Below are 91,192 nucleotides of genomic sequence, written 5' to 3'. Positions count from 1 at the left end.
CGGTCGTCTTGCTCGATTTATGTCCCAGAAGTTGCTGTATATACCGCAGATTCGTGCCGCCTTCCAGCAGGTGCGTGGCAAAGCTGTGTCTTAGCATATGGGGGTGCAGACGCTTGTTGATGCTGGCTATAGCCGCGTATTTTCGGGTAAACTGTTGAATACTGCTGCTGCTGTATTTTCCGCCAAACTGTCCCTCAAATACAAATTCCTTTGCCGTTGTAGCGCTAAGGTATTGCCGCAATCGATCCAGTATGGCCGTAGGTAATAGGGTGTATCGGTCTTTTTTGCCTTTTCCCTGCCGCATTCCCTGCTTCCATTCTTCTGGTTGCCTCCTGTCATACGAGCATCATAGAGCTCCCCTGACAGCGGGTCAGATCAGCGGGGGCGACCCGCTGAGGACACCTTTGGAGTGCATGCCGGCCTCTTGGTGCGGATTTTTTAGGATAATAGCCCGCAGTGGGTATCACTCATCCTTCACCACCTCCACCAATTCCACCCAGTGCCCTGCTTTTTTGCCCGTGAAGTGGTCGATCTGATGGCGGCAGCTAAAGCTGCAGGCAGCAAGGGAATCTCCGGCTTCCAGCTTGCGTACGGCCGGAAACAGGATCTCTTCCCCGATTTTCCGTAACAGCTCCAGATGCTCCTTTTCGTAGCCAAAGGATCCTGCCATGCCGCAGCAGCCCGAGGGGATCTCCATCACCTGGTTAGCATTGCCCATTAGCTTTTTCATACTTTGGGTACCGTAGAGGGCCTTTTGGTGGCAGTGGTCGTGGATGACCATCCGCTTATCCTTGGGCTGTAGGTGGTGTTCCAGTCGGCCTGCATCCTTTTCCCGGGCCAAAAACACGTCGACCAGCACTTGGTTTTTCAGTTTTTGATTTTCTGCATCATGGCACAGAAGTACCAATCTCGATTACGGGGCCGCTATTTCCCTTCTGGGCATTTTACCAGTTTCAGGTTTCGACGTATCAGAAGGCTGTCGATACCCTTGCAGACCTAAAACGTCGTCTTGAAAATTGCGGTTTAAAAGCCCATCCTGAAAAGACAAAAATGGTGTATTGCAAGAAAGATGGTAGAAATCTCGAAGGCTATCCTGTTCAGTTTGATTTTCTGGGCTTCAGTTTTCAGCCCATGCGAAACAAATTAAGAAACGAGGAAAGTTATCTGCAGTTTGATTGTAGGATGAGCCGAAAGTCTAAGGTGCGCATCAACGGCGAATTTCGAAAACTCAACTTCCATAACAAAACCCAAAGAGGTATTCAGGATCTGGCCATATTGCTCAATCTAAAGATATGGGGTTGGATTCAATACTATGGGAAAATAAGCCGTAGAAGTTTAAAACCTGTGTTTTATTTCCTACACCATCGATTGATCAGGTGGATTTTGAACAAGTATAAGCGTTTCAAAGGAAGCAAAGTCAAGGCAGTTAAATGGCTTAGACAAGTTACCGTTTCTTATCCAAACCTGTTCTACCATTGGGAACTGGGCTACAAATTGGTCTAGCATAATTGACCATAACCGACTGCATAATAAGAGCCGTATGAAATGCCCAAGCATTCGTGAATACAACTAAAAACAAATCCATCATGAACAATCGAGAGGCTAACTGCCTGTCTGTGAGAGGTTTAGTGGTGAGATTCCCCTTTACCTACTCGACTGTGCCTCGTTTTTTATTATAAATTATCAATTCCCAGTACACTAAAAAATACTTCATGTCTTTTCTCGGCAAAATCAACTAAGTCATTGTAATCGATTACTTCATAATATAGATTTAAATCAGAATTAACTTTATACAAAGTATTATATGGTGTCTTTTTAAAGCCATTCCAATCAGTATTGTAGTCAATTAATTCTTGATGTAAATCACAAACTATATAACCAAATTTTGGGGTCTCCCTTTGAATATTTATATAGCGACCTTTTGAGTTTTTTGCTTTAGCTTTTAATAAATTTAAAAAATAACCTTCTAATTGTTTATCAAGCTTTCTATCTTCAGAGTTATCCATGTCTCTTCCTGGACGCTTAAACTCAAAAAGCACTAGAGAATTTACTTTGTCAGGATTATCAGAATAAGCACAAGGGATGTCATATACAAATAAATCAGGCTCCTTTCCGCTATCTGATTCAAGCTTATCATTTGATTTTAATTTTTTATCTGATGCAGTAAATGAATGAAAAGCTAGCCGTTCATCTAGTAACCATAAATTATGATATTCATAAGGTTGGTTGTCTGAATCAGAACCCATAGTAAAAATTATATTATGTAAATCCTCTTCCAACATATAATTTCCATCGTCTCTCCATTCCAAATATTTCTTAAACAGCTTTATGATAGATTTTCTTTGAATCATTAAATCTGCAAGTTTATCTTTAGAGAAAGACGCTTCTTCTCTTAATACTTCATTCACAATTTTACCAAACTCTTCCTTGTCGTATTTCTTTTTCTTAAAAATCTTTTCAAATGCTTTTTCTCTTTTTTGCTCTAACTTGAAAGAAATTTCATGCAGTTTTGCTTCTAAGGTTTCATCGGTAGCACTAATAGGGATTTCATCAAAAGCATTTTCAATTTTAAGCAAATGATTATATCGTAATCTTGGTTTTTCATCATTACGAATATAATTTCTTATCCTTTCATTTTTCTCTTTTTCTGCTTCAAGTATGTAATTGAAATAAGTAGACCTAACCTCTTCAGATAATCCCTTAAATAATCCTTCAAGAGAAATAATATCAAACTCCGTTAGCTTTTCATCCTTATCAGGTATTGAAAATCTATTTCTTTGGGGATGGGCTCTTTCATCTAGAAAATCACTCGTTACATATAATGATAAATGATATTTTTTATTTCCATCATCATATAATTCTTTAAAAGAAGGTATATATCTTGTCAAAGTTTGCTTACTACCCACTTGCCTATTGTTAGCACATAAATGGATAGAGTGAGATTGAACTCCATTATAGTTTTTAATATAGTTAAGATTGAATTTTGATTCAACATTCGGAATTACTACATCGGTAACTATATTTTCAATTTTAATAATAGTTCTATAAATATCATTTAATATGACACCATCTTTTAAATCCTCTTTTTCCTCTTTAATAATTATTGTCGGGGCTTTTTTATTAATGAAATAAAGCATGCAATGTTGAATTAATCCCTCAGCAATAAAATCTCTCTCAATTCGATTCTTCTCAATAAACTTCAGATATGGTGACTTGTAGGAATTTAGTTTTATATAAGTATAATTCTCTTTAGGAAACGTAATAGATTCATCATTAATTTTTTGAAGGCCCTTACCATTATCGAATCTAAGTAATCTACAGTGTTCTTTGTCCTCTTCGGTATAGAAGCTAATAATATCCATACTGCCAAAACAAGCAAGCACAGTATATCTTCCAATACCTTTACATCCATGTTTCTTGGCGCCAAAATCAGTAAAAGGAGTTTTGAAAGCATCAAACCTGCTGCTTGTAAATCCTATCCCATTATCTTTAACAGTAAAACCAATTATAGGATTGTAATCTTTTTGCGTTTCGTCCTTGAAATCTAAAGTTGTTTCATTTTTTCGGATGAGTTCAATAATGATTCTCCCTGTTTCAACATTACCCTTGTCCTCTATACTTTGTATAGAATTAACCACTACTTCTTGTAATGGAAGCAAAAATTCTTCGGGATTAATATCTATACTATTAATCAATCCTTTGAAAAAAACTTTTTGTTCTATTATTTCAGTAGCTGGCATTTTAGAAAAAGTTAATTTTTATTTATCAGATTGTATGGTACTCTTCATTAAATGAGGCACAACGGTCCGCGACTAAGAAACGTGGGGCATTTCGGAGCAATCACCTGTCCACTGTAACTAAAAGTAGTTCGGAGAACAAAACTTTCGGATACCACCGACCACCCCATGTTTTCTTAGCCGCTGTGTGTGCCCGGCATGGGCATCTGGTATCGAAGATACCATAATATTCCAGAGGATGCAATGCCAGTGCCGATTTCCCGGTATCCCTTATCCCGAAGATCGGGAAAGTCTGTGCGGGGGTAACGCCCAGAAGCGTTAGCAAGTAGCATAGCCTGCCCTGTTTTTCACAGGGATGGTTTGCCGTCTGGCATGCACTGAATGCAGCGAGACTGCAAACCCCGGTTCCAACGAATAGGCCCGAGCCCGGGAGTGCGAAGGGGGCGCACGCAGTGCTGGATACTGAGGCCTGGCAGGTAGGATGAGAGGCCTGAGGGTGAAGAAAATGTCCCTTCGGACATTTTTAGCGAGGGGCCGCGCTGCGGGGAGGACGAGACCCGTATCAGAAGGCTGCCGATACCCTTGCAGACCTAAAACGTCGTCTTGAAAATTGTGGTTTAAAAGCCCATCCTGAAAAGCCCAAAATGGTGTATTGCAAGAAAGATGGCGGAAATCTGGAAGTGTACCCTGTTCAGTTTGATTTTCTGGGCTTCAGTTTTCGACCCATGCGAAACAAATTAGGAAACGGGGGAAGTTATCTGCAGTTTGATTGTAGGATGAGCCGAAAGTCTAAGGTGCGCATCAACGGCGAACTTCGAAAACTCAATTTCCATAACAAAACCCAAAGAGGTATTCAGGATCTGGCCATATTGCTCAATCCAAAGATACGGGGTTGGATTCAATACTATGGGAAAATAAGCCGTAGAAGTTTAAAACCTGTGTTTTATTTCCTACACCATCGATTGATCAGGTGGATTTTGAACAAGTAAAAGCGTTTCAAAGGAAGCAAAGTTAAGGCAGTTAAATGGCTTAGGCAAGTTACAGTCTCTTATCCAAACCTGTTCTACCATTGGGAACTGGGGTACAAATTGGTCTAGCATAACTGACTATAACCGACTGCATAATAAGAGCCGTATGAAATGCCCAAGCATTCGTGAATACAACTAAAAGCAAATCCATCATGAACAATCGAGAGATTCACTGCCTGTCTGTGAGAGGTTTAGGGGTGGGATTCCCCTTTACCTACTCGACTAGCGGCTGCCGTGATTTTGCCGAGATGATTTTTTTATTGCAACTTCACATTCTTCTAGAACACTTTCTTTTATACCACTAATTAAAGATAAATGCTTCAATTTTTCATCTTCACTTGTAATACTATCCTCAATGTTTTCAAGATATTGAATGAAAGTTTCAATTCTTTCTTTACGTAATATTAATCTATCAGTAATATTATATTCTTGTTCTATTGCAATTGTTTGGTTTGATAAGGTTCTAAAATAATCACTATCAAGTATATTCGTGTCATACATTACTGATTCGATGTAAACCATTTTTTTACAAAGGATATTTACATAATATCCACCTGTTAATGTTAGACAATATAATGGACAATCAACCTTTTCATTGTTAGAAAAAATTAGATTATTTTTACATAAATCAAATAATAAATCTTTTATTTTATCCTCAGAAATACCAAATCTACTTATAGTTTTAATTATAATTTTACTGTCGACTTCCGCCGAATTTTCTGTTCTAGAATGCTGATACAACAAGTTTAAAAGATGCAACCTTATTAACTGAAGGGTTTTTGAAGGAATTCCCGAATCATAAACATTAATAGCATCTGAATGATTTTCTTTATAATATTTCCACTGAGAAAGCATACTTCCTTTAAACACTTCATGGTAAGGAAAAATGAAAGTAGCTTCTCCTTGAACATAGTTTTGTATAGCTTTATTGGCTTGAATATGTGCGGATGATAAGAAATTTTGGATGTAGGAAATCCCTTTTCTAGGATTTCTATCACTTAAATATTCTAAAAACTGTCCATTCTCTTCATTCAACAGGCTTTTTTGAACAATGCTAAAGAATATACTTAAGTCATTTACCTTTAGATATGATCCATTAAGAAGTTCAATTTCTGCTGGAACATCCTCTAATACCTTTTTAGCATAATTTAATCTTTTTGATAAAATTTCTTTAAAAGAAGGAGCTTCAATCCAAAAACGCTTAAGTTGATAAGCATTAAATATGGAATCATTCCTATGCTTAATATATGTGGTATCCCTTATTGAAACTAATATATTACAATGATTCTTTTTTGAAATGGAAATAGCTTCAGAAAAAACTGTAGTTTCAAGTTTGTCATCTTCATATAAATCAACATTGTCAATTACAATAACACAAAGGTGTTCTTTTACCAAATACCTTAATATCTTGTCTACATATGGCTCTACAGCTTTATAATCCCTATCAATTAGCTCATCTACTTTTTCGTAAAAAGCATCTTTATCACGAACATACAATCGACCATATGGCCCTCTTGCTAATGCTTTAATTTCCTCATCATATGCAGGTTCTACTGCATTTTTATAGTCAGTGGGGTTTTCTGGATGCTCTTCTAGCAAGTAGTCTAGAATTGCTTGATAAATAAACTTTCTCGGATTGCCTGTTTTTCCTAATTTTTCTAAATCAATATATATCCAATGCGCTTTTCTGCTTTTTAGTACCTCTTTACCTTTAATAAGTTCAAAATGTTTTAAATATGTTGATTTTCCAGAACCAACAGAGCCGATTATTAAAGTTACTGGTGGGGTTAGGCCACTTTGAGAAATTTGAACGTGGTTAGTAAATTCATCATTAACTTTCCCTTTTTTAATTCTCTTAGCCGGTAGGATTAATTCTGGTTTATAACCAGTAAAGTGCATATTTAAGGTATTATCATACTTAATACGATTATCTGTTGTAACATAACATTTCTCTAGCACATCTTCATTTTCAAGAAGTGCCTCAGATAAAATTGCCGAATCTACTGCTGGCATAATATGATCAGCTATTGTATTTCTACCAATTTTAGCGTCAGAATCTCTTACAACATGAGAGAGTTTATTGACAAGTTCAATAGGAGGAGAAACATTAATTTCGCTTAAACTATTGTTTTCTACATTTTCACATCCAAACAGATTAAATAAGTATTCCGCATCCTCTATTCTTTCAAACGGAAATAATAGAGTTGCATATACTGAATCCCTAGAAGTATCTTTAAGAAGAGGATAAAAACACCAGCAGCTCCCGTTGGTCGCAACAACAACATTTGCGTTTAAATTTTTTGCATAATCTTCTGCTTGCAAAAGTGCATCATTAATAGCGCCATGTCCAAGAATTGTCCCTGTAAGTTTTAATTTTCTTTTTCGTGTAGGAGAAGGAAAACCAGAACCAATTTTTTTAGCTTCAACAATAATCTTTTTATCTCCAGCAGCTAACACATAATCAATGTATCCATCACGAACACCGGATGTATGGGGCTCCACACTTATTTGTCCATGTTGCCATTGTAATACTTCTCGTATTAACCTATCGATTACATCAAATCGGGTTTGAGCTTCAGATTCATTTTCTAATACCTTATTAAAGGCTTCTTTATTTATTTGTTCGTATTTTTCTGAGATTTCTCCCCAGTCCTTCATAAACTTTTATTTTGGTACGAATTACTTATTCTGGTTGCCGCTAACTACCGGCTAACTGCAACCCCTTGGCCTATGTGCCCAGTGGGTAGCGTTTCTAAATTTAGTAAAAATCCGCTTATATACAACTAGCTTTTTCATTTTGATACCTGTTAGCTATCCAGCAAGTCACCCGGTGAAGTGATCTGACCTAGGTGGCGGCGACTGACGTGGGTGTAGATTTCGGTCGTCTTGGTCGATTTATGCCCCAACAATTGCTTTATAAGCCGCAGATCCGTGCCGCCTTCCAATAGATGCGTGGCAAAGCTGTGCCTTAGCATGTGGGGGTGCAGCCGTTTTTTGATGCCGGCTATAGCGGCGTACTTTCGGGTAAACTGTTGAATGCTGCTGCTACTGTATTTTCCGCCAAACTGCCCCTCAAATACAAATTCCTTAGCAGGTGTAGTTTTTAGGTATCGCCGCAGCCGGTCCAGTATGGCGATGGTTAATAGGGTGTATCGGTCTTTTTTGCCTTTTCCCTGCCGCATTCCCTTCATCCAGTCTTCTGGTTGCTTCCTGTCATACGAGCATCATAGAGCCCCCCTGACAGCGGGTCAGATCAGCGGGGGCGACCCGCTGAGGACATCTTTGGAGTGCATGTAGGTCTCTTGGTGCGGATTTTTTAGGATAATAGCCTGCAGTGGGTATCACTCTCCCTTCACCACCTCCACCAGTTCCACCCAGTGCCGGGCTTTTTTGCCGGTGAAGTGGTCGATCTGATGGCGGCAGCTGAAGCCGCAGGCAGCCAGGGAATCTCCGACTTCCAGCTTGCGCACGGCCGGAAAGAGGATCTCTTCCCCGATTTTTCGGGACAGCTCCAGATGCTCCTTTTCGTAGCCAAAGGATCCCGCCATGCCACAGCAGCCCGAGGGGATCTCCATCACCTGATGGGCATTCCCCATTAGTTTTTTCATGCTTTGGGTACCGTAGAGGGCTTTTTGGTGGCAGTGGCCGTGGATGACCAGCCGCATATCCTTGGGTTGTAGGCGGTGTTCCAGTCGGCCTGCATCCTTTTCCCGGGCCAAAAACACGTCGATCATCAGTACCTGGTTTTTTAGCTTTTGGGCAATCTCCGGGGAATCCACCAAGTCCGGGAAGTCGTCGTTAAAGGCCGAAGCACAACTGGGTTCGCAGACCACCACGGTAAGGCCTCGGTCCAGGTAGGGCATCAGTTGGCGGATGGTCTCGTTGCCCTGGGCCTTGGCCTCCCGGAGGAAGCCGTGCGAGATCTTGGGCCGCTGGCAGCAGCCTACGTTGGCCAAGTGTACGCGATAGCCGCAGTCGTTGAGGAGCTTCAGGGCCGATTTTCCGATCTCAGGTTCGTGGTAGTTCAGGTAGGTGTCTGCAAAGAGTACCACTTCTTTTTGTAGGTGATCTGGTTGCTTTCCCTGTTTTTCAAACCAGCGGTAAAAGGGTTCCGAGGCATAGGCCGGCAGTGTGCGTTCGCTAGAAAAGCCGGCCACCCGTTCCAGGGATTTGCGGAAGGGCTTGGAGGCCTGCAGGGCGTTGACGGTTCTGGCAAAAGGGCCTGAAAATAACCGGGCGGCCTTGGCGGAATCGCGTATCATGCGGTCCCGGCGGCTGGCACCGTTCTTATCGTAATATAGCTGCATGACATCGCTTTTCAGCTTTGCCATGTCCACGTTGCTGGGGCACTCGGATTTGCAGGCCTTACAGGAAAGACAGAGGGAGAGGGTTTCCTGAAGGCGTTTGCTCGCAAGGCCATCCTTGTCGAGCTGACCGGACATGGCCAGACGGAGGGCATTGGCCCGGCCCCGAGTGGAGTGCTCCTCGTCGCGGGTGGCCTTGAAACTCGGACACATAGTGCCGCCCAGCAATTTGCGGCATTCCCCCACGCCGGTACACATGTGCACGGCTTCTTCAAAGCTTTGTTCGCTGCGGTACTGGTAGCTGGCTGTTGGTACCTGGTCTCGGTATTGGGTTCCGTATCGCAGGTTGTGCTCGATGCTCTGGGCTTCCACGATCTTGCCGGGATTCATGCGGTTTTCAGGGTCAAAGAGCCGCTTTACTTGGATAAATGCCTGGTAGAGCTGCTTGCCGAAGAAACGTTCGTTAAAGGCACTTCGAACCAAGCCATCGCCGTGCTCCCCGCTCCAGGATCCACCGTATTCCAACACCAGGTTGAAGGTGTCTTCGGCAATGTTTTTCAGCCGTTCGATATCGTCTGCTTCCCGCAGATCCAAAATGGGCCGTACGTGGATCACGCCCACGCTCACGTGGGCATACATGGATACGGCTGCCCCGTGTTTTTCGCAGATCTGGAGCGTGCGGTCTATGTATTCCTTCAGCTTGTCCGTGGGGATGGCCGCGTCTTCGATAAAGGGCAGGGGTTTCTTTTTGCCCTTTATGCCTAGCATCAGGCCCAGGCCCTTTTTGCGCACGAGCCACACATCTTCGTAAGCCTCGCCCTGCGGAAACAAGGGATAGGCATAGCCCAGGCCTTTTTCCTGCAAGTCTTGGATCATCGCCATGGGACGCTGCATCACGTCTTCCATCGTGATGCCGTAAAACTCCACAATGAGGATCGCCGCCGGATTGCCGCTGATAAAGTGGCAGTGCCGTTTGGTGGTCAGGTTTTCCCGGCTCAGGTCTACCACGATCTTGTCCAAGATCTCCACCGCAGAGGGGTTGTAGCCAAGAATGGAGGTGACCGATCCGATGGCTTCCAGCAGATCCGAAAAGTGGATCACGCAGACGGACTTGTACTGGGGCAGAGGTTCCAGGTTTAGCTTGAGTTCCAGCGTGGTGGCCAGGGTGCCCTCGCTGCCGGTTACCAGCTTTGCCAGGTTCCATTGGTCGGTGTAGACAAATTCATCGAGGTTATAGCCACCCACCCGGCGCATGACCTTGGGGAAGCGGGCCTTGATTTCTTCTTGATGTGTTTCAATCAGTTGCCCAAACTCCCGGTAGATCTGTCCCTCCCGGTCGTCCTTTGCGGCGATCTCGCGGTATTCCTCTGGGCTCTTCTTTGTGAGGTACATTTCCGTGCCGTCTGCCAGTACTACCCTTGCTTCGAGTACATGGTCCACGGTCTTGCCATACAGGATGCTCTTGGTGCCGGAGGAGTTGTTGCCGGTCATACCCCCCACGTTGGCGCGGCTGGAGGTGGCCGGATCCACGGCAAAATGAAGGCCTAGGGGCGCAAGTTCGTCGTTGAGCACGTCGCGTACCTTTCCCGGTTGCACCCGTACCCAGCGCTCTTCCTGGTTGATTTCCAGGGTGGCATGCATGTATTTGGAAAAATCCAGCACCATGGATTTGCCCACGGTCTGCCCGGCCAAGCTGGTGCCGCCTCCCCGGGGAAGGATGCATACACCGTGATCCGCGGCCAGCTTGAGGGCCGTTTTTACGTCCTCCTCGTGCCGGGGTAATACCACGGCCAGTGGCCGTATCTGGTAGATGCTGGCATCGGTACTGTATATGCCCAGCGAATAATCGTCGACGAGCACGTCGCCGGCAATACGTTCGGAAAGTGACTGGATAAAGGTGCTTTGTTCGGTAGCGGTATGGGACATGGCAATGGTTTTTGGGGTTATCGCATAGATGCCAAATATATTGTTTTTTGCCTGCGCTTTGCAAGGCTGATTGGTACAAAGGGTAGCAAATTCGGCAATTGGTGTAAAAAATGTTTGAAATGGCTGACACAAATTGTAATTTTCCCCATGCTAACTCGTAGGGTTCGCAGCAAATAGACGTTTCATAAACCCAATGCACACGATGTTTGAAAAAGCTGATAAGAATGAACGGAGAACCTTCCTGAAAACCACCGGTGCCGCTTTGGTCGGCAGTACAGTTCTCCCCATGCCATTTGCCATTGCCAGCGGTATGGCTTCCCGCCGGGAGCCCTTGAAAGTGGGGCTGATTGGCTGCGGGGGCAGGGGGACCGGCGCGGCAGCTCAAGCCCTCAAGGCAGACAAAGATGCCGTGCTCACCTGTATGGCGGATGTTTTTGAAGATTACCTGGAGGAATCCTATCAGTCGCTGATGAAGGTCAACCCCACGCAGGTGAAGGTGGATCAGACCCATAAATTCGTGGGATTTGACGCCTACCGCAAGGTGTTGGATTCTGGGGTGGATGTGGTGATTTTGACCACGCCGCCGGCCTTTCGGCCCAGCCATTTCAAGGAAGCGGTAGACGCGGGGAAACATGTCTTCTGTGAAAAACCAGTGGCCGTGGATGCCCCGGGCGTTCGGTTGGTTCTGGAGACGGCCAAAAAGGCCAAGGAAAAAAACTTATCGGTGGTGTCGGGCTTTACCTTCCGGTACGATTTTGCCAAGCGAGAGCTGTTTGAGCGGATTCAGTCCGGTGCGATTGGAGAGGTGACCAATGTGTTTACCGCGCGCAATGGAGGCGGACTGTGGTACAAACCCCGGCAGGCCAACTGGACGGAGATGGAATACCAAATGCGCAATTGGTACTACTACGACTGGCTGTCCGGTGATTACATCGTGGAGATGATGGTCCACAGCCTGGACATGATGTCCTGGGCCTTTGGCGACAAGCTGCCGCTAAGTGCTACGGGCACCGGCGGCAGGCAGTCCCGCACCGAAGAAAACTTTGGCAATATTTACGACCATTTCGCCATCGAATACGATTACGGCAACCACCTGAAAGGCGTACACTTCAGCAGGCAACAGAAAGGTTGCTCCAATACCAACAAGGTAGACATTTCGGGCACGGACGGATTTGCCGCCGTGGATATCGGAAAGCGGATCCATGCCACCTATGGACGCAATAAATGGGATTACCAGGGAGAATACAACAACCCCTACGAAACCCAGCACGAGGACCTTTTTGCGGCGATTCGTTCCGGTAAGCCGCTGAATGAAGGTGAACTCATGGCAAACAGCACGATGTTGGCCGTTCTGGGCCGCATGGTAGGCTACAGTGGGCAAACCATCACCTGGGAGGAAGCCATGAATTCCAACCAAGTACTTGGCCCCGACATGCAGGCCTATGCCTGGGATCTAAAGTGGCCGGTACCCCCCGTGGCGATTCCCGGAGTCACCAAAGTGGTTTAACTTTTCTTCACCCTAATACCTAAGATAATCCAAATGCACCTTTTGCAAAAAATTGCCCTAGGCACAGCATTTCTCCTGATGCCCATTGGCCTTATGGCCCAAGAATACCTGTTTGAATTTGGCAAAGAACAAGGCCTAGAAGCGGTGATCAGTGGAAAGACTCCCACCGAGCAACCGATCAAATGGTTTAATGTGAATACCGAAAAGGAAACCTGGCGTTTCGAAGAAGATAAGCTGGTCTGTGAAGGGTTGCCTATAGGCGTGATCCGCTCGGAAAAGCAATACGAAAACTTTATCATGTACGTGGAGTGGAGCCATCAGGAACTGGGAGGAAACTCCGGTACCTTTGTGTGGAGCAGTGCCGTCCCCGGCAGTAACCGACTGCCCGATGGGGTGGAGGTGCAGATGCTCGAGCTGGATTGGGTAAACCAAAACAAGAACGATAAGGGGGAACTGCCCCCCATCGCGTATGTCCATGGAGAGCTCTTCGGTGTGGGTGGCGTGGAAACCGTTCCCGATAACCCGAGGGGAACCCGAAGCAAGTCCATCGAAAACCGCTGTCTGCCCCGAGGGGAATGGAATACCTACGTGGTCGTCTGCGTGGACGGTGTGATAAAGCTGTCCGTCAACGGCAAGTTTGTGAACGGCATTTCCCAGTCCTCCCAGAAAAAGGGATATATCTGTCTGGAGTCCGAGGGTGCGCCCATCCATTTCCGCAACCTTACGGTTACGGAGCTCCCGCCCGGAGTCACCAGCATGAACCAAATAGCCCCCCTGTTGCCCAACCATTAATCCGTGACCGCATTGATTTAATCCAATCTGACATGAGTAGAGATCTTTCAAAAATACACGAGCTGATAGGCGATTTGTTTACCTGGCCTGAGCGGGAGAGCGACTGGGATGCTTTTCGCCTTTCGGAGGAGCAGGTAGCGTTCTTTAAGGAAAACGGCTACCTCCACAACGTCAAGCTGTTGGAGCAGTGGCAGGTTGACCGGTTGAACGAGGAGCTGGCGGAGTTTTTGGACAAGGATTATGCGGGTTCTGACCTGTTTTACGAGTTTAAATCCAACGAGTCCAGCGATCCCCATACGGTACTTTTCCACTCCCTAGGTCATTGGCGCATCAAGGAGGGGTTTCACGATATCCTCTGGAACCCCGCGTTTGTAATGGCCGCCAGTCAGCTGCTGGAGGATAAATCCGTTCGCTTTTGGCACGACCAGTTGTTTTGTAAGCCCGCCAAGCATGGGGGTGTGGTAGCGTGGCACCAGGATTATTCCTACTGGACCCGTAGCGTACCCATGCAGCACCTGACCTGTTGGGTAGGCCTGGACGATGCCACGGTAGAAAATGGCTGTGTGCATTATATTCCAAAATCCCACACCTGGGGTCTACTGGACAAGCCCGAGCTTGCCGGTGAGATGGACGGCCTCATGGAGATGCTCACGCCGGAGCAGAAATCGTTGTTTCATCCCGTTCCGGTGGAAATGAAAGCAGGTTATGCCACTTTTCACCATCCATTGGCTATACACGGATCTTATGCCAATTATTCCGACCGCCCCAGAAGGGCCTTCGTGATCAACGTGTTTGCGGATGGTACCCGATCCAATACCGACGGCGGGCTGCTGGACGGGGTACCGGTAATACCTACCGGTGGAAAGTTGGAGGGGCAGTTCTTTCCGCTTCTCTTTGAACCATGAACTTTAGGGGATATGGCAATCGATTGATTGCGGGAGGGGTCCTGGGCATATTGCTACTGGCCGTTTATTTATTTTTGACGGTTGTTTCGGATGACTCCGCGCCGGATGGAGAAGAGGCCTATACGCTCACTGAGGGGTTCGAAGTGACAGAGGCGGTCTTGCCCGGACTGCTGAGCTACCCGATGTTTGCCAGTTTCGACGACAGCGGCAACTTGTTTGTTTTTGAATCCAGCGGGCATACAGATGGTACCCAGGAAATTTTGGACCGCCCGGATTTCCGCATCTTGTTGCTTCGTGACCTGGACGGGGATGGCGTCTTTGACCACCGCACGGTCTATGCCGATAGCCTGCCCTTTCCCATGGGAGGTACCTTTTTTCAGGGCAGCCTGTATGTCACTGCAGTTCCGGACCTGCTGAAGTTTACGGATACAGATGGGGACGGAGTAGCGGAGGAAAAGGAAGTGCTGCTTTCCGGTTGGAAATTAAACCACAACGCGGCCATCCTTAGCGGCCCATTTATGGGGCCGGACGGATGGCTGTATATGGCCGATGCCCGGAGGGGCTTTGAAATCACCACCGACGAGGGTAAGCAGCTTTCGGGTAAGGGTGCGCGTATCTGGCGCTGTTTGCCGGATGGATCCCGGCTGGAATCCTTTTCAGGTGGCGGGTTTGACAATGCCGTTGAGCTGGCTTTTACCCCTTCCGGAGAGGTGTTTGGCACCATGACCTATTTTGTAGATCCGCAAGGCGGTTACCGCGATGCACTGATGCACTGGGTGGAAGGTGGGGTTTTTCCCAAGCCAAACCCGGTGATCGAGGAGGACGGGTTGGTCCTGACGGGAGATCTTATGCCCGTTATGTCCAAGATGGCGAGGGTTTCCCCCTCCGGACTGATGCGCTATGAGGGGGACTTCTGGGGGGAAGGCTTCGAGGGCAACCTGTTTCATGCACAGTTTAATACGGGCAGAATTGTACGCAGTGTGGTAGCAGAGACCGGAGCCAGCTTTGCAAGCAATGATACCTATTTTTTGGAATCCAAGGCAGCGGATTTTCATCCCACCGATGTATTGCAGGATGCAGATGGCAGCCTCCTGGTAGTGAATACCGGCGGTTGGTTTATTGCAGGCTGTCCACTGTCCCGCACGGCAAAACCGGATATACACGGGGGTATTTTTCGCATACGTAAGAAGGGAACCCAGCCGGTTTCCGATCCCTATGGCAACGAGCAGGCTTGGGATCAATTGGCTACTCCATCGCTGGTGGAGGCACTTTCGGTTCCCGGTCCGTTTGTTCGAAAACGGGCCCAAGAGGCCATCCTGCAACAGGGTATAGCGGCTGCTCCCCATTTGCTGGCCCAACTTACCACCCATTCTGATGCCGAGGTTCGGACGCAGTTGGTATTCCTGTTATACCGTTTGGGTGTGCTGGAGGGCTTGGAAGTAGCGGCAAAAGATCCCTCAGCTTCGGTTCGCTCAGCATATGCGAGGGTGGCCGGACTTGCTCCTTGGACTCCTGCACAGGCAACTCTGGTGGGCCTTTTGGAGGATGCTTCCCTTTCCGTTGTAAGGCAGGCCGCCACGGCCTTGGGCCGGCTAGGCAGGGAGGGGGTATCCGCTGCGCTTCTTTCGGTACTCGAACGGAGTGAGGACCGCTACGTTCGGCATGCGGTCATCTTTTCCCTGTGGCAACTTGGGAAAGTGCCGGTTTTGCGCGAAGCGCTGCGCCATGCCCAAGCCGGTGTCCGCACGGGTGCACTGATTGCCCTGGAACAGGTACCCCAAGCTGCACTTACCCAACCCGAGCTGCTGGCGTTTTTGGAAAGCGAAGCGGAGGAGGACAGAAAGGCTGGACGTTGGGTATTGGGCAGGCATGCGGATTGGTCGGCGCTTGCCCTGCCTCTGTTTCGGCAGGCAACTTCGGATGGATTGGCGGAGTTGCAGGTGCTTTTTCGGATATTCAGTGGTCAGGAGGTTTTTCAACGGGGTTTTGAACAGGTGCTGACAGGCAGTAAGGAGGATGAGATGCGGCAACGGTATTTGGAGCTTTTGCAGGGAGCATCGGTAAGGCCCTTTCCCGAGCGCTGGAAGCCCATCCTCGGACAGTGGATGCAAACGGGTTCGCCGGCCCTTCGCTCGCGGACACTTGATTTCGTACTTATAGGTTCCCTAACCGGTATGGAAGGCTACCTACTGGATATGGCAGACCCCAAATCCCCCCTGTCGCTTCGGGTAAGGGCACTTCAAGCCTTGGCGCGGGAGGGCTACCGGCCGCCGGCAGAGGAGCTGCGGGACTTGATGGACGGTCTCTTGCAGGAAGCAGAGGGAAAAGAAATGACCCAGGCAATCCAACTTTTGGGCAGTCTGGAGCTCGATGAAGCGTCCCTGCTATACCTTTCAGATGCCATCTTGCCCCGACTGGAGGACCGCTATGTGCCGTATATGCTTCCAATGTTCGAAGGGCAGGTTTCGAAGCAGCTTGGCGGCAGCCTACTTGCCTTTTTGGTTTCCAAACCCACCTTAATGGACAAGCTGTCCGAGGATCAGGTGGCGCAGTTGTTTTCGGGTGATTTGCCGGGTCTTGGGGATCAGGTGGCTGGGTTGCTTTCCCAAATCCGCAGGCAACGGGAGGAACGACTGGCCCGCCTTCATGATTTGGAGGAGCGATTGATCCCGGGAGATGTGTTGGCTGGTAGGAACGTCTTTTACGGAGAGGCGGGCTGCGGGGATTGCCACGCCGTATCGGGGGAGGGGGCGGTTTTCGGGCCGGACCTGAGCAATATAGGAGAGATCCGTTCTAGGCACGACCTACTGGAAGCCGTGGTATATCCCAGCGCGAGCTTTGCGAGGGAGTATGAGTCGGTGGAGGTGAGGACTGCTTCGGGTGCCTGGCTGGGCATCATCAAAGGAAGGGATGCCGGCGAACTGGTGCTGGAGATTGGCCCGGGGGTTTTTCGCCGTATCTCGGAGGAGTCCATTCTGGAGATCCGGGAGTCGGAGCAATCCCTGATGCCGGCCGGATGGGAGGAACTCCTAACCGTCGGTCAGATCAGCGACCTGATGGCGTTTTTGGAGTCCCTGCCCGATGGGATCGGTGCTGTTCGGTAGAAAAGCAGGAAGCTTCATACCGACCAAGCGTGAAGGTACGAATTCCTTTTCGATGTATCCGTGGGTATTACTTTTCCAAGGCAGCTAAAGATATCACATTTATTCGATCAGGTCTTCTATAACTCATACCTGTGCCTGTTATGATGTTAAATGATTTAAAATTTCTGTTGTGCGCATTTAAGGATTTTTGTTGTGCAAAAATCAGGATCAGCGAATAACTATCGGATATGTTTAATCCTCTAAATCTAAGACTATCTTAATATTCTCTTTTACTCGTTCAGAGATTTCCTTTGGGAGTTTTCCAATTTTTTTTATTAATCGTTTGTTGTCAATAGCTCTCAATTGATCAATCATCACATCGCAGTCTTCTTTGACTTTTGCGGTGCCTCGCTTTAAATGAACTCTTAGTATTTGGCTTTCAAGTTTGACGTTTAATGTAATGGGACATATTAAAGTAGAGGGATGAATGGTATTCAAAAAGTCTGTCTGAACTATTAATACAGGTCTCGTTTTGCCGGTTTCTGTACCAAACCTAGGATCGAGGTTTGCAAGCCAAATTTCATATTTCTTTGCTGCCATGTTCGTCTAGATTTTCGAATTCATGGAGAACCTTCATAGATTCTTCGCTCACTAGCTTTGACTCTGATGCCAGCAAGTTGGAAATGATCTTTCTTTTTTGAATCCGATTATAGTAGTGTAGTGCCTCGTTGATATATCGATTTCTTGGCATTTTTATCTTTTCTAGTAATTGCTCGGTTTCTTCGTAAACGATATCGTCAAGCTTGAGTGAAAGTGTTTTCATCTGTCTGTTATAGTATACCATAAAAGTATATACTAAACAAGAAAATTCAAACTGTTTTTCTTGGAATCTGTACGCTGGCATGACCGCTTTTTGTCATGACCGCTTCTGATTTGTTCCTGTGCTGTCCGGCTTAGCTTTTTTAGTTGTTTATTCTACCAAGCGAGTTTGTTGAACTCCGTCGCTTCGTATTATTAGGCGTTGTTTTTTTGCTACCATAAATCCTTGGTTTAAAATCGAATAATTTGGTAATTGGTGTGTTTTCTGTTCGCTAAAGCAGTTGAAGCCGGAGAATAAAATGGTAAGAAAAATGACATCTAAAGGAGTTTTTATGGGTATGTACAAGGATATCGATCTTGAATCAAGAAGTAGGAGAGAATTCCTCCGTGCAGGAGCAGTGTTTTTGGGAGGGATGTGGCTTTTTCCCACCCTGCCAGCCTTGGGGAGTGCTAAGGATATTTCCTTTAGAACGGAGGTGCCCTGGTTCAAGCAGCCCCTGCGCATAATGCACACGGTATTAAGGGAGACAGACGTACAAGACTATGACGTAGATATCGTAACCAATTATGTGTTGAAGTCGGGGGCAAATGTCTTATGCGTGAATGCGGGTGGGATTACTGATTTTTGGCAAAATCCCTTGCCTGCGGCCAACCTAAATCCTTTTCTAAAAGGTAGGGATATCCTCAAGGATATCAGCGAAGCCTGTAAAGCTAAAGGCATCCGGGTAATTGGCCGGGTGGATTTTAGAGGTGTAGTGCCGGAGGTCTACGAGAAGTTTCCCGATTGGTTTGCCAAAAACAGGGATCAGCGTCCCATGATGATGACCTATACCAAACCTCATTTACACATAGCATGCTACAATACACCCTACCGAAACGACTATGCCAACGAATACATAGGCAGGGTGTTGCAGGCATATGATTTGGATGGTATTTGGCACAACAGCCCCGGGTATGACGGCATCTGCTACTGTTCCTATTGTCAGGAAGTATACAAAGCCTATAATGGCAGGAAAGTCCCCGTAATGGGAGAATCTTCGATGGAAGAATTGGATGCATATATGGGCTGGAAGCGCCATGCGGCGGACACCTATATGGACAAAATAAAGAAAACCATCAAATCCTACGGGGAGGATAAGGTGTACACCGCTGAGGTGTTCAGCATGTATGAGGTGGGGAGAAGGGTGAACAACGGCATCGACCTGAAAAATGCTTTTGACCATTTTGACATTCTGGTAAGCGTAGCCTTTCTCACCGAAAATGCAGAAAATATTCATTATGAAGATTACAACTACGCACAGTCTATCATCAAGTTCCTCAAATCAGTAGCTCCGGAACGGGAAGCGGTGGTCATGTATGGCGGCAATGGCACCTCTCACAGGTTGGTTATAGAGCCTTCTTTGGATGTCAAAATTTGGCTTTGGGAAATCCTATCGGTAGGGGGCAGGTTCTGGAACTGTTACTTCACCAATGTACCCACCATTGCTTACGACACGAGAAATGCCTTTGTGGAGGAAGATGCCAATCATTTTGTGAAGGAACATGCGGAGTTGCTGGCAGGGCATGTGCCCGTTTCGCGGATTGGGATCTATTATTCCAGACCCACCCGCCTGCATTATAGAAATGAGCTACTGGAGGAAGAACAATTCGGCGAAGCAATTAAGGGCATGGAAGCGGTACTGATCGAGAACCACATTCCCCATGATTTTATACTTTCTGAACAGGTTAGTGCGGATAAGTTGAACGCCTATCACTTGGTCATTCTACCCAATGTGCAGTGCATGGCCGAAGCAGAGGTGAAGCTGCTAACGGATTATGTGAATGTGGGAGGAAGCCTGCTGGCAACCTATGCTACCAGCCTCCTGGACCAAGAAGGAAATCCTAGGAAGAATTTTGCATTGTCACAGCTATTTGGGGTGAATTATGGTGGGGAAAGATGGAACACCCGAAAGGACAATTACCAATTTATTTCTGCACCCGAGCATCCCTTGGTCGCGGAGGATGCTGAGAAGACCCAACTGCTTCATCAATATGCCTATACCTTAAAAACCAAGCCCCTATCGTCTGCCAAGGTTATCTGTCATGTAGTGCCCACGGTACATAACCAACCCCCAGACAAAGCTTGGGTGGAGCAGCTTGCCAGTGAGTATCCCACCATCGTGGAGCATGCGTTTGGAAAAGGAAAGGTAATTTATTTTGCCAATCAGCCGGATGTCACTACCCATCAAATGGGACACGGTGATGCCAGGAATGTGTTGGCCAGAGCGGTAAATTATTTAATAGGGGAAGAAAATCTTCCTAAGAGCAATGCCCCGTCCACCGTACATATGGGGTGGACAAGGTCGATCGAGACCCCCGGAGGGTATGTTTTTTCGTTGGTAAATACCAGTTCTGGACCAAAAAGACCCACTAGGGAGTTGATTTCTGTACATCAACTAAGCTTCAGATTGCCCATTCCCGGCCAACAACTTATTTCACATAAGATACTAAAGAATCAGGGTACCATACACGTAGTTGGAGAGCCCGGCTTTGTTACGATTGAAATAGAAAAGTTGGAAGATTTCGTGGCAGTTTATCTTGAATCCGAATACGTATAACTACCTACTTTGTACGCTATCTTTTGTTGCCAATAGCACTAGTTCATGTTTCTTTGCTGCCATGTTCGTCTAGATTTTCGAATTTATGGAGAACGTTCATAGGTTCTGATATATCGATTTCTTGGCGTTTTTATCTTTTCTAGTAATTGCTCGCTTCGTTGCTTCGGTTGTTTACTCTTCCAACCGCTTATTATCGATGATCGTAAGTACACAGGAAAAGGCCAAATGGGGGTCTCCCTTTGCCGATAGTGTTTGATGAATTACAGGAAGGGATCGGTGCAATTTCTTTTTGGCGATGGTAGCGCCTTGGTACTTGATGGTAACGGGTGCGTCCAAGTCCAGCATTTGATCGTTGAGGTAGATGTGAAGTCGATTGCTGTAGTTGGACAGGATATTTACCTCGTTGCGGACGGGATCGTATTCGGCAATGACCTCACCGCCGGTTTCAATTTGCTCTTCCGGAACCCCCAACCAATAAAAAACGGTGTGGTGCCTGTCATCCTGTTTCCAAACCACCTTTTTCGGTACCGGGTTTCGGGTAAAGTTGGACATCCATGCCAGTGCGGAAGCATCCTGCAATTGCATCCAATGGCCCTTTCCTTCGTGAAGTACCACTTGGTGGATGTAGGTACCGGGTGCATTGCGTTCCAGGCTGTCCAACAGCTGCTTCCATTCCTCCGCCTTTTTGTTTCGGTCATAGGCAGCATCCAATGCCCCCATATGTAGTGCAAAGGGCGTGTTTTTTAGCCCTAGCGGTGAGGTTTCGTTGGGGTGACCGGCCATCATGGAAGCTGCCGCCCATCGGTCCGCCATGCGGGGGGCCAGTTGAAAGACACCGTCACCTCCCGCAGAATACCCCAACAGGTATACTTTGTTCGGATTTACATTTTCCTTGACCACGGCAAGCTGGATTAGCTTCGTAAAAAAATCATCGATGTGTGCTTCATGCCATAAATTCCACGTATTGGTAGGAGCCCGAGGTGCCAAATAGATGCCTTCTAAATCACTCATGGCCTCATCGTACAAATGCTTTTGATTTTCGTACTGCCGGTCGTTGGTTTCCGGGCGGGTATTGCCGCCTCCGTGCATGGAAATAAACAGACTTCGGCCTTCTGTGGGTTCTTCCCCGAATGTTTGGTAAAAGAAGGGCATTTTCAGCTCATTTAGGCTGAGTTGGCGGGAGTCCCACTCCCTCTCATGGGCATCAAGCAATTGGCGCTGTTTATCCTGAAATAGAAGGTTGGTAAAATATTCGGCCTCAGCTTTTTTGAGTCGCTTTTTCGAAAAATCCATATTTTCGAGCGGTTCCCTATCCGAAGCAGGAGTCTCCAACCACGCTTCCATGCGCTGCCTTATCTGCTGTGCAGTAGCTTCCAGCTGAATGCAATGCCAAAAAACCAATACGAAAAAAAGTGAACGCATTAAGATTCGATTCATTTTGTAGAAGTTATACCTGTTGAATTTTGTTATATGCCAGCCTTATTTCAACGCATCCCACTCCTCTTTGCTCGCCCGGCTTTTTTGGTATTCCAACATCATTTTCCAGGTACCGTCTTTGATCAACAGCCCATCGAAATGGATGTAGTAGCCATTTTTTTCGCCGTTCTGTTCAAAGGAATAGAAGAAGATACCGCTTTCGTAGGCAGTGGTTGGGTCGCCCAATCGCCGGTTGAAGCGGAACGCTACCGATGATTTCCGAAGGCCCGCCTTGGTATCGTCAAATTCTTTCTTCCACCCCGACAGTGCGGTAGCGATCGGGTAGGCTTTGTCGCCGATACCTGAAACCAAGGTGGCTTTTTCATGAAACGTAGCCGCATAGGCCTCAAAGTCTCCTTCTGCGATGGTTCGTGAAACTTCGTTCCAAAACTGGTCCAGTTCAGCTGTTCGGGCCTGATCTTGACTATTGTTGCCTTGCGGAAAGGCGCTGAACGCATAGAGTAATAAGGGTAGTAGGAAGTAAATTTTTAGATGGATCATGGATTTTTAGTTTGTTGATTTCATTTCAGGAATTCAAAGATCCGTTATTTGAAGATAGGGGAATCCAATCGAATATTCCCTATTATCACTAATAGTTTTTTCGAATCGGGGTGCCGGAGGCGACGGGTACCGGTAAATTGATCTGGTTTTTTGAATTGGGAAATGTGCCAACCATTGCCTATAACTTAAAAGCCAAATCACTGGGACATGGTGATGCCAGAAATGTGTTGGTTAGAGCCGTCCATTATTTATTCTGGGAGGAAAATCTTCCAAAAAGCAATGCCTCGTCTTTAAAACCTAATCAAAAAGATAAACAAGCCTATTCCTGTGGATAAAGCGTTCATTAAACTTCGGCCATGGATTGGATGGTCTTTTCCCCGGTTATAAAAGAAGACAAGAACATGAAAACTACTCCCGACCAGGATACCGTACCTAGCTCTTCCTGATAGCTAAGGTCATAATGGGTTACCGTCGAATACGTGAAAAAGGCATTGATACCCATACCCTGGGCGACAGCGATGGGGTTTTTGGTATAGAATTCCATCATTAGACTGCCAAAGAAGGCAACCACTAAAGTGGTTATCACGACTGCCCCAAAGGGCATCACCGAATCTGAGAGGATGGCGGCATGGACTATGATTATGTAAAATTCCGCCAAAAAGGAACTTACACCAGCTAGTATCTCAGTGATTGTTGGGCCCTAATATATCAATTCGGTTAGATTTTTGTATGATACTATATGAATTCACATGTACATTTGAGGATCTGTACCAGTAAATCACATTGTTTTTAGCTGCCGATTGCAAGTATGGGGTTGCGAAATGAACCCGGAGCCCGGCCATAGTCCTGTCTAAACATCCGTGAAAAATAATTTGGATCGCTAAAACCAACCTGATACGCGATTTCCTGAATTTGTAGATTGGTGTTTTGTAACAGATGTATAGCTGTCTCGAAACGTACCGCCCGGATGTAATTCGAAGGAGTTTTCCCAGTGATTGCCTTAACTTTACGATACATTTGCGTATGACTCATGCACATTAATTTGCTCAAATTGGAGACAGAAAAAGCCTCATCATCCAAATGCTGCCTGATAATGCCATTGAATTTTGCTAAAAACTGGTCTTCCAAGTTTTCGATTACTACCTCAGGATGAAGGGTTACGCTAGTGTTCCCATATTTTTCTTGTAGAGCGGCACGTAATTCCAGCAGTTTTTTCATACGTACCAATAGCTCGTCTTTCTCAAATGGCTTGGAAAGATAAGCATCCGCACCGTGTTTCAATCCTTCTACTCTAGAGGAAATATCTGCTTTGGCAGTCAGTAGAATAATGGGAATATGGCTGGTGCGCTCATCTGATTTGAGTGTATTACACAGGGTGAAACCACTGGTTTCGGGCATCATTACATCACTCAAAATCATATCGGGTATATGTTGAAGCGCAAGTTTAATACCTTCCCGACCATTCATGGCCACTAGCAGATTGTAGGTTGCTCCGAGTATCGATTGCATATAGTGTATTACTCCTTCATTGTCTTCTACAATAAGTACTATTGGCTTGTCTCCCTGCATTTGATCAGGCGATACCGGAAGCCATTCCTCGCAGGGCTCTGCAGCAAGGCAGTGCTGATGTTCAATTTGGCAGCCGGGGGTAGTGCATAGCTGGGTTATGGGTAACCGAGTAATGAATTCAGTGCCCCAGTTTGGCTCGCTTTGCACCCTTATTTCACCTTTCATCAGTTCTACAAGTTCCCTAGTCAAGGCCAAACCGATACCTGTGCCACCCATGCCTGCCTGTAATTCAGACTGAAAGTACCGGTCAAAAATAAACGGTAGGTCTTCTTTGACTACACCAACACCAGTATCCTTGATATGGATCTCCAAAAAGTCGCAATCATCGACGGTAACCTGGTTTACAAATAGGCCAACCTTACCTCCCGATTTCGTGAATTTGATTGCGTTAGATAGTTGATTGTTGATGATCTGTTGTATTTTATCTTCGTCGTAATCCATTTCCAGACTGGTAAATGGGGAATCAAAATTCAGCGTAATCTTTTTGGAAGATGCCATAGAGTAAAATGATTCCGTGAGGTAGTGTAGGTAGGAAATAATGTTACCCCGGATTGGATTCAAAGTGATGGTGCCCGAATCTATTTTTGAAAGGTCTTGGGAAAATTTTGCCTCGGCGGATATCTTACAGCCCGTAAACGGTAAACCGAATGGTACGGTGGAAATGCCCTACCAAAACTACGATGATTGGACCTTATTGGTTGGAAATGTCAACATCTCCCATATTTTCAATGACCGGCGTCGTTTGTCCATGGACTTAGATCGTATTCGCTTCACCCAATATCAACCTGCCGATTACAACCAGCGATTTTTTGAGCCAGGCTATGTTTTTGTTAATGAAATTGACCTAATAAGCCGTAAAAACACCCCCATCGATACTTGGGTCGGCAAATTGGACTATGTGTTGACACGAGAAAAATTTTCTTTGGAGGCAGGGGCCAAAGCTTCTGTCTCGGAATTGAGAAATGATATTTTAGTAGAAAGTGTGGAAGATGGAATAATAACTGTGGATTCTGAGTTCAGCAGTCACGCGGAAATGACTGAACGTATCGGTGCGGTATACACATCGGTCAACATCAACGCATCACAAAAAATAGCTCTAAAAATGGGGTTACGGTATGAACATACCCTCACGGATATAAATACATTGGAAGAGGGAAATGTCATTGACCGAAATTTTGGAAATTTTTTCCCCAGTATATTCTTTCAAAATACAATCAACCCAAGCAACAGCTATGTTTTTTCCTACAGCCGAAGGATCACCCGACCTTCTTTTTTCCAAATAGCTCCTTTTGTCCTCTTCGTTGATCCCAATAGTTTCACGAGCGGAAATGTAAACTTACTACCGTCCATGACAGACGCGCTTAAGGCCGAGTACCGGTACAGGTCTGTTTTATTTTCACTGCAGTACAGCCACGATAAAAATTCTATTTCAATCTTTCAACCGAAGGTTTCGGATGGCGGAAAAGTAATAAATACCGCGGAAAACATGGATTTCAGAAAAAATTACAGTGCGAACATCTCAGTTCCGTTCAATATTACCGATTGGTGGTCTTGGCAGGTAAATATATCCGCAAACAGGATACGGGTCAAAGCCGATTTCCTATCGGAGCCTGTGGATATAACCATTAGCAATTTCTCGTTAAACGGATCTCAGAAGTTTACACTACCCCATCAATTTACCGCAGAAATTTCAGGAATATACCAATCGAAACAATTATTCGGTATCATGGAGATGAGGGCCTTTGGAGGCCTTGACTTTGGCTTGGAGAAAAAAATTCAAGACAGTCGGCTTAGGCTTTCCTTTACCGATATGTTCGATAGTAATAAAATATATATCTCGGCTTCCATCCCGGAAGAAAACCTTAATACGCGCGGTGTTTTAGATTTTGAAACACGGATTGTAAGGATAACCTATTCAAGTAGTTTTGGTAATCGAAAAATGAAACTCAACCGGAGAAATACCACAGGTTCTGAAGAAGAACAAAGGCGCTTTCAATAGGTTTCTTACAACATACTTAAGTTACAACTAGTTGGTATGTTGATATTTAGGAAGGGTGCAGGGCAAGATGGAACGTAGCCGACCACCTTAAAGAGAAGAGATGTTTTACAGCTATTTGTCGATTGTGTACTCCTGCTGAAAAATCCCCAAGTCACTTACTTAGTAGGTCCACTTTAAGTATATATCAGGCAATTCTACGCCTTACCTCCGCCTTAAAGGTAGTAGATGGGGAAATTAATATACCTACCGGTCCGGGACTAGGCATTGGGATAGATCTGGGTTTTATTGACAATCACCAACCGGTAAAAATTTAGAAAAAAGGGATATGAAATAAAAAGGTGACGTAGCGTCCGTCAATAATGACTTCGGATTAGCATACCGAGATAATTTGGTTAATTGAAAGATCCAAATGTGGTGTCGGGTTCGTACATAGAAAGGAATCCAACTCCTACCACATGATACCCTTTTCGAAAGATCTCAAAAGAGGCCTTTTGGCTTCCTCGATAATTCTATCCGTACACGGTGCCCTAGCCCAAGAAGTTCGGGACAATGCTTTTTCCGTTGGACCGCTCGTTACTGCAGGGCTAAAGATAGCGCAAGATGAGCGCAGTGAATACCTGACATCCTTTTCGCAGGTTGGGGCTTTTGTGGGCTATTCCCACGTTTTGAGCACATTTTTTGACGTAAAGGTCACAGGCAGCTTGCTTTCAGGTAGGTTTCACGAGCCGTTTGTTCTTGTGAATTCAGAAGGTCGGCAGATCGGCGAGGTCAACCGACAGCGAGCGCTGCACCTAGAGGTGCTTCCTGTTTGGTATTCAAACCCCAATCGGGTTGGCTACTTGCCGTGCCGCTACCTTTTTTACCTAGGGGCAGGCTCCGGGTTTGCTCTTGGGCGTTTGTCAGTTGCCAACTCGCCGGAACTCACGCCAAATGAGCAGGCGTTGCTTGCTTATGGCTTTTTGGATCGAGGAAACACGGCTCATATGCCGTCGAACAGGGTGTTTGTTCCTGTTTTGATCGGGGTTAGGCAAAACCGAAATGGAAAGGGCGCCCTAGGTATGGAGATCAAACTCAACTATTTTATTCAAGACAAGTTGCCGGCTGGGTCGCAAAATCTTCGGATACCTGCCTGGCTAGAGAGCAAAATATACGTGGCTTTTTGACCTGTTTTGTCCTTAATTTAGTGTACGGTTTATCAAATGAATAACGCCCTTGTTAGTTTCTATATTTCCTCTAATAACTTCGGCCCATTTTTCCTTTCCAACCTTTACCACTCCGACTGACCTTGCGTTTAAGTCCACACGGATTGTCTCCCCGGCACTGGTTTTTACCGGATCCAAGCTGAGTTCAGGTAAAAATCTACCTTCCCCCTGTATGAGGTGGTGATGTAAGAACGCCCGTTTCTGGTCGTTTGGCATTCGTACCAATTCATCGAAACTTGGCTCGGTCATAGTCCGCATTGCGGAATCGGTCGGAAGAAATAGTGTACAGGTCTGATCTCCAATTAAATCTTCCAATCCTTCGGTTTTGATGAATTCGAGAATTAGTTCGATTGCTGCGTCTTGGCCACCGGGGGCCTGCTGCAAAGCTGTCAGGGCAGCCAAATTGTCCGTGTCTATAAATACAATTACCTGATCTAGACCATGAAGTAGCCCATTTTGTGCGTACACATCGGTGAATAGGACGCGCGCACCGTTCAGGTAAGTGGCTCCTTCGGTATTTGTTACTCGGATGTCCGGGCCAAATGCCGATGGAAGGCTTCTTGTCTTTCGTAGGGTGTCTCCAGGCCATGAACCGGGAATGCTGTGGTGCAGGATCAGTTTTTTCAGTATATCGGCTTCAAATTCTTCCAAATCTTTGTTTTCTAGCTTTTCAAACCTTTCAAAGGCTGCATCTTCTGGTGCCAGCATGGTGTGGATTTCCTGAGAGTCATTGAATTGCAGTAGAAGCCCTGATTTTATCAAAGCATTTTCCATTTTTGTGAAAAAGGGGTTTTTGACAATTAGCCCACTCAATGTAGTGGATGTAAGGGTGGGGATGTCTTCACAGCTACCCAGCAGACAGACTAGGATAAAAAGGAATGGGTGTATGGTACGTTTGCTCATGGCTAATAGGTGTTAAATGGCTGATTGGCTCCAAAGGCGAAGGTAATCCCAAGGGTAAAGGAGGCGCTTTTTGGCGTATTTCTACCGGCGATTACCGTCTCTGCGTTTAGCAAAAGGCCCCATCCGCTGCCTACCGGTTTTACGATGTGCAGACCAAGCAAGGAATGGTCAATCCTTGAAAGCAGAAAGTTGCCGTCAAAACCATCGGTGAAGGCGTCCACTCCGCTCAAGCTGCAACGGTGGATTAGAAATAAGTAGGCTACTATATCTGGGTGAACATACCCACTGCGGATGCCTTGGGTTGTTTTGTTGGGTATTTGGCGGGACCAGTATTCCATATTGGCTGAGAGCGCTCCAAAGAGCCCCTCTTCGGATTGCAGGAGAATATCAACTCCAGTGGATATTCCGGTGGCACCATAGCCGATTGCCAAAAGGGATTGCAGGTCAGTCCCGTGCGTGTAGTCGGTCAATGGCAGTGTGATGGAATGGGTGGAGGATACGGAAAGGCTGCCACGAGGGGTAGTGTGCTGAAACAACCTTAGCCAAACCCCCAGATCTATATCCTGAAGACCCGTTGACCGGTTTTTATAGGGCGTGCCGTAAATAAGCCTTTGGTCTGCCTTTCCCCTGTTTTGGATATATCGTGTCTGTGCCTGTATATTGACTCGATCGGAAAGTCCGTATTGCACCATCAGGGATGTGGTAGATGTATTGATTTCATGAAATAGGGGAATGCCGGGCAATAGATCGCTACCCAAGTAATAGCGGGAGGCCATGCCTTTCGTCTCATTTAGACTGAGGATGCCATTGCCCGCACCTAGTAGGGAGGGAAAGAGCAGACCCTGACTAAACCCGTATTCGACCTGTAGTAAGAAGAAAAAAGCCTGTAAATAGGTACGCATGGTTAAGAGATTGGATTCCGTGTGATCGTTGCTAAATACGAGGCGGGGCGACGGGTCGGATTTTGGAGCGTGAAAATAATTTGTCAAATGTTGGTCCCTTGCATTTTATCTGTTTAATTTGATAGTATGTTTTATTTGAGCACCCCTAGAAATGGACATTTTTGAATTCAGAAAATCACTTAAAGATGACTGTTTGCCCCTTGGGTTGTCTGTGCACTTACAGGCGCTTTGGCTGGATGCCAGAGGCGATTGGCAGGGTGCCCATGCCCTAATCGATCAGCTTCCGGACCAATCTTCTGCGTCCCTTCATGCCTATTTGCACCGAAAGGAGGGGGATCAATGGAATGCGGATTACTGGTATTTTAGGGCAGGCGAGAAGCGATTCCAGGGTTCTTTAGAGGAAGAATGGGAGAAACTTGCTAAATATTTTTTGAGCAAGTAGGCTAAACGGCTGATTTAATAGGGTTTTCGTTGATAGAAGGAAATGGCCCTGTGTGGGCCAAAGCTTCTTTGGTCGTTTTTTTATAACTTTACCACCCAAACGTTGCAGAGATTATGAAGATAGCATTGATAGCCCATGATGGGAAAAAGGCGGATATGGTTCATTTCTTAAGTGGCTTTAAAAATGAGCTCGAAGGCATAGAACTGGTGGCTACCGGTACAACGGGTTTGCATATCGAAAAGGCCGGGTTTAAAGTACTTCGCCTGCTTTCGGGTCCGTTGGGAGGGGATGCACAGATTGGAGCGATGGTGGCAGAGAAGCAGTTGGACATGGTCATATTTTTTCGCGATCCGTTGGGTAAGCACCCCCATGAACCGGATGTTCAGATGCTGATGCGCATTTGTGATGTGCACAATGTACCGCTGGCAACGAATCTGGCAGCAGCCGAAATGATGTTTAAGAATCTTATCTAATTGGATATAATGGAACAAAAGACGATAAAGAAGATTGGTGTACTTACTTCTGGAGGAGATGCTCCGGGTATGAATGCCGCCATCCGGGCGGTGATTCGGGCCGGTTTCTACTACAACTTGGAAGTATACGGAATATACCGTGGTTACGAAGGAATGATCAATGACGACATACGGAAAATGGATAGCCGTTCCATCGCCCACGTGCTGGAGCGTGGCGGTACGTTTTTGAAATCTGCACGTAGTCAGGAGTTCCGTACTCCAGAGGGACGAAAGCGTGCATATGACAATCTCCGGAAACACGGTATTGATGCGTTGGTAGTCATTGGAGGGGACGGTTCCCTCACCGGGGCGCATTTGTTCTACAAGGAATTTGGCATTCCTGCAGTGGGGCTGCCGGGCACTATTGATAATGACCTTTTTGGAACAGATTTAACGATTGGATTTGACACAGCCTGCAATACAGCCATTGAAGCGATTGACAAAATACGGGACACAGCTACCTCGCACGATCGACTGTTTTTTATAGAGGTAATGGGAAGAGATGCAGGATTTATCGCGATCAATGCCGGAATAGGCAGTGCGGCGGCGGCTATCTTAATTCCAGAAAAGAAAATGCCTGTAGAAACGCTGATAGAGCGGCTGAAGAGCAGGGAAAAGGCCAAAAAGGAAAGTAACATTGTTATTGTGGCAGAAGGCGGAAAAAGTGGTGGAGCTGCTGAAATAGCCGAGAAGGTGAAAAAGATTTTGCCCACCTACGATATCAAAGTGACTATTCTGGGGCACCTTCAGCGTGGCGGGGCACCCTCGGCATTTGACCGTACCCTTGCTAGTAAACTGGGGGTTTCCGCAGTGGAAGGGTTGCTTCAGGGCAAATACGACGTGATGGTAGGGGTGATCAACAACAAGGTGGTGTTTACCCCGATCAAACGGGCCATCGTAGATGATAAAAAGGTGGATGAAGAAGAATTGCGTATAGCAGGGATCTTATCTACCTAATGCAAAAAAGGAGGCCATTATCGGCCTCCTTTTTTATTTTTTAGTTTCTGTTGATAGCATTTAGCATATCGAACGCCAACTCCAGGCGCTTGGAGAAATTTTCCTCGCCTTTTCGTAACCAAACCCGTGGATCGTAATATTTTTTATTTGGATTGTCTGATCCTTCTGGATTGCCTAGCTGGGATTGAAGGTACCCTTCTTTTCCTTTGTAGTATAAAAGAATACCTTCCCAGAATGCCCATTGCAAATCGGTGTCAATGTTCATTTTGATGGAACCGTAGCTGTTTGCCTCGCGGATCTCTTCCACCGACGAACCGGAACCTCCGTGAAACACGAAATTAACCGGCTTACCACTGGTTCCGAATTTTTGATTGATATAATCCTGTGAGTTTTTCAGAATGATCGGTTTGAGCGATACATTTCCGGGCTTGTATACGCCGTGCACGTTGCCAAAGGCTGCCGCTACGGTAAAGAGGTCACTGACTTTTTTAAGTTCTTCGTAGGCATAGGCCACTTCTTCGGGCTGGGTGTATAGTTTGGAGCTGTCCACGTCGGTGTTGTCCACTCCATCTTCTTCTCCACCTGTAACGCCCAACTCAATTTCAATCGCCATTTGAAGTTTGGCAAATTCCTTGAAGTAATTAACAGAGATCTCGATGTTTTCTTCAATGGGCTCCTCAGAGAGGTCCAACATGTGCGAGCTAAACAACGGCTTTTTGAAGGCTTCATAGAACGCCTTGCCTTCTGCAAGCATGCCGTCTATCCAGGGTAGTAGTTTCTTGGCAGCATGGTCGGTATGCAATACGACAGGTACACCGTAGGCTTCGGCCATCTTATGCACGTGCATGGCACCGGAAACGGCACCTGCTATGGAACCCTGTTGTTTGTCATTCGGAAGACCCTTTCCAGCAAAAAACTGAGCCCCGCCGTTGGAAAATTGCACCATTACCGGAGAGTTTACTCTCTTGGCACTTTCCAATACCGCGTTTACAGTGTTGGTGCTGATACAGTTTACCGCGGGCATGGCAAATTCACTTTCCTTGGCATACGCCAACAGGTCTTTTAATTCCTCACCAAACTTTACTCCAGGTTTGAATTTCATAGTCGATTAATTAAGGTATTTGATATAATGAGACCGATTTTAAAAATAAAAATCGGCAAATATGCCTCAAAGATACTAAATACGGCGTTCAATCGCTGGGCTAGGAGGGATTTATTGTTGATTTTTTCAGGGGATTTCTTTTTATATTTGACTTATGGAAAGAATCACTATAACGGGCGTTCCCGAGCACTTTAATTTGCCTTGGAGAAGATTGGTAGAGTCACAACCGTTTAAGGATCAGGAGCTACTCGTTGAGTGGGTGGATGAACCCCGTGGGTCAGGTGCGATGAACCAAGCGATACGGGATGGGTCTACGGATATTGCCCTAGTCCTTACGGAGAGTTTTGTAAAGGATAGCATAGGGGGCAATCCCGGAAAGATAGTAGGGTACCACGTGGTTTCTCCTTTGGTTTGGGGCGTTCATATTTCTGCCAAGGCAACCCAACGCCCGCTGTCTGAGGTTAGAAATGTCCCCTTTTTGGTTAGTCGGATGGGTTCGGGGTCTCATTTGATGGCCCACCTGTTGGCAAAACGGGAGGGATGGACCATGGAAGACCTAGAGTTTCAGGTAGTCGGAAACTTGGATGGCGCGAGACGTGAGTTTAGGTCCTCGCTTTCAAAGCTATTTCTATGGGAAAAGTACACCACCCAACCGCTTGTTTCTAAAGGAGAATGCAGAAGGATTGGTGAAATCCCGACCCCTTGGCCTTGTTTTGCGATTGTAGCCTCTGGGCAGGCGTTGCAGCAGCATCCTGACAAGCTCCGCCTGATATGTGATCGCCTGTATGTGGAAAACCGTCGGATCATGGAGGAAGGGGATACCTCAGTTTTGGAAATACACCAACGATATGCCATTAGCCTTGAGGATGTGAGGGAATGGTTTGCACAAACGAAATGGGCTGTGGGCCCACAGGTAGACGCATCATCGTTGGTGCAGACCATGCGTACACTCTTGGAATTGGGCCTTGTCGATCAAACGGTTCCCGTAGAGACTTTAGTTGATACGCGGTTTGTGACGCTTACCTAGCCAAGTTAAATAGGACCTAGGGGTTTGGGAATCCATGCAAAATTTGCGTGCTGTCCGCAAGCGGAGTAACTCCATGTGAGGGGCTGGAGAGTTTTTTTACTTGTTCCACCTTCTGGTTTTCTGTCTTTTTTGTGCAGTTTTGTAGCATTTTGGAAGATTCATCCGTCCTGGAAATACGTACAGCACTTACCCTATCTACCTATGAATCTACGGAACTTTATTTTGCCGTCACTTTTTGTTTTATGTTTGTATGGATGCAAAGTCATTGACGATCCCATTCCAGCGGGATCATCGTTGGAGGTTCCTCGATTGAGATCCGAAGTGGTGGATGCTCGCTCTGTGAAGCTAAGCTGGCATGCCATCCTACTCTGTCCTGGATTCAACTGTCCTGCGTGGGTGGATGCAACGTTTTACGATGTTTTTTTTCGACAGCAAGGTGAGGAGGCCTACGAGCTTGCAGCTACCCTTGCGTCTGAGGTGAAAAGTTTTGTAGTGTCCGAGTTGGAAGAAGGGAGGGTGTATGAGTTTTTGGTTCGCGCACGAAGGGCCGGTCGGGAAACATTTACAAACTCCGTGGTATCCTCACCGTTTTCCATAGGTCAGTCTAATACTGTATTCATGTTGCCGGATGCCACCCGCATTTTTATGCCGGTGGCTTCACCGTCGGGTGATGTGCTGGCCTATGTCGCGGATTATCCGGTAAATCCGGGTGCCAATCGGCCGGGGCAAAGCATCTATTTGTACGATTTCCAATCAGGAAGCCACGAGTTGATTGCTGCCAGTAGCTTTGAACCTTCGTGGTCTGCTACTGGAGATAAACTGATATATTCTACCTCTCGGAATCTTTCAGCGGTAGGATCTCCTCATTATCTACCCAAACATATCGAGGTATATGACAGAGTTTCGGGGGAGAGGCACAAGGTTTTGGAGGGCAACTATCGAAGTTCTTATCCGGTTTTTGGCGATTCTGAGTATACGGTTTACTTCTTTTCCGATTCCCTGGAGCAGTGGGAAAATGGGATTTGGAAATTGGATGTAGTTCGGGGAGAAAAGCAACTAATACTTCCCCGGATCGAAGGAGATTACGTTGGACATGTGTCGTATAGTGCATTGACCTTTTGCCCATTCAGAGGAAGGCTAGCTTATAATCGACCGGTTATCAATGAGCGATCCTGGCGACTGGTGTACGATGTGGCTGGTTTTGAGACCAGGGATGGGTACCGGAAAGCTACTTGGGTGGCATCTGATGGACAGGACCTACTCCCTGCATTTAACCCGTTTAAGGAGGGGTGGGTGGCGTTTATTTCTGACCGATCCGGCAGCAATGAAGTTTGGGTAAAGCAGATCGATACTGGCCTCAAAGCTCAGTTAACAAGTTTCGGTCAGGATTTTTATATAGGATTTGCTGGAGGCAGTGTAAGCTGGGGCGATGGTGGGGAGGCCATTTATGTGGTAGGTGTCAATCGAGATGGAGACTATGAGGTGAAGCGGGTAGAGGTAGGCAATTTATACTGATTATCCAGATTTTGGACACATGCCACTGAACTGCTTTGGCCGACCCATTTGGAGATGCATTCGTTTTTTCAGGGCCGCGCTGACGGATAGGTTGTTTTCAGCAAACCACCGCCAAAGCAATTAATTTGGAGTTATAGCGATGTCGATCCAAGAAATGATTGCTGAAATAGGCATTTAAAGTGTGGGAAGTTTGTAGAAGTGGTCACCATTTCGTTGATTTAGGTACAATCTTTCCTTTGTCAACATGAATTACAAATCCTACACGCTCCTATCCATTTGCCTCGCGCTGTTTCAATGTCAAGTTAAGGACTCCGTACAAGTCCAAGAATACCCATCATTTAGTGGAGTCTATCCACATTTGGCGTACTACAACGAAGAAGGAGAATGTGGAACCGGTGCGGTAGTGCCCTGGGCTGACCGTCTTTGGGTGATCACCTATGGTCCTCACCTCCCCTTTGGTTCGTCTGATAAACTCTATGAAATCACCCCAGAGCTGGAACAAATCGTACGGCCCGAGAGCATCGGAGGAACGCCGGCTAACCGGAAGATTCACCGAGAAAGCCAGCAGCTGTTTATAGGGCCTTACGCCATCGATAAGCAGGCCATTGTTCGAACAATCTCTTACGAAACTATGCCTGGTAGGCATACGGGTATCGCCAGGCACCTGACCGATCCGGAGAATAAAATCTATTATGCTACCATGGAGGAGGGTTTTTACGAGGTAGACGTCCATTCATTGGAGGTCAGGGAGTTGTATGAAGACGCCAATGTGGGGAATAAAAAGGCAAGAGATACGGACAGCAATCCTCCTGGAAGTTTGTTGTTAGGTGCCCATGGAAAAGGGGTGTATTCCGGCCAAGGGGTGATGGTCTATTCCAATAACGGTGAGTCGGGACAAAAGGCCCTGGAGCAGTTTGATATCGAAGCCGGTTCGCTCTCGGAATGGGACGGAGAATCTTGGACACTTGTGAGGAGAAACCAATTTGTGGAGGTCAGCGGGCCAGGAGGAATCTATGGCAATGCCGACCCGGCCAACGATCCCATTTGGGCTACTGGCTGGGACCACAAGTCGGTGCTTTTGGGGGTTAGGAATCCCGCAACTGGCTGGGATTTTTACCGTTTGCCAAAGGCCAGCCACAGCTACGACGGTGCGCACGGATGGAATACCGAGTGGCCTAGAATCCGGGATATAGGCACCGCGGAGAACCCGGATTATTTGATGACCATGCATGGGATGTTTTGGAAATTTCCCCAGAATTTTAACGCAAAGCACGCGGCCGGAATCCGTCCACGTTCAGCCTATTTGAAGGTAATTGGCGATTTTGCAAGGTGGAACAACCGACTGGTTTTTGGCTGCGATGACTCTGCGCAAAAGGAGTTTTTGAACAAACGCAGTGCAAAAGGAAATATTGAAGGTCCTGGCCAATCCAATTCAAATCTCTGGTTTACCGACTTCGACTTACCGGACAACTTAGGCCCTGCAATAGCGAATGGTTCCATATGGCTTTCGGAAGAAGTGAATGCTAACACACCTTCTGAACCCATGCTTTTTGCCGGGTGGGACCAAACTACCATGTGGCTGAAAAACGAAGGGAAGAAAGCTGTCAACTTCCAATTGGAGGTAGATAGATCGGGAACTGGCGATTGGGAGTCATTTACATCCGTTTCGGTAACCGGAGGAGGAGCTACGGTGCTTACCTGGGGTCAGGAGAAAAAAGGAGAGTGGGTGAGAGTCAAAGTGGACAAACCGACCAAAGCCACGGTACACCTTTCCTTCGCAGATCAGGATCAACGGGGAAAATACCTGAAGGGTATTTTTGACGGAGTTCAAACTAATTTCAATGAGCCGCTTCAAGCGGGTTTGCTATATGGTTTGGGAGACAATCGACGAAGCCTGGGCATTGCGGCCGATGATACGTATTACGAGCTGGACGGTGCCATGCAGTTGGTACAAAAGCAGGATCCTGAGACTTTCAATTTTATCCGGGAAAGCTTCGCCATTCCCAAGAATGTGTTTGAGGTAGATAAGGCATCAGTTTTGGTGACCGACGACAAGGGAAGAAGGTGGCGGTTGCCTTTAGGCGACGAAAAGTTTACGACGCCCTCACTATCCGGTCAACTGAGAATATGCCGTGAAGTTGCTACCGAGCGGGATTTATTCAATTGCCACGGTACCTTCTACGAGTTGCCGGCCGAGAATGCCGATGGATACGCCAAAATCCGTCCCATATCGTCTCACAGCCTACTGATCAATGACTATGTCTCTTATCGGGGATTATTATTGCTTTCCGGAGTTGACCCAAATGCAGCATCCAAAAATCCACATATCGTGGTGTCTGATGACAAGAAATTGGCCTTGTGGGCGGGGGTGATTGATGATCTCTGGAAGCTGGGCAAACCCGTTGGCAAAGGAGGTCCCTGGAAGGATTCCGCTGTCAGGGCCAATGAGCCTTCCGATCCCTATTTATTTGGCTATTACGATAACAAGAAGCTGGAATTATCCCACCAAAGTGCCGTACCGGTAACCTTTGAGATCCAATTTGAACCGATAGGGCACGGTCCTTGGATGACTTGGCAGGAAGTAACTGTAGAACCCGGTAAAGCCTTTGTCCATGAGTTTCCCAAAGGATTTGAAGCCCGATGGATCCGATTTGTAAGCAAAAGTGACTGTATTGCGACGGCTTGGTTGACTTATTATTGATGCGTACCTTCGGTATGATGGGAGAGGCAGTAGGTTATGCGGCCTATGTGGCCAAGGCATTCGGTACAAGTCCCCGTGGTGTTTATGCAAATCATTTGGATACCTTTATGGGCATCATCGAATCGCCGCTTAACATACTCCCGGTAGTTTCCTTGCCCAAAAACTAGTAAATCGGCCCAACATTGTCACACTAGATCACTGCTTCTTCGATGCAATCCCTGGATTATATATCTATCTTGGTTTTTACGTTTATTATTCTTACCGCTGGGCTTTCGTTTGGCGCGAGGGGTAGTGACATGAAATCTTTTTTTGCAGCGGGAGGTGCAGTACCATGGTCCATCAGCGGCCTGTCCCTGTTTATGAGCTTTTTTTCTGCAGGGACATTCGTGGTTTGGGGATCTATTGCCTATCAGTGGGGTTTTGTGGCCATCACCATACAGATGACCATGTGCCTAAGCGGGTTCCTGATCGGAAGGTGGCTGGCACCCAAGTGGAAACAGGCCGGGGTATTGACAGTAGCGGAGTATCTGACACGTCGTTTTGGAAAATCCACCCAGCAGTATTACACCTACCTGTTCCTATTGCTGTCCCTTGGCTACACAGGTGCCTTCCTCTACCCCGTGGCCAAAGTCCTGAATGTGGTGACCGGAATGGATATCTACTGGTCGATTTGGATGCTGGGAGGTATGATCATGGTGTACACAGCCGTCGGCGGTCTTTGGGCCGTGGTGGTGACGGACGTGCTACAGTTTGTCATCCTGACTGCCGCCGTGCTGATCGTTTTGCCCTTGGCCTTCACAAAGGTGGGAGGCGTCGAACGCTTTATTGCCGATGCGCCGGATACCTTTTTTCAGGTATTTAACGGGGAGTACACCCCGGTATTTATCGTGGCCTTTATCTTGTACAATACGATTTTTATCGGGGGTAATTGGGCCTATGTACAGCGGTATACGTCGGTGGCGACGGTCCAATCTGCCCGGAAGGTCGGCTACCTGTTTGGAGCTTTATATCTGGTTAGCCCCTTTATTTGGATGGTTCCGCCCATGGTCTATCGCTTGATAGATGATAGTTTGCTCGGATTGGATGCCGAGGGTGCCTATCTTCGTATGTGCATGGAAGTGCTGCCGGTTGGCATGCTGGGGCTGATGCTGGGAGGTATGGTCTTTGCCACCGCCAGTTCTGTGAATACGTCGCTGAACCTGGCCGCCGCCGTGTTGACCAACGATGTGTACAAGCCGCTTTTTCCCCGAATATCGGAAAGGAAGCAGATGAAGTTTGCGCGTGTGGCGACGCTGGCTTTTGGGTTGGGAACAATAGGTGTGGCCTGTTTGGTGCCCTTGGCCGGGGGAATTGTGGAAGTGGTGTTGAGCATCGGTGCCGTCACGGGAGGTGCACTTTATGGCCCGGCAATTTGGGGTCTTTTTTCTCCCTATCACACCGGAAAGTCCATTCTCCGTATCACCTTGATTAGTTTAATCGTCAACGTAGGCTTTAAGTTTGGCCTTTTTGGGGTACTGCTGGACAGAAGCAGTGAGATGTTGTTGGGCGTGCTGTTGCCGATTGTTTTGCTGGCTGTTTTTGATATTTACATGCGGTTTCAGGGAAAACGCCCCACCCTACAAAACGTGGAGGTTCTTGCTGATACGAAGGAAGATATCCAATCGGGGTTGGAGCAAAATGCGTATGGTGTAAGGGTTATTGCCTATGCGCTGATGGCTACCTCGGTCATGTTTATTGTGCTGGGTTTTCTCACCGATGAGTTGGCTGCTTGGATGATATGGTTTTTTGGCGGAGCCATACTGGTATTGGGAGTAAGGCTATTAAAGTCAAGTGGCATGGAAAAAGGAGCATTAATTAAGAAATAACAATATCAGTATGATAAGAGAGGAGTCTAGTTCCGGAGTAAGAAAATTGAAGACCGATGAGATCTTTTCCGACTTGGTAGTAGTGGGTGGTGGTATGGCCGGAGTGTGCTGTGCGATTACAGCCGCCCGTCAGGGTGTCAAAGTAACTTTGGTGCAGGACAGGCCCGTTTTGGGAGGGAATGCCTCCTCCGAAATCCGACTGTGGATCCTTGGTGCCACCTCGCACATGGGAAACAACAACCGATGGGCCAGGGAAGGGGGCGTAATCGATGAGATCTTGGTGGAGAATATGTACCGCAATCCCGAGGGCAACCCATTGATCTTGGATACGGTGCTGATCGAGAAAGTGACGGATGAACCCAATATCCGATTGCTTTTGAATACGGCGGTTTATGAGGCCGAAAAATCGGACGATGGCACGATCCGTGCCGCAGAAGCCTTTTGCAGTCAGAATAGTACGCGCTATCGGCTGCTTGCTCCTTTGTTTGTCGATGCATCTGGGGATGGGATTCTGGGTTTTCTATCCGGTGCCGCCTTCCGCATAGGAGCAGAAGGAAAGGAAGAGTTTGACGAGCAATTTGCGCCAGATACACAGTACGGCGAGCTGCTCGGTCATTCACTTTATTTCTACAGCAAGGATACCGGCAAACCCGTTCGGTTTGTTGCTCCTTCCTACACCCTGAAGACGTTGGATCAGCTTCCCCGTTTCAAATCCTTCAACCTGAAGCAGCACGGCTGTTGGCTTTGGTGGGTGGAGTATGGTGGGCGCCTGGACACCATCCACGAGAGCGAACGGATCAAATGGGAGCTTTGGAAAGTTATCTACGGTATTTGGCACCACATCAAAAATTCCGGTGAATACCCCGAAAAGGAAAACCATACTCTGGAGTGGGTGGGTACCATCCCCGGAAAGCGGGAGAGCAGGCGGTTTGAAGGGGACTTTATGTTGACCCAAAAGGACGTGGTCGAGCAACGGCATCACTACGATGCGGTCTCTTTTGGTGGGTGGGCGCTGGATTTACATCCCGCAGATGGCGTTTATGGGGAAAAGCCGGGCTGTACCCAGTGGCATAGCAAGGGAGTGTACCAGATTCCCTACCGGACCATGTATAGCCGAAATATCCAAAACCTGTTTCTTTCCGGACGGATTATCAGCGCAAGCCACGTGGCCTTTGGTTCTTCCCGCGTCATGGCCACCTGTGCTCATAATGGGCAGGCAGTCGGTATGGCGGCTGCTATTTGCAAAGAACACGGGTTGTTACCGAAAGACCTTGCTTCGCCCGAACTGATCCGGGAACTCCAGCGAAAACTGGTTACGGAAGGACAGTATATTCCTGGGTTTAGATTAAGCGATTCCGACGAACTCGCGCATCAGGCAGACGTCCAGGTTTCTTCCACGTATCAACTAGTAGACTTACCCTTTGATGGACCTTGGCGAAAGCTGGATTTTGCGATGGCCCAAATGCTACCAGTATGCAAGGGACCGATGCCAAAGATAACCGTTCAGTTGCAAGCGGATACATCCACACAGGTTACTGTCCGGCTGATGGCTGCTGCCAAGCGGGGTAATTTCACACCCGAAGTAGTGCTGAGCGAAACGGTTCTTTCGCTGGAAGAGGGCGTTCAACAACGGGAGATTGCGTTCGATTACACGCAGGAGGAGGAATCCTATCTTTTCCTGGCTTTCTCTCCCAACAGCGAGGTAGCCGTCAGGCAAAGTCTAACCCGGCTGACCGGATTGATTGCGGTATACCAGCGGTTTAACAAAGAGGTGGCGACGAGCAGCCTGCAATCTCCCCCCGATGGAATTGGCATTGAATCGTTCGAGTTTTGGCTACCGGAGCGCAGACCAAACGGGCATAATCTGGCATTCTCCTTGAGTGAACCCCTGTTGGTGTATGAAAAGGATCAGCTGACCAACGGTGTCTTTCGACCTACGACGGCCGTCAATGCGTGGGTGGCGTCTACAGACCAACCGCAAAATTGGGTGGAATTGACCTGGAAGGAGCCGCAGCAGATTGGAAAGATCAAGCTGTACTTCGATACCGATTTCGATCATCCCATGGAATCCACACTGTTAGGACATCCGGAATCTGAGATGCCGTTTTGCATACAGCGCTTTCAAATAATGGATGGAAGCGGACGAGTCTTGACTGCTGTAGAAGACAATCATCAGACCATCTACACCTTGCTTTTGGCAGAACCCCTGGAGACGGATGCCATTCGAGTGGAGGTGACGCATCCTCATCCAAACATTCCTGCCGCGCTATTTGGTATCACCTGTTTTGCTTCTAAGATATGATCATTAAATTCTATTTTACTGTCTATGTCCTGTTATTTTGTTCAGTACTGGTTTTCGAATCCGTATCACAGCAAAACCTTTCTTTTTCCGGCGTAGCTTCCGTAAGTTCGGAAGAAAACGGTCATGGAGCCTCCCTTGCGTTGGATGCCGATGAAAAGACTAGCTGGCGAAGTAGTCAGGAGGATCCTAGCCCATGGATTACCGTTCGCTTACCCGGAGCTACCGAGGTGGTATCCGTAGCGCTGACAATGGGACCAATGAACGTCAGTGAACAGGTGCAGCTTCAGTACCTACTAAATGGTGAATGGCGGAAAGTTGAGGATGTGGAGTTGGCATCGGTACAGCAACTGGAGGTTGAGCTCAGCAAACCGCTGTTGATCGACCGACTTCGGCTACAATCCATGGATGCTTTGCGGCTCGATATTGCCATGTTTAATCTGATCGGCCAATCCTATGTCGACGAGTCGGTGGGTGAGGTGAAAAAGATTTTGGTTAACCAGAGTGGCTACAACCTAAATAGGCCCAAGGGGTTTACTGCGCCAGAAATCTCCGATGGAACCTCCTTTCGTATTTATTCTGCGGATCGTCCCAATCTAAGCCTTTACGAAGGCCAGGTATTTGGTGGCAAGGGCTATTTTCATGACTTTAATCCCGAGTCGGAGGATGAGTTTTTCATTGGTATCGGAGAGTTAACCTCCTTTCCCTTTCGAATTGGGCCCAATTGGCTGGAGCGGGTCACTTACAGACCCATGGTGGACTTTATGTTGGGAGCTCGGCACTTGGTCGGGAATGTGACGGAAAAACGCCCCCTGTCTTTCGAATGGCGGGACGGAGATTTTTTTAACTGGTCCCTTCAGACACTGGTAGCCATGTACCTTTCCAATCCAGAGGCCTACAACCGCATGGAGGTGAAGGGCAGCTATGTTTCCAACGATTCTTACCCAGCAGAGTACCGGGGTCTTTGGGGTACATTGGATCCATTTGCGCCCGGCACGCCGGATGTCGTGCAGCTGATCCACTGGGATGCGGACGTGAAGGTCTCCATGAAGCTGGACCATGAGATGCAAAAGGCCGAGTTGGCACATTTTCTATATGTGTGGCCTTACCTTAGTCAGTGGCTTCCTAGGCAAAATTTCGAATCGGTCTATGCCTTTGCCAAGTCAGTATGGACCAAATCCGATGTTTCTGCACATGCTAATTCTATTTACGATACCAGTCCGGAGCATGATTTGCTAAGCCTAAAAACCCAGCTAGGCACTACAAAGGGTGAGATGCCTCCGGGTTTTTCGGTGATACCGAATTTGATGATGTATGAGGCAGCCCGGAAAATGGGTGAAGAAGATGCCGACAAATACTTCGACGCTGCCTATCGGCAGATGGAATGGATAGTTGAACATCTAGATTGGGAGGATCCAATGACCACGAAAGGGCAGCGTACGTCCGAGCACGTAACCATGCGGGCTTTTCAGTTTTTTTATTCCCAATACCCCGACCGGCATCCGGCTGGTTTACAGGAGAAGGTAAGCGAGTGGGCTAAGGTTGCCATTTCCCGATCTGATAATATGTGGGATTTCCGAAAGTATTCCGATGAAGAGTGGACGCCACCTGGGTGGAACGAAACAGGCAATATACTCGGGTTTCCCGCCGCTGCTTTTGCTGCCATGATGATTTTGGATGACCCTTCCTTGGTGGATGGACTGGAGTTGCTGGCTTGGTCTCACTTGGAAAATGCTTTTGGGCGTAACCCTACCGGCAGGCATTATTCGTACAAGGGTCCGGAGGAGATAGAAGGAGTTGATTTGGGATGGTATAGCCGGCATAGAGGAGGGATTGGACTTCTGGACGAACTTCCGTTGGTCTTCGATGGATCGCCCAAATCGTTTCACTATCCCAATAATCCCGAAGTGGGTAATCTTGGATGGACGGAAGGCTGGGTGCAATTCAATACTGCATTTAATGTCAGTATGGCGTATATGGCCGCCTATTACACCGAATTAACAGTGCAGCCTTTGAGCAAAAGGCAGCGGTTGATTCGGCTTAGGGTACCCCTAAACATGAACTACGATTCCAAAGACTGTTTGGATTTGTTGGTGGGGAATCAGTCAAGTTCCTTTATTCCTATCCCACTCTGCGAGGAAGGTAGGTTTTCCGAATATTTGGTGGGGACTGTTGCCATTCAAGGAGGAAAGATCGTCACGCCGAAAGGAAACCTACGGATAGGCGAAGACGAAATAGCTACAATTAACTATGGAAAAGGCTATTTCAGAAATACCAGAAAGTTATGGTAGGTTGCCGATTCCTGTGGTCTGTTCATTTCCCAAAGGCGCTCACCAAATCGGTCGAATGGTTGGCTTTCAAAAAATGCAGTTAGCAAAAAAAGGAGGAGGCAAAATACCTCCTCTTTTTTACTTCCAACTTATTAAAGGTAGCTGAAAAAATACCCTAGTTGCTCTTTAACGATCCTATTCCAACGTGGGGTAGGGGACTCCGAGTTGTTCCAAATAGGAGTCGTATTTTTCTTCGTCGTAGTAGAATTTTTCGAGTTGGGGCCTGTAGAGGTCCATCAGTCGTTCATTAAGAAATATGGCAGGTTCATCGCTATCGGCCATCAGCGGCTGATACTGCGTAGATTTTGTCTGAACTTCCCTGAAATAGGTCCAGGCCTCCTCCAACAATTGGGGTTTGAGAAGCAGGTCGAGTACGGTCAGTGCTTCCACTTTTGCTCCGGCCAGTACGCCTTTGTGTGCTATGGGTGTGGCCATGGCCACCGCATTTGTCCAGTGGTGTCCAGGCAGATCGGGTGCATTTGCAGGGTACCGTAGTACGACGGTAGGCAGGTTCCACGAAACGTCTCCGATATCATCTGATCCGCCCCCCATGGAGAATGTGGCTGGACCTCTGAACTCGGAAAGTTCCGTCAACAAGCCGGTTTGCGCATCGCCTTTTTCGGGGTTGATGTGCTTTTGCACTGCCTTTGCCAACGCTTGGTCCGCATCGCTCCAATCGGGTAGACCGACCTGCTTGATGTTTTCATTCATGGTTTCGGCGATGGTCTTGTTGAAGTGCCCCGGCCAGGAAGACCCCATGATATGGTGGGTTACAGTGGTTTTGGTCATCATGGCCGCTCCCTCGGCGATACGGATTGCGTCTTCGTACAGACCCAAAATCTTTTCGTAGGTCCTTTCTCGAAGAAAATACCAAACCGAAGCCGTTGCGGGTACCACATTGGGTTGATCACCGCCATCCATAATTACGTAGTGGGAGCGCTGGGTAGGAGGCAGATGCTCTCGATAGTAATTCCAGCCAGCGTTCATCAATTCTACCCCGTCCAGTGCACTTCTGCCGTTCCAGGCACTGGCACCGTGTGCCGTTTGCCCCTCAAAATCAAACCGTACAGAAACCAGTCCATTGTTACCTGAGTCACCCCAAGAGACCCCAAGGTTGCTGCTTACATGGGTAAAGATGCAGGCATCTGCTTCGGCAAATATACCAGATCGAACCAAGTATGCCTTGCCGGCAAGCTGCTCCTCGGCTACACCGGGCCAGATCATGAGGGTGCCCGGTATGTTTTCGCGTTCCATGATGTTTTTCAGAGATATCGCTGCCGCAATGCTTAGGGGTACTCCGGAATTATGCCCTTCACCATGTCCAGGAGCCCCCTTTACCAAGGGTTTGTGAACAGCGACTCCGGGAGTTTGGTTTGTGTTGGGGAGCCCATCAATATCGGAACCTATGGCAATAAAAGGTTTGCCTGAACCCCAAGTAGCTGTCCAAGCAGTAGGCATCCCGGCAACCCCCCGGGCAATAGTAAACCCCTGTGCTTCCAAAACACCTGTCAAGTATTTAGATGTTTCGTATTCCTGAAACCCCATTTCGGCAAAACTAAATACTTTGTCAACCATCACCTGAACCAGTTTTTCCTGTTTTTCGACCTCCTGAAGAAGTTCTTTTTTCAGTTGATTTATTTTGGCCTGTTTTACCTGACCAAAAGAAATAAGGGGCACACAAACCCAGATGAAAATGGACACGAGCTTTTTTATTGGCATAGTCTTGGGGGTTGGTTAGTGCGAATCGATGGAGTGATCATGGCTGCAAATTGGTTCCAACCAGTTTTGGCCGCTTTCTCCGATAGGTGCACCTGCGGGAGCTGCCATGGGCGACAGCATGGTGACTTTTTCCTGTGGATTGGCGAAGAACCCGTCAAGCATGGCCAAGCAATATTGATTGTGTGCCATTTGGTGGATATTGGAAGTGCTCTGCGAACCAATCCAATTTTTGATCTCCCTTACTTTGAGCATAGCGATCGCTCTTGCTTGGGAGGAGGCGTCCGAATCCATGGAAAGCATGAGCAGGTGTTGGAGCGTTAGCTTGGCCACTACCCGTTGTATTTCACCTTCGTACCCATTTTTTATTGTACTTTTCCATGTGTCGGTGATCAGTTGGTCAATCACTTGGTGGAGGCCAGGAAGGCTGCTGTCCCAGGCATGTTGGTTTACCAGACGCGATGCCCGTTCAGGATGTAGCAGCAGCGTCAAGGTGTGGTTCGCGGCGATTTCAGCCGGTGACAGGATATCGAATACCAGCCCGGTGTTTCGGTTGAATACCTCTCTCGCATTGGCCGCAAAGCCGTATGGGCGGGGGGGGATCAGTGAAACCACGTTTTTTGGAAGGGCCAAGGTCTCTGGTTTCAGGGTATTCATTAGGGATTTCAAAGCGCGGTTTTGCTCTGCGGCAGGTACCGTCTCGATAGGGGAGCCTGATTCACCTCGAAGCATGTACGTATACGAAAGACCCGCCACCACCTTGGCAGCCGCTTCTACCTGATACCTGTGAAACATATACATGGGTACCAGTACCTCCTCCAAATTAGCCATAGGGGTGCCTACAGGGATTTTACTGGCTGAAAAATTATCCAGAACAATCTTGCGGATTTTCATTTTATGATCCAGTTCATCCACGGCGTTGGAGCCATTATCCCAGAGGTGGTTCTGTGGATGTGCACTGCCTGGTGGCCGTGCGTCCTGATCGGAAAGGAACTTCATGCCCTTTGCCTGATATTCTTTGACCAGATTATCTATTTCCGTGGCTTCATCCGAGCCGGCAGGAAAGGTCGCGTAGGCAATTTTGATGGCTACTTTATCCCATTCTCCGATGCCTTCTGGATAGGCGTCTGATATATCGATGCGGTTATCGGCCGTTAGCTTTACCGTAGGATGTGGGTAATCCATTACGGATGCTCTGCCGAAGGTACTGGCGATGTAGTTGTGAGGTAAGCCCAATGTGTGACCGACTTCGTGGGCGGCTAGTTGACGCATCCGTGCTAGTGACATTTCCATCAGCGCAGGATTTTCCGAACCTTCGTCAAATTCACCCACCAGACCTTGGGCCAACAAATAATCCTGTCTAACCCTAAGAGAACCGAGTGTCACTTTTCCCTTGATGATTTCACCGGTTCTGGGGTCTGTGACACCGCCGCCATAGGACCATCCACGACTGGAGCGGTGGACCCATTGTACCAAGTGGTATCGTATATCCATTGGGTCGGCATCCTCAGGTAATAGCTTTACTTCAAATGCATTTTTAAATCCTGCTTCCTCGAATGCCTCTGCCCACCATTTGGTACCCTCCATTAGGGCCGTGCGTATGGGTTCTGGCGTTCCAGGATCTATGTAATACACGATAGGCTCCACGACTTCGCTGACAGCTGCACTGGGATCCTTTTTTTCGAGACGGTGTCGGCGGATATAGCGTTTGGTGATTGATTCATCCACAGGGGTGGCGTAGTCGTAAAAGCTTACGGAATTGATTCCAGCACGTGGGTCAAATAAGCGGGGCACGTAATTATCGTCTGGCAATTCTACAAAGGAGTGATGCATGCGTAAGGTCACCGCGTTGGTGGAGGGGGTTACCTCCCGCAGGTAGGGGCCGGCTTGGTCACCGGTGAGCGTGATAGTAGCTTCTATTTCGGTGTTTTTAGGAAAGCTTTTGGTTCGAGGCAGGTAGATGGCACTACGTGAGACGTCTAGGCGATAGCTGCCCTGTCGGGTTCTACTGATCGCTGCTGCCGCACCTGCCGCATCTTGGAGAAAAAAGGTGGTGCCGTCCACCAGAATTTTCCCGCCTTCTTCGGCGGAAACTTCAAAGCCCCAATGAACCGATTTGGCAAAGGACTCCTCCACGGCTTTCTTTTCCATTTCGTTGTCGGTAACGGCTCTGTAACCGTAATTGGGTTCTGTCAGTAGTACTTTATTGCCTGACCGCTCGAATTTGACCACATGAGAAGGAAGAATTCGTCCTCTATCCAAGCCGATATCGTTGGATCCCAAGCCTGCGGCTAAGGAGGGGTAGTAAAGAATTTCTTTATCCAATTCGGAGAGTTCCATCCACAATTTGCCTTTCTTGCCATCCCAATAGAGGGTTATAAAACCAGGCATTTTTTCCATTCCTTCGGTAAACGAGGCGATTGTGGGTGTGTTTTGGGCCAAAACCTTACCAAAACCTCCTCCCAGATGGGAGGAGGTGATCAGTAAGATTAAACCACAAATCAACCTACTGATTGTTGTTTTCATCATTGGTTTAAAGTTATCGCTGAGTAGGTAAAAGGGAAAAGTCCCAAGCTAGCGCATCACCCGCCTATGTCCTTAGATTTACCATCATTTCAGCCACCGTACTCAAGTATTTTTCCTTTACTAGTGGATCGGGGGTGGTGTCCCAGTTCCCATCAATGCCGTTTCCACCGATCATAATGCCATCTCTTCGGGGTATGAAGTACACGCCACCCATATTGGCACGGTAGGTGAGTTCAGGCTGGGGAATGAGGAAGCAGAGTTGACCGGATACAGGCATCAACTCTTCATCACCAAAGATTTCTTGTGATCCGAGTCCCGTACAGTTTACAATGCAGGAATGGGGTAGGGCGTCCACGTCCTCCGGCTTTGTGAAGGTCCGAACTTCAATCTTTCCACCTGCCAGAAGGAAATCGTCCCTCATCATCTTTAAGTAGGATGGGATATTGAAGATTGTGGTTGGGTTGCGGCTTACGGTTGGATATTTAAACGGATTTTCTTTTCTCGGCAGCGTAACTGCCTTGGGGTAGAAATCAACCTCGGGTGTTTCCAGCTTGGATCGCAGTTCGTCGGAGTAGTCGCTTCGTCGTTGTTCTCCGGAATGGATGCGGTAGTTATCCATCCAGTCTACCACTTGATTTAGCCCTAACATCCGTTGGAACGTCTTGTAAGAATGTGTACATGCTTTTTGGTACATGGCCGCAAACTCGGGTGTCACCTTACTGGGATGTACCAGCCGGGATGTAGGGGACCAAGTGCCTGTAGCCATCGCCGAAGTGACGTTGGGATAGGTATCTTTGGTATATATGGTCACTTCGTATCCTTTTTGCTGAAGCGTTCGGGCCGTCGCCAGTCCTACCACTCCACAGCCCATCACGGCAACCTGCCGGGCGTTTGTTTGCTGGACCAGTTCGGAGGCGATCATAGCCGTGCCCCAAGAAAGGGACCATCCGCTGCCTCCATGACCATAATTGTGCACGATGGTTTTGTTTCCCAATTGCTGACTTTCTACCCGCGGACCGCTAAGGCGGAAAGGGCGAAGACCAACGGTCTCTTTGATTACTCGATCTTCAGAAACCTTTACTTTGGGAAGTTTTAATCTGGAGTGGATATGATAATTCTTGTAACTGCCAGCCTGTAGTGAAAGGCTTGTTCCCAGGACCCCGGAACCTACAGCAGCCACGGCTAATTTTTTGATAAAGTCCCTGCGTGGATGACTCATGATGAAAGGAAATGTTAGTGGTTATTTTAATGGCAATACACATTGCCACCAGCAAAAAGGTGTATCTTGGGTTTAGAGTATTGCTAGTATTTCGGTATAAATTTAAACCATAAAATTCAATAATAGCAAAAAAATGATCTTAAAAGGATCAATTTATGAGTGTAAATGTTTTTTAAGGTGATAAAATGAAGGAAAATAGGTTAATAAAATAACCGACCTAACTGAGTGCAGAGATCGGGATTTTCTGGTTTTTGTAGTGCCTTGCGATGGGTTGTGGATTGTGTTGGTTGGTGTTGTTTCTCCATCTGGAGGCCGGGCTATCTTTCAGATTGGGCATAATTGGGCCATGAGGTTGTATTAACGATAAAATAAGCCTAATTTTAGGGAAGATTTTGATGGAAGGAGACCTGCTGCTTTTCCTGTCTTTTTTTGTTAGTCGGCAGGAATAGTGCATTTTACCCATCCCACAAGTATATCAAAAAAACAACGGTATACCCTGCGGGTTATTCATATAGACATCGCCGGGTCAGCAGAAGCTGGACCTATGGGCAAGACAGTTACATACCAAATGGAAAATAAAGTTACATTTAAGGATTTCGGCCTGATAGAGGCTTTACAGGAAGGATTGGATGCGATGGGGTTTGAAACGCCCACGCCGATCCAACAGCAGGCTATTCCGGTTATATTGTCCGGTAAAGACCTGATCGCTACCGCTCAAACCGGCACTGGCAAGACAGCGGCATTTATATTGCCTATTTTACATCACATCGCTTCGCGACAAACTCCCGGCGTAAACGTATTGATTCTGGCGCCTACGAGAGAGCTCGCGATACAGATTGATCAGCAGATCCAAGGTTTAGCTTACTTTTTGGGTATCAGCTCAATTCCGATTTATGGGGGAGGTGATGGTGCTACTTGGGAACAACAGAAGAAGGCATTGGAGATGGGGGCAGAGATTGTGGTGGCTACCCCCGGTAGATTGATTGCCCTGCTTCAGGGTGGGAAGATCAAGTTGGATAGCCTCCGGTATTTGGTGTTGGATGAAGCGGACCGAATGATGGATATGGGCTTTTCGGAAGATTTGCTTACCATAGTCAACTATCTACCGCAGAAACGGCAAACCCTGCTTTTTTCCGCCACCATGCCCCAGAAGATCCGCAAGTTTTCGCAGCAGATTTTGGTAGACCCCGAGCAAATTTCCATCGCTTTGGGAAAAACTGCTAAAGGTGTCGCACAATTTGTCTACCTCGCTTACGATACCCAAAAGGAGGGTTTGATTCTGCATATTCTCGAACAAAAACCCTACGAAGCGGTGATTGTATTTTGTTCTACCAAAGACAAGGTAAAGTCTCTTTTTAAAGTGTTGCGAAAGAGGTTTGATGTGGAGGCATTTCACGCAGATTTGGATCAGTCGGAGCGGGAGAAGATCATGTCTGCCTTTAAGAGTAAGAAAGTAAAGATTCTCGTTGCTACCGATATCCTTTCAAGAGGTATTGATGTGGAGGACATCGAACTGGTGATCAACTTTGATACACCGAACGACCCCGAAGATTATGTACACCGAGTGGGAAGGACTGCGAGGGCGCAGAAAGAAGGTACCGCTATTACCCTAGTAAACGATAAAGACCGGTTTAAGTATTCGAATATAGAGAAGCTGATCGGGATGGAGATCACCAAGTTGCCGCTGCCCGAGGAGTTGGGAGAGGGCCCTTCTGCCTCTCAGTCGGCCGGGCGCAAAGATGGAAGCAGAAATCACCCCAAAGGAAAGCGCACCGGTAAGTTTCAAAAGGACAGCAGGCAGGCTAAAGGACATCCATCAGAGCGTACCACAGTAGCCGAATCAGGGTCTCCAACGGAGGGAAACCGTAAGCCCAAGTACAAATCAAAGCGCTTTCCGTCAAGGAAAAATTCCGATGTCATTGCAGATGATACTTCTGCCAAAGCTGCTGAGTCGTCAGAAAAAGGGGAACCAAAACCATCAAAATTCAGAGTCAGGAAGAATATTTCAGAGTAAATCTATCTGATATGACAGATCGAAAGACGTATATTGTCGGAGCGGGTATTTCAGGCTTAATCGCGGCCTGGGAATTAGAAAAAGCGGGTTTTTCTCCGGTCATTCTGGAGGAATCGGACAGGGTTGGCGGTCGCGTAAGAACCGACTATCAAGACGGCTATGCGCTGGATCATGGATTTCAGGTGTTGTTGACGGCTTATCCGGAGGCCAAAGCCTACTTGGATTATGAAGCCCTAGACCTGAAAACCTTCCAGCCCGGGGCCGTGATTTTAAAACCCGGGGACACGTTTTCCATTTATGACCCACTGAGAAATCCGTTTCGGCTGCCAGCTATGGTGTTCTCTCAGGTGGGTAACCTCTTGGATAAGTTACGGATTTTCCAACTAACCAAAGAACTGCGGGAAAAACATGTGGAGGAAATCTTTCAAAGTCCTGAAATGACCACACAAGACTACCTGAAAAAGCGTGGCTTTTCGGATAGGATGATGAAGAATTTTTTTATCCCCTTCTTTCGGGGGATCTTTTTAGAAGAAAAGCTGGAGACTTCATCGAGGATGTTTGAATTTGTATTTAAGATGTTTGGTGAAGGCCATGCGGCGGTGCCTGCAAAAGGGATGGGTGAAATCCCGAAATTTCTAGCTTCGCGACTGGTCAATACATCTATTCGATTGAACACCAAGGTAAATCGGATTGACCATAATGTAATCCACTTGGCGTCGGGAGATACGATCACAGCGGACGATATCCTCCTTACCCTAAGACCTGGCAACTTTCTCGAAGGATACGATCAGCCTGATCCGGGATACCGTACCGTGACTACATTGTATTATTCCCTGCAACAATCTTTCATCGCCAAGCCTAGCATAGGCTTGGTCCCCGACGACCATTTTTTGATCAATAATATTGTCTTTATGACAGATGTGAGCAAATCCTATTCAACAAACGGGCGGGCACTGCTTTCCGTGTCTATTGTCAAGGAGGTCGCCCACATGGAGCAACTGGAACAGTTTGTTTCCTTAGAGTTGGAGGCGTTGTCAGGCATAGCCGCATCCCACTTTCAACATATCAAGACCTTTCGAATCACCAAAGCACTGCCTATACTCGAAGGATTGAGGTATACTAGGCCCCTCGTTCATTATCAATTACACGATCACCTGTTTGTCACCGGAGATCATATGCTGTATGGTTCTGTAAACGCCGCTATGCAGGCAGGTAGAAGTGCCGCGCAGGCCATCCTGTCTAAGAAACGTTGATGGTAATTCTTACCTGGTATTTGGTAACAGACCTCGGGTATTTGATAACAAAATCCGGTGATTGTGCTTATTATTCTCAAAGGAATAGCTCATGAAGCAAAAAGTAGCGATTGCCGGTGCCACCGGATATATTGGAAGGTGGTTTATGGATCAATTCAAGGATAAGTATCATCTTATTGGACTGAGCAGAAAGGAAGTAGATTCAAATCCCTGTCCGCAGATTGAATGGCGTCAGGTGGAGCTTTATTCCATCACATCGACGCAGCAGGCACTGGAAGGCGTGGATATAGCCATCTACCTGGTACATTCCATGACGGCCTCCACCCGGCTGAACCAAGGTAGTTTTGAAGACACTGACCTAATTCTGGCAGATAACTTTGTCCGTGCCGCAGAAGCCAATGGGGTACGGCAGATCATTTATTTAGGCGGGATTTTGCCCAAAGATTCTCCGCCGGAATCTTGGTCCAGGCACCTTCGCAGTCGCACAGAGGTTGAACAGACCCTGTCATCCAAGTCGCCTGCGTTGACTGCTATCCGAGCAAGCATTATCGTTGGCCCGGGAGGTTCTTCGTTTGATATGATGAAAAACCTCGTGTCAAGGCTACCGGTATTGATGTGTCCAAAGTGGACCGAATCCATGACGCAACCCATTTCTTTGAAAGACACCTTGGAGATCATGGACAATTGCCTGGGTAATCCCAAATACTTTGGGCGGGCGATTGAAATAGGCAACCCTGAGGTGATGTCTTACAAGGAAATGCTAATTCAGACGGCTGCCGTCATGGGAAAACGTAGGTTGATTTTTTCCGTGCCTATTTTTTCGGTGGGGTTTTCGAAATTGTGGGTTGGTTATTTTGGTAAAAGCCCTGCCCAATTGGTGTCCCCGCTCGTAGAGAGCCTCAAGCACACCATGACGGTTTCGGACGATTTAGCCTATAAGGACAAACAAGGCAGTTATCAAAGCTACACAGAAGCTGTGCGCATCGCGTTGTCAGAGACCCGGGAGGCTGCATTGCCCACTTTTAGACCGCTTATTCAAACAGCAAATACCGTCAGAAGTATTCAGCGGCTCCCAAATGTCCGAAATAAGAGTGCCTATTGGGTAGCCAACCGGTACAAGCTGTGGCTTCCCACTTTCTTTAGGTTCCTAATCACAGCGAAGGAAGAGGTGAACGGAACGGTTTCCTTTCACTTGTTGCGTTTTTCGCCGGCTATGTTGCAATTAACTCTAGAACGAAATCGGAGTGACAAAAGGCGGCAGTTGTTTTATATCAGCGGGGGCTGGTTGGTAGGCAGGATGGATTATGGCTGGTTGGAGTTTAGAGAAGTGATGGAGGGCCGGTATATTTTGTCGGCTATTCACGAGTTTGTTCCACGTATACCTTGGTTTTTGTATTTAAATACACAGGCGAGAATCCACCTGTGGGTGATGCGGAGGTTTAAGCGGTACCTAGAAAGATAGATTCTTCGAGCATTTTTTTGAGTCGTCCAGGTTTCTTTTTTATTTGGGTGAAAAAATTATACAAATGGTTTGAAAATTGTTTAAATTGTTTGTGTAAATACATTGCGTATCATTTAAACCCAAATTACCCATGAAGAAGCTCATCTGTTTTTGGTTTTTGGCCCTGATTGTGAGCCATGCCATGTATGCCCAAGAGAAGCGGTACCTCGTTTTCGAGTTTATACGAGTAGATCCCTCAAAGACACTGGACTATTTGGAATACAAGGAGTTTTTGGCCAAGGTCTATGGAGAGGCAGTCAAGAAAGGGGATATCGAGGGCTGGGATTTGTGGTCCTTGAAGACCGGTTCCGACTCCGAAGCGTATCAATTTGCTACGATCACGTATTACAAAGATCCCGTTAGGATGATGGATGGCACAGAGCCGGAGGTGTTGATCCGGTATGCTCAAAATGCCTTTCCCCAAATCCAAGAAAGCCAGCTTCTTCAGCGGCTGAAGGAAGCTGTGGAGGATAGGGATTTGGCGATTCGTACCTTTATGGTTGAAATTGCCCGGACGAGTGACCAGTTTATGTTCAAACCTGGCACATTGGCTTCCTTCGATTTAATGAAAGCAGTGGAAGGTAATTTTGAGGAATACGAAATGGCGGAAAGAGAGGTGTTTTTGCCTATCCATCAACGAAAGATTTCAGCCAACCTCATGGAACATTGGTGTCTTCTACGTACAGCCTTGCCCACAGGCAGTCAGGCGAGCTCTACCCACTTAACCATGAATGTGTACAAGGATTACCTACAGTTTTTTAACTCCATGGAGTATGAAGATATAGAAATGTCCGATTCCATTCGGCAAAGGGTGGAGAAAGGCCTCAAATCAAGAGATCAAAAGTGGGTGTACTTGGCCACACTAGAGACCATGGTGCGCTAAAGGTGTCTTTGGTTTCGTTTGGTACATCGAGATCGGGTTCAGATCGCAGTCTTCCCGTATGGATGTTCCACTAAGGATTAAATACAGGGTCATACCAGCGCATCCTTCGGCAGATTAGCGTCATCAGGAAGTTAACTCCGGTATGAAAAACCATCAGCAAAAAGATGGCAAGGAGAGGTACGCCGAAAATTTGATAAGGCCAGCGGTAGGTCCAAACACCCAAATAAATGGTGATCATTTCGCCGATGGTTGGAAAGATCATGGCAGCAAGTAGAGCCAAGAGGATTTTTCCGTTTGTCGAATGTATTTGAAGCGAGTTGACCAGGTTTTTTTCGATCTTGTAAATATACGTAAACGCCAGGCCCCAAGCGAAAGGCAGCCAATACGGAACCTCCCGTAAGCCGGAAAGATCGTGGTATTCCCAATGACCAAAATAGATACCCCAAAGTTCACAAGCTACACCTAGTGCAGCACTTATCAAAAATCCGATCAGGTAGATAAAGCGGTCTTGGGATGCAGATACAAATTTTTTTCCAATCGATAAGATGGCATAAAGTGCTAAAATGATAGCTACTACATAATCTTGGGCATGCAGCGTCCCTATAAGCGTTCCTGCCACAGCCAATTTGACGAGATTGGCCAACAGGGTGCGAACAGCTGCGGTGTATTGTCTGTTGGTTTGTAGTGCTAACGTTTTCAACGAAGACTCTGGATTTTTACATGTCGGTGCGCGACCTTGTACGCGTTTCCCAAAGGTATAAAAGACCTTCTGTTTTTTGATAAAATCCACTCAAAATCGCCTAGATCATCTGGTAAATGATGTTGTCTTCCGGATTCAGTTGGTCTTAAAATAATCGGATTTCCTAAAAAGTGTCCTTATGAAGCCCTTGGCGTTTGAAAGAGTCAGCCGGACTAGTCATAGGTTGGTTCTGAGCATAGAGACCATTTTGGCGACTCCCGTACTTGCAGCTTCCTCTAGTTTAATGAGATTCGGTAGGGAATTCGTTCGCGGAATTTGCAGGTCAATTAAATATTTTGGGATCTCCGATGGTGCGAAGTCCAAGAGTCCGGCGGCAGGATACACCAGTAGGGAGGTGCCTACCACAGCAAAGATGTCCGCTTGTTCGGTAGCTTCAATTGCTGCTTCCATCATGGGAACCTGTTCTCCAAACCAGACGATGAATGGCCGCAGTTGGGATCCTCGCTCACATTTATCGCCGATATGCAGTTCCCAGCCGTCTATGGGGTAAATTAATGTAGGATCAAGCGTACTTTGGGACTTGAACAGTTCTCCGTGGAGATGGATTATTTTTGTAGACCCCGCTTTTTCGTGGAGGTCATCTACATTTTGTGTGATGATCGTCACGTCAAAGTCAGCTTCCAGTTCAGCGAGGAGTAGATGGGCTGCATTTGGTTTTGCAATCAGGCAGGCTTTTCTTCGCTGATTGTAAAAATCCAATACCAAATGCTGGTTTTTTCTCCATCCGGCTGGGGATGCGACTTCCATGACGTCGTGTCCTTCCCACAATCCATTTGCATCCCTAAATGTGGCGATACCGCTTTCGGCGGAAATCCCAGCTCCTGTTAAAACTACCAGTTTTTTCATGAATGTATCAATAGCTTAAAAGTTTGATTGAAATTACCGATACTGGAATTAAACCCACTACTCTACCACCACTTCGATCATAATTTCTACTTTTCGGTCTTCACTGCGTGAACCGCCCCGACTATCCCGAACCAGCAGCCCTCCGGGCTTTAGGGCTATTCGGTCGGGACTGATTCCGTGGGTTTTGATTAGCTCCTCCCTTACATGGACTACACGCCGCTCTGCCAACGCAAGATTGTAGCTTATCCGGCCTGTATTGTCCGAGAAACCGGTTAGCGCCACGAAGTAGTTCGCTTGATTGGCCAGTAAGTCAGCTACTTCCCGTAGCTTTTCCTTTTCGGCTGCGGTCAGTTCTGCGCGGTTGGTTTCAAAAAAAACCTCCTTTTTGGATACCGGAAACCCTATGACGACCTTTTTATCGATGATCACCGTGTCCCGGACAATCATTCCGGCTTGCCCTGCGGAGGCTGCGGGGCTTGCGGTTATAAGCCCATCGGTTGGAGAAGCGCTAGGTAGTGCTTCAGCGTTGCCAGCTACGTCCGACGTTCCGGGTGCTTCGTTTTGCCCTTCCGACCGGCTGCCAGGTACCGGAACCAAGGCAGGTGCAAAAACCGTGGCACCTTGGGTGGGGACGCCAGCTGATGGGGCAGCGGAGTAGGGGTAGAATGGCTGCTGAGGATTCTGAATGGCCTGCTGTCTTGGTGTGGTCACCTCGGTTCGTTGTCTGTAGCGTATCCGGTTGTTTTCCCGAATAACCCGCTGTCCACTCTCCGGATAGGTATAGGTCCTTTGCTCGTCCGGAACGCCGGTCCAATAAGTGGTTGAACCAGGGGGCTGCGTAAAGGAACCGACAGGGTAATCCGTAAAACCGCGTTGCTCCATGGCTTCGGTGCCGAAGGGTTCGTAAGAGGGCGTGTAGCCGAAATTATTTGGCAGTTGCTGCCAATTTTGCGGCTGATTCATGGCCCGCGCCACCTGTTCGGAGAATTGCTGGAATCCCCGGATAAATACCAGCGTATCCAAGGTGGAAGTGCTGCTAGTTGCGGATGAAGTCCTTTCCTGTATCCGTAGACTGTCCAGCCGGTTTTCCGCAGCTACCAACTCGGAACGGCTTTGCTCCCTCCGGAGGTTTAATGCTCCGTAGTCCCGGGACAGTCGTTGCTGTTCTTCAGATACCTCTCTCAGTCTTTGCCGTTCTGCCTCGCCAGGGGCTTCGAGCGCCAGCAGGTCAGTTGCTATTAAATTCAGTGAATCGATTTGCACTTCCAACCTGTTGAGTTGCCTGTCTACCAAGTCCAGTTGCTGACGGGCTTCTAGCACCTCAATTTTTTGATCCAAGTAAACCACTTTTTGTCGAAACGCCGCGTCCTCTGTCCGGGGAGGGTTTACCTGAAAAAAATTAAAAAATTGGTCTCCGGCAACGCCTGGCAGTGGATCTAGTTCCGTGCTATCGCTGGGGATGTTTGCCTTGGTCGTTGCAGCGGTCTGGGATTGCAGCATGGAGCGGGATGGGCTGACCTTGGACGCCCTGAAGGCCTGTTTGGACGGTCGAAAACTGAACTTCAACCCAGCCTGATGGAAGATGTACCAGTCGTTAGCGCTGTTTGGATCTCCTCGATAGGGGTTTTCCGCGTCCGGAAAGTTTGTTCCCGGAAGTGCGGCATAATATTGAAAATCGTCGTCGTAGCTCGTGCGGTACCTGCCGCTTACATCGTCCAGATAATCCGATGAGCTGTGCCTAAAGTCGCTTTGGACAAAGAACTCCAGCTGCTTGGCCAAACGGAAGCGGATGCCCAGCCCCAAGCCGTAATAAATCGCCGTAGGGCTGTAAGCATCGTCCCGTTCGGTGCCGATTTCCCGGAGGGAGGTTTCAAACACACCGTTGGGGGTAACGTTTGGTTGGGAATAGTCGTATCGATTGCCTTCATCGTCCAGCAGATCTCCGCGGACATCAAACCTGCTGATCCCTATGCCCAAGGTGAGATAAGGTGCCATGAAGGCGTTTTTGTTCAGTAATCGGTCGTTGTCGGTACGGAATACCAATGCCAATCCCAGATCGTGTAATTCCGTTCGGAAGTTCAAGGATCGGTTGTAGTTGGGAAGTTGGGTCTGGGGTACGCCGTCCTTGTTTACGTATCGGTCACTCATGGACATATCGTATCTGCCGGCCTGTAGCATCAACCCAACGGAGCTACTCAGTCTTTTCTCCAACGAAAAAGCATAGGAGGCTTGATGGATGTAGCTTGGGTTGTACTCAAACAGGCGTCGCAGGTTCCGGAATTCACTAACTCTGTAAGGGCTTAGGTCACCATAGTAGTTGGTGTAGCCTACCCCCAGACCCAGTCGGTAGTTGTAGGGGTCCAATTGGGTGAAGGCAGGATGCATGAACAGCATGGCCATCACCCCCAAAGCCGCTCGTTTCAGGATGGTGTAGTTCATCGGTTCATGCCCAGCCAAAGGTTAAACTCCATGCTAAATCCCACAAAGGGGTAAATGGTCACATTTTCTAAGTTGCCGTTCACATCCGAGGACGTCAGCGCGGCACCTAGATTGAAGCGCAACACCCGAAACATGGTGTATCCCAAGCCCACATACATGGGTCGACCAATTAGCGGACCACTTATCGAAATGCCGTCGCTGTTTCGCATGTTATTGGTGAAGACACCAGTAGATATGGAAGCATTGCCCAAAAACTTGGTAAATGCCTTTCTGCCGAGGGGAAAGGAAACCCCCACGAACGGGGAAGTCCCATAGTCCAAGCTATTGAAATCTCCCCCAAAGTAAGTGCCGGCGTAGCCCACATTGACGGGTAGGTAAAAGGGACGTTTTTCGGTTGGATAGCTGTCTATTTCCCGTATGTCTACCAGCATCAGGAGATTTGCCCGCAGGTATTGTTCGGCTTCTGCAATCGTTAGTTGCACCAGCTCGTCGATCAGTTGACTGGCATAGATGGCCTCGTCTCTGGAAGCATTGTCTCGGTTTTTCAGGATATTGAACTTCGCGTTTCGCAGACGCAAGTTGTGGGTCTGATCAATTTTTTGCCTTACCACATCGCTGAATCCCCGAAACTCCTGATCCAAGGGGTGGGCATAGTTTTCGAGTCCCTGAATGACGATTTCGTTCATTTGCGCCATCATCACCCGTTGAGACGACAAGGATTGCAGTCCTTTTCGGCTCACTTCAAAATTTGCCCGGATGTAGGCCTCGAGGTTTTTGGTTAGCGCTTCTTTTAGTTCTTGGAGGTCTTTTTCGTCAGACCGTTCGTAAAAATAAAACTTCATATGATACCGCTCGTTGCTCCTGAGCGGGTTGGTCACAAACACTTCAAACTCATTGGTTTCCACCGCATACGGGGCTTTCCATTTGTAGAGGTAGGCGCTGTTCGGAGATTTTTTGGACCGAAATACCTCCACACTGACCATGCGTACCGACGAAGGAATGGTACCATTTAGGTAAAAAATTTCCTCTGAAGGAAGGGGTAAGCCGCCGTTTACTTGGTTTTTCACGGTAGCATATGTTACAGTCTTTATTTGGGCTTGGCAGATCATGGGAAAAATGCCGACTATCAGGCAGTATAACAGTTTATTCATATACTAAAACAAAATGGGTTGATTAACATAAAAGATATACCTGCTTACAGGGGCGATTGTTTTTCTCCACTACAGGAAATCGTAGTTTAAATTAGTCAAAAATCGCTTAGGAAACAAGCTGCGGCCAATTGACTGATGTGTTCAAGCCGGCAAACGGTGTGGAAAAGGCGTCGGTAAAATCCATTCTAGTGGATACCAGGTGTACCCTAGGGCTAGGAGGAACCTGGTAGGTGTGGGTTTGATGGGTAGTAAGGGATTTCTTACAGCAGGCTAAAAAAAAAGCGGCTGCATACAGTTGCAGCCGCTCTTAGTCGTGAATCATCCATCTGTCTATTTCTTCCGCTTGAAGCCACGTCCTCCTTTTTTGGGTTCCGGCTGATTCTCGATGATCTCAACGGTCTCCGCATAAGACAATTTTTCTGCCTCTTTATCCTTGGGGATTTTGAAATTGTTTTTTCCAAACTTGATATAAGGGCCCCAGCGTCCGTTTAGGATTTCGATTTCCGGATTTTCGTCAAAGCTTTTGATGTGCTTTTTCGCGTCGGCTTCCCGTTTGTCTTTAATGAGCTGTATAGCTTCCTCTTCGGTGATAGAAAGGGGATCGTATTCCTTGGCCAAGGAAACGAATTTGCTGTCATGTCGGATATAGGGACCAAATCGTCCGATGGCAGCTACGATTTTTTTATCTTCAAAAAAGCCAACGTCTCTGGGCAGTTTGAAAAGCTCTAGCGCATCCTCTAGGGTGATGCTTTCGATGAATTGACCCTTCTTCAGGCTGGCAAATTGTTTTTCCTCATCTTCCTGCTCGCCAATCTGCACCAAAGGGCCGAATTTGCCCAGCCGAGCAATCAATTTTTTACCGGTTTTTGGATCCACCCCTAGTTCACGGGAAGAATTTACGTCTTCGCGTTTGATGTTTTCGGTTTCTTCCACTTTGGTATGGAAGGAAGAATAGAAGTTTTGGATCATGTCATCCCAGCGCTGCTCGCCATGGGCAATGTGGTCAAACTCCTTTTCAACCTTGGCGGTGAATGAGTAGTCGATTACATTGGGGAAATGCTCCACCAAAAAATCGTTTACTACCATGGCAATGTTGGTGGGGAACAGCTTGTTTTTGTCCGCTCCGGTAATCTCTGTTTTTTCGGTTTCTACAAAATTACCACCGGAGATCACCATTTCGGTGTATTTTCTCGACGTTCCATCACGGGATTCTTTCACCACGTAATTTCGCTTTTGAATGGTGGAAATGGTGGGCGCGTAGGTAGAGGGTCTACCGATCCCCATTTCTTCCAGTTTTTTAACCAGCGAGGCCTCTGTATACCGCGCCGGAGGTCTGGAAAAGCTTTGCCGGCCTTTCATTTCCCGGAGGTCCAGTTTTTGGCCCTCGGTTAGTGGGGGTAGGATGCCCCTGCCGGTTTTTTCTTCGTCCTCCTCGTCGTCTTCGGTACTTTCCAGATAGACTTTTAGGAAGCCTTCAAACTTGATCACTTCCCCATTGGCTACCAAATGTTCGTCGGTGTTGGATACAGCTATCGTGACGTTGGTTTTTTCCAATCGGGCATCTGCCATCTGGGATGCGATGGCCCGTTTCCATATGAGGTCGTACAGGCGCTGCTCGTTTCGGTCGGCCCCGGCTTCTGAAACCGAAAAGTCGGTGGGCCTCACGGCTTCGTGCGCCTCCTGTGCGCCTTCGGATTTGGCAGCAAATTTGCGCTTTTGGTGAAATTCTTTTCCGTAAGAACTTACGATGGCATTTTCAGCGCCGGAAAGGGCTTCCTCCGAAAGGTTCACGCTATCCGTTCTCATGTAGGTGATTTTACCCGATTCATACAGCTTCTGCGCGATGTTCATCGTTTGCGCTACCGAGAAATAGAGCTTACGGCTGGCCTCCTGCTGAAGGGTAGAGGTGGTAAACGGAGCTGCCGGGGATTTTTTGGCCGGTTTGGTTTCCAGTGATTTTACCGAGAAAGAGGCCTCCAGGCATTTTTTCAAAAACTCTTCTGCTTCCTCTTTGTTGTCAAATTTCTTGGGTAGCTCGGCATGGAGCGGTTTCCCCCCTGCGTCAAAGATCGCAGTAATCCGGTAGGAGGAAACCGACTTAAATTTTTCAATTTCCCGTTCCCGTTCCACGATGAAACGCACGGCGACCGATTGCACGCGTCCGGCGGATAGACCGGCCTTGATTTTTTTCCAAAGTACCGGTGAAAGCTCAAAACCTACCAGCCGGTCAAGGATGCGGCGGGCTTGCTGGGCGTTTACCAGGTCTATGTCTATGGTTCGGGGATTTTCCATCGCCTTGGCGATTGCAGACTTCGTGATTTCCCTAAAAACGATCCGTTTGCTGTTTTCATCCTTCAGGCCCAATACCTCTTTAAGGTGCCAAGAAATGGCCTCTCCTTCGCGGTCGTCGTCACTGGCTAGATAGACCGTTTCCGCTTCCTTCACCAATTTCTTCAATTCTTTGATCACCTCCTTTTTGTCAGCGGTAACTTCGTATGTGGGCTTGAAGTTGTTCTTGATGTCAATGGCGTGTTCTCCCTTGGGTAAGTCACGTACGTGACCGTAGCTGGAAGCAACCTTAAAGTCCTTACCCAGATACCCTTCGATGGTTTTGGCCTTGGCTGGAGATTCGACTATGACTAAGTTTTTTGGCATCGTATGTTTTTCGTTTTCGGCAGAAACAGCACGTTTCTTTTAAATTTGGGCTAAAAATAGAGGTCATAATAATCTTGTGCAAATATTCGGGCAAGGCAATTTTTGGTATGCCGTGTTATTTTGCATAGAAATTGCGTATTCTTGGATAAAAAACGACACGTGAAGAAAACGCTGACATTACTTCGGCACGGGGAAGCGGCTATGGGCCAAGGCATCCGAAACGACTACCATCGTGCACTTACTCCCGACGGCATCGTGCAATTAACCCGCCTGAAAAATCTATTGGTATCCAGCGGTGTTTTCTTCGACTTTACGCTCTATAGCCCTGCAAAGCGGACTACCCAGACCATGGAGCTATTGGCGGAGGATGTAGCGTTGGGTGAAAAATCCGCGGATCGATCGATATACGAGGCCTCGTTGGGCAATCTTTTACAGGCCGTCCACCGCATCTCCGATAGCTACCACGATGTGTTGGTGATCGGGCATAATCCGGGGATTTCCCACCTCCAAGGATATTTGAGCGGGGATTCTTCCATACTTTTTGTACCAGGTATGCTTGTGCGCCTTTCTCTCGAAGTGGATAGCTGGGAGATGGTCTCCAGTTCAACTGCTCATGTGTTGGAAGTGATCCAATGAATAGTGAAGTACAACCGGCAAGGATGCGGTACCGTGCACGACGTAACCCACGGATTGTAGGTGCTAGCCCCTACAGGAGTATGGCCGAAGCGATAGATACAGCAAAGGATATATTTATTTTTTTTGTCGACTAGAAATGCAGTAGCTTTGCCGAATTGCAAACCAATCCGTACAGATGGCGCAGCGCATCAGGCTTTTTTTCACCCTCTTTAAAGAGGCTATCCGTGGTCAGGAGCAGGATTATACCCGGATTTCCTTAAAGACCGGCATTTTTTTATTGGCGGTCCCTATGATTCTGGAGATGTTGATGGAGTCACTGTTTGCAGTGGTGGATATTTTCTTTGTGGGCAAGTTGGGTGAACATGCCATCGCCACCGTTGGACTCACCGAGGCGATGTTGACGATCATCTATTCGGTGGGGGTTGGCGTCAGCATGGCTGGTACAGCCCTGGTTGCCCGTCGTTTCGGGGAAAAGGACTACCAACGGGCCGGTACGGTGTCTTTTCAGTTATTGCTGGTAGGGGTGGTATCCTCAGCGGCCATGGGCATGGCGGGGTTTGTGTATGCAGAGGAACTACTGGTGCTTATGGGAGCGGAACCGGACTTGGTTGCGACAGGTACTGGGTTTACCAGAATCATCATGGCCGGCAATATGGCTATCCTGCTGCTTTTCCTGATCAACGGGATTTTTAGAGGTGCAGGTCAGCCTCACTTGGCCATGAGGGCCCTCTGGATTTCCAATGGGCTGAATATTTTATTGGATCCCCTGTTGATATTTGGGTGGGGCAGTTTCGAGGGCTTTGGTTTGGAGGGCGCTGCCTGGGCTACCACACTGGGACGTTCGGTAGGGGTTGTGTACCAAGTTTACCACTTGGTCAATGGCAAGCACAGGCTCACAATTACCTCCAAAAACCTGAAAGTCCGTTGGAAAACGTTGAAGAATATCGTCTCTATCTCAGCCGGAGGCATGGGGCAGTTTTTGGTAGATGGCGCGGCTTGGATCTTTCTGACACGGCTTGCGGCTACGTATGGTAGTGCCACGATGGCAGGCTACACGATCGCCTTTCGGATTTTGTTATTTAGCCTGATGCCGGCATGGGGACTTTCTGCCGCTGCCTCCACGTTGGTGGGCCAAAGCTTGGGCGCGGGAAAATATTTCAGGGCAGAGTTATCTGCTTATTACACAGCACGGTACAACCTGATTTTTTTGGCCGTGGTGACGGCGGTCTACCTGCTTTTTGCGGATGTGATCGTAGGCTGGTTTACCGATATTCCCGAGGTGGTGGAGGTGGCTGCGAAGGGATTGAAAATTACGGTGTTGGGCTACGTGTTTTTTGCGGTAGGGATGGTCATGGTACAAGCCTTTAACGGTGCAGGGGATACCAAAACTCCCGCCTATATCAATATCGGTGTTTTTTGGTGTTTGGAGATACCTTTGGCGTTTATCGTTGCGCAGTATACGGGGCTGCGGGCAGATGGGATTTTTATGGTGATTGCTTTTTGCCACTCCCTGCATGCCCTGGTAGCACTCTGGTTTTTCCGAAAGGGGCATTGGAAAAAGACGCTGGTTTAGGCCCCATCCGATCCCATATTCCCGCAAAAATTGGTCTGGTATGGCCGGTCATTTTACAATGAGAAAAATCAAAAAAACGGTCATTTCTTGAAAAAGGACTATTAATTAGGTGTATGGTGAAAAAAACAGCTTAAAAAATACCCCGATCAGGGTATTTTTTAAGCTGTTTTCCCTCTGTACCTTTGAAGTAGGTGATAAAGTTTTTGAGCTGCACTTTTAGCAAGCTTCATGTGGGGATTATTTACTATTTTTTCCACCCACTCCATGTATCCTTTCTGGATGGGAATAGCAGTTGAACCGGTCTTTCTTCAAAAATCCTATAAGCGTTATGCCGGTTTTTTGGGCGAGGTCAATCGCCAAACTGCTCGGTGCACCGAGTGCGGCTAATACCGAGACGCCGGCCACAGCCGTTTTCTGAACCAACTCGAAACTCACTCTTCCACTTAGCAACACGATGCGGGATGAATTCGGCAAGAGCCCTTCGCGGTAGGAAGCACCTACTAATTTATCCAAGGCATTGTGCCTGCCAACGTCTTCCCGAACGAGTAACCCTTGCCCGGAAAGGTCAAACAGGCCGGCAGCATGCAGACCGCCCGTGTACTTGAATCCGGTCTGTTCCTGATCCAAATAGCTACTCAATACATAGACTACTTCCGGCAAAATAACTGCACTTGGCGCAATGGGGTGCTCGGCTAGCCTGCCATAGATGGCGTCGATACTGGATTTTCCACATACCCCGCAACTGGAGTTGGTCAGGAAATTGCGATCGGTGTGGCTTAAGTCGCAAATCGTGTCCGGTGCTAGCCGTACAATGACCACGTTTCCCTCTTCTTCCACTTTCACGCGTTTGCAGTACCGCATGAAGAGGACATCCTCCATCCGTTGAATGATACCCTCCGCCAATAGAAACCCCATCGCCAGGTCAAAGTCATGGCCGGGGGTGCGCATGGTTACGTAGAGGTTTTTTTCCTGCCAGTTGCCTGCACGTTCCCACTGTAGTCGAATTTGCAGAGGTTCCTCCACGGCTACCAGATCCGGTATCGCTTGGATCGAGTTCCCATTTCGTTCCACCGTATAAACCGGAAGTTTTTTCACCGGTGCGATCAATTTGGTCATGGAGCTAGTTTTTCGATACGTACTTCGATGTACTTGGAGGCGGGGCAGTGGCTTTCAGGGGAATGACTGTTCAATGCCACCAATACGTTGCCTTCGGGGAAATACATGGCGGCGGAACCAGCGGGGATGTCGTAAGGAATCGCAGCGAAACCCTCGAGATGGCGGAGTTCGCCTTGAAAATAGCTGGTGATCCGGGTTTTTTCCATGGCCTTCAGCCCCTTGCGTTTCATGTCATCGGGATGCATCATCACGATCTCTCTACTGTCCCGTATGCCCCTATACCGGTCATCGTTTCCGTAAATGGTGGTGTTGAATTGGTCGTGGCTTCGCAAGGTCATGAGGATGAATCGGTCGGACGGTATGGAGGGTGGTAGCCATTCGTTCACGGTAAAGTGGGCCTTTCCGTCAGGCGTTTGAAAATTCCGATCCCTGGCCCCATTGGGCAGAAAAAATCCACCAGGCTGCCTTACTCGCTGGTTATATTGTTCAAATCCGGGAATCACCGCTTCGATTTTGTCTCGGATAAGGTCGTAATTTGCGGCATAGTCTTCCCATGGTGTGGGGTGTTGTGCGCCCAATGTCGCTCTGGCCAAACCGCAGACGATGGCGACCTCACTTTTTAACTGGGGTGAAGCGGCAGGCAGATCCCCCATCGACATCCGCACCCTGCCGGCGGTATCTTCGGTGCTGACAAACTGGCGCCCGTGGGCGGTGTGGTCCTCTTCGGTTCTGCCAAGGCAGGGGAGGATCAGCGCCGTTTTTCCATGGATGAGGTGGCTTCGGTTTAATTTGGTAGACACATGCACGGTTAACTCACAGGACTGTAGGGCCTCTACCACCCGTTCGGTGTCGGGAGTTGCGAGTGCGAAGTTGCCGCCCATACCGAAAAACACCTTAGCTTGACCATCTAGCATGGCTTGTATAGACTGAACCGTTCCGAATCCCTCTTTTTGGGGAGGATGAAACGAAAAGGCTGCGCCCAGTTTTGCCATGAATGGTTCCGGCATTTTTTCCCAAATACCCATGGTACGGTCTCCCTGAACGTTGGAATGCCCTCTTACAGGCAGTGTGCCTGCACCCGGCTTCCCCATCGCACCTTTGAGAAGCAGTAGGTTAACGATTTCACGAATGGTGCTTTCTGCATTTCGCTGTTGGGTAATGCCCATGGCCCAAGCTATGATGATGCGCTTGGAATGCATCATCAGCTCGGCAGTATCCCGGATAGCTTGCTCCGGAAGGCCGGATGCCAGTATCAGATCGCCTAATGATAGGGTGTCCAAATGGTCGACTAGCTGCTTGTAGCCGCTGGTGTGCGATTGTATGAAGGTTTGGTCAAAGATCTCGCCGGGCTGTTTCTTTTCCGCTTCCCACAAAATCTTCTGAAGCGCTTTCAGCAGAGCCAGGTCGCCGTTGATCCCCACCGGAAGGTAGATATCCTGAAGCTGGGTGGCTTCACCTATCCACTCCCATGGTTTTTGCGGGTGCCGAAACCCCATCAATCCTGCTTCGGGAAGGGGGTTTACAGCGATGATCTTTCCGCCTGCCTGTTTGAGCTTCTGGAGCTCGGTGAGCATCCTCGGGGCGTTGGTGCCTGGGTTTTGGCCCAAGATCATCAGCACCTCGGTTTGGCGGATATCCTCTAGGGTAACAGAGGCTTTTCCTATTCCCAAGGTTTGCTTTAAGGCCACTCCCGATGCCTCGTGGCACATGTTGGAGCAGTCGGGCAGGTTGTTGGTTCCCAGCATGCGCACAAACGTCTGGTACAAAAAAGCAGCCTCATTGCTGGTGCGCCCGGAAGTGTACCAGATGGACTGATCGGGGTTTTCCAAGTTATGCAGGTGGGTGGCGATTTCGGAAAAAGCCGTTTCCCAACTCACCGCCTCGTAGTAATCACTTCCGGGCCGGAGTATCATGGGTTCTGTAAGGCGACCTTGCTTTTCCAGCCAATGGTCGTTTATTGCCAATAGCTCGCGTACGCTGTGCCTTTTGAAGAATGCCCGGTCCACTCGGTTTTTAGTGATTTCCCAAGCTACCGCCTTTGCCCCGTTTTCGCAGTACTCGGCGACGGATGACACGTCCTCCGGGTTCGGATCAGGCCACGCACAGCTCGGACAATCAAAGCCTTTGGGCTGATTCAGTTTGAACAATGTCTTCACCCCCCGACCCACATAGGTTTCCTCCCAGATGCGGTAGGCCACGGAAGAGATGGAAGGAAATCCCGCAGCGCTGTTCGGTAGGGTACGGGCTTTTGGGTCTTTGGACGGTTTTGCTTTGGACATGCTGCAATGGATTTAAAAACGGTGGGTTTCCTTTATGGAAAGGAATACGGTTTTTCAGTAAATGTCTTTGGAAGTAAAATTATGTTATTGTATGTTTAATTCATGAATAAACTGTTGGTTTTTCTATTTTTGGTAACAGCTTCTGCCTGCACCTCCCCCAAAGCGTTGGATAATCCGCTCTATGCGTTCAATAACTGCATGCGTACCATGTTGGATTGCCCCGAAGGCACTCCGGAACAAGTGGAGGCGATTGCGGCATTGGGGTATGGGGGCTTTGGTGGCCACGAGTCTGTGGACCTGGTTTCGCTAAAGAGGGAACTGGACGCTAGGGAGATGGGGCTACCTGAGATTTACGTAGGAATATACCTCAGAGAGGGAAAGGTGGTGCTGCCTGACAACTGGAAAGCCATGTTAGACCTTTTCAAAGGCACCGAAACACTACTAGCTCTGCACGTTCATGCGGATGACAATGCCTCGCCGGATGCGGCAGTGGATCGAATCTTTGTGGAGAAGTTTAGGGAATTGGCACAGCAAGCGGAGGAATATCAGGTCCAATTGGCTGTATATCCCCATCACGCGTTTTATTGCGAGACGACGGCCCACGCGGCGGATTTGGTAAAGCTGGTAGGACATCCCCGCTTTGGCATGACATTGAATCTTTGCCATCTTCTCAAGGTGGAGGGATCAGCCGGGTGGGAGCAAAAAGTGGAGGGGCTGATACCGTATTTAAAGATGGTTTCCATACACGGTGCCGACGCAGGGGATACGCAGGCCATGGGCTGGGATCAACTGATACAGCCGTTGGGAGAGGGAAGTTTTGATACCTTTCGCTTTGTGCAGCATCTCAAAGATACGGGCTATGAGGGTATATTCGGTTTGCAGTGTTTTGGCATACAGCAGGACTGTTCGGAGGCACTCCGAAAATCCATGGAGGCTTGGCGCTCCTTTCAGCAACGTTATACGAAACGGTAATCAGCCTCTATGAGCAATTAAATTTCCCAAGAATCACCCTTTAGCACCGAAATAGTTCGGATGCATACACTCAAAAATAACCACCCAAATGAAATTCCATCTCTCCGTGCTGTTGGTTCTGGTCACGCTTTTTTCTTGTCGGGAGGAACCACCGGTAAAAATGAATGTGCTCTTTATCGCCGTAGATGATCTCAGGCCGGATATCGGTGCCTACGGCAATCCATATATCCAAACTCCCCACCTGGACCGATTGGCGGCCACGGGAACCCTTTTTGAAAGTCACTTTGTGCAAGTGCCTACCTGTGGCGCTTCGCGGTGCAGCATCTTGACCGGCCTACTGCCCAAGACCACCAAACATCTGAGCAATGCGGCTTTGGAGGAGTTTATCTCCGATGCACCGGAGGGAAGTGTTCCCGAAAGCGTGGTTCACCATTTTCGAAGAAACGGGTATCGTACCGTAGGCATTGGCAAGATCAGCCATTCGGTGGACGGCTTACTGTATGGCTATCGGGAGTCACCCGAGGGAGCTAGACCCGAGATGCCCTATAGCTGGGATGAATTTTTATTTGATCCCGACAAATGGGGTACAGGCTGGAACGCATTTTTCGGATACGCAGACGGATCCAACCGTCAAGAAAAAGACGGGCAGGTACCCCCCTACGAAATGGCAGACGTCGATGACCGTGGATATCCCGATGGGATCATGGCGGATATGGCTACAGATAAGCTGAAGGAGCTCAGCGAGCAGCAAGCCCCCTTTTTTTTAAGCGTGGGTTTTTTCAAGCCTCATCTGCCATTCAATGCGCCGAAGAAGTATTGGGATTTGTATCAGCGGGATCGGATACCATTGTCTCGGGTCAAGGATTTACCGGAAAATGTACATCTTTCCAGTCTACAGCGGATGGGGGAGTTTAATCAGTACAGATTGGGCGATGAGCAGGCCACCTTAGAGGCAGCTATCTCCGACGATTATGCCCGTAAGCTGATTCACGGCTATTATGCTTCGGTAAGCTACGTGGATGCCCAGATTGGTAAAGTGTTGGATGAGTTGGAGCGCCTGGGTTTGGCTGAGAACACACTGGTAGTGGTGTGGGGGGATCACGGGTGGCATTTGGGAGATCACCGCGTATGGGGGAAGCACACCATATTTGATGTGGCTTTAAGAAGCCCGTTAATCATTCGGTATCCGGGGTCAAAATCCCGAAAAATCCCAAGCGACCAGGTAGTGAGTTCCGTAGATTTGTATCCGACTTTGGCGGATTTATGTGGGTTACCCGTTGATTTTCCCTTGGATGGGCAGTCTTTGGGTGGCCTGATTCAGCACGGATCGGATCCGGATCGGACGAACCGTTCTTTTAGCTATTTCAATAAGGGCATCAGTATGCGGACGGACCGGTATCGCCTCACGCGGTATTTTAGGGAAGAGCAGCCGAACATAGAGCTCTACGATCACCAAGAAGACCCCTACGAGTCGGTTAATATTGCCCAAAAAAGGCCTGACGTGGTCGAACAGTTGATGGTTGAATGGAAAACCGGCGACACCGGTCTGTATACTCCCCAGTAACCCTTGATTCAAATGCAAAACTACCTAACGATTGCCATCCTTGCTACAGCCGCCCTTTTTGGATCCTGTGGGCCTTCAACGCAAGAATCAAAACCTACCAATATCATCTACATCCTTGCAGACGACCTAGGTTACGGGGATGTGGGGGTGTATGGACAGGAGAAGTTTGCCACGCCTAACATAGACCGGTTGGCTCGGGAAGGGATGCTGTTTACGCAGCACTATGCTGGCACGACCGTCTGTGCGCCGTCGCGTTCGGCCATGATGACTGGACTTCATACCGGTCACACCCAAGTTCGCGGTAACCGTGGGATGAACGGAGGTCAGTTTCCGTTGCCTCCAGATGCAATGACCATTCCCAAACTACTGAAGAAGGCCGGCTATGTTACCGGTGCGTTTGGAAAGTGGGGACTGGGATATCCGGGAAGCACAGGAGATCCCTTGAAGCAGGGTTTTGATACCTTTTTTGGATATAACAGCCAAACGATCGCGCACAATTATTACCCTTGGGAGTTGAATCACGACGACCGGATTGTAGAACTTCCCGAAAACGCCGGTATCGCGCAGGGACTGTATGCCCCCAACCTGATCCACGAAAAGACCCTGGACTTTATACGCACCCACAAGGACACTGCTTTTTTTCTCTATGTGCCGTCTGTTATTCCCCATGCGGAACTTTTTGCACCCGAGGAATACATGATGCGGTTTTTGGAAAAGGATACGCCTGAAAGTGCACTGGGCTATAAAAGTCAGTTTGAGCCTGAGAAGCCATTCAAGGGAGTCGATGAGCTGGACGATCCCCGGTTTAAGGTAGGCGGTTATGGCTCGCAACCACAGCCAAGAGCGGCCTTTGCTGCCATGGTTACCCTCTTAGATGATCAAGTAGGTGAAATCATGGAGCTGTTAGAAGCACTGGGCATTGCGGAAAACACCTTGATCATCTTCACATCAGACAATGGTCCGCATGTGGAGGGAGGTGCCGACCCGGATTTCTTCAACAGCAATGGACCCTTTCAGGGGTATAAAAGGGATCTGTACGAAGGAGGAATACGAGTCCCCATGTTGGCCCGCTGGCCTGCCGTCGTGGCAGCCGGGTCCCGCAGTGACCATGCCTCGGCTTTTTGGGATGTATTGCCGACCCTTGCTGAAATCGCAGGGGTAGAAACCTCCGGTCCGATCGATGGATTGTCTTTTTTGCCAGCGCTGCAAGGCAAGGAGCAAGCCGCCCACGAATACCTGTACTGGGAGTTTCACGAGCAAGGAGGTAAGCAGGCGATCCGTCGGGAGAATTGGAAAGCCATCCGGTTGGACGCCAAAAGCGGCAACACGCCGGTGATGCTGTTCGATTTGGAAAAAGACCCCGGCGAAACAGAGAACCTTGCCGAGAAATACCCGGAAATAGTCCAGGAACTTTCCCTGCGTATGGACCGAGCCAGGGTGGAGGATCCTGAGTGGCCCTTTTTACCTTTGGCAACTCCTTAAGCATACTATAACGTACGAACCCATGGTGTATATACGATCTATTGAATCAGTTTTCACTCCGCACGCCTCACTCAGAGCCGCTGTGTGGCTTCTCGTTAGCTTCATTGTATTGGGCGCATGTACCTCTCAGCCCGCTTCTGAGAATCGGTCCTATTTGCTAGCGGAAGGAAAGCGGCCGAATATTCTTTTTGTTATCTCCGATGATCAATCGTATCCCCATGCGTCTGTTTATGGGGAAGATTGGGTTCAAACGCCTGCCTTCGATCGGATAGCGAAGGAGGGTGTGCTTTTTACTCAAGCCTACACCGCTTCTCCCGGATGTAGCCCCAGCCGTGCGGCCATTCTTACCGGGTTGAACTGCTGGCAATTGGAGGATGCAGGAACACACGCCAGCGCGTTTCCCAATCAGTACAAGGTATATCCCGATGTGCTGGAGACCTTGGGATACCACGTAGGCTTTACCCAAAAAGGATGGGGACCCGGCAACTGGGAAATCAGTGGGAGAACGCGTAATCCAGCAGGAAAGCCCTATCAGTCCCAAAAGTTAACGGCCCTCACATCCGGTATCAGTCAGAACGATTATGCGGCAAATTTTCTCGACTTTCTGGAAGATCGACAGGAGGATCAGCCATTTTGCTTTTGGTTTGGTCCTGCGGAGCCCCACCGGGTTTTTGAGGAGGGTTCCGGGTTGGCATCGGGAAAGGATCCCTTTGCAGTGAATGTACCGGGCTTTTTACCGGATACCCCGGAGATTCGAAGTGACCTGCTCGACTATGCCTTGGAGATAGAATGGTATGATCAGCATTTGGGGAAAATGCTAGCGCATTTGGAGGCCATCGGTGAATTGGACAATACGCTGATCGTGGTTACTTCGGACAACGGAATGGCATTTCCAAGGGCGAAAGCGAACATGTACGAACACGGTATTCATGTTCCACTGGCTATCCGTTGGGGCAACTGGGTGAAGCCGGGTAGGGTGGATGAAGGGCTGGTCAGCCTGATTGATCTGGCCCCTACCTTTTTGGAGGCAGCGATGGGGGAGGAGTTCAAGGAGTACCAAGCAGAAAACCCGGTCGAAGGGCGTAGCCTGATCGGACGCTTGCTAAACAAAGGTCTTTCCACGCAGCAAGACCCTACCCGCGCGGTATTTTCCTCTCGGGAACGTCACTCTAGCTCCCGATGGAATAACGTAGGGTATCCACAGCGGGCCATGCGTATAGGTAACTTTCTATATATACGAAATTTCAAACCGGAGCGATGGCCAGCAGGGGCCCCACAGAAGTTTGAAGCAGATGGCAGCCTAGGTCCGGAGCACGGTGGCTACCACGATATCGACGCCTGCCCCACCCTCGATTTCTTGATTGACAATCGGGATGATCCAGAGTTCGGGTTCTATTTTTATCTTGCAGTGGACCGTCGGCCGGAGGAGGAATTTTTCGATGTTGCCAAGGATCCTTATTGCTTGCAGAATTTGGCGGTAGATCCGGCCTTTAAAAAAGAGCTGGAAAAGGCACGAACGGACATGGAATTCTACCTGCGGGAAACCGGAGATCCAAGAATGACTGCGGAAGGGGAAGTCTTCGAAAGCTACATCCGCTATTCGCCCATACGCACATTTCCAGAGCCCGATTGGGCGAAACATCCGACATCTTTCGATCTAAAACCCAACTAACCGTGCAAAAATTCATCCTTTCTACGATAGGCTTCTGCTGCTTTCTTAGCGCCTGCCAGCAAGAAGGCAGCCGACGCTACGATACCTGGGACACCTATAGAGGTACCAAAGAGGCTACCCAGTATTCCAGCCTTACCCAAATCACCCGAGAGAACGTCCACCTATTGGAGCCGGCATGGGAGTTTCATACCGGGGACAACGGCCCTAGGACTCCCATGGAGTGCAACCCAATTGTCGTGGGCACTACCATGTATGTGACCTCGCCCAAATTGGACCTCATTGCGCTACATGCCGGTAGCGGCGAGCAGCTGTGGCGGTTTTCCTCTTCCTCCTTTAACGAAGGTTCCGGTGTGAACCGGGGTGTCACCTATTTTGATGATGGGGCAGAGGGCAGGATTTTTATGCCGGCAGGTCCCTACCTGTTTGCCGTAAACGCAAAAAGCGGAGAGTTGGTGGCGGAATTTGGTCAGGATGGAAAAATCGATTTACGGGAGCACTTGGGTAAAGATCCGGCAAGGTTATCTATTTCCCTGTCTACCCCAGGGATCCTTTTTGGGGAACTGCTAATCATCGGGTCGGCAACGGGAGAGGGGTACGATGCATCTCCAGGCCACATCCGGGCGTATCACGCGCGCACAGGAGAACTTGCCTGGATTTTTCACACCATCCCCCAAGAGGGGGAATTTGGACACGAAACCTGGGAATGGGTGGAAGATGAAAATTACGGCGGCACCAATAACTGGGGCGGTATGAGCTTGGACGAGGAAAAAGGGTGGGTGTATGTGGCTACGGGGTCGCCCACCTATGATTTTTATGGTGGTAACCGCCTAGGCGAAAATCTTTTCGGCAACTGCGTGATTGCCTTGGATGCGCGTACCGGAGAGCGGCAATGGCACTACCAAGCCGTCACCCACGACCTGTGGGATTTCGATCTGCCCTGTGCGCCTACCCTAGTGACCGTCCCCATGGATGGAAAGCAAGTCAAAGCGCTGGTGCAACCCACCAAAATGGGCGAGTTAATACTATTGGATCGATATACCGGTAAGCCCTTGCTGCCTGTGGAAGAACGTGCTGTCCCTCCTTCCTATGTGCCGGGAGAGCGAGCGCATCCCACCCAAAAATTTAACCAAGGGATTCGATTGGTACCCCAGGGTATGGATAGCAGTTACCTGACGGATATCTCGGAAGAGGCCAATGCCTATGCCCGGAAGGAGATCAAAAAATACCGAAACGAAGGGATGTATACCCCACCCAGCATAGAGGGAACCTTGACCATGCCCGCAACCCGAGGTGGATCCCTTTGGGGAGGGATTTCCTACGATCCCGTACAAAATCGCATCTATGCGAATGTCAACGAGTTAGCTATGATTTTGCAACTTCGGGCCGTAACTCCCGCCGGTGCGGGTGCAGACGAGGTTTCTTCTGGGTACCATTCCTATATGTTGAACTGTTCCAACTGCCATGGCGCCGACCGCAAAGGACTTGCGGATGCCTATCCCTCCTTGTTGGGTGTGGCAGGAAGGTATAGCAGGGAGGAGATCAAGCGGATCATCCGTGGGGGTAAAGGCGTCATGCCTGCCTTTACCCAGTTTGACGATAGGCAATTGGATGCCATGGTGTCCTTTGTAATCGACGGGGAAGTTCCTGCAGGGCAGGAATCTGCGCAGTTAGCGCAGGTAGATAAGTACGTAATGTCGGGTTTTCGGCTGTTTTTGGACGAAGAGGGTTTTCCGGCATCCAAGCCGCCCTGGGGCAGTTTGAACGCCATTGATTTGAACACGCTGACGGTGGATTGGAAAGTTCCATTGGGCGACTATCCGGCGCTCGTGGAGCGTGGCATCACGGGCAAGGGTACCCAAAACTTTGGAGGCTGTGTAGCCACGGCTGGTGGGTTGGTTTTTGTGGGTGGTTCCGCAGATGAAATGTTCAGGGCCTTTGACGCAGCTACCGGGGAGGTGCTATGGAGTTATAAGTTACCTGCGGGTGGGTATGCGGTTCCTTCGGTATATGAGGTAGGTGGGCGCCAGTATGTGGTGATTGCAGCAGGAGGTGCCAATCGTATTGGTACGCCCAGCGGCGACAGCTTTGTGGCGTTTGCCCTTCCTTAGGTCTGGCTTTTTGGCAAAATGATTGTATGACCCTAGTGTGCCCAATTCGTTCTACCAATCAAGCCGATGAACCAAAAACCGATTCCTACTTACAGCTACCGCCGGGGATTTTTCTGGCTCTTTATTTTTTTTGTATTGGCGCTGATTCCTCTTTTCATTGGTTATGGGTGGAATTTACCCGATTATAGAGGTTTTTGGGAGGAATTGGGCCTTTCGATGGGGTTTGTGGGGCTGGGGTTGTTTGCGGTGCAGTTTCTGTTTTCCGGACGCATTCGGCAGGTAGCGCCGGCATTTGGGGTGGACAATATTGTGCAGTTTCACAAGGAAATGGGTGTGATTGCCCTCCTTTTTGGCATGGCCCATCCGGTCATTTTGATTGCCGTGGATAGTTCGTATTGGGGATTTTTTGACCCACGGGTAAATTTGCCACGGGCTTTGGCGCTTGGTGCCGCGTCGGTTGGGATGATGCTGCTATTGGTGACCAGTTTGTGGAGGTCCTTGGTGGGCTTGAGCTATGAATGGTGGCGGTTGCTACATGGGCTGCTTGGATCCCTGATTCTGTTTGTGGGCATTGTCCATGCCCTGCAAGTCGGTCATTACCTGAACGACTGGCTGAAAATGCTGTTGTTTGGTGGATATCTGGGCGGGTTCCTATACCTGTTTGTTCATTCCCGAGTGGTTCGACCATTCCAAAACAGCAAACATCCCTACGCCATCGACGAAGTCATTCCTGAAAAGGACGATTGCTACACGCTCAGGCTTAAGCCCTGTACCGGGGAGCGCTTACACTATGAACCTGGTCAGTTTTTGTGGATTACGATACAGTCCTCACCTTTTTCCATGCAGCAGCACCCCTTTTCCTTTTCATCTAGCCCGCTTGAGCCGCTGATTGCCATTACCGCCAAGCGCTTGGGCGATTTTACGCGGGATTGGATACATCTGAAGCCAGGTCAGACAGCATTTATTGAAGGTCCCTATGGCTCGTTTACGCTAAAAGATCGGCCCTGCTTTCTGGTGATGGGCGGTATAGGAGTGACTCCCGCCATTTCCATCCTCAAGACCCTGGCAATCCGACAGGATACCCGACGTTGCATCCTAATTTATGGAAATGAATCGTGGAATAAAATCCCCTTTCGTCAGGAGTTGGCAGAACTGGAACGTTTACTCCACCTACAGATAGTGCACGTGCTGCAAGAGCCGGACCAAGCCTGGCAGGGTGAACGTGGATTGATCGATGAGCGGTTGATTGGTAAGAATTTGCCCGAGGATACACATGCTTTTGACTACTTCATTTGTGGTCCGGAACCCATGATGGACGTGGCAGAGCGTACCCTTCGTAATCAGGGTATTCCTTGGAAGCAAATCTATGCAGAACGTTTTGATTTGGCGTAATCCCTTGAACATGGAAAAGCATCGAAAACTATTTTACCTCACCGTGAAGCGAATGGCTGATCTGATTGGTTTCATGCTGCTGCTCGCTGCAATATGGATGGCTGCACGCGGTGTATGATTGGTGGAAACGCAGTCCTGTTTCTTCGGCTAAAACAAAGAAAATTTTAGCTTATCGGTCAGCAGTTCCAGGGCCATAATGGCTTTTACGGAGTTTCCTTTTTCATTTAGCTCCGGGCTCCAAACCGCGATGCTGAATTGGTGGGGCATGACGGCGGCCACGCCACCACCTACACCGCTTTTTCCGGGGAGGCCCACCCGGAAGGCAAACTCTCCCGATTCATCGTAGAATCCGCACGTCAGCATGAGCGCATTGATCCGCCTAGCCTCGCTCTCGGTGACGATTTCACGCTTTGCATAGATGGAATAGCCGTCGTTTGCCAGGAAAGAAAAAGATCTGGCCAAATCCACGCAGCACATCTCCATGGAACAATGCGCCACGTAGGTTTTGATGACTTCCTCTACCGGGTTATCGAAGTTTTGATAGGCCTTTAAAAAATACGCCAGGGCCGTATTTCTTTCCGAATGCCGCAGTTCGGAGTTCATGACGTCTTGATTGATCGTGACGCAATCTTTGCCAGACACTTCGTGGATAAATCTGCTGACTTCCTCCACGGGATTCTCGAACTTGGTCGTCAGCGCATCGGTAATCACCAGGGCCCCTGCATTGATGAAGGGGTTTCTGGGGATTCCTTTTTCAAATTCCAGTTGGGCAATGGAATTGAAGGGGTTTCCACTGGGCTCTACATTGACCCGGGACCATAATTTGCGCTGGAAGATATGGGCCACCATGGTGAGGGTGTGTACTTTGGAGATACTTTGGATGGAAAATGGCTGGTCGTAGTCTCCGACTCCATACACCTTGCCTTCCAGATCAACCAAAGCGATCCCAAACCTATCTGCATCGACGTTCGCAAGTTCCGGAATGTAATCGGCGACTTTACCTCTGGGATTTTTTGTTTTCACCTCTTGATATACTTCTTCGATGAGTTGCTGGTAGTCCATACGGTGAATGTGGGGATTTTGTGGGTGGGTTCAAAGCTTTTGAAAAAACTTTGTAGTATCAAGTGTCCTGTCAGTGTACGGTACGCACGACAAGTGGGATACTTTTCATGGAATTTGCCTAAAGAAATAGGTTAATTATCGTATGTTTAATTAATAAACAAATGTATATTTTGCTAAATATGGTATTTGGACAATTAATAATATTAAATTTTTCACAAAAAAATTTTTATACTATAAATATATTGAATAACAAATTATTATTTGGTTTATAGTAAAAATTAGTTAAATTACTCGCAATTAGCTGTTTACGCGCTATTTTTTTTATTCATTCACAAACCCACCCATCATTATGTTAAAGAAAATCGTTTTCGGAATCCTTTCCCTCCTGCTACTGCTCATCGGGGGATTTGTCGTCTATGTACAATTAAACTGGGATAAAACCTACGATATTCCCTACCCGGATCTACAAGTCAGTAATGATTCCACAGTGATTGAACGGGGCAAATACCTCGTACACGGACCGGCGCACTGTTCCAACTGTCATGTGGGTAGTGTTGCCGAAATGATACAGGCTGATGCCGGGGAAGATATTCCTTTAAAAGGAGGTGCTGAATTTCCCTTAGGTCCTATAGGCACTATCTATCCCAGAAACCTTACCCCAGACCCCACCACAGGTATTGGAAGATACACCGACGCTGAAATCTTCAGAATGATGCGTCATGCCGTGAAGCCGGATGGTACAGCAACGCTATCGGTACTTATGCCTTTTTGGGACATGGCCGATGAGGACCTGATTGCGGTGGTGTCGTATTTGAGAAGTCTTGCTCCTGTTAATAATGAGGTCAAGGAGAATGATTGGTCTTTTATGGGGAAGGCCGTGCGGGTATTGGCTTCGTCGTTTCAGCCGATTGAAAATCCCACACCATATCCCAAGGCTCCGCCGATGTCTGCGACGATTGAGCGGGGTGAATACCTTTCGCGGTATGTGGCTAACTGTGTAGGCTGTCATACGGCAAGGGATCAGATGACGTTTGAAGCGATAGGACCTGAATATGGAGGAGGAATGGAATTTGAGCCTTGGCCTGAGTATGCTTTGGCCGTGGGAGGGGACCCTGAGCTATGGACCCGTACACCCAATATCACACCACATCCCAACAGTGCCCTGTCCAAATTCAAAAATGTAGCCGAATGGAAAGCACGATTTCGCCAAGGGAGGACAATTAGCATTTCTCAAATGCACTGGGGCCCCTTTTCCAGGATGACGGATGAGGACCTGGAAGCTATTTACCTCTATCTCTCAAGCTTGGAACCGCAAGATTATGATCCGGGTGAGCTGATTTTTAAAAAATGAGGGGGAGATTTAGGCATTGCTGGGTGACCGCTTTGCGGATTAGGAGGCTGTCCATATACACGTATAACGAAGCCGCGTGGCTAGTAAGGATCCAACAGATCTGGCGATCCTAGTCCCTGATGAAGTCTGCCGTTTCCATGCAGCACAGCAGGATATGATGGTGGAATGGCTAGACCGATTGGTTGAATAGTGAATTTGATCGGAAAGGAAAATGGCTTATTACCATCCCAATTTGACTCCGTCAGATCAAGAAAACTCCGTATAATTAAACTAAATTGGGTTTTGGAATTAACCTAAATTAGTTGGACGGATGAACCTTATCGGAATTGTCACTGCGATCATCGCTTTTTGGCCCCTAGGCGCACCAGAAAAACACATCGTTTACCTGGCGCCGCATGGATTGGATTCCAACCCAGGCACGAAGGAACAACCCCTCGCTTCCCTGACAGGGGCTAGGGACGCTATCCGAAAATTAAACACTACGGACAGTGTTTTGGTGAAAATTGCACCGGGGGATTACTTTATGAATACGCCCCTGGAACTAACCGAACGGGATGCAACGCCGGTTGTTTTTGAAGGGGAAGGGGGGCAGGTTACCTTTTATGGAGGCATACCGGTAAAGGGCTGGGAAAAAGTAAGCGAGCAGCTTTGGCGAGCAGCCATTCCCGCCCAGTTTACCGCGAGCTTTCCGTTCGAGCAGCTCATTGTAAACGGTAAAAGGGCTGTCCGCGCCAGCACCGGTTTTTTTCAGGTAAAAACGGTTTCGGAAACGGTTATGGATCCGGGCAGGGGACGCATGCCGGAATTTGCCGTTCAAAAAATCTCGCTAAACCCCGAGGATGCAGCCTCTCTGCAAAAGGAAGGCCCCGAAAATATTCAGAATGCCGTGATTTCCTTGTACCATAAATGGGATGTCACCCGCAAATACATCGACCACTTCGATCCAGATTCTTCCATCGTGTACATCAGGGGGAAGGGCATGCAGCCTTGGAATCAGTTGGACCAATTAACCCAATACAAGATCGAAAACCTACCATCGGCGCTGGATTCCCCTGGGGAATGGCTCGTAAAAAAGGACGGGTATGTGTATTATATCCCTAAGGAAGGTGAAGAAATACACTCCATAGAGGTCTTTGCGCCTGCCACGGACAAGTTTATCACCATCCGCGGGAATAAGCTAAACCCGGTCAAGCACAAGACCTTTAAAGGCATTCGCTTTAAGGTGGCCGGGTACCGGCTACCCAAACAGGGCAATGATCCCTTGCAGGCGGCGGCTACCGAGGATGCGAGCATAATGGTGGATTATGCGGATTATATCCGATTTGAAAACTGTGAACTCGCACATACTGGCTTGTATGGTATCTGGTTCAGGAGGCAAGTGACCAATAGCCAAATCGATCAATGCTACCTACACGACCTCGGGGCCGGGGGAGTGAAGATTGGCGATTTTCTTTACCACGAGGAGGACGAGGACGTTTCGGCCAATAACCTGGTCCATAACAGCATTATCCGGGATGGAGGGCAACTGTTTCCGAGTGCCGTCGGGGTAATTGTGTTTCATTCCCGTGACAACGAGATTACCCACAACGAGATTGCAGATTTTAGGTATTCCGGCGTGTCGGTGGGATGGATGTGGGGCTATGAATCGACCAAAGTCGTCACCAACACGCCGGATAAACACGGCATACCTGCATGGAGGGAAGATCATTTTAAAAGTCCCGCTACTGGTAATGTGATCGCCTACAATCATATACATCACCTGGGATGGGGAGAACTTTCGGATATGGGCGGTGTATATATCCTATCCGAGGCCTTCGGTACCCATGTGCACTATAATGTTATCCACCACATTTACTCGGCCACCTATGGGGGCTGGGGATTGTATACCGATGAGGGAGCTACCCACGTTACAATGGAAAATAACCTGGTGTATGCCTGCAAGAACTCTGGGTTTCACCAGCACTACGGAAAGGAAAACCACATTCGGAACAATATTTTTGCCTTTAATCTAAAGGGGCAGGTGCAATTTACCCGGGTGGAAGACCACCGTTCCTTTGATTTCACAAACAATATCGTTTATACACATAGTGGGGACATGCTTTTGGGTAACCTAAAGGATGCAGACGTAAAAATGGAGAACAACTGTTATTGGGACACACGGACCAAGGAGCCGCTTTTTCAAAAAATGTCTTTCAGGGAGTGGAAAAAATTAAAGGATAGAAACTCCCTTTTGGCGGATCCAGGATTTGTCGATGCTGAGAATTTTGATTTCAGGCTGAAATCTCTCCATACAGCACGAAAGATCGGTTTTAAGCCCTTTGATTATTCCAAAGCAGGTGTATACGGTTCGGAAGAATGGAAACAACTGGCCATCATGGACAGCGTAAGGATCGATTTATTTGCCAAGATTGTAGATGCAATGGAAAAGTAATCTACAGGTGGTAGGATAGTTGATTAGGGTTGTTTTTTTGGCTTTTCCGTTTGATTTATTTTACGTACAGAACAGTATCAGGATTGGGCACCCTGCGATCACCATACTGTACGATTGGAATGTAATTTGGCACGAACCTTCTAAAAAATTCCTTGGGGTTCCATCCCGGCGGAATAGTGCTGGGGGATGTCGATGCTGCCCAAAAAGAGAGCAAGTAGGATTTCTGGAAGCCTTTGGATGGTGAGCAAAAAGATGCTTTATTTGGCCATGTTTAAGACTAGCTTTAATCACGTGTTGGGACCCTGTAAAACTATGACGATCAGATTTCTTGGCGTATTCATTTTTGCGGCACTTTCTTTTGCTTGCTCATTGGAAGATCAATCCTCCAAACGTCCCCCCAATATCATATATATTTTAGCGGATGACCTGGGCTATGGGGATTTGGGCTGTTACGGGCAGGAAAAGATTGAAACCCCTCATATCGATGCCTTGGCGGCTGGTGGGTTGCTTTTTACACAGCATTACTCGGGATCGCCCGTATGTGCCCCTGCTCGGGCGGTTTTGCTAACGGGGCAGCACAGTGGCAGGGCACAGGTGCGGGGCAACGATGAATGGGGTGAAAGGGGAGACGTGTGGAATTATTTGGCCATGCTGGCAGACTCTACCTTGGAAGGGCAGCGCCCCATTGCAGAAGGAACGGTCACGTTGGGTACCCTGCTTCAGGGGGCCGGTTACACGACAGCAATTGTAGGTAAGTGGGGATTGGGTGCACCTCATACCGTTGGCGTCCCGAATAAGCAGGGGTTTGATTATTTTTTCGGATACAATTGCCAACGGCAAGCGCATACGTTATATCCGCTTCATCTTTGGGAAAACGACCGTCGGGTTTACCTAAGAAACGATACCATCGCTCCAAATAAAAGATTGCCCGAAGGCGCAGATCCCTATGCGTTGGAAAGCTATTCTGATTATTTTCTGACCGATTACGCTCCGGATATAATGTTTGACCGCATCTCGAATTTTGTATCCAAGCAGCAGGAGAATCCTTTTTTCCTGTACTGGGCCACGCCCATTCCACACGTGCCTTTACAGGTGCCAAGCAAGTGGATCGACCACTATGTGGAGAAGTTTGGGAATGAGGAGCCTTATCTGGGGAACAACTCCTACTTTCCCGCCCGCTACCCCAGGGCCACCTATGCGGCGATGGTCAGTTACCTCGATGAGCAGGTTGGGCGGTTGGTGCAGCAGCTAAAAGATCAGGGGATTTACGACAATACGCTGATTATTTTCACTTCCGACAACGGGCCTACCTTCAACGGCGGTACGGACTCTCCCTGGTTTAACAGCGCAGGGCCCTTTCGGGAAGCGCAGGGCTTTGGCAAAGGATATCTCTATGAAGGAGGGATCCGCGTGCCCATGATCGCTTCCTGGCCGGAGGTGATTCAAGCTGGTTCGAGGAGTGACCATATCTCGGCTTTTTACGATGTCATGCCCACACTGGCAGAGATCGCAGGCGTGACGGAGACCTTTGACTCGGACGGCGTCAGCTTTTTCCCTGCGCTCAAAGGAGAAAAGCAGCCCGTGCATGACTATTTGTACTGGGAATTCCCATCCTATGGGGGCCAAATGGCCATTAGGATGGGTAAATGGAAAGCACTGCGGCTGAACATGCAGGAGGAAACCTCGGAATGGCACCTTTTTGACCTGGAAAAAGACCCGATGGAACAGGTGAATCTGGCGGGGGAACATCCGGAGCTTATCCAACAGGTGGAGGAAATCGTGGCGCAGTCTCACGTGCCGGCTGCCAATCCTAGGTGGCGGTTTGCTGCATTGGGTGAGTGATTTGAAATAGGCTAATCCAAAAAAAGGATATGACGCAAGCTGCGCTTATGGTTTAAAATATTTACCATGAGGGTTAGAGACCCTAATAGGGTTTGGCGAGTGCACTACCGAATTCTACATACAAAAAGAAGCAGACCTCAGGTTGAACGCCATTGGGATGGCGATAAAAAAATTAGCCTACTGAAATTTTTTTTTCACCCTCGTACTTGTAAGTTTAGGGGTCTGGAAACCCGGTACGGATCGAAGTATGGGTAGGGGTCAAACCGTACAAATTTCGGCCTCGCTCTTTTCTACGCAAGATAGAGAAAACGATGATAAATCGTCAACTAGTTTTTATCTTACTGCTGCTATTGGGCGCCCTGTTCGGTATTTCTTTAGCCCATGTTTCATACAACGGCTTCGATTGGGAGCGTGACCGCTTGCTGGTTATTTCGGTAACTGCCACAGCCTTGGCAATTTTGGTAGGTGGTGCATCTGCGCTTGCCATCCGCCGAGGTAATGGGTATGAATAGGGCAAGTCCAGTTCCCGCATGAGTGGACCTTTCAGGGCCATCGGTTGGGTACCGTATGCTTATTCAGGATTCGCTGCGCTTCTTTCTGTACCCCTTCCCATTTCTGGGCCTTCCAGATATGCTCCCGGGCAAATTTCCCAGAGGCCTCTAGGTCTACGATGGGGAAGGGGTAATCTTTCCCCACCTGCAAGCCATATAGTGTTTCCTCGATGCCGGTAATCTTCCAGGGTTCGTGAAGGAGGTGAAGCGGCAATGCAGCTAGTTCAGGAACCCATTTTTTGATAAAAGCACCATCGGCATCGTGCTCTAAGGATTGTTTGACCGGGTTATAGATTCTGACGGTGTTGATCCCTGTCACCCCGGCCTGCATTTGTAACTGCGGATAGTGAATACCGGGTTCAAAATCCAGGAACATTCGGGCCAGATGGGCTGCCCCGGATCGCCAATCCTGAAAAAGGTGATGGGTCAAAAAGGACACCAACATGGCCCGCATTCTGAAATTTAGGTAGCCGGTTTCCCGCAGACAACGCATGCAGGCATCCACTAGGGGATACCCGGTCCTTCCTTCTTCCCAAGCGGAGATTTTGCGCTCATCGATTGGCTTCGAAAAGCCATCAAAGCCCCGGTTGATGTGTTCGTACTCCATCCTGCACTCCATTTCAAATTTCTGGATAAAGTGGCAATGCCATCTCAGCCGAGATTGAAAATTCGTCAGGTTTTTGGCTTGGAAACCCTCTTTCTTTTTTTTCTCCGCAGCCTGGTATACCTGTCGGATGGACAAGTTGCCCCAGGCCAGGTAGGGCGAAAGCCGACTGCATCCAGTTCTGCTCAACAAGGGTTTAGATATGTGCCGGTTGTAGTTTTTGATTCGTTCTTTGAAAAAAGAATCCGCGTATTTCCACGCAGTTGATTCCCCACCCTGTTGCATTCCGGGTTGGGGTGTTTTCCATTCCTCCGGTATTTCAATGGAAGGCAAGCTTTGCAGGAAGGCATTGGAGAGGGTGTAAAATTTCCCTTTTTGCAGGTCGGGATTTTCTTGCGCTGCGGACATGAGGGCATACCAATCCTGGGACCAATTTTTTCGGTTTTTTCTGCCTCGTTGCACGCCTTGATGGGTAGATTCCTGCCAGTATATGCCCTTGGTTTTGAAAAATGCAGCTACCCGCTTGTCCCGTTCGTAGGTGATGTGGATTCCGGTTTCCTGATGGGAAAAGACGTTTTTCACCTCGTACTCTTGGGTTAACCGCTGGAATAAGAGAACCGGGTCCAAGTATAAAACATGAAGCCGCGCATCAAAGGGTTGCAATCGAGCCGATAAATCACTCAAGCTCTGCCAAACGAATCGCCAATGCCGGCTATCCGATTTCGGAGAGGCCACGAGTTCAGGCTCAAAGCAATACACTAAAATCAGCGGAAGCCCATCGTCGATAGCATGCTTGAGTGGGGCATGGTCGCCCAACCTCAAGTCCCGCTTAAACCAAACCACGTTGACCTTTTCCATTTTGGTAGGAACTAGGGATAGGGGTAAAAGTTTACGGAACGTATAATTGGTGACTTTACAGCACCGACTAGATGGATAAGCTTGTTCCAAGGGATACTCCAAAGGCTGATGAGAAGCGTTGAATGACTGGGGCTCTCTTGAGTATGGATACTTTAGGTCTTATTTGGGTTTTTTTGGTATATTTCCATAATTTCAAAAGATATGAACCCTAACTACCTTATTTTAGTCATCTTAGGTATTGTTTTGGTTTCCTGCGCAACGGAACCGGAGAAGTTTGTTTCTGATAAACCCGAAGAAAGCCGGTTTACCAAAGTCACCTTGGTAGAGCGGCTGGATGAACCCATGGAATTTGAAGTACTGCAGGACGGCCGGATCATTTTTATAGAACGAAAAGGTAAAGTCCGGATGTTTGAACCGGCGACCGGCCTGGTAAAGGATATAGGCTCTATTCCAGTATATTTTGAGTCGGAAGACGGCCTCCTTGGTTTCGCAAAGGACCCGGACTTTTATAATAACCACTGGATCTATCTGTATTATTCTCCCGAGGGGAAGGAAAGTATCAATCGGTTGTCGCGGTTTACATTGGTATCGGATATCCTTGACCCGGATTCCGAGGCGGTTTTACTGGAAATTCCGCAATTTAGGGGCTGTTGCCACAGTGGGGGATCCATCGAGTTTGATAGCAAGGGCAACCTCTTTCTATCCTTGGGCGATGATACTACGCCGTTTGAATCGGACAATTACAATCCTATCGATGAAAGACCGGGACGACCGGAAAATGTGGACGCCCAGCGAAGTTCCTCGAATTCCAATGATTTGAGGGGTTCAATCCTACGAATCACTCCTCAGTCTGACGGCACGTACACCATACCGGATGGGAATCTTTTTCCGGCAGGCACGCCCAATACCCGGCCCGAGATTTACGTGATGGGCAACCGAAATCCATTTCGAATTTCGGTGGATCCGAAAAGCGGGTTTCTTTATTGGGGTGAGGTGGGGCCGGATGCTCAGAACGACAGCCTAGGCAGAGGACCCAGAGGCCATGACGAGGTCAATCAGGCCAAAGAAGCCGGATTTTATGGCTGGCCCTACTTTGTCGGAGACAATAAACCCTATTGGTATTATGACTTTGAAAAGGGGGAGAGTGTCTTTGCGTATGACCCCGCCGCGCCAGTGAATCATTCTCCCAATAATACGGGAGTGAATGTGCTGCCGCCTGCACAGGAGGCGATGATCTGGTATCCCTATGCCGATTCGGAGGAGTTTCCCATGTTGGGTTCAGGCGGCAGGAATGCGATGGCGGGACCGGTGTATTACCAAGACCTTTTTGCAGATACGGCGGTCAAATTTCCCAAGTATTACGACGGGAAGCTGTTTATCTATGATTGGATGAGGAATTGGGTCTTTGCCGTTCAGTTCGATGAGGAAGGTGATTTTGCAGGCTTGGAGGAATTTATGCCAACTACCCAGTTTGACAAGCCCATAGATATGCAGTTTGGTCCCGATGGGGCATTGTATGTGCTGGAATATGGCACCTATTGGAATTCCCAAAACGATGATTCCGGTATTTACCGGATCGAGTTTAACCCCGGAATCCGGAAGCCCATTGCCCGTTCCAGTGCGGATGTCAAGCAGGGGGCCGCACCTTTAGAGGTACAGTTCAGCAGTGCCGGGAGTATGGACCTGGATGGGGATAACCTTACCTTTGAATGGGATTTTTACGGGGATGGAAGTAATACCTCTCGGGAGGATGATCCGGTATTTGTCTTTGAACGGGTCGGCGAATTCAATACCATTCTTACTGTTCGAGATAGTGAAGGCCTGCAAAGCCAGACCATAATACCCATTGCCGTAGGGAATGAACCGCCGGTAATTCAGCTTACTTGGGAAGGAAACCGAAGTTTTTATTGGGGTAAACCTACGTTGTCGTATCGCGTTGACGTACAAGATAAAGAGGATGGTCTCATTTCAGAAAACGAGGTGGTGGTTACCTGGGATTTTCTGGAGGAAGGGTATGACAAAATAATTGCTGAAATGGGTCATCAGCAGTCCGAAAACAGTACGCAGGTTCTGGGGCAAAACCTGTTGGTGAAAAGCGGATGCAACGCCTGCCACGGCTTAGAAAACGCCTCCGTTGGGCCTAGTTACAAGGCTGTGGCAGAGCGCTATTCGGCCGTCACCGAAGCTCCAAAAATCCTCCTTCAAAAAGTGATTAACGGAGGTGGAGGTGTATGGGGTGATCGGCTGATGCCTTCCCATGCCCACCTGAAGGAAGGGGATATCGTTCAAATGCTCGATTATGTGCTGTCCCTCTCTCCAAAGTCAGCAATCAGTCAAAAAAACAGATTGGGTATTTCCGGAGAAGTGACGCTAGACCAACACCGTGCCCAAGGCACCTATCTGCTGACCGCCAGCTATCGGGATAAAGGTGCCAACGGAATTTCTCCCATCCTACGCCGGGAGCAGTTGATGCTCCGGCATCCTTTGGTCTTGGCTGCGAATGCAGATTTTTTTCACGGTGCCGCCAAAGCAAATTTTGAGGACTCCAGATTAGTCAAATTCACAGAGGACAAGTCGTATATTGGTTTCGAACGTGTTGATCTTAAGTATGTTGGTGGGATTCAATTATCCGTTGATCCTTCCAATAGAACGGGTTGGTTTGAAGTCAGACTTCATAGCCCTGACGGACCTATTGTGGGTAAAAGTGGGGTGATCAGCAACGAACTCAAACCGGAAAAAGAGACCGGGAAGTGGTTTGATGTTTCCGTTAAACTTGAAACTTATGATCAGGTAGCAGACTTGTACCTTGTGTTTCAGACCGAGACGGGTGTAAGCATATGGAGCTCATTTCTGTTGAACACGGTCTATTTTGACGGAAGGAGTTAAGGGACGTTTCGGTGATCAAACGGGTTTTCAAGTTTAAATCCGTGGTTTCGCCACGGTATTTGCCGTATGACGGCTTTGATAGTGGCTAAAGATTTTTTGGATTTTCCTCTATGCTTCCAAAACCGTGACTGCGCGTTCGGTTAGGCAGCATCTCAAACGGGTCGATAGTCCATTCTCTTATTTTTAAAATATAATATCATTTTTATTACTTAAGTTGAGTATATGTAACATTTAAAGCTGTACTTAGGTGATTTTATTGTTAAATTTAGTTATTTTTAGGAGATAATGTAACCCATAAATAATTGAATTATGATAAAGCATTATAAACCCAGAAAAGGCTTGTTGATCCATCTGGTATTGGCGATTTTGTTAGCCTTCTTACTTATTCGCTGGCATTTTTCAGACAAGGTGTTTCCGGATATTTTGGGATCAACCTCTTTTTTGTTATTTCCCTGTGCCTACCTTCTTTACCACCTGTTGAACACCAAGTATTGGATACAGGGTCAATCATTTTTTTATCGAGCAGGTTTTATGAAGGGGGAAGTGGACGTTGATTCAATTAAATCAATTGATGTTGGAATAACCCGGTGGGTAGGTGAACGGGCCGCGCTTGCCAACCGTGGCTTACTTATCAAATACAACCGGTACGACGATGTGTTTATCGCCCCTGCTGACGATGAGGAGCTAATTAGCGATTTGCTGGCACTCAACCCGGCCATACAAGTGAATCACGCAGCGAGAGCTTAAGCAGCCTGCATTTTGATTCTGAAATGGTTCTGGTTTAAAAGGTTAATTCTGCCCTTGAAAAGGCTACTGCCAAGCCTCCCAAAGCAGCTTGGATACCGTCCGCTTGAGCACATAGGATTCGTTGTTTTCCTCCCAGCGCTGGTCTTCGTTGTCTTTGGTGGCGATGTAAAACACATAATCGCCGCTGGGAGCATTTACCATAATCAATTCAGACCGGGAGGCGTTGACCATGCCTTGTTTGGAAGCGGTTTGTATATAGGGTGGTATCTGTGAAAGCGCGTTTTCATCGTAATAGATATTGGTCATCAAGCGGTACATGCGTTCGGACGCTTTGGGACTGACTACATCCCCGTTTCGGATTTTTACCAGCAGCTGGGCCATTTCCTGGGGAGTGGTCTGACCCCATCCATATTGTTCGCGGTTTGCTTCCCGTCCCGGTGTCCGGGAGTTTACCCGGGTGTGCACCAATCCGAGGTTTTCCATGAGTGCGTTGATGGCGGTCCCGCCTCCTGCGAGTGCCTGACACCAAAGTGACGTGGTGTTGTCGGAATAGGTGATCATTAGGGAAACCAATACGCTCAGGTCCGTTTCGGTGGAGTCCCTAAAAAACTGCATGAGTCCCGACCCGCCGTATTTTAGAGAATCGCGGTACAGTAGCGGTTGGGTATAGGACAGCTCTCCTTGCTCGATTTTATCGAACACTCCCACTAAGATAGGAACTTTGATGATGCTAGCGGTGGGAAACAGCGTATCGGCGTTTATAGCGATTTCTTCGCCGGTTTTCAGGTTCAGCGCATAAAGGCCTGCGGTGCCTCTAAAGGTAGTTAACTCCTTTTCGAGGATTGCCTGGAGGGTTTGGCTCTGAGAAACGAACGGGAGTATTACCAATGTAAAAAGCAAAACGAAAGCAAAATGGAAACTGCGCATGGCATAAAGCGAATTGATCGAAGGGAAAGTTACTATTGCAGGGGCATTCAAGCAAGTCTTGATGCTTGATTTTGCTTCGTTTTTTGCCGTAGTACGATAGGCGATGGCTTACAGATTGATCGGTTCGCGTTAACGGGGAGCGGCTGAGGCACTCGAAAGCGCCGATGGATTCACTT

At 48.2% G+C, this 91,192-nt stretch carries 66 protein-coding genes; 37 read left to right on the top strand and 29 right to left on the bottom strand.

Going from position 1 to position 91,192, the window contains the following annotated elements:
* A partial coding sequence (locus JJU34_RS18920) for a tyrosine-type recombinase/integrase (RefSeq protein WP_228693986.1) occupies positions 1-304 on the bottom strand: 304 nt, incomplete at its 3' end.
* 159 nt (positions 305-463) lie between these two features.
* Complete coding sequence (locus JJU34_RS18915) at positions 464-907, bottom strand: hypothetical protein (RefSeq protein WP_228693985.1); 444 nt, start codon at positions 905-907, stop codon at positions 464-466.
* A 143-nt stretch (positions 908-1,050) separates the two neighbouring features.
* On the opposite strand from JJU34_RS18915, the gene JJU34_RS18910 reads away from it, so the two are divergent.
* Positions 1,051-1,503, top strand: a complete 453-nt coding sequence (locus tag JJU34_RS18910; RefSeq protein WP_228693984.1) for a group II intron maturase-specific domain-containing protein — start codon at positions 1,051-1,053, stop codon at positions 1,501-1,503.
* Positions 1,504-1,673: 170 nt separating this feature from the next.
* Here the strand turns inward: JJU34_RS18910 and JJU34_RS18905 are convergent, their stop codons facing one another.
* Together JJU34_RS18905 and JJU34_RS18900 are read right to left on the bottom strand one after the other, a co-directional pair.
* On the bottom strand, positions 1,674-3,740 hold the full coding sequence (locus JJU34_RS18905; protein WP_228693983.1) for a hypothetical protein: 2,067 nt from the start codon (positions 3,738-3,740) through the stop codon (positions 1,674-1,676).
* Between the two features lie 173 nt (positions 3,741-3,913).
* The gene (locus JJU34_RS18900) at positions 3,914-4,069 is read right to left on the bottom strand and encodes a hypothetical protein (protein ID WP_228693982.1); all 156 of its coding nucleotides are present in this window, start codon (positions 4,067-4,069) and stop codon (positions 3,914-3,916) included.
* Between the two features lie 312 nt (positions 4,070-4,381).
* Between JJU34_RS18900 and JJU34_RS18895 the strand changes: the two genes are divergently transcribed.
* Complete coding sequence (locus tag JJU34_RS18895; RefSeq protein WP_228693981.1) at positions 4,382-4,726, top strand: group II intron maturase-specific domain-containing protein; 345 nt, start codon at positions 4,382-4,384, stop codon at positions 4,724-4,726.
* Between the two features lie 261 nt (positions 4,727-4,987).
* On the opposite strand, the gene JJU34_RS18890 is transcribed toward JJU34_RS18895, so the two are convergent.
* The 3 genes from JJU34_RS18890 to JJU34_RS18880 all read right to left on the bottom strand — a co-directional run bounded on the left by JJU34_RS18890 (position 4,988) and on the right by JJU34_RS18880 (position 10,995).
* Positions 4,988-7,423, bottom strand: a complete 2,436-nt coding sequence (locus JJU34_RS18890) for an AAA family ATPase (RefSeq protein WP_228693980.1) — start codon at positions 7,421-7,423, stop codon at positions 4,988-4,990.
* Positions 7,424-7,572: 149 nt separating this feature from the next.
* The gene (locus JJU34_RS18885; RefSeq protein ID WP_228693979.1) at positions 7,573-7,956 is read right to left on the bottom strand and encodes a tyrosine-type recombinase/integrase; all 384 of its coding nucleotides are present in this window, start codon (positions 7,954-7,956) and stop codon (positions 7,573-7,575) included.
* 150 nt (positions 7,957-8,106) lie between these two features.
* The gene (locus tag JJU34_RS18880) at positions 8,107-10,995 is read right to left on the bottom strand and encodes an FAD-binding and (Fe-S)-binding domain-containing protein (protein WP_228693978.1); all 2,889 of its coding nucleotides are present in this window, start codon (positions 10,993-10,995) and stop codon (positions 8,107-8,109) included.
* A 202-nt stretch (positions 10,996-11,197) separates the two neighbouring features.
* Between JJU34_RS18880 and JJU34_RS18875 the strand changes: the two genes are divergently transcribed.
* Genes JJU34_RS18875 through JJU34_RS18860 form a run of 4 tightly spaced genes read left to right on the top strand, consistent with a single transcriptional unit; the run spans position 11,198 to position 17,303 of the window.
* The gene (locus JJU34_RS18875; RefSeq protein ID WP_228693977.1) at positions 11,198-12,502 is read left to right on the top strand and encodes a Gfo/Idh/MocA family oxidoreductase; all 1,305 of its coding nucleotides are present in this window, start codon (positions 11,198-11,200) and stop codon (positions 12,500-12,502) included.
* A 33-nt stretch (positions 12,503-12,535) separates the two neighbouring features.
* Positions 12,536-13,294: a DUF1080 domain-containing protein gene (locus JJU34_RS18870; RefSeq protein WP_228693976.1), complete on the top strand. Its 759-nt coding sequence runs from the start codon at positions 12,536-12,538 to the stop codon at positions 13,292-13,294.
* A 32-nt stretch (positions 13,295-13,326) separates the two neighbouring features.
* A complete protein-coding gene (locus JJU34_RS18865) occupies positions 13,327-14,199 on the top strand; it encodes a phytanoyl-CoA dioxygenase family protein (RefSeq protein ID WP_228693975.1) in 873 nt (290 codons plus the stop codon).
* On the top strand, positions 14,196-17,303 hold the full coding sequence (locus tag JJU34_RS18860) for a PVC-type heme-binding CxxCH protein (RefSeq protein ID WP_228693974.1): 3,108 nt from the start codon (positions 14,196-14,198) through the stop codon (positions 17,301-17,303). Before JJU34_RS18865 ends, JJU34_RS18860 begins: the two co-directional genes overlap by 4 nt.
* Positions 17,304-17,534: 231 nt before the next feature.
* Here the strand turns inward: JJU34_RS18860 and JJU34_RS18855 are convergent, their stop codons facing one another.
* Positions 17,535-17,882, bottom strand: a complete 348-nt coding sequence (locus JJU34_RS18855; protein ID WP_228693973.1) for a type II toxin-antitoxin system PemK/MazF family toxin — start codon at positions 17,880-17,882, stop codon at positions 17,535-17,537.
* On the bottom strand, positions 17,863-18,105 hold the full coding sequence (locus tag JJU34_RS18850) for a hypothetical protein (RefSeq protein ID WP_228693972.1): 243 nt from the start codon (positions 18,103-18,105) through the stop codon (positions 17,863-17,865). Before JJU34_RS18850 ends, JJU34_RS18855 begins: the two co-directional genes overlap by 20 nt.
* A 307-nt stretch (positions 18,106-18,412) precedes the next feature.
* Here JJU34_RS18850 and JJU34_RS18845 point away from each other — a divergent pair, with 307 nt between their 5' ends.
* Positions 18,413-20,698 (top strand): alpha-amylase family protein, encoded by a 2,286-nt coding sequence (locus JJU34_RS18845; RefSeq protein WP_228693971.1) that lies wholly within the window; start codon positions 18,413-18,415, stop codon positions 20,696-20,698.
* A 171-nt stretch (positions 20,699-20,869) separates the two neighbouring features.
* Here the strand turns inward: JJU34_RS18845 and JJU34_RS18840 are convergent, their stop codons facing one another.
* From JJU34_RS18840 to JJU34_RS18825, 4 genes are all read right to left on the bottom strand, one after another.
* Positions 20,870-22,135, bottom strand: a complete 1,266-nt coding sequence (locus tag JJU34_RS18840) for a hypothetical protein (RefSeq protein WP_228693970.1) — start codon at positions 22,133-22,135, stop codon at positions 20,870-20,872.
* A gap of 42 nt (positions 22,136-22,177) precedes the next feature.
* Positions 22,178-22,675, bottom strand: a complete 498-nt coding sequence (locus JJU34_RS18835; protein ID WP_228693969.1) for a hypothetical protein — start codon at positions 22,673-22,675, stop codon at positions 22,178-22,180.
* Positions 22,676-23,018: 343 nt separating this feature from the next.
* Complete coding sequence (locus tag JJU34_RS18830; RefSeq protein WP_301005411.1) at positions 23,019-23,333, bottom strand: solute carrier family 23 protein; 315 nt, start codon at positions 23,331-23,333, stop codon at positions 23,019-23,021.
* A gap of 131 nt (positions 23,334-23,464) precedes the next feature.
* Positions 23,465-24,742 (bottom strand): ATP-binding protein, encoded by a 1,278-nt coding sequence (locus JJU34_RS18825; RefSeq protein WP_228693968.1) that lies wholly within the window; start codon positions 24,740-24,742, stop codon positions 23,465-23,467.
* A 40-nt stretch (positions 24,743-24,782) separates the two neighbouring features.
* Between JJU34_RS18825 and JJU34_RS18820 the strand changes: the two genes are divergently transcribed.
* Complete coding sequence (locus tag JJU34_RS18820; RefSeq protein WP_228693967.1) at positions 24,783-26,243, top strand: outer membrane beta-barrel family protein; 1,461 nt, start codon at positions 24,783-24,785, stop codon at positions 26,241-26,243.
* A 455-nt stretch (positions 26,244-26,698) separates the two neighbouring features.
* A complete protein-coding gene (locus tag JJU34_RS18815; RefSeq protein ID WP_228693966.1) occupies positions 26,699-27,406 on the top strand; it encodes a hypothetical protein in 708 nt (235 codons plus the stop codon).
* A gap of 12 nt (positions 27,407-27,418) precedes the next feature.
* Here the strand turns inward: JJU34_RS18815 and JJU34_RS18810 are convergent, their stop codons facing one another.
* Together JJU34_RS18810 and JJU34_RS18805 are read right to left on the bottom strand one after the other, a co-directional pair.
* On the bottom strand, positions 27,419-28,348 hold the full coding sequence (locus tag JJU34_RS18810) for a fasciclin domain-containing protein (RefSeq protein ID WP_228693965.1): 930 nt from the start codon (positions 28,346-28,348) through the stop codon (positions 27,419-27,421).
* A 2-nt stretch (positions 28,349-28,350) separates the two neighbouring features.
* Positions 28,351-29,250 carry a hypothetical protein gene (locus JJU34_RS18805; RefSeq protein ID WP_228693964.1) on the bottom strand — a complete coding sequence of 300 codons (900 nt, stop codon included), beginning with the start codon at positions 29,248-29,250 and terminating at the stop codon, positions 28,351-28,353.
* Between the two features lie 151 nt (positions 29,251-29,401).
* Here JJU34_RS18805 and JJU34_RS18800 point away from each other — a divergent pair, with 151 nt between their 5' ends.
* From JJU34_RS18800 to pfkA, 3 genes are all read left to right on the top strand, one after another.
* Entirely contained in the window at positions 29,402-29,692 is a 291-nt protein-coding gene (locus tag JJU34_RS18800) for a hypothetical protein (protein WP_228693963.1), read from the top strand.
* 113 nt (positions 29,693-29,805) lie between these two features.
* Positions 29,806-30,165, top strand: a complete 360-nt coding sequence (locus JJU34_RS18795; protein ID WP_228693962.1) for a methylglyoxal synthase — start codon at positions 29,806-29,808, stop codon at positions 30,163-30,165.
* 9 nt (positions 30,166-30,174) lie between these two features.
* The gene (gene pfkA, locus JJU34_RS18790; protein WP_228693961.1) at positions 30,175-31,161 is read left to right on the top strand and encodes a 6-phosphofructokinase; all 987 of its coding nucleotides are present in this window, start codon (positions 30,175-30,177) and stop codon (positions 31,159-31,161) included.
* Positions 31,162-31,201: 40 nt separating this feature from the next.
* Here the strand turns inward: pfkA and fbaA are convergent, their stop codons facing one another.
* Complete coding sequence (gene fbaA / locus JJU34_RS18785) at positions 31,202-32,263, bottom strand: class II fructose-bisphosphate aldolase (protein ID WP_228693960.1); 1,062 nt, start codon at positions 32,261-32,263, stop codon at positions 31,202-31,204.
* Between the two features lie 154 nt (positions 32,264-32,417).
* Here fbaA and JJU34_RS18780 point away from each other — a divergent pair, with 154 nt between their 5' ends.
* From JJU34_RS18780 to JJU34_RS18750, 7 genes are all read left to right on the top strand, one after another.
* Positions 32,418-33,290, top strand: a complete 873-nt coding sequence (locus tag JJU34_RS18780) for an ABC transporter substrate-binding protein (RefSeq protein WP_228693959.1) — start codon at positions 32,418-32,420, stop codon at positions 33,288-33,290.
* Between the two features lie 201 nt (positions 33,291-33,491).
* Complete coding sequence (locus tag JJU34_RS18775; protein ID WP_228693958.1) at positions 33,492-34,805, top strand: hypothetical protein; 1,314 nt, start codon at positions 33,492-33,494, stop codon at positions 34,803-34,805.
* A 244-nt stretch (positions 34,806-35,049) separates the two neighbouring features.
* Positions 35,050-37,506 carry a hypothetical protein gene (locus JJU34_RS18770; RefSeq protein WP_228693957.1) on the top strand — a complete coding sequence of 819 codons (2,457 nt, stop codon included), beginning with the start codon at positions 35,050-35,052 and terminating at the stop codon, positions 37,504-37,506.
* Positions 37,506-37,673, top strand: a complete 168-nt coding sequence (locus tag JJU34_RS18765) for a hypothetical protein (RefSeq protein ID WP_228693956.1) — start codon at positions 37,506-37,508, stop codon at positions 37,671-37,673. Before JJU34_RS18770 ends, JJU34_RS18765 begins: the two co-directional genes overlap by 1 nt.
* Before the next feature lie 42 nt (positions 37,674-37,715).
* Entirely contained in the window at positions 37,716-39,371 is a 1,656-nt protein-coding gene (locus JJU34_RS18760; RefSeq protein ID WP_228693955.1) for a sodium:solute symporter family protein, read from the top strand.
* A 10-nt stretch (positions 39,372-39,381) separates the two neighbouring features.
* Positions 39,382-41,673, top strand: coding sequence for an FAD-dependent oxidoreductase (locus JJU34_RS18755; RefSeq protein WP_228693954.1), 2,292 nt, complete (start codon positions 39,382-39,384; stop codon positions 41,671-41,673).
* On the top strand, positions 41,670-43,961 hold the full coding sequence (locus JJU34_RS18750; protein ID WP_228693953.1) for a discoidin domain-containing protein: 2,292 nt from the start codon (positions 41,670-41,672) through the stop codon (positions 43,959-43,961). The genes JJU34_RS18755 and JJU34_RS18750 overlap by 4 nt, the downstream gene beginning before the upstream one ends.
* 174 nt (positions 43,962-44,135) lie before the next feature.
* Here JJU34_RS18750 and JJU34_RS18745 read toward each other — a convergent pair whose 3' ends face one another.
* The 3 genes from JJU34_RS18745 to JJU34_RS18735 form a co-directional block, all read right to left on the bottom strand.
* The gene (locus JJU34_RS18745; RefSeq protein WP_228693952.1) at positions 44,136-45,719 is read right to left on the bottom strand and encodes an amidohydrolase; all 1,584 of its coding nucleotides are present in this window, start codon (positions 45,717-45,719) and stop codon (positions 44,136-44,138) included.
* Positions 45,720-45,734: 15 nt separating this feature from the next.
* Positions 45,735-48,245, bottom strand: a complete 2,511-nt coding sequence (locus JJU34_RS18740) for a zinc-dependent metalloprotease (protein ID WP_228693951.1) — start codon at positions 48,243-48,245, stop codon at positions 45,735-45,737.
* A 61-nt stretch (positions 48,246-48,306) separates the two neighbouring features.
* Positions 48,307-49,461, bottom strand: coding sequence for an FAD-dependent oxidoreductase (locus JJU34_RS18735; protein ID WP_228693950.1), 1,155 nt, complete (start codon positions 49,459-49,461; stop codon positions 48,307-48,309).
* 568 nt (positions 49,462-50,029) lie between these two features.
* On the opposite strand from JJU34_RS18735, the gene JJU34_RS18730 reads away from it, so the two are divergent.
* The 4 genes from JJU34_RS18730 (at position 50,030) to JJU34_RS18715 (ending at position 55,112) form a co-directional block, all read left to right on the top strand.
* Positions 50,030-51,475 carry a DEAD/DEAH box helicase gene (locus tag JJU34_RS18730; protein WP_228693949.1) on the top strand — a complete coding sequence of 482 codons (1,446 nt, stop codon included), beginning with the start codon at positions 50,030-50,032 and terminating at the stop codon, positions 51,473-51,475.
* A gap of 11 nt (positions 51,476-51,486) precedes the next feature.
* The gene (locus JJU34_RS18725; protein ID WP_228693948.1) at positions 51,487-52,728 is read left to right on the top strand and encodes an NAD(P)/FAD-dependent oxidoreductase; all 1,242 of its coding nucleotides are present in this window, start codon (positions 51,487-51,489) and stop codon (positions 52,726-52,728) included.
* 91 nt (positions 52,729-52,819) lie between these two features.
* A complete protein-coding gene (locus JJU34_RS18720; protein WP_228693947.1) occupies positions 52,820-54,190 on the top strand; it encodes an NAD(P)H-binding protein in 1,371 nt (456 codons plus the stop codon).
* A 130-nt stretch (positions 54,191-54,320) separates the two neighbouring features.
* Complete coding sequence (locus JJU34_RS18715; protein WP_228693946.1) at positions 54,321-55,112, top strand: hypothetical protein; 792 nt, start codon at positions 54,321-54,323, stop codon at positions 55,110-55,112.
* Positions 55,113-55,182: 70 nt separating this feature from the next.
* Here the strand turns inward: JJU34_RS18715 and JJU34_RS18710 are convergent, their stop codons facing one another.
* The 5 genes from JJU34_RS18710 to topA all read right to left on the bottom strand — a co-directional run bounded on the left by JJU34_RS18710 (position 55,183) and on the right by topA (position 62,963).
* A complete protein-coding gene (locus tag JJU34_RS18710; protein WP_228693945.1) occupies positions 55,183-55,812 on the bottom strand; it encodes a hypothetical protein in 630 nt (209 codons plus the stop codon).
* A gap of 216 nt (positions 55,813-56,028) precedes the next feature.
* Entirely contained in the window at positions 56,029-56,718 is a 690-nt protein-coding gene (locus JJU34_RS18705) for an NAD-dependent deacylase (RefSeq protein ID WP_228693944.1), read from the bottom strand.
* A 57-nt stretch (positions 56,719-56,775) separates the two neighbouring features.
* Positions 56,776-59,157 (bottom strand): OmpA family protein, encoded by a 2,382-nt coding sequence (locus JJU34_RS18700; RefSeq protein WP_228693943.1) that lies wholly within the window; start codon positions 59,155-59,157, stop codon positions 56,776-56,778.
* Positions 59,154-60,308 (bottom strand): hypothetical protein, encoded by a 1,155-nt coding sequence (locus tag JJU34_RS18695; RefSeq protein WP_228693942.1) that lies wholly within the window; start codon positions 60,306-60,308, stop codon positions 59,154-59,156. The genes JJU34_RS18700 and JJU34_RS18695 overlap by 4 nt, the downstream gene beginning before the upstream one ends.
* Positions 60,309-60,638: 330 nt before the next feature.
* The gene (gene topA, locus JJU34_RS18690) at positions 60,639-62,963 is read right to left on the bottom strand and encodes a type I DNA topoisomerase (RefSeq protein ID WP_228693941.1); all 2,325 of its coding nucleotides are present in this window, start codon (positions 62,961-62,963) and stop codon (positions 60,639-60,641) included.
* Between the two features lie 141 nt (positions 62,964-63,104).
* Here topA and JJU34_RS18685 point away from each other — a divergent pair, with 141 nt between their 5' ends.
* Both JJU34_RS18685 and JJU34_RS18680 read left to right on the top strand, forming a co-directional pair.
* Entirely contained in the window at positions 63,105-63,599 is a 495-nt protein-coding gene (locus tag JJU34_RS18685) for a histidine phosphatase family protein (RefSeq protein ID WP_228693940.1), read from the top strand.
* Positions 63,600-63,774: 175 nt separating this feature from the next.
* Positions 63,775-65,172: an MATE family efflux transporter gene (locus tag JJU34_RS18680; protein WP_228693939.1), complete on the top strand. Its 1,398-nt coding sequence runs from the start codon at positions 63,775-63,777 to the stop codon at positions 65,170-65,172.
* Between the two features lie 237 nt (positions 65,173-65,409).
* Here the strand turns inward: JJU34_RS18680 and fdhD are convergent, their stop codons facing one another.
* Together fdhD and JJU34_RS18670 are read right to left on the bottom strand one after the other, a co-directional pair.
* Positions 65,410-66,288: a formate dehydrogenase accessory sulfurtransferase FdhD gene (gene fdhD / locus JJU34_RS18675; RefSeq protein WP_228693938.1), complete on the bottom strand. Its 879-nt coding sequence runs from the start codon at positions 66,286-66,288 to the stop codon at positions 65,410-65,412.
* On the bottom strand, positions 66,285-68,567 hold the full coding sequence (locus JJU34_RS18670) for an FdhF/YdeP family oxidoreductase (protein ID WP_228693937.1): 2,283 nt from the start codon (positions 68,565-68,567) through the stop codon (positions 66,285-66,287). Before JJU34_RS18670 ends, fdhD begins: the two co-directional genes overlap by 4 nt.
* Before the next feature lie 102 nt (positions 68,568-68,669).
* Between JJU34_RS18670 and JJU34_RS18665 the strand changes: the two genes are divergently transcribed.
* From JJU34_RS18665 to JJU34_RS18640, 6 genes are all read left to right on the top strand, one after another.
* Positions 68,670-69,539, top strand: coding sequence for a sugar phosphate isomerase/epimerase family protein (locus JJU34_RS18665; RefSeq protein WP_228693936.1), 870 nt, complete (start codon positions 68,670-68,672; stop codon positions 69,537-69,539).
* An 88-nt stretch (positions 69,540-69,627) separates the two neighbouring features.
* Entirely contained in the window at positions 69,628-71,103 is a 1,476-nt protein-coding gene (locus JJU34_RS18660; RefSeq protein WP_228693935.1) for a sulfatase, read from the top strand.
* A gap of 12 nt (positions 71,104-71,115) precedes the next feature.
* A complete protein-coding gene (locus JJU34_RS18655; protein ID WP_228693934.1) occupies positions 71,116-72,585 on the top strand; it encodes an arylsulfatase in 1,470 nt (489 codons plus the stop codon).
* 22 nt (positions 72,586-72,607) lie between these two features.
* Positions 72,608-74,257 carry a sulfatase gene (locus tag JJU34_RS18650; protein WP_228693933.1) on the top strand — a complete coding sequence of 550 codons (1,650 nt, stop codon included), beginning with the start codon at positions 72,608-72,610 and terminating at the stop codon, positions 74,255-74,257.
* A 2-nt stretch (positions 74,258-74,259) separates the two neighbouring features.
* Positions 74,260-76,365, top strand: a complete 2,106-nt coding sequence (locus JJU34_RS18645; RefSeq protein WP_228693932.1) for a PQQ-binding-like beta-propeller repeat protein — start codon at positions 74,260-74,262, stop codon at positions 76,363-76,365.
* A gap of 66 nt (positions 76,366-76,431) precedes the next feature.
* Entirely contained in the window at positions 76,432-77,757 is a 1,326-nt protein-coding gene (locus JJU34_RS18640; RefSeq protein ID WP_228693931.1) for a ferredoxin reductase family protein, read from the top strand.
* Positions 77,758-77,904: 147 nt separating this feature from the next.
* Here JJU34_RS18640 and JJU34_RS18635 read toward each other — a convergent pair whose 3' ends face one another.
* Complete coding sequence (locus JJU34_RS18635) at positions 77,905-78,819, bottom strand: glutaminase (protein ID WP_228693930.1); 915 nt, start codon at positions 78,817-78,819, stop codon at positions 77,905-77,907.
* 349 nt (positions 78,820-79,168) lie between these two features.
* Between JJU34_RS18635 and JJU34_RS18630 the strand changes: the two genes are divergently transcribed.
* The 4 genes from JJU34_RS18630 (at position 79,169) to JJU34_RS18615 (ending at position 84,955) form a co-directional block, all read left to right on the top strand.
* Complete coding sequence (locus JJU34_RS18630; RefSeq protein WP_228693929.1) at positions 79,169-80,170, top strand: cytochrome c; 1,002 nt, start codon at positions 79,169-79,171, stop codon at positions 80,168-80,170.
* Between the two features lie 310 nt (positions 80,171-80,480).
* On the top strand, positions 80,481-82,601 hold the full coding sequence (locus tag JJU34_RS18625; protein WP_228693928.1) for a right-handed parallel beta-helix repeat-containing protein: 2,121 nt from the start codon (positions 80,481-80,483) through the stop codon (positions 82,599-82,601).
* Positions 82,602-82,913: 312 nt separating this feature from the next.
* Complete coding sequence (locus JJU34_RS18620; RefSeq protein ID WP_228693927.1) at positions 82,914-84,443, top strand: arylsulfatase; 1,530 nt, start codon at positions 82,914-82,916, stop codon at positions 84,441-84,443.
* Between the two features lie 311 nt (positions 84,444-84,754).
* Positions 84,755-84,955, top strand: coding sequence for a hypothetical protein (locus JJU34_RS18615; protein WP_228693926.1), 201 nt, complete (start codon positions 84,755-84,757; stop codon positions 84,953-84,955).
* Between the two features lie 31 nt (positions 84,956-84,986).
* Here JJU34_RS18615 and JJU34_RS18610 read toward each other — a convergent pair whose 3' ends face one another.
* Positions 84,987-86,456, bottom strand: a complete 1,470-nt coding sequence (locus tag JJU34_RS18610) for a deoxyribodipyrimidine photo-lyase (RefSeq protein ID WP_228693925.1) — start codon at positions 86,454-86,456, stop codon at positions 84,987-84,989.
* Positions 86,457-86,657: 201 nt separating this feature from the next.
* Here JJU34_RS18610 and JJU34_RS18605 point away from each other — a divergent pair, with 201 nt between their 5' ends.
* Positions 86,658-89,342, top strand: a complete 2,685-nt coding sequence (locus JJU34_RS18605) for a PQQ-dependent sugar dehydrogenase (RefSeq protein WP_228693924.1) — start codon at positions 86,658-86,660, stop codon at positions 89,340-89,342.
* Between the two features lie 309 nt (positions 89,343-89,651).
* On the top strand, positions 89,652-90,089 hold the full coding sequence (locus JJU34_RS18600; RefSeq protein ID WP_228693923.1) for a PH domain-containing protein: 438 nt from the start codon (positions 89,652-89,654) through the stop codon (positions 90,087-90,089).
* 63 nt (positions 90,090-90,152) lie between these two features.
* Here the strand turns inward: JJU34_RS18600 and JJU34_RS18595 are convergent, their stop codons facing one another.
* Positions 90,153-91,016, bottom strand: a complete 864-nt coding sequence (locus JJU34_RS18595; RefSeq protein ID WP_228693922.1) for a serine hydrolase — start codon at positions 91,014-91,016, stop codon at positions 90,153-90,155.
* Positions 91,017-91,192: the final 176 nt, after the last annotated feature.

The sequence above is a fragment of the Lunatimonas sp. genome (assembly GCF_020832325.1).
In the GTDB taxonomy this organism is placed as follows: domain Bacteria; phylum Bacteroidota; class Bacteroidia; order Cytophagales; family Cyclobacteriaceae; genus Lunatimonas.
This window is presented reverse-complemented; position numbering and strand designations above follow the sequence as displayed.

Bases quoted from the DNA above. Each gene is read 5' to 3' on its own strand.
- JJU34_RS18765 (WP_228693956.1), top strand. From the start codon at position 37,506: ATGCGTACCTTCGGTATGATGGGAGAGGCAGTAGGTTATGCGGCCTAT.
- JJU34_RS18680 (WP_228693939.1), top strand. From the start codon at position 63,775: ATGGCGCAGCGCATCAGGCTTTTTTTCACCCTCTTTAAAGAGGCTATC.
- JJU34_RS18885 (WP_228693979.1), bottom strand. From the start codon at position 7,956: ATGAAGGGAATGCGGCAGGGAAAAGGCAAAAAAGACCGATACACCCTA.
- JJU34_RS18850 (WP_228693972.1), bottom strand. From the start codon at position 18,105: ATGAAAACACTTTCACTCAAGCTTGACGATATCGTTTACGAAGAAACC.
- fdhD (WP_228693938.1), bottom strand. From the start codon at position 66,288: ATGACCAAATTGATCGCACCGGTGAAAAAACTTCCGGTTTATACGGTG.
- JJU34_RS18655 (WP_228693934.1), top strand. From the start codon at position 71,116: ATGCAAAACTACCTAACGATTGCCATCCTTGCTACAGCCGCCCTTTTT.
- JJU34_RS18905 (WP_228693983.1), bottom strand. From the start codon at position 3,740: ATGCCAGCTACTGAAATAATAGAACAAAAAGTTTTTTTCAAAGGATTG.
- fbaA (WP_228693960.1), bottom strand. From the start codon at position 32,263: ATGAAATTCAAACCTGGAGTAAAGTTTGGTGAGGAATTAAAAGACCTG.
- JJU34_RS18605 (WP_228693924.1), top strand. From the start codon at position 86,658: ATGAACCCTAACTACCTTATTTTAGTCATCTTAGGTATTGTTTTGGTT.
- JJU34_RS18740 (WP_228693951.1), bottom strand. From the start codon at position 48,245: ATGATGAAAACAACAATCAGTAGGTTGATTTGTGGTTTAATCTTACTG.
- JJU34_RS18860 (WP_228693974.1), top strand. From the start codon at position 14,196: ATGAACTTTAGGGGATATGGCAATCGATTGATTGCGGGAGGGGTCCTG.
- JJU34_RS18630 (WP_228693929.1), top strand. From the start codon at position 79,169: ATGTTAAAGAAAATCGTTTTCGGAATCCTTTCCCTCCTGCTACTGCTC.
- JJU34_RS18595 (WP_228693922.1), bottom strand. From the start codon at position 91,016: ATGCGCAGTTTCCATTTTGCTTTCGTTTTGCTTTTTACATTGGTAATA.
- JJU34_RS18700 (WP_228693943.1), bottom strand. From the start codon at position 59,157: ATGAACTACACCATCCTGAAACGAGCGGCTTTGGGGGTGATGGCCATG.
- JJU34_RS18750 (WP_228693953.1), top strand. From the start codon at position 41,670: ATGATCATTAAATTCTATTTTACTGTCTATGTCCTGTTATTTTGTTCA.
- JJU34_RS18820 (WP_228693967.1), top strand. From the start codon at position 24,783: ATGTTACCCCGGATTGGATTCAAAGTGATGGTGCCCGAATCTATTTTT.
- JJU34_RS18890 (WP_228693980.1), bottom strand. From the start codon at position 7,423: ATGAAGGACTGGGGAGAAATCTCAGAAAAATACGAACAAATAAATAAA.
- JJU34_RS18825 (WP_228693968.1), bottom strand. From the start codon at position 24,742: ATGGCATCTTCCAAAAAGATTACGCTGAATTTTGATTCCCCATTTACC.
- JJU34_RS18615 (WP_228693926.1), top strand. From the start codon at position 84,755: ATGATAAATCGTCAACTAGTTTTTATCTTACTGCTGCTATTGGGCGCC.
- JJU34_RS18755 (WP_228693954.1), top strand. From the start codon at position 39,382: ATGATAAGAGAGGAGTCTAGTTCCGGAGTAAGAAAATTGAAGACCGAT.
- JJU34_RS18660 (WP_228693935.1), top strand. From the start codon at position 69,628: ATGAAATTCCATCTCTCCGTGCTGTTGGTTCTGGTCACGCTTTTTTCT.
- JJU34_RS18720 (WP_228693947.1), top strand. From the start codon at position 52,820: ATGAAGCAAAAAGTAGCGATTGCCGGTGCCACCGGATATATTGGAAGG.
- JJU34_RS18730 (WP_228693949.1), top strand. From the start codon at position 50,030: ATGGAAAATAAAGTTACATTTAAGGATTTCGGCCTGATAGAGGCTTTA.
- JJU34_RS18895 (WP_228693981.1), top strand. From the start codon at position 4,382: ATGGTGTATTGCAAGAAAGATGGCGGAAATCTGGAAGTGTACCCTGTT.
- JJU34_RS18625 (WP_228693928.1), top strand. From the start codon at position 80,481: ATGAACCTTATCGGAATTGTCACTGCGATCATCGCTTTTTGGCCCCTA.
- JJU34_RS18900 (WP_228693982.1), bottom strand. From the start codon at position 4,069: ATGCTACTTGCTAACGCTTCTGGGCGTTACCCCCGCACAGACTTTCCC.
- JJU34_RS18715 (WP_228693946.1), top strand. From the start codon at position 54,321: ATGAAGAAGCTCATCTGTTTTTGGTTTTTGGCCCTGATTGTGAGCCAT.
- JJU34_RS18795 (WP_228693962.1), top strand. From the start codon at position 29,806: ATGAAGATAGCATTGATAGCCCATGATGGGAAAAAGGCGGATATGGTT.
- JJU34_RS18810 (WP_228693965.1), bottom strand. From the start codon at position 28,348: ATGAGCAAACGTACCATACACCCATTCCTTTTTATCCTAGTCTGTCTG.
- JJU34_RS18875 (WP_228693977.1), top strand. From the start codon at position 11,198: ATGTTTGAAAAAGCTGATAAGAATGAACGGAGAACCTTCCTGAAAACC.
- JJU34_RS18840 (WP_228693970.1), bottom strand. From the start codon at position 22,135: ATGAATCGAATCTTAATGCGTTCACTTTTTTTCGTATTGGTTTTTTGG.
- JJU34_RS18745 (WP_228693952.1), bottom strand. From the start codon at position 45,719: ATGCCAATAAAAAAGCTCGTGTCCATTTTCATCTGGGTTTGTGTGCCC.
- JJU34_RS18620 (WP_228693927.1), top strand. From the start codon at position 82,914: ATGACGATCAGATTTCTTGGCGTATTCATTTTTGCGGCACTTTCTTTT.
- JJU34_RS18870 (WP_228693976.1), top strand. From the start codon at position 12,536: ATGCACCTTTTGCAAAAAATTGCCCTAGGCACAGCATTTCTCCTGATG.
- JJU34_RS18665 (WP_228693936.1), top strand. From the start codon at position 68,670: ATGAATAAACTGTTGGTTTTTCTATTTTTGGTAACAGCTTCTGCCTGC.
- JJU34_RS18845 (WP_228693971.1), top strand. From the start codon at position 18,413: ATGACATCTAAAGGAGTTTTTATGGGTATGTACAAGGATATCGATCTT.
- JJU34_RS18760 (WP_228693955.1), top strand. From the start codon at position 37,716: ATGCAATCCCTGGATTATATATCTATCTTGGTTTTTACGTTTATTATT.
- JJU34_RS18670 (WP_228693937.1), bottom strand. From the start codon at position 68,567: ATGTCCAAAGCAAAACCGTCCAAAGACCCAAAAGCCCGTACCCTACCG.
- JJU34_RS18650 (WP_228693933.1), top strand. From the start codon at position 72,608: ATGGTGTATATACGATCTATTGAATCAGTTTTCACTCCGCACGCCTCA.
- JJU34_RS18635 (WP_228693930.1), bottom strand. From the start codon at position 78,819: ATGGACTACCAGCAACTCATCGAAGAAGTATATCAAGAGGTGAAAACA.
- JJU34_RS18695 (WP_228693942.1), bottom strand. From the start codon at position 60,308: ATGAATAAACTGTTATACTGCCTGATAGTCGGCATTTTTCCCATGATC.
- JJU34_RS18725 (WP_228693948.1), top strand. From the start codon at position 51,487: ATGACAGATCGAAAGACGTATATTGTCGGAGCGGGTATTTCAGGCTTA.
- JJU34_RS18735 (WP_228693950.1), bottom strand. From the start codon at position 49,461: ATGAGTCATCCACGCAGGGACTTTATCAAAAAATTAGCCGTGGCTGCT.
- JJU34_RS18910 (WP_228693984.1), top strand. From the start codon at position 1,051: ATGGTGTATTGCAAGAAAGATGGTAGAAATCTCGAAGGCTATCCTGTT.
- JJU34_RS18815 (WP_228693966.1), top strand. From the start codon at position 26,699: ATGATACCCTTTTCGAAAGATCTCAAAAGAGGCCTTTTGGCTTCCTCG.
- JJU34_RS18780 (WP_228693959.1), top strand. From the start codon at position 32,418: ATGGAAAGAATCACTATAACGGGCGTTCCCGAGCACTTTAATTTGCCT.
- pfkA (WP_228693961.1), top strand. From the start codon at position 30,175: ATGGAACAAAAGACGATAAAGAAGATTGGTGTACTTACTTCTGGAGGA.
- topA (WP_228693941.1), bottom strand. From the start codon at position 62,963: ATGCCAAAAAACTTAGTCATAGTCGAATCTCCAGCCAAGGCCAAAACC.
- JJU34_RS18775 (WP_228693958.1), top strand. From the start codon at position 33,492: ATGAATCTACGGAACTTTATTTTGCCGTCACTTTTTGTTTTATGTTTG.
- JJU34_RS18805 (WP_228693964.1), bottom strand. From the start codon at position 29,250: ATGCGTACCTATTTACAGGCTTTTTTCTTCTTACTACAGGTCGAATAC.
- JJU34_RS18600 (WP_228693923.1), top strand. From the start codon at position 89,652: ATGATAAAGCATTATAAACCCAGAAAAGGCTTGTTGATCCATCTGGTA.
- JJU34_RS18705 (WP_228693944.1), bottom strand. From the start codon at position 56,718: ATGAAAAAACTGGTAGTTTTAACAGGAGCTGGGATTTCCGCCGAAAGC.
- JJU34_RS18880 (WP_228693978.1), bottom strand. From the start codon at position 10,995: ATGTCCCATACCGCTACCGAACAAAGCACCTTTATCCAGTCACTTTCC.
- JJU34_RS18835 (WP_228693969.1), bottom strand. From the start codon at position 22,675: ATGATCCATCTAAAAATTTACTTCCTACTACCCTTATTACTCTATGCG.
- JJU34_RS18770 (WP_228693957.1), top strand. From the start codon at position 35,050: ATGAATTACAAATCCTACACGCTCCTATCCATTTGCCTCGCGCTGTTT.
- JJU34_RS18800 (WP_228693963.1), top strand. From the start codon at position 29,402: ATGGACATTTTTGAATTCAGAAAATCACTTAAAGATGACTGTTTGCCC.
- JJU34_RS18865 (WP_228693975.1), top strand. From the start codon at position 13,327: ATGAGTAGAGATCTTTCAAAAATACACGAGCTGATAGGCGATTTGTTT.
- JJU34_RS18610 (WP_228693925.1), bottom strand. From the start codon at position 86,456: ATGGAAAAGGTCAACGTGGTTTGGTTTAAGCGGGACTTGAGGTTGGGC.
- JJU34_RS18855 (WP_228693973.1), bottom strand. From the start codon at position 17,882: ATGGCAGCAAAGAAATATGAAATTTGGCTTGCAAACCTCGATCCTAGG.
- JJU34_RS18640 (WP_228693931.1), top strand. From the start codon at position 76,432: ATGAACCAAAAACCGATTCCTACTTACAGCTACCGCCGGGGATTTTTC.